The 112,983-nt window shown below is 40.4% G+C and carries 107 protein-coding genes, 1 tRNA gene and 1 pseudogene; 61 read left to right on the forward strand and 48 right to left on the reverse strand.

What is annotated here, in order from left to right:
• Positions 1-583 precede the first annotated feature (583 nt).
• From NXS00_RS24050 to NXS00_RS24070, 5 genes are all read left to right on the forward strand, one after another.
• Positions 584-5,161 carry a hypothetical protein gene (locus NXS00_RS24050; RefSeq protein ID WP_258101843.1) on the forward strand — a complete coding sequence of 1,526 codons (4,578 nt, stop codon included), beginning with the start codon at positions 584-586 and terminating at the stop codon, positions 5,159-5,161.
• A gap of 2 nt (positions 5,162-5,163) precedes the next feature.
• Positions 5,164-5,823 (forward strand): hypothetical protein, encoded by a 660-nt coding sequence (locus tag NXS00_RS24055; RefSeq protein WP_258101844.1) that lies wholly within the window; start codon positions 5,164-5,166, stop codon positions 5,821-5,823.
• Positions 5,824-5,917: 94 nt separating this feature from the next.
• Positions 5,918-6,022 (forward strand): PDDEXK family nuclease, encoded by a 105-nt coding sequence (locus NXS00_RS24060; RefSeq protein ID WP_258101946.1) that lies wholly within the window; start codon positions 5,918-5,920, stop codon positions 6,020-6,022.
• A 217-nt stretch (positions 6,023-6,239) separates the two neighbouring features.
• A complete protein-coding gene (locus NXS00_RS24065) occupies positions 6,240-6,758 on the forward strand; it encodes a hypothetical protein (RefSeq protein ID WP_258101845.1) in 519 nt (172 codons plus the stop codon).
• Positions 6,759-6,870: 112 nt separating this feature from the next.
• Positions 6,871-7,311, forward strand: a complete 441-nt coding sequence (locus NXS00_RS24070) for a hypothetical protein (protein WP_258101846.1) — start codon at positions 6,871-6,873, stop codon at positions 7,309-7,311.
• 473 nt (positions 7,312-7,784) lie between these two features.
• Here the strand turns inward: NXS00_RS24070 and NXS00_RS24075 are convergent, their stop codons facing one another.
• Positions 7,785-7,976, reverse strand: a complete 192-nt coding sequence (locus NXS00_RS24075; protein WP_258101948.1) for a hypothetical protein — start codon at positions 7,974-7,976, stop codon at positions 7,785-7,787.
• Between NXS00_RS24075 and NXS00_RS24080 the strand changes: the two genes are divergently transcribed.
• Positions 7,917-8,063, forward strand: coding sequence for a PDDEXK family nuclease (locus NXS00_RS24080; protein WP_258101847.1), 147 nt, complete (start codon positions 7,917-7,919; stop codon positions 8,061-8,063). The two genes, NXS00_RS24075 and NXS00_RS24080, sit on opposite strands and share 60 nt — an antisense overlap.
• A 385-nt stretch (positions 8,064-8,448) precedes the next feature.
• Here NXS00_RS24080 and NXS00_RS24085 read toward each other — a convergent pair whose 3' ends face one another.
• The 4 genes from NXS00_RS24085 to NXS00_RS24100 form a co-directional block, all read right to left on the reverse strand.
• On the reverse strand, positions 8,449-11,136 hold the full coding sequence (locus NXS00_RS24085; RefSeq protein ID WP_258101848.1) for an ABC transporter permease: 2,688 nt from the start codon (positions 11,134-11,136) through the stop codon (positions 8,449-8,451).
• Positions 11,137-11,262: 126 nt separating this feature from the next.
• Positions 11,263-11,595, reverse strand: coding sequence for a PadR family transcriptional regulator (locus NXS00_RS24090; protein WP_258101849.1), 333 nt, complete (start codon positions 11,593-11,595; stop codon positions 11,263-11,265).
• Between the two features lie 782 nt (positions 11,596-12,377).
• Entirely contained in the window at positions 12,378-13,337 is a 960-nt protein-coding gene (locus NXS00_RS24095) for a phage tail-like protein (RefSeq protein ID WP_258101850.1), read from the reverse strand.
• A gap of 238 nt (positions 13,338-13,575) precedes the next feature.
• Entirely contained in the window at positions 13,576-15,390 is a 1,815-nt protein-coding gene (locus NXS00_RS24100) for a carbohydrate-binding domain-containing protein (protein ID WP_258101851.1), read from the reverse strand.
• Between the two features lie 272 nt (positions 15,391-15,662).
• On the opposite strand from NXS00_RS24100, the gene NXS00_RS24105 reads away from it, so the two are divergent.
• Both NXS00_RS24105 and NXS00_RS24110 read left to right on the forward strand, forming a co-directional pair.
• Positions 15,663-18,200: an adenosylcobalamin-dependent ribonucleoside-diphosphate reductase gene (locus NXS00_RS24105; protein WP_258101852.1), complete on the forward strand. Its 2,538-nt coding sequence runs from the start codon at positions 15,663-15,665 to the stop codon at positions 18,198-18,200.
• Positions 18,201-18,368: 168 nt separating this feature from the next.
• Positions 18,369-19,676, forward strand: coding sequence for a hypothetical protein (locus tag NXS00_RS24110; protein WP_258101853.1), 1,308 nt, complete (start codon positions 18,369-18,371; stop codon positions 19,674-19,676).
• A 12-nt stretch (positions 19,677-19,688) separates the two neighbouring features.
• Here NXS00_RS24110 and NXS00_RS24115 read toward each other — a convergent pair whose 3' ends face one another.
• Genes NXS00_RS24115 through NXS00_RS24125 form a run of 3 tightly spaced genes read right to left on the reverse strand, consistent with a single transcriptional unit; the run spans position 19,689 to position 21,645 of the window.
• Positions 19,689-20,366 carry a hypothetical protein gene (locus NXS00_RS24115; protein WP_258101854.1) on the reverse strand — a complete coding sequence of 226 codons (678 nt, stop codon included), beginning with the start codon at positions 20,364-20,366 and terminating at the stop codon, positions 19,689-19,691.
• Complete coding sequence (locus NXS00_RS24120) at positions 20,363-21,106, reverse strand: LVIVD repeat-containing protein (RefSeq protein ID WP_258101855.1); 744 nt, start codon at positions 21,104-21,106, stop codon at positions 20,363-20,365. The genes NXS00_RS24115 and NXS00_RS24120 overlap by 4 nt, the downstream gene beginning before the upstream one ends.
• Positions 21,103-21,645 carry a hypothetical protein gene (locus NXS00_RS24125; protein ID WP_258101856.1) on the reverse strand — a complete coding sequence of 181 codons (543 nt, stop codon included), beginning with the start codon at positions 21,643-21,645 and terminating at the stop codon, positions 21,103-21,105. The genes NXS00_RS24120 and NXS00_RS24125 overlap by 4 nt, the downstream gene beginning before the upstream one ends.
• A gap of 101 nt (positions 21,646-21,746) precedes the next feature.
• On the opposite strand from NXS00_RS24125, the gene NXS00_RS24130 reads away from it, so the two are divergent.
• A complete protein-coding gene (locus NXS00_RS24130; protein WP_258101857.1) occupies positions 21,747-22,160 on the forward strand; it encodes a DUF3052 domain-containing protein in 414 nt (137 codons plus the stop codon).
• 4 nt (positions 22,161-22,164) lie between these two features.
• Here the strand turns inward: NXS00_RS24130 and NXS00_RS24135 are convergent, their stop codons facing one another.
• Positions 22,165-22,578, reverse strand: a complete 414-nt coding sequence (locus tag NXS00_RS24135; RefSeq protein ID WP_258101858.1) for a hypothetical protein — start codon at positions 22,576-22,578, stop codon at positions 22,165-22,167.
• A gap of 176 nt (positions 22,579-22,754) precedes the next feature.
• Between NXS00_RS24135 and NXS00_RS24140 the strand changes: the two genes are divergently transcribed.
• Complete coding sequence (locus tag NXS00_RS24140) at positions 22,755-22,937, forward strand: hypothetical protein (protein ID WP_258101859.1); 183 nt, start codon at positions 22,755-22,757, stop codon at positions 22,935-22,937.
• Here the strand turns inward: NXS00_RS24140 and NXS00_RS24145 are convergent, their stop codons facing one another.
• Positions 22,938-23,834: a hypothetical protein gene (locus NXS00_RS24145; protein WP_258101860.1), complete on the reverse strand. Its 897-nt coding sequence runs from the start codon at positions 23,832-23,834 to the stop codon at positions 22,938-22,940. It lies immediately after the preceding gene.
• Positions 23,818-24,258, reverse strand: a complete 441-nt coding sequence (locus NXS00_RS24150; protein WP_258101861.1) for a DM13 domain-containing protein — start codon at positions 24,256-24,258, stop codon at positions 23,818-23,820. Before NXS00_RS24150 ends, NXS00_RS24145 begins: the two co-directional genes overlap by 17 nt.
• A 244-nt stretch (positions 24,259-24,502) precedes the next feature.
• Between NXS00_RS24150 and NXS00_RS24155 the strand changes: the two genes are divergently transcribed.
• The 4 genes from NXS00_RS24155 to NXS00_RS24170 all read left to right on the forward strand — a co-directional run bounded on the left by NXS00_RS24155 (position 24,503) and on the right by NXS00_RS24170 (position 28,621).
• Positions 24,503-25,204 (forward strand): response regulator transcription factor, encoded by a 702-nt coding sequence (locus NXS00_RS24155; RefSeq protein WP_258101862.1) that lies wholly within the window; start codon positions 24,503-24,505, stop codon positions 25,202-25,204.
• The gene (locus tag NXS00_RS24160; RefSeq protein WP_258101863.1) at positions 25,201-26,694 is read left to right on the forward strand and encodes a sensor histidine kinase; all 1,494 of its coding nucleotides are present in this window, start codon (positions 25,201-25,203) and stop codon (positions 26,692-26,694) included. Before NXS00_RS24155 ends, NXS00_RS24160 begins: the two co-directional genes overlap by 4 nt.
• A 42-nt stretch (positions 26,695-26,736) precedes the next feature.
• Positions 26,737-27,636, forward strand: a complete 900-nt coding sequence (locus tag NXS00_RS24165; RefSeq protein WP_258101864.1) for a DMT family transporter — start codon at positions 26,737-26,739, stop codon at positions 27,634-27,636.
• Between the two features lie 61 nt (positions 27,637-27,697).
• Positions 27,698-28,621 (forward strand): SRPBCC family protein, encoded by a 924-nt coding sequence (locus tag NXS00_RS24170; protein WP_258101865.1) that lies wholly within the window; start codon positions 27,698-27,700, stop codon positions 28,619-28,621.
• Between the two features lie 146 nt (positions 28,622-28,767).
• On the opposite strand, the gene NXS00_RS24175 is transcribed toward NXS00_RS24170, so the two are convergent.
• Complete coding sequence (locus NXS00_RS24175; RefSeq protein WP_258101866.1) at positions 28,768-30,882, reverse strand: hypothetical protein; 2,115 nt, start codon at positions 30,880-30,882, stop codon at positions 28,768-28,770.
• 62 nt (positions 30,883-30,944) lie between these two features.
• Entirely contained in the window at positions 30,945-32,156 is a 1,212-nt protein-coding gene (locus NXS00_RS24180; RefSeq protein ID WP_258101867.1) for a bifunctional alpha/beta hydrolase/OsmC family protein, read from the reverse strand.
• Positions 32,157-32,229: 73 nt separating this feature from the next.
• Between NXS00_RS24180 and NXS00_RS24185 the strand changes: the two genes are divergently transcribed.
• Positions 32,230-32,865 carry a DUF6134 family protein gene (locus tag NXS00_RS24185; RefSeq protein WP_258101868.1) on the forward strand — a complete coding sequence of 212 codons (636 nt, stop codon included), beginning with the start codon at positions 32,230-32,232 and terminating at the stop codon, positions 32,863-32,865.
• Positions 32,862-33,890 (forward strand): DUF697 domain-containing protein, encoded by a 1,029-nt coding sequence (locus NXS00_RS24190; RefSeq protein ID WP_258101869.1) that lies wholly within the window; start codon positions 32,862-32,864, stop codon positions 33,888-33,890. Before NXS00_RS24185 ends, NXS00_RS24190 begins: the two co-directional genes overlap by 4 nt.
• Here NXS00_RS24190 and NXS00_RS24195 read toward each other — a convergent pair.
• From NXS00_RS24195 to NXS00_RS24240, 10 genes are all read right to left on the reverse strand, one after another.
• Positions 33,887-34,774, reverse strand: a complete 888-nt coding sequence (locus tag NXS00_RS24195) for a tetratricopeptide repeat protein (protein ID WP_258101870.1) — start codon at positions 34,772-34,774, stop codon at positions 33,887-33,889. The two genes, NXS00_RS24190 and NXS00_RS24195, sit on opposite strands and share 4 nt — an antisense overlap.
• Positions 34,775-34,983: 209 nt before the next feature.
• Entirely contained in the window at positions 34,984-38,961 is a 3,978-nt protein-coding gene (locus tag NXS00_RS24200) for a VPS10 domain-containing protein (protein WP_258101871.1), read from the reverse strand.
• 19 nt (positions 38,962-38,980) lie between these two features.
• Positions 38,981-39,352 (reverse strand): hypothetical protein, encoded by a 372-nt coding sequence (locus tag NXS00_RS24205; protein ID WP_258101872.1) that lies wholly within the window; start codon positions 39,350-39,352, stop codon positions 38,981-38,983.
• Positions 39,353-39,449: 97 nt separating this feature from the next.
• Entirely contained in the window at positions 39,450-40,403 is a 954-nt protein-coding gene (gene ftsY, locus NXS00_RS24210; protein ID WP_258101873.1) for a signal recognition particle-docking protein FtsY, read from the reverse strand.
• Between the two features lie 249 nt (positions 40,404-40,652).
• Positions 40,653-40,808 carry a DUF4295 family protein gene (locus NXS00_RS24215; protein ID WP_258101874.1) on the reverse strand — a complete coding sequence of 52 codons (156 nt, stop codon included), beginning with the start codon at positions 40,806-40,808 and terminating at the stop codon, positions 40,653-40,655.
• Between the two features lie 2 nt (positions 40,809-40,810).
• Complete coding sequence (gene rpmG, locus NXS00_RS24220; protein ID WP_258101875.1) at positions 40,811-40,993, reverse strand: 50S ribosomal protein L33; 183 nt, start codon at positions 40,991-40,993, stop codon at positions 40,811-40,813.
• A gap of 60 nt (positions 40,994-41,053) precedes the next feature.
• Positions 41,054-42,532 carry an aminopeptidase P N-terminal domain-containing protein gene (locus NXS00_RS24225; protein WP_258101876.1) on the reverse strand — a complete coding sequence of 493 codons (1,479 nt, stop codon included), beginning with the start codon at positions 42,530-42,532 and terminating at the stop codon, positions 41,054-41,056.
• A gap of 31 nt (positions 42,533-42,563) precedes the next feature.
• Complete coding sequence (locus tag NXS00_RS24230; protein WP_258101877.1) at positions 42,564-44,201, reverse strand: M1 family metallopeptidase; 1,638 nt, start codon at positions 44,199-44,201, stop codon at positions 42,564-42,566.
• 166 nt (positions 44,202-44,367) lie between these two features.
• Complete coding sequence (gene rpmB, locus NXS00_RS24235) at positions 44,368-44,607, reverse strand: 50S ribosomal protein L28 (RefSeq protein WP_258101878.1); 240 nt, start codon at positions 44,605-44,607, stop codon at positions 44,368-44,370.
• Between the two features lie 66 nt (positions 44,608-44,673).
• Positions 44,674-44,829, reverse strand: coding sequence for a C1orf53 family protein (locus NXS00_RS24240; RefSeq protein ID WP_258101879.1), 156 nt, complete (start codon positions 44,827-44,829; stop codon positions 44,674-44,676).
• 80 nt (positions 44,830-44,909) lie between these two features.
• On the opposite strand from NXS00_RS24240, the gene rocD reads away from it, so the two are divergent.
• The 13 genes and pseudogenes from rocD to NXS00_RS24305 all read left to right on the forward strand — a co-directional run bounded on the left by rocD (position 44,910) and on the right by NXS00_RS24305 (position 63,050).
• Entirely contained in the window at positions 44,910-46,154 is a 1,245-nt protein-coding gene (gene rocD / locus NXS00_RS24245) for an ornithine--oxo-acid transaminase (RefSeq protein ID WP_258101880.1), read from the forward strand.
• A 323-nt stretch (positions 46,155-46,477) separates the two neighbouring features.
• Positions 46,478-48,982, forward strand: coding sequence for a methyl-accepting chemotaxis protein (locus NXS00_RS24250; protein ID WP_258101881.1), 2,505 nt, complete (start codon positions 46,478-46,480; stop codon positions 48,980-48,982).
• Between the two features lie 130 nt (positions 48,983-49,112).
• Positions 49,113-50,900 (forward strand): tetratricopeptide repeat-containing sensor histidine kinase, encoded by a 1,788-nt coding sequence (locus tag NXS00_RS24255; protein ID WP_258101882.1) that lies wholly within the window; start codon positions 49,113-49,115, stop codon positions 50,898-50,900.
• A gap of 79 nt (positions 50,901-50,979) precedes the next feature.
• Positions 50,980-52,935, forward strand: a complete 1,956-nt coding sequence (locus tag NXS00_RS24260) for a tetratricopeptide repeat-containing sensor histidine kinase (RefSeq protein WP_258101883.1) — start codon at positions 50,980-50,982, stop codon at positions 52,933-52,935.
• 93 nt (positions 52,936-53,028) lie between these two features.
• Positions 53,029-54,843, forward strand: coding sequence for a tetratricopeptide repeat-containing sensor histidine kinase (locus NXS00_RS24265; RefSeq protein ID WP_258101884.1), 1,815 nt, complete (start codon positions 53,029-53,031; stop codon positions 54,841-54,843).
• Between the two features lie 82 nt (positions 54,844-54,925).
• A complete protein-coding gene (locus NXS00_RS24270; protein ID WP_258101885.1) occupies positions 54,926-56,893 on the forward strand; it encodes a tetratricopeptide repeat-containing sensor histidine kinase in 1,968 nt (655 codons plus the stop codon).
• Between the two features lie 77 nt (positions 56,894-56,970).
• Positions 56,971-57,633, forward strand: coding sequence for a response regulator (locus NXS00_RS24275; protein WP_258101886.1), 663 nt, complete (start codon positions 56,971-56,973; stop codon positions 57,631-57,633).
• Positions 57,634-57,740: 107 nt separating this feature from the next.
• Positions 57,741-58,386 (forward strand): annotated as a pseudogene (locus NXS00_RS24280) (sulfite exporter TauE/SafE family protein).
• A gap of 94 nt (positions 58,387-58,480) precedes the next feature.
• Positions 58,481-59,323 (forward strand): hypothetical protein, encoded by an 843-nt coding sequence (locus NXS00_RS24285; protein WP_258101887.1) that lies wholly within the window; start codon positions 58,481-58,483, stop codon positions 59,321-59,323.
• Between the two features lie 98 nt (positions 59,324-59,421).
• A complete protein-coding gene (locus NXS00_RS24290; RefSeq protein WP_258101888.1) occupies positions 59,422-60,459 on the forward strand; it encodes a hypothetical protein in 1,038 nt (345 codons plus the stop codon).
• Positions 60,460-60,660: 201 nt separating this feature from the next.
• Positions 60,661-61,164: a hypothetical protein gene (locus NXS00_RS24295; RefSeq protein WP_258101889.1), complete on the forward strand. Its 504-nt coding sequence runs from the start codon at positions 60,661-60,663 to the stop codon at positions 61,162-61,164.
• Positions 61,165-61,203: 39 nt separating this feature from the next.
• Positions 61,204-62,001, forward strand: a complete 798-nt coding sequence (locus NXS00_RS24300; RefSeq protein ID WP_258101890.1) for a glucosaminidase domain-containing protein — start codon at positions 61,204-61,206, stop codon at positions 61,999-62,001.
• An 8-nt stretch (positions 62,002-62,009) separates the two neighbouring features.
• Positions 62,010-63,050: a polysaccharide deacetylase family protein gene (locus tag NXS00_RS24305; RefSeq protein WP_258101891.1), complete on the forward strand. Its 1,041-nt coding sequence runs from the start codon at positions 62,010-62,012 to the stop codon at positions 63,048-63,050.
• A gap of 7 nt (positions 63,051-63,057) precedes the next feature.
• Here the strand turns inward: NXS00_RS24305 and NXS00_RS24310 are convergent, their stop codons facing one another.
• Genes NXS00_RS24310 through sbnA form a run of 3 tightly spaced genes read right to left on the reverse strand, consistent with a single transcriptional unit; the run spans position 63,058 to position 67,264 of the window.
• Entirely contained in the window at positions 63,058-64,461 is a 1,404-nt protein-coding gene (locus NXS00_RS24310; RefSeq protein WP_258101892.1) for a type III PLP-dependent enzyme domain-containing protein, read from the reverse strand.
• Positions 64,462-64,463: 2 nt separating this feature from the next.
• Positions 64,464-66,284 (reverse strand): FAD/NAD(P)-binding protein, encoded by a 1,821-nt coding sequence (locus tag NXS00_RS24315; protein WP_258101893.1) that lies wholly within the window; start codon positions 66,282-66,284, stop codon positions 64,464-64,466.
• A complete protein-coding gene (sbnA, locus tag NXS00_RS24320; RefSeq protein WP_258101894.1) occupies positions 66,281-67,264 on the reverse strand; it encodes a 2,3-diaminopropionate biosynthesis protein SbnA in 984 nt (327 codons plus the stop codon). The genes NXS00_RS24315 and sbnA overlap by 4 nt, the downstream gene beginning before the upstream one ends.
• Before the next feature lie 192 nt (positions 67,265-67,456).
• Here sbnA and NXS00_RS24325 point away from each other — a divergent pair, with 192 nt between their 5' ends.
• The gene (locus NXS00_RS24325) at positions 67,457-67,909 is read left to right on the forward strand and encodes a hypothetical protein (protein WP_258101895.1); all 453 of its coding nucleotides are present in this window, start codon (positions 67,457-67,459) and stop codon (positions 67,907-67,909) included.
• 34 nt (positions 67,910-67,943) lie between these two features.
• On the opposite strand, the gene NXS00_RS24330 is transcribed toward NXS00_RS24325, so the two are convergent.
• Positions 67,944-68,837 (reverse strand): EamA family transporter, encoded by an 894-nt coding sequence (locus NXS00_RS24330; protein WP_258101896.1) that lies wholly within the window; start codon positions 68,835-68,837, stop codon positions 67,944-67,946.
• Between the two features lie 168 nt (positions 68,838-69,005).
• On the opposite strand from NXS00_RS24330, the gene NXS00_RS24335 reads away from it, so the two are divergent.
• Positions 69,006-69,377, forward strand: coding sequence for a hypothetical protein (locus NXS00_RS24335; RefSeq protein ID WP_258101897.1), 372 nt, complete (start codon positions 69,006-69,008; stop codon positions 69,375-69,377).
• Here NXS00_RS24335 and NXS00_RS24340 read toward each other — a convergent pair.
• Entirely contained in the window at positions 69,374-69,712 is a 339-nt protein-coding gene (locus NXS00_RS24340) for a winged helix-turn-helix transcriptional regulator (RefSeq protein WP_258101898.1), read from the reverse strand. The genes NXS00_RS24335 and NXS00_RS24340 overlap by 4 nt on opposite strands.
• A gap of 113 nt (positions 69,713-69,825) precedes the next feature.
• Here NXS00_RS24340 and NXS00_RS24345 point away from each other — a divergent pair, with 113 nt between their 5' ends.
• Positions 69,826-70,218, forward strand: coding sequence for a DoxX family protein (locus tag NXS00_RS24345; RefSeq protein ID WP_258101899.1), 393 nt, complete (start codon positions 69,826-69,828; stop codon positions 70,216-70,218).
• A gap of 46 nt (positions 70,219-70,264) precedes the next feature.
• Here the strand turns inward: NXS00_RS24345 and NXS00_RS24350 are convergent, their stop codons facing one another.
• Together NXS00_RS24350 and NXS00_RS24355 are read right to left on the reverse strand one after the other, a co-directional pair.
• Complete coding sequence (locus NXS00_RS24350; protein WP_258101900.1) at positions 70,265-71,029, reverse strand: SDR family NAD(P)-dependent oxidoreductase; 765 nt, start codon at positions 71,027-71,029, stop codon at positions 70,265-70,267.
• A 104-nt stretch (positions 71,030-71,133) separates the two neighbouring features.
• Positions 71,134-72,072 (reverse strand): helix-turn-helix domain-containing protein, encoded by a 939-nt coding sequence (locus NXS00_RS24355; protein WP_258101901.1) that lies wholly within the window; start codon positions 72,070-72,072, stop codon positions 71,134-71,136.
• A 109-nt stretch (positions 72,073-72,181) separates the two neighbouring features.
• On the opposite strand from NXS00_RS24355, the gene yjjX reads away from it, so the two are divergent.
• Entirely contained in the window at positions 72,182-72,709 is a 528-nt protein-coding gene (gene yjjX / locus NXS00_RS24360; RefSeq protein ID WP_258101902.1) for an inosine/xanthosine triphosphatase, read from the forward strand.
• 139 nt (positions 72,710-72,848) lie between these two features.
• Positions 72,849-73,691: a helix-turn-helix domain-containing protein gene (locus tag NXS00_RS24365; RefSeq protein WP_258101903.1), complete on the forward strand. Its 843-nt coding sequence runs from the start codon at positions 72,849-72,851 to the stop codon at positions 73,689-73,691.
• 20 nt (positions 73,692-73,711) lie between these two features.
• Here the strand turns inward: NXS00_RS24365 and NXS00_RS24370 are convergent, their stop codons facing one another.
• Positions 73,712-74,143 (reverse strand): hypothetical protein, encoded by a 432-nt coding sequence (locus NXS00_RS24370; RefSeq protein WP_258101904.1) that lies wholly within the window; start codon positions 74,141-74,143, stop codon positions 73,712-73,714.
• A gap of 248 nt (positions 74,144-74,391) precedes the next feature.
• Between NXS00_RS24370 and ygiD the strand changes: the two genes are divergently transcribed.
• On the forward strand, positions 74,392-75,198 hold the full coding sequence (gene ygiD, locus NXS00_RS24375) for a 4,5-DOPA-extradiol-dioxygenase (protein WP_506530939.1): 807 nt from the start codon (positions 74,392-74,394) through the stop codon (positions 75,196-75,198).
• A 30-nt stretch (positions 75,199-75,228) separates the two neighbouring features.
• Here the strand turns inward: ygiD and trxA are convergent, their stop codons facing one another.
• Complete coding sequence (gene trxA / locus NXS00_RS24380; RefSeq protein WP_258101906.1) at positions 75,229-75,597, reverse strand: thioredoxin; 369 nt, start codon at positions 75,595-75,597, stop codon at positions 75,229-75,231.
• 144 nt (positions 75,598-75,741) lie between these two features.
• Here trxA and NXS00_RS24385 point away from each other — a divergent pair, with 144 nt between their 5' ends.
• On the forward strand, positions 75,742-76,170 hold the full coding sequence (locus NXS00_RS24385; protein WP_258101907.1) for a hypothetical protein: 429 nt from the start codon (positions 75,742-75,744) through the stop codon (positions 76,168-76,170).
• Positions 76,171-76,266: 96 nt separating this feature from the next.
• On the opposite strand, the gene NXS00_RS24390 is transcribed toward NXS00_RS24385, so the two are convergent.
• The 4 genes from NXS00_RS24390 to NXS00_RS24405 are packed head-to-tail and all read right to left on the reverse strand — an operon-like array spanning position 76,267 to position 78,711.
• Positions 76,267-77,490, reverse strand: coding sequence for a GTP-binding protein (locus NXS00_RS24390; protein WP_258101908.1), 1,224 nt, complete (start codon positions 77,488-77,490; stop codon positions 76,267-76,269).
• A gap of 17 nt (positions 77,491-77,507) precedes the next feature.
• Positions 77,508-77,936, reverse strand: coding sequence for a hypothetical protein (locus tag NXS00_RS24395; protein WP_258101909.1), 429 nt, complete (start codon positions 77,934-77,936; stop codon positions 77,508-77,510).
• Entirely contained in the window at positions 77,921-78,346 is a 426-nt protein-coding gene (locus NXS00_RS24400) for a DUF3299 domain-containing protein (protein WP_258101910.1), read from the reverse strand. The genes NXS00_RS24395 and NXS00_RS24400 overlap by 16 nt, the downstream gene beginning before the upstream one ends.
• Positions 78,343-78,711 carry a MerC domain-containing protein gene (locus NXS00_RS24405; RefSeq protein ID WP_258101911.1) on the reverse strand — a complete coding sequence of 123 codons (369 nt, stop codon included), beginning with the start codon at positions 78,709-78,711 and terminating at the stop codon, positions 78,343-78,345. Before NXS00_RS24405 ends, NXS00_RS24400 begins: the two co-directional genes overlap by 4 nt.
• 128 nt (positions 78,712-78,839) lie before the next feature.
• Here NXS00_RS24405 and NXS00_RS24410 point away from each other — a divergent pair, with 128 nt between their 5' ends.
• Genes NXS00_RS24410 through NXS00_RS24420 form a run of 3 tightly spaced genes read left to right on the forward strand, consistent with a single transcriptional unit; the run spans position 78,840 to position 80,246 of the window.
• On the forward strand, positions 78,840-79,352 hold the full coding sequence (locus NXS00_RS24410) for an RNA polymerase sigma factor (protein WP_258101912.1): 513 nt from the start codon (positions 78,840-78,842) through the stop codon (positions 79,350-79,352).
• Positions 79,333-79,599: a hypothetical protein gene (locus NXS00_RS24415; RefSeq protein WP_258101913.1), complete on the forward strand. Its 267-nt coding sequence runs from the start codon at positions 79,333-79,335 to the stop codon at positions 79,597-79,599. The genes NXS00_RS24410 and NXS00_RS24415 overlap by 20 nt, the downstream gene beginning before the upstream one ends.
• Before the next feature lie 5 nt (positions 79,600-79,604).
• Complete coding sequence (locus NXS00_RS24420; RefSeq protein ID WP_258101914.1) at positions 79,605-80,246, forward strand: ClpP family protease; 642 nt, start codon at positions 79,605-79,607, stop codon at positions 80,244-80,246.
• A gap of 3 nt (positions 80,247-80,249) precedes the next feature.
• On the opposite strand, the gene NXS00_RS24425 is transcribed toward NXS00_RS24420, so the two are convergent.
• Positions 80,250-80,990, reverse strand: coding sequence for a copper homeostasis protein CutC (locus tag NXS00_RS24425; RefSeq protein WP_258101915.1), 741 nt, complete (start codon positions 80,988-80,990; stop codon positions 80,250-80,252).
• Positions 80,991-81,103: 113 nt separating this feature from the next.
• Between NXS00_RS24425 and NXS00_RS24430 the strand changes: the two genes are divergently transcribed.
• The 3 genes from NXS00_RS24430 to NXS00_RS24440 are packed head-to-tail and all read left to right on the forward strand — an operon-like array spanning position 81,104 to position 84,577.
• Positions 81,104-82,522: a TlpA family protein disulfide reductase gene (locus tag NXS00_RS24430; RefSeq protein WP_258101916.1), complete on the forward strand. Its 1,419-nt coding sequence runs from the start codon at positions 81,104-81,106 to the stop codon at positions 82,520-82,522.
• Positions 82,523-82,564: 42 nt separating this feature from the next.
• A complete protein-coding gene (locus NXS00_RS24435) occupies positions 82,565-83,977 on the forward strand; it encodes a TlpA family protein disulfide reductase (RefSeq protein WP_258101917.1) in 1,413 nt (470 codons plus the stop codon).
• Positions 83,978-83,992: 15 nt separating this feature from the next.
• Positions 83,993-84,577, forward strand: coding sequence for a YdeI/OmpD-associated family protein (locus NXS00_RS24440; RefSeq protein WP_258101918.1), 585 nt, complete (start codon positions 83,993-83,995; stop codon positions 84,575-84,577).
• Positions 84,578-84,620: 43 nt separating this feature from the next.
• Here the strand turns inward: NXS00_RS24440 and NXS00_RS24445 are convergent, their stop codons facing one another.
• The gene (locus tag NXS00_RS24445; RefSeq protein ID WP_258101919.1) at positions 84,621-86,978 is read right to left on the reverse strand and encodes a TonB-dependent receptor; all 2,358 of its coding nucleotides are present in this window, start codon (positions 86,976-86,978) and stop codon (positions 84,621-84,623) included.
• Between the two features lie 81 nt (positions 86,979-87,059).
• Here NXS00_RS24445 and NXS00_RS24450 point away from each other — a divergent pair, with 81 nt between their 5' ends.
• From NXS00_RS24450 to NXS00_RS24485, 9 genes are all read left to right on the forward strand, one after another.
• Positions 87,060-88,106, forward strand: coding sequence for a WD40/YVTN/BNR-like repeat-containing protein (locus NXS00_RS24450; protein WP_258101920.1), 1,047 nt, complete (start codon positions 87,060-87,062; stop codon positions 88,104-88,106).
• A 59-nt stretch (positions 88,107-88,165) separates the two neighbouring features.
• Positions 88,166-88,798 (forward strand): DUF2975 domain-containing protein, encoded by a 633-nt coding sequence (locus NXS00_RS24455; RefSeq protein ID WP_258101921.1) that lies wholly within the window; start codon positions 88,166-88,168, stop codon positions 88,796-88,798.
• A gap of 8 nt (positions 88,799-88,806) precedes the next feature.
• Positions 88,807-89,208, forward strand: a complete 402-nt coding sequence (locus NXS00_RS24460; RefSeq protein ID WP_258101922.1) for a hypothetical protein — start codon at positions 88,807-88,809, stop codon at positions 89,206-89,208.
• Positions 89,132-89,440, forward strand: a complete 309-nt coding sequence (locus NXS00_RS26970) for a DUF2975 domain-containing protein (RefSeq protein WP_373418680.1) — start codon at positions 89,132-89,134, stop codon at positions 89,438-89,440. Before NXS00_RS24460 ends, NXS00_RS26970 begins: the two co-directional genes overlap by 77 nt.
• A 6-nt stretch (positions 89,441-89,446) precedes the next feature.
• Positions 89,447-90,070 (forward strand): DUF2975 domain-containing protein, encoded by a 624-nt coding sequence (locus tag NXS00_RS24465; RefSeq protein ID WP_258101923.1) that lies wholly within the window; start codon positions 89,447-89,449, stop codon positions 90,068-90,070.
• On the forward strand, positions 90,070-90,276 hold the full coding sequence (locus NXS00_RS24470) for a helix-turn-helix domain-containing protein (RefSeq protein ID WP_258101924.1): 207 nt from the start codon (positions 90,070-90,072) through the stop codon (positions 90,274-90,276). The genes NXS00_RS24465 and NXS00_RS24470 overlap by 1 nt, the downstream gene beginning before the upstream one ends.
• A 9-nt stretch (positions 90,277-90,285) precedes the next feature.
• Positions 90,286-91,098, forward strand: a complete 813-nt coding sequence (locus NXS00_RS24475; RefSeq protein ID WP_258101925.1) for a CPBP family intramembrane glutamic endopeptidase — start codon at positions 90,286-90,288, stop codon at positions 91,096-91,098.
• Positions 91,047-92,021, forward strand: a complete 975-nt coding sequence (hemB, locus tag NXS00_RS24480) for a porphobilinogen synthase (RefSeq protein ID WP_258101926.1) — start codon at positions 91,047-91,049, stop codon at positions 92,019-92,021. Before NXS00_RS24475 ends, hemB begins: the two co-directional genes overlap by 52 nt.
• A 117-nt stretch (positions 92,022-92,138) precedes the next feature.
• Positions 92,139-92,309, forward strand: a complete 171-nt coding sequence (locus NXS00_RS24485) for a hypothetical protein (RefSeq protein ID WP_258101927.1) — start codon at positions 92,139-92,141, stop codon at positions 92,307-92,309.
• Here the strand turns inward: NXS00_RS24485 and NXS00_RS24490 are convergent.
• The 3 genes from NXS00_RS24490 to NXS00_RS24500 are packed head-to-tail and all read right to left on the reverse strand — an operon-like array spanning position 92,306 to position 95,051.
• Entirely contained in the window at positions 92,306-92,686 is a 381-nt protein-coding gene (locus NXS00_RS24490) for a co-chaperone GroES (protein WP_258101928.1), read from the reverse strand. The genes NXS00_RS24485 and NXS00_RS24490 overlap by 4 nt on opposite strands.
• A 49-nt stretch (positions 92,687-92,735) precedes the next feature.
• Positions 92,736-94,100: a DNA recombination protein RmuC gene (locus NXS00_RS24495; RefSeq protein WP_258101929.1), complete on the reverse strand. Its 1,365-nt coding sequence runs from the start codon at positions 94,098-94,100 to the stop codon at positions 92,736-92,738.
• A gap of 9 nt (positions 94,101-94,109) precedes the next feature.
• Positions 94,110-95,051 carry a CPBP family intramembrane glutamic endopeptidase gene (locus NXS00_RS24500; RefSeq protein WP_258101930.1) on the reverse strand — a complete coding sequence of 314 codons (942 nt, stop codon included), beginning with the start codon at positions 95,049-95,051 and terminating at the stop codon, positions 94,110-94,112.
• Positions 95,052-95,071: 20 nt separating this feature from the next.
• Here NXS00_RS24500 and NXS00_RS24505 point away from each other — a divergent pair, with 20 nt between their 5' ends.
• Together NXS00_RS24505 and NXS00_RS24510 are read left to right on the forward strand one after the other, a co-directional pair.
• On the forward strand, positions 95,072-95,833 hold the full coding sequence (locus NXS00_RS24505) for an NRDE family protein (protein ID WP_258101931.1): 762 nt from the start codon (positions 95,072-95,074) through the stop codon (positions 95,831-95,833).
• A complete protein-coding gene (locus NXS00_RS24510; protein ID WP_258101932.1) occupies positions 95,830-96,297 on the forward strand; it encodes a hypothetical protein in 468 nt (155 codons plus the stop codon). The genes NXS00_RS24505 and NXS00_RS24510 overlap by 4 nt, the downstream gene beginning before the upstream one ends.
• Positions 96,298-96,348: 51 nt before the next feature.
• Here the strand turns inward: NXS00_RS24510 and gcvP are convergent, their stop codons facing one another.
• On the reverse strand, positions 96,349-99,225 hold the full coding sequence (gene gcvP / locus NXS00_RS24515; protein WP_258101933.1) for an aminomethyl-transferring glycine dehydrogenase: 2,877 nt from the start codon (positions 99,223-99,225) through the stop codon (positions 96,349-96,351).
• Positions 99,226-99,537: 312 nt separating this feature from the next.
• On the opposite strand from gcvP, the gene NXS00_RS24520 reads away from it, so the two are divergent.
• From NXS00_RS24520 to NXS00_RS24530, 3 genes are all read left to right on the forward strand, one after another.
• On the forward strand, positions 99,538-100,992 hold the full coding sequence (locus tag NXS00_RS24520; RefSeq protein WP_258101934.1) for a M28 family peptidase: 1,455 nt from the start codon (positions 99,538-99,540) through the stop codon (positions 100,990-100,992).
• A 67-nt stretch (positions 100,993-101,059) separates the two neighbouring features.
• Entirely contained in the window at positions 101,060-102,403 is a 1,344-nt protein-coding gene (locus tag NXS00_RS24525) for a dihydroorotase (protein ID WP_258101935.1), read from the forward strand.
• Between the two features lie 246 nt (positions 102,404-102,649).
• Positions 102,650-102,725: transfer RNA gene (locus tag NXS00_RS24530), tRNA-His, on the forward strand.
• Positions 102,726-103,075: 350 nt separating this feature from the next.
• Here NXS00_RS24530 and NXS00_RS24535 read toward each other — a convergent pair.
• A complete protein-coding gene (locus NXS00_RS24535) occupies positions 103,076-103,885 on the reverse strand; it encodes a LolA-like protein (protein ID WP_258101936.1) in 810 nt (269 codons plus the stop codon).
• A 112-nt stretch (positions 103,886-103,997) separates the two neighbouring features.
• On the opposite strand from NXS00_RS24535, the gene NXS00_RS24540 reads away from it, so the two are divergent.
• The 3 genes from NXS00_RS24540 to NXS00_RS24550 all read left to right on the forward strand — a co-directional run bounded on the left by NXS00_RS24540 (position 103,998) and on the right by NXS00_RS24550 (position 106,324).
• Entirely contained in the window at positions 103,998-105,062 is a 1,065-nt protein-coding gene (locus tag NXS00_RS24540; RefSeq protein WP_258101937.1) for a mechanosensitive ion channel family protein, read from the forward strand.
• A gap of 27 nt (positions 105,063-105,089) precedes the next feature.
• Positions 105,090-105,860, forward strand: coding sequence for a DUF3667 domain-containing protein (locus tag NXS00_RS24545; RefSeq protein ID WP_258101938.1), 771 nt, complete (start codon positions 105,090-105,092; stop codon positions 105,858-105,860).
• A gap of 113 nt (positions 105,861-105,973) precedes the next feature.
• Positions 105,974-106,324 (forward strand): hypothetical protein, encoded by a 351-nt coding sequence (locus NXS00_RS24550; protein WP_258101939.1) that lies wholly within the window; start codon positions 105,974-105,976, stop codon positions 106,322-106,324.
• Positions 106,325-106,333: 9 nt separating this feature from the next.
• Here the strand turns inward: NXS00_RS24550 and NXS00_RS24555 are convergent, their stop codons facing one another.
• The 3 genes from NXS00_RS24555 to NXS00_RS24565 form a co-directional block, all read right to left on the reverse strand.
• Positions 106,334-107,053, reverse strand: a complete 720-nt coding sequence (locus tag NXS00_RS24555) for a 1-(5-phosphoribosyl)-5-[(5-phosphoribosylamino)methylideneamino]imidazole-4-carboxamide isomerase (protein WP_258101940.1) — start codon at positions 107,051-107,053, stop codon at positions 106,334-106,336.
• A gap of 86 nt (positions 107,054-107,139) precedes the next feature.
• Positions 107,140-107,835: a response regulator transcription factor gene (locus NXS00_RS24560; protein ID WP_258101947.1), complete on the reverse strand. Its 696-nt coding sequence runs from the start codon at positions 107,833-107,835 to the stop codon at positions 107,140-107,142.
• Positions 107,822-109,390: a sensor histidine kinase gene (locus NXS00_RS24565; RefSeq protein ID WP_258101941.1), complete on the reverse strand. Its 1,569-nt coding sequence runs from the start codon at positions 109,388-109,390 to the stop codon at positions 107,822-107,824. Before NXS00_RS24565 ends, NXS00_RS24560 begins: the two co-directional genes overlap by 14 nt.
• 171 nt (positions 109,391-109,561) lie before the next feature.
• Here NXS00_RS24565 and NXS00_RS24570 point away from each other — a divergent pair, with 171 nt between their 5' ends.
• Positions 109,562-110,458, forward strand: a complete 897-nt coding sequence (locus NXS00_RS24570; RefSeq protein WP_258101942.1) for a T9SS type A sorting domain-containing protein — start codon at positions 109,562-109,564, stop codon at positions 110,456-110,458.
• On the opposite strand, the gene NXS00_RS24575 is transcribed toward NXS00_RS24570, so the two are convergent.
• Together NXS00_RS24575 and NXS00_RS24580 are read right to left on the reverse strand one after the other, a co-directional pair.
• Positions 110,432-111,139 (reverse strand): response regulator transcription factor, encoded by a 708-nt coding sequence (locus tag NXS00_RS24575; RefSeq protein WP_258101943.1) that lies wholly within the window; start codon positions 111,137-111,139, stop codon positions 110,432-110,434. The genes NXS00_RS24570 and NXS00_RS24575 overlap by 27 nt on opposite strands.
• Positions 111,111-112,373 carry an ATP-binding protein gene (locus tag NXS00_RS24580; RefSeq protein ID WP_258101944.1) on the reverse strand — a complete coding sequence of 421 codons (1,263 nt, stop codon included), beginning with the start codon at positions 112,371-112,373 and terminating at the stop codon, positions 111,111-111,113. The genes NXS00_RS24575 and NXS00_RS24580 overlap by 29 nt, the downstream gene beginning before the upstream one ends.
• Positions 112,374-112,502: 129 nt before the next feature.
• Between NXS00_RS24580 and NXS00_RS24585 the strand changes: the two genes are divergently transcribed.
• Positions 112,503-112,874 (forward strand): DUF1573 domain-containing protein, encoded by a 372-nt coding sequence (locus NXS00_RS24585; RefSeq protein ID WP_258101945.1) that lies wholly within the window; start codon positions 112,503-112,505, stop codon positions 112,872-112,874.
• Positions 112,875-112,983: the final 109 nt, after the last annotated feature.

Raw genomic sequence — 112,983 nt, forward strand, 5'->3', positions numbered from 1 at the left:
CCTTCACTAAAAGTTGAATCTCTATGGAAACAAAGACAAATTGTAAGTCTATTACAGGACAATCGAAAATTGTAAATTAATAATAGGACTGTATGTTAAACCTGTAAACTTATTTTAGGACGATACACCCTCAGCCTTCGGCAGCCCCACTGGCCGTGCGCCCACTTGAAAATGGGAGCGATCAATTTCTATTCAATCACGTCATTCCTGCGGATGCAGGAATCTCATAAAGAAGAAATATCTTTACCAACCCCCTCATTAATCTCCCCCTACAAAATGGGGAGATTTAATTATCAAGGCAAGAGCAATTGAACTTACTCATTGAGAACTTCTATTCCCAACTGGATAATCACCATTAAATCTCGTCATCCAAACAAACCCAGAACGTCACTGCGAATGGAATGAAGCAGCCTCACACTAAACCTTCACCAAAGGAACGAAGAAACTATTGCACCATTTTACATCTAAACCACCCTTCCTCTTCTGTTAAATGCCAAATACTCAGCAAATACTTTGCGCCTTATGGAATATTTTTAGATTAATTTATATTTTTACTAACTGTTTAAACCTTCCTAACCTGCTAATGACGATTAACTGCAACGCTGTAGCTGACAGGTCTGTAAAGAGTTCGCCATACTTATCCCTCAAGACCTTAGTTCTGCTCCTAACATTATGTCTTGGCTTTGTAGCCACCGCACAGGACGACACCTACGAAGGTGGTAATCTGGACGAAGTGACCGTCACCGAAGATGAAGCCCGAAGCCTGATCAAGCAGCTCATCGATGTAGATCGGTTTCTACACTCTTTTGGCGTTCAGAAAATAGCAAAGGATGAGGCACTCGTGGCCTATGCCGAAGGCTTCGTAGAGCGCAACAGCATTGAAGTTCTGACTATTGGCTACATCGATAGTGAGGAGTTCTGGCCAAGGATCTTCAAAAACATTCGTCTGAAGAAAATAGACAAGGCCAACACCGACCTGCTGCTGACTGGACATATCATGTTCATCCCGATAATGGGAACGGATGGCAGCATCTCTGGCTATACCGTAGAGCTGAAACTGGAAGGAAAAACCACGCAGGTCTATGAATTGTTGGAAGTCTCCCAAACAGATATAGAACTGATTGCTCAGGAAACAACTACCGAACGTCTTGGTGATAAGCCATATACAACACCAGCTGACGCCCAGCGCGAGGTGGCAGACGCCATGATCGCTGCATTACAAAAGGTGGAAGGGAAAGGAGACACCACCGATCAGAATATTCAATTAGTTAGTTTTCAGGCGGACCCTAATCAGAAATTTGGCTTTGACGCACCACAGCACACCCAACTTAATAACGATTACCCAACCGTTACAGTAGGAGGTTCATCCAGCAGGACATCCTGGAAATCTCTGAAAAGCAATTCCACGGACCAGGTAATAGCCATAAGCGCTGGAGATCAGGATCTTACGTTTGAACTGGATGGTGCTCCAGTTATAGCAACTGCGGGAGACAATAACACATACAATCTCTCGCTTATGGGAAATAGCGATGGAGTAACTGGTGAGTTATTGGCAAAAGTGGGTACCGCTACAGCTGGTAAACTCAATACCATCACCTACGACCTTTCGGAAATTAAGGTAAAAATTGTCCCAGTTAATAATGCCATTAGCCCTTCAGAACTCTCCCTACTTCAGGATACTCTGAACAAAATCTATGCTCCAGCCATCGCAAGCTGGCATGTGGAGGTACTGGAAAACCAAAACCTGGGTACTGACTGGGATGATGAAGGTAATGGCCTTGAAGATGGTGAGACGGGCATGCTCTCCAACTATACAAAAGAAATGAATGACCTGATCAAGGCGTTCAAAGACAAAAACGACCGGGACAAAGATGCATACTATGTGTTTTTAGTTGACCATGCCGAGAATTCTGGAAAACAAGGTTATATGCCTCGAAAAAAGCAATGGGGGTTTGTTTTCACCAGAGGACAAAATATTGAGAGTTTAACGACCACTATTGCCCACGAGCTCGGTCATGGAGTTTATCGCTTAGAGCACACTTTTACTGAGAAAGGTATACCAAGGGATCAGACCCAAAACCTAATGGACTATGCTGGTGGACGAGCTCTTTACAAATACCAGTGGGACTATGTCCACAACCCAGTGAGTGTCATTACACTATTTGATGACGAAGAGGAAGCTGCCTATAGTCCCTATGAGTTATTGGTAACCGGACTGATTACCTTTAAAGGAAAGTTTTCCAATTTCGCATCAACAACTGGTCCATACTCATTTATTGCTACTACAGGAAAATTAATCACTCTTCCGGCTGAGGTTGAAGATGTTTCCTTCTACCCTTCAAATGGAGCACTGATCGCTTTTACCATTAATTCATCAGGAGAAAGAGTACGATACATAAGCTCCCGATATAAATTAAGTCAAAACTTTGCCGGATATAGATCAAGTCAAGATGAAGCTGAATCGCAAGCAAAAGAGAATATTTATGAAGATGTTTTATCTAAAAATATATCATCATCGGCGACAGTATTTCTTGGTAGACCTGATGAAACAGAGGAATGTAAACTTCAACTTTTTAAAGGTAGTTTAACTCATACACCACCAACATCAGAATATTATGGAGGATTGGATGAGGCTAAAAATACAGATGTAGCTTTAAGTCTTTCAAAAGAAAAACTTGGCAATCTTGTTGACTCTCCAGAATCGTGTATCTGTGATAAAGGAAAAGAGTTTTATGACCTTTTCAGTGCTGTAATTACAAATGACACGGAGTATAATCAATTAACTTCTCTAGCACAGCAAATGTGCAACTTGCCTGATAATTTTCTCACTGCTTTTGGTGCCGAAAATGATGCTTCATTTCAAGAGAAGCTTAATCGCTGGTTAATGTGGGATAGTGATAAAGCTCAGCTTAAGGAGGCTAGAGCAAGTTTTTGGGAACGTGAAGACGCCTGGAGTATTTACTACAACCAACTAAGTATTTTCATCAATAAATATAACTCCTATAAAAACCTGTTTGATAATGAATATATCTCCAATAGAACTCTTAAGGCAATTGTAAATGCACGAACAGATCAGTTTTTGGATCTTTATTCAATTGATGAACGCATTGATATCATTAAAAAACTGCTGCCTGAAAAGGCAATTAGTACCACGCCAACTCCATATGGATCAGGTCAGTCAGTAGATTGGAGCGAGATTTATGTAAGCAACGATGAAGAACACGCAATTATTAAAGTTCTACAAAGTATAGATTCAAAAGATGAAGCCATTAAAATGCTTGCAGCCATTTCCTCAGATGGTTTTCTTTCCGAATTGAACTATCACTTAGATGATGTAGGACTTGGAGGCAATAATTATACTGCTCTAGCAAATGAGTTTAGAAGATTAACCCTACTCAAAAATGATATCCCTCATCAGATAAATCAGCAAACTTTGGCACATTGGGAACAAGTACCAGATTATGCTCATCTGGTTTATAATGATAAAAGACTGTTCTCTTTTGGAGTTCCTGCTGAAGTTGGAGGTGTATTCTATAAAAAGGTAGAGTACAACTCTCAAGGTGAGATGGAAATGGAGATTGAAGTTTGTACAGAAATAGAAAACTTTGACATCTCCTATTACAATGCAACAACGGGCACAGCCAGCTCATACACAGAACAACGATGTGTAAAAAAAGAACTTGCCACCTTTAAACCTAACTACTTTGATCTTGTAAGTATAGATGTAATCAACTTGGATTATGTCCCAGCAGATATTACAACGAGCGTTGGCTCCTCGTTTATTACCTATGCAGGATTTATTGATTATTTACTCGAGAAAAAAGGAACAAAACAGGTCATTACTATTGCTGATTACACTGTTACTGCTGTGACTCTTGCCCTTGGAATAGGAGAAGTAACCTTATTAATAAGAGGAGGAGCTACAACAGCCAGAATAGCGTTGGCAAGTTATGATCTGGGAGTGGAAGTCGCAGATTTAGTTATTAAAAGCAATGCATTCGCAGAATTTATATGCGGAACTGACTCATCGGGAAATCCTATAATTTGCAATAAACTCATTACTTGGAGAGAGGCTAACACCTTAGCGCAAATTACTGCCATTGGCGCTAGTGGATTTGATATTGCTTCAAACTGGAATTTGTTAAAAGCTGGTAGATCGGTTGATGACTTTCTTGGAAGGTTAAGAAGTAAGTTTAATGATGCAGAATGGACCAAATTTTCAAGCACTTTCGGTGACAATGCCGAAGCACTTGCCCGGTTTGATGCTAAAGAAGAATTGGTAAATAGCTGGAAAACTCTTCATGCCAACAATGCTAGTTCCTTTGTCATCAAAGACCTTGATCGACTAGTTGTGTTCAATAAGTTATCAGATGAAAACAAAGCTTTAGCCAAACTTTTTACTGATGATGATGCAAGCTCAACTTTATCAAAATTCTTAGATGATGTTGATGGAGAGATAATTCCAATATTAAATAAGAAACCCAAATTAATTGATGGTTTTACAAGTCATAAGACTGGAAAAGCACTTTCAGAGAATGAGTTAAGGTCTAAATATGACTTAATCGCTGAAGAATTACGGGATCTAGATATTCCAGATGTTCAAAAGGAAAAGCTAATTTATTGGTTAGACAGAAGTTCAGATTTATCCTCATTCGGAAGATATTCACAAAAAGGAATAGATTTTAGTAATAATGTATTTACGTCTATAGCTACTCGAACAGGACAACTTTTTGATGATCTGGCTAATAAATTAAAAATAGATCCTAGTGTTTTGCGTGAATATGAAATTTACAAAGAAGTTCCATTATTAACAGAGGGTGGATTTATGAAAGCAGATTTAGTTTTGGTGAAAAGAGGAGACTTTGGTCTTGAAGAGGTTATAGTTATTGAAAATAAATTAAGCTCAGGAACTGATTATACAATTCGACAAAAAGAAGGCTGGAAAAAGCTTGCTAGAGGAGAGCCTTTAGTAGTTAAGTCACCAATTGTTGGAACGAATGCTGCAGGTAAACCAGTAACTTTGGCTAGTGACTATTCATTTACCGCAAAAAAAGTCAAACCATACAAAATAAACGATCATGGTGATACAGAAATAGATAATGTTAATATCTCAGAAATTCCAGTCAACAACTGGAAAAACTATTCATATAAACCTAATTAATCATGTCCAAATTGAGTATTAAAGAAATTCAGCTTAACTTTTGTGACATTCTGAATAAGTATTTTCATAGTAAGGGTTTTAAGCTATTTAATGAAAGTAAAACTTCCATTTTTGTCCATAAAAATGAAAATATCGCAATACATTTCTTTTTTAACTTCTTTTCAAATTATACAATTGGAGTAAGTCCGTTATTCATCTCTTTTTACGAAGTAGAAGATTATCTTTTAGAAATTGGGATACCAGATCAAGGATTAACTAAATACAAAAAAAAGGAAAAACTCAATTTACCTACCATAGAATTTAATCATATCCCAGTTGACTTATCTAACAAGACAATTCTTACAACAATTGACTTATATGAAATTGCTAATAAGTTCATTTCATTCTATACAAATGAAGGATTAACGTTTATTTCTCAATATTCTACCTTGCTTGATATATATAATGACTTACCAGATATCCCGAAATGGAAAAATTTAATAAGTGGTATGGGTGACGCTTATATACGCGGTTTAATAATTTCAAAACTATGTAATGATCCTTTATTTGAAAAAAAGCTTGAGACAATAGATCAAATGATTCAAAATGCTGATAACTGGACCCCATACTGGAACAAATACAAAACAACTCTGAAAAAAATTGAGCCTAAATACAATACTTAGAACATTATATTCACACGGTTATGGACGTCCATGAACCCAAAGTAAGAAGCTACAACATGAGCCAGATCAAGGGAAGAACACCAAACCCGAGATACTGGTCAGAAAGTTACTTCATGCCAATGGCTTCCGGTTTCGCCTCCATGTCAAAGACCTACCTGGAAAACCTGATATAGTTCTTCCGAAATACAAAGAAGCCTAAATAATTCAGTAGTCCCGTCAGCAAATCCAAGCTTAGTGTACCTTAAACATTGAATCAACCGTTTTGACAGTAGGAAAAAGAAGTCCGACTTAGACTAAGGATATTGACTCCTTCTAAGTGATTACAAAATAACATGAACCAAACTACCATAATCAATAGAATCAACGAAAAACTAGATGGTCATTTTGAATTTAATGACCATATTCTGTACCATAAATTGGATATTGGATTTCAAGGAATGGTAATTCAGTTTTCCAGTTTATTAACCATTGATATCGGCTCTGTTGGTATTCATTTTTCTGAAATCGAAAACCTAGTCTCACCTTTATTACTTAAATATCAATTACCCTATGATAAGATAAGTTTCACAGTCGTTAATGCAGATGTGGGTAAAGATTTAAAATCTTATTCCATCAAGACAGAGGAAGAAATAATTTTTGCAATTGATCAAGCCGTGAAACATTATGAATCTTTTGGCAAAGATTTTTTTAATCAACACGTAAACGTCCAGAATTTGTTAAGCCTTTTGAATGAATCTGAAGCAATTCCAAAGGGAGGGTACTTTACAGGAACCGAAGGTTTGTTTAGAAGATTAGCAGTCAGTAAACTTTCTAATGATGAAAGGTTTGAAGAAAGAAAGTTGAAATACTTGAATACTTTACTGAATCTATGCCAAAAATCATCCTCATTTGAAGTTTACCTAGAAGCTTTTAAGGACTTTAGTAAAACCATTTGAAGAAAAAATGGACAATATGAACGTGCTTCATGATATAACCATGTGCTAACAAATTCTGTTATTTTTTTCATAACTGAGATATAGAAACACTAAGATTTAGCCCAGAATAGTTATGAGAATAGATAGTCGAATTATTGAATTACTTGAAAAAATTGATTTCGCTGAAAATTATAAGAAGCTTGTAAATACTTTTAGTGGTGGTGAGTTTGAGGATTACTCTGTGATAAATGTAGAGACCATTTTTAAAGATCTGGGTTATGATGTTTTTTACAACAAAAAAGAGGATTTTTTCAAGGTTATGTTCTATAGAAATGATCTTGAAATACAAGTGAATTTTTCATTAAAGTATGGTGCAGTTGAAACAATTCTAGGCATTATTCGAAAAGGAGAAAGAATTAAAGTAGGAGGCCCATTCGGATTTTTATATCGAAGTATTACTTCCGAGAGATTAGCCAAGCCATTGTTTTCCAATTATGACCAACTGAAAGAAATTATTTCTACAACCTTACTCATTGTTAAGGAAATACAAGTAGAAATTTCGAGCTGGGAATAGACAGAAACCAAGTGCACCTCAAGATTGATTGAGAAATTCAAATCGGATTTCACTTCTTCCCCTCTCACAAGAACCTACAACATGAACCAGATCAAGAGAAAAAAACTAAAACTACGCTTTGAGAAAACTTAACGAAGATTCAATAGAATTTTTGAAATCAATAAATCTTGCGAGTCGTTACAATCAGCTCCTTGAAAAATATCCTGTTACAAATCCAATGAGTTCTGTTGATATCTCAGAAGTTCAGAACATCATTTCAAACCTTGGCTATTATTCAATCAAATACTTCAAAAAAGAAGACTTTTTTTTTCATAGAGGAAACAAAATCTTCAACATTCAAAATAAGCACTAAGGGTGGATTAGTTGAATTTATTTTAACATGTAAAGCAGATAATATCTCCTTCGCTGGAAACTATGGATTTATCATTTATCATGCGGGATTAGAAACCAGATTCAAGAAACCTTCCTTCAGCTCATATTCGGAACTGACTGAAATTCTTAGAGAAGGATTCGATATTTATTCTAACATTAAAACTCGTCTGGATATCTGATCCCACTACCTTTAACCCATGGACGTCCATGAACCCGAAGTAAGAAGCTACAACATGAGCCAGATCAAGGGAAAGAATACCAAACCCGAGATACTGGTGAGAAAGTTTCTTCATGCCAATGGCTTCCGGTTTCGTCTCCATGTCAAAGACCTACCCGGAAAACCTGATATCATTCTTCCTAAATACAAAGCGACCTTCTAGAATCATTCTACTTTTAACAAGTATGAACCTAATCCGGCGGCATCATATCTGTTGGTGAATACCTATCATGACCGAAGCGTCACTGAACACCAACAAAGGCCAAAGTGGTGTTTTAGATGAGGCTAGAACTGACAGGTGTTGATAAGATTTGATCAAACCTACCAGATCTTCAAATTATACCTACTCCGACCTCAAACTTTTCATGGAATAATCCCTATTTATTAAACCTGACAGGTCTTGAAGACGTGGACGCCTAGACCTGTCAGGTTTATCATCGATTCACCAATCAATAAACAATGAGGTGTCTTTAATTCGTGGAAAATGGTCACTCTCTTTCTGCGTCAAGGGAGATTACTTGTCTCAAATGAGGGGGTGAGGCACTGCCTCACTCCGATCTCAGACTCTTCACGGGATTGACTTTCGTGGCCTTCCAGCTGTGGTAGCTGATCACCAGCAGGGCAATCACCACCGAGATGGCTGTGCTGATCACAAACATGTCCCCCCCTATGCTCACTCGATAGGCAAAGTCTTCCAACCATTGCTGCATCAGCCAAATGGTAAGCGGAATGGATAAGATTACCCCAAGAGCTAACTGCCAGCTGAAAGTCCTGGCCAACAAGCCAAAGATTTGCGCTGAAGAAGCACCTATCACCTTGCGTATGCCAATCTCTTTCTCACGGCTGTTAACCACCAAGACAGTCAGTCCAAGCAATCCAATAGACGCAATGAGGATGGAGATCAAAGTAGCTACGCCAATGAGTTTGTTCAGGCGTGCTTCGTTTTCATACTGTCGGGCAATGTTCTCATCGATGAACTCATATTCCAAGTTGCGGTTTGGGAAGGTTCTGCTCCACTCCTCCTCCAGGATGTCCTGCACAGCTAGCAAGCTCGATCCGGAGTATTTGAACAGTAGTTTCGGGAAAGGTGAATCCTGAAAATCGGTATCGGAAATGCCTGCGAAGATTGGACTCATGTTTTGGGTAATTACCAGCGGTTCTATCTCTTCATGCAGTGATGAATAATGAAAATCTTCCACCACACCTACTATTCGGTGTTCGCCAAAGTCACTGCCTGGTAGTTTTTCTTCCAAAGGGTTCGTCAGACCAAAATACTTCACGGCAGTTTCATTGAGAATGATAGACTGTCGCTCATCTGCTGTATTTCCTTTTTCAAAATTCCGACCTTCTACTAGCTTCAGATCAAACGCATCGATAAAGTTGGCATCCACTCCCACCATTCGGAACCACAAAAAGCTTCCTTTCACATCTTCAAATGCCAGGTGCATCCATCCATTGGTACCAAACGCATGGCTACTGGCGGTGAAGTTGCTCAGTTCTGGATGTTGTTGCAGGTTTTGCTGGAGCAGTTGGGCATTGTCACGTGCCGAAGCATAGCGCTCCGTAAATCGACCACTCTGGATATTGGCAAACAAAGGAACAGCCACCACGGCTTCATAATCATACCCCAAGTTTTTGCTTTGCAGGAACCCGATCTGCTTTTGCATTATCAGTGTGCTGCTAATCAGCAATACGGTCACTAAAAACTGGAACGTCACCATCACTTTGCGCACCCAGTGCTTACCTCCAGTGGTGTTGGAGCTTTGCATAATGCTCATGATTCGAGTGTTGGTGAGCACAAATGCCGGGTACATTCCTGCCAGTGAGCCAATGAGTAAACCCAATCCCAGGAACAGTCCCAAATGCCACCATTCAAAAGAGTAAATAAGATTGACACCAGTCAATTGATTGAAAGTAGGGATGCCAATAATGGCCAATCCTGTACCCAGCAACATGGAAATCAAGGCCACAACAATGCTCTCGGTCAGATATTGGGAAACCAACAATTGCTTACCTGCTCCAAGGATCTTGCGCATGCCTACTTCTTTGGCTCGTTTGATGGACTTACCAATGGAAAGCGTGGTGTAGTTCACACAAGCAATCAGCAACACCAAAAAGCCAATGATCCCCAAGACATACACATAGGTAGGATTGCTCACCGCTTCGATTCCTGCCGGCACCTCTGGATTGAGGTGAATATCCGTCAACTCCTGGAATCCGACCGTGTATTCATCGCGATTGAAATTCTCACCCAAATACGTCATCAATACGTCCTGGGATTTGGCATTCACCGATTCGATCCTGGAGTTTTCATTGACTAAAACATAGGTTTCCTGACTCACGGAGGTCCACCCTTTCAGTGCTTGCTCACCAAACAAGGTTTGATTCAGTTCATTGGATATCGCCAAATCAAACTGAATACTGGAGTTATCCGAAATATCCTTCATCACCGCAGAAACCGTGAACTCTACTACCTCCTTTTCAAGATTTATAGTGAGTGTTTGGCCAACAGGATCTTCCTTTCCAAAATACTTTTCAGCATACCCTTCAGAGAGGATAAGGTCGTACCTTCCGGTAAATGGATTCGAAGCATTACCCTTTTCCATTTCAAAATCAAATACCTGGAAGAATTCCGGACTGATCAGGGCCACCTCCTCGTTGATCCAGTTGTCACCAGAAGCCTGAACGGCATAGGTTCTTTTGAACCACTGCACCACATTTTCAAACTCAGAAAATTCCTTTTTGAATAGCGGCTCGAATCGCATAGGTGTAACAGAGTTGAAGAAGATTCTTCCATCGCCATAGTCTTCATAGAGATACGCTCTGTAGATGCGGTCTTTTTTGGAGTGCATCTGATCAAAACTGAGTTCCTGGGCCACGTAAAGTCCCATTTGCACAAAGCAAAGAATCCCGATGGTCAAGCCAAGGATGTTGAGGGTGGTGTTGAATTTGTCACGCCACAACACACGAGCGGCTACTTTGAGGTTTTGTCCTGTTAACATGAGTGAGTGAGTTTTGAGTTTTTGATTCTTATTAATGGCTGACCAGCGAAACGATCGCAGCACCAACCAGATAAATAATCGATTAGCAGCTTTTGCACCTTTGGTTTCTACCTTTCGGTCAAAGAGCTCGAGCAGGTCACCCTCCAGGTCTTCCAGCAACTCTGGCTTACAGTACCAGTGCAGGAAGCGAGTAGCCCATTTGGGTGGATTAATATGGTTGGTTTGGTCTTTCATAATTATTAACCACAGAGAGAAGGAGAGATTTAATACCCACAGAGAACTCGGAGATAAAATTTACAATTCTAGAGCCTCAGTGTGACATTCAACATTCTGTGTTTTCTCGGTGTGCTCCGCGGTTCATTATATCCCGAAAAAGGTCAGCTTTGGCAGTTTCTGATACAGCTCCATTCGTACCGACATGGTTTCATCCAACACTGCTCTGCCAGCTGGAGTCAAATCAAAGAATCGTTTTCTGCGACCACCACGTTCGTTGGTCGCGCCACGCATTTCTGATTTAACCAGTCCTTTCTTTTCCAGTCTGCGAAGTACGGAGTGAATAGCTGTTACATCCATGTTTCGTCCGGTTTTCTCAACCAGTTCGTCTAGAATGGCTACTGCATAAGCCTCTTGCAATAGTGCTCCCACGGTTAACAATACCAGTTCTTCTAGTTCTCCTATGGTTTCTCCTTTCATATTATTTTTTTTATCAACCGCAGAGAACCTGAGATGTCCAGAGCTCATCGGTTGTGGTTTTTTTTTGCTTTATGTGACTCATGTCCTACCTCGGCAGGCAAGCTGCACAGGAGTGACGTGCAGAAGTTTGGTTACTGAGTCCATCCATGCAAACTCGCGGCACGGGAAGACGAATTTCATTTGCTTCTATAGCTTCGTCGAGAGATGTCATGTCTCAAGAATAAAATCAAACGATCTTTCTTGGACAAACGTACAACAAATATATTTTGTTGCTTTGTACAACTAATAATTTTAAAGCTTTACTTGAACGGTCACAGCATTGGAGTTGGAAGACTTTACTTCTAAGACCTGGAAAATGACGAGCTGAGTTATAAAGTAGAAATCAAAGACGGCCTGAAACATGGCACCTATTATGAATACTATGAGTCAGGTGAACTGAAAGTAAAAGGCAAGTACAAAAATGATCTGAAAGAAGGCACCTAGAAGTACTATGATGAAGCTCGCGACCTGGTCAGGAAAGAGCGCTATAAATATGGGGAAGTTAATTAGAACTGACTCCTGCCCTTTACAGGCAAGCTAAGCATGACTTGATGGGACTCCTGCATGCGCAGGAGTGGCGCTATCCTTGTGTCTGGACAGTTATCCGTATCAAAAAGTAGGCAATATGAAAATGATCAGGTTCAGTATGACTAGTAATTTTCCTTTAACATGAAGCTATAAGCCGTAAAAAAACCTGTCAGGCACTTTGACAGGTTAGGTTCTTTACAGTTTGGTTTTGTAGATCAATTCTTACGCATGATAAATGCTAGTTTGTAATAGCGAGCTCCTTGGTGGCAGTTGGGATTACCAACATAATAATTTGGATTATCTTCTTCACGATCCTCTTCAGGCGTATCAATTTGAACAATTGAATTTCCTGTACCAATCTCTGCTTGTGCAGCAGCCGGCCAATCAGTTGCTGGCACGTCTGAAAAGAAAAAAGGGTATTCTCTATCAACCGCGCTGTTATAATATGTTCCACTTCCTGTATACATTTTGGAATAAATGGAACAGTCAGTAGAGCCAGATCGATAGTCTGTACTCAAATTGTCTAACATAACTCGTACATCGCCAGCACCAGGTGTTGGGCTTGCCATAATGAATCGATCTGTTAGGTTTGGAGTATTGTTCGAACCGTTACAAAGAGCCCAACCTGAAGGGACTGTAGTACCAGACCACATGATGATTCCTCCTTTTGGAATAGTTCCATTACCTATAAACTCACCACTGGTAGACACATTACCTGTAGCAGAAATAGTACTGGAAGTCGAAAGTGTAGTCGTACTGATATTACTGGTTACAATTGCATTAGCACCACGAAGAGTAGCGCCTGCGATTACATCTCCAGCAGTTGCAGTAATATCTCCAGTAGATGCGGTAATCGCCCCGCTTGAAGAAACCGAGCTCACATCAGCAACACTTCCAGTATTGACTAAGCGCGCCCAGGATCCATCCCAACGATAATATGCTTTGTTTGTGGTATTGTAGTATAGCAATCCTAAATGAGGGTTTTCGGTTGTATTCACAGTAAAATTGGAAGAAAAACGAGGAAAAAGCACACCTCGATTATCTGTTGAATGAATGTTAAGAATTGCATTCACTGGTACCGAGTTGATACCAATTCCCACACCTTCATTATTCTGCGCGTAAGATGCCGTGCTGATCAGTACCAACCCAGCAAATAGTTGTCTAGCTAGTTTCATTATGCCATTTTAGAATTTAAATCAATCACTAAAATAGCGGTATATACTATGATTCAAAACAGTTTTATGCTAGAAATACTTATTTAATTGCAATAAAGTGACCGTTCTGTTGAAAATAGCTCCCCATCTGATAGAACATAAAAACCTGCCGGAAGAATCCGGCAGGTCGCCTAACCAAACTAAACTAAATAACCAGCTAATACCGAAAAGCAACCGCCAAGTGCTCCTCAGAAGTATCTTAAAGATTGATGGAAGTGTTGGTACTACTACTCACAGAAACCTGACCATACTCACTGCCTCCAGAGTAGGTACCACCGGAGTAAAAGCCTTCGAAACTTTCACCATCTATCGATCCACCTTTGTATAAGGTATAACTACCATTTTCAACTGCATCAGACGAGAACACTAAGGACTGAAGGCTCTTTGGAGCTGTAAAAGTGAACAGCGCCGTTCCGCTACTGTCCTCCAACCTTAGTGTGGTCTCGGCTGATAAACTACTACTGAATGAAATTTTTAAAGAATTCTGTGACGAGCTACTACTTGGCATCTGTGCCATTCCTGAACTACCTACTGCTAATAGGGTACCGCCTGATATTTTAAAGGTATCATCATAATCCAGCGCACCATTGCCGTTGCCAGTTGGGCCATATACAATCACTGTTCCGCCAGTCATTTCTATCGACCCATTAGCATCCAAGCCATCTCCCTGAGCATATACAGCAATCTGTCCGTCATTAATAATCATGTAATAATCCCCTGAATTAGATCCATAGCTACCATTACCACCTGGACCACCGTGGCCTGAGCTATCATTGCCGCCTGCTACATTGAGTCCATCATCACTTGCATGTGCTACGATTTTGCCTCCATCTATTTGAATCACTGCTGACTCCAGTCCTTCATAAGATTCGCTCACCAAGATATCTCCAGCCAGGATATGCAACGAGGAGTCCGCATGAATACCATCGTCCCCAGTTGCTAATTCGAAAGTGCCGTCTTCAATGATGATATGACCGTTTGCATGCATGGCATCATCAGAACTGTTGATCACAAATGTTCCATTAGAAATCACGAATTTCTGTCCTGCCTTCATTCCTTTAGTAGAGCTATCACCTATACTTGAAGAACTTCCTCCTCCTGCAGTAATGTTGAAAGTACCATCCACCACTAGTAAATCCGTCTCTGCAGCGAATCCATCTCCATCTGTAGTAATGGTATAGTTTCCTGATTCAATCAATATATATCCGCGCTCTGCATCCTCGTCTTCATCTGATTTAAAAGCATCTCCACCACTCACAATATTCATGGTGGAATTTCTTAAAACCAGATAATCTTTACCGCGGATTCCATCATCTACTGCATTGACCTCTATCTCAGGGCCATCGATAATCAACCCGTCTTTGCTGGCAATGGCATCATTGTAATTTCCATTAACTATCAGTTTGCCACTTCCGTATATGGAAAGATTAGCTTTGCTAAAGAACGCTGCATTGGGTTCGTCTTCACCTTCTTCAAAAATGTAATCAGAACTATCAGTAAAGCTATTTTCTGAGCCCTCAGCAATTATTATGATTACCTTTTCTGCTCCCCAGACATTTACTGGTGCGGTTGTCGATGAACTGACGGAAACCCCGTCGAGGATAAGCCTAACCAGCTCTTCATCTTCGGTATCGACCATAATGCTTCCGTCTGATAAGTTTCCCGTGATACGGTAAGTGCCAGCAGTGCTAATGGTTATAAAACTACCATCAATAATCACATTTTCTGAATTCGCTGAAGCAGATGATCCGGTCAATGTGATTAAAACCTCTTCTGACTCATCCCATTCCTCATCTCCTTCCTCTTCGTGGAATTCATCATTTTCTTCCAGCACATCCCCAACATTCTCGTCAAGTATGTCTTCACTACTATCGATCAATGAGGTATCAGTTTCCTCATCATCCTGAGTGATCTCACTCAGATTATCATTCTGTAAACACGAGCTCAATCCAATAATCAAGACTACTGTCAATGAAAAGCCCAACTTTCTAAATAATTCTATTTTCTTCATCATTACATGCGTTTGAATGGTTGCTACATCAGCGATGCTTTTGATGATGTAAGACTAGCTCAGGTAGCTCAATGGCGAAAAATTATTCAACCAAGCACTACATATTTTCAATGAACTATAAGGTTTCTGACTAGACTAGAACTACCGCTTTTTTGGTCAAAACAATAGCAGTTGACACCAAACATACACCCCACTGATCAATGTCATTCCTTTACCATGAGCTGAGATATTCCTTTGGACCCAGCTTTATCTCTTGACCAAAAACCCTCTCAATCATGTCCGATTTACTCCTCGAAAACTCAACCTATTCACGCGAAGATGTACAGGAAGCAGCCCTGATGTACTTTGGTGGCGACGAACTCGCTGCCACCACCTGGATCAACAAGTACTGTATGATCAATGATGAAAACCAATATGCAGAACTGACTCCAGATGACATGCATGAGCGCATGGCTGGAGAGTTTTACCGAATAGAAAAGAAGTATCAGGAAAGACCAGTCGAGAAAGAAGCTCTTAGCGACTATGGTCAGCGGAGAAAACCATTAAAAGAATCGGTCATCTTCGAACTATTCAAAGATTTCAAATACCTGATTCCACAAGGTAGTGTCATGGCGCTGTTGGGTAACCCGTTCCTGACAGGATCACTAAGCAATTGTGTAGTTATTGATGCCCCAATCGATAGTTACGGTGGCATTTTCTATACCGATCAGCAAATTGCTCAGCTGTGCAAACGAAGATGTGGGGTTGGATTTGATCTATCAACCATCAGACCGAAAGGGCTAGCAGTACACAATGCAGCAGGTACTTCTTCGGGCATCGTTTCATTTATGGAGCGATTCTCCAACACCACTCGAGAGGTTAGTCAAAATGGACGCCGAGGTGCACTAATGCTAACTATAGATATTGCGCATCCGGATATTGAGGATTTCGTGACGGTGAAGCAAGACCTCAGTAAAGTGACTGGAGCCAATATTTCCGTAAGGGTATCGGATGAATTTATGAAAGCTGTTCACAGTGGAGAGGAGTTTCAGCTTCAATGGCCGATAAAGAGTGAGAACCCCATCATTACCAAGTCCATTGATGCAAAAGAACTATGGAATACAATCATTGCATCAGCACACAACACGGCTGAACCGGGCATTATTTATTGGGATAAACAACATCATTATAGTACTTCCTCTGTATATCCAGATTTTGAGAATGCTTCCACTAACCCTTGTTCGGAAATCGCCATGCAACCAAACGACTCCTGTCGACTGATGGCACTCAATCTATTCAGTTTCATCAATCAACCGTTCACTTCAGAGGCACATTTCAACCACGAATTGTTTTATGAGGTAGTCTATGAAGGGCAGCGCCTAATGGATGACTTGGTAGATCTGGAATTAGAGCACGTAACCGCTATCATCGAAAAAATAGCCAATGACCCAGAGCCTGGTCACATCAAACATGTAGAGGCAGACACCTGGAATCACCTGTACAGCAACGGGAAGAAAGGTCGTCGAACTGGGCTAGGGTTCACCGCATTGGCTGATGCATTAGCAGGATTGGGCGTGAAATTTGATAGTGACGATGCATTGGATGTGGTCAAAGAAATCATGCATACGAAATGCAAGGCGGAGTTTGATAGCTCAGTAGATATGGCAGTAGAAAGAGGGCACTTTGAGGCCTTTGACCCTCAAATCGAGCAGACCTCTGACTTTGTCAAATTCCTGGCAGAAGAGTTCCCTGAAACGTACGAACGCATGATGACACACGGTCGTCGCAACATCTCCATTTCTACCGTAGCCCCAACAGGTACGGTAAGTATGCTTGCCCAAACCTCCTCAGGAATCGAACCTGTATTCATGTTGTCCTACAAACGCAGAAGAAAAGCCACAGACCTCTCCGAAAAAGAAGCCACATTCATTGATGATTCCGGAGACAGATGGGAAGAGTTTGATGTATATCACAAAAAATTAGAGGACTGGAAAGCACTGTATCCTAACAAAGCAATTGAAGAGAGTCCCTACGCCGGCGCCACGGCTCCAGAAATTGATTGGCAAAAGCGCATTGAATTACAGGCACTCATTCAAAAATATGTGACCCACTCCATTAGTTCTACGATCAACCTTCCTGCAGATACCTCCGTGGAGGAAGTAGATCAAATCTACAGACAAGCATGGCAACAAGGACTCAAAGGAATTACGGTCTATCGTGATGGTTCTAGAACTGGTGTGCTGATTAGTCAGGAAGAAACGAAAGAGGATGATATCATCGAGACAAAAGCTCCCAAAAGGCCTAAAGAACTGCTTGCTAAAATCGTTCGGTTCCAAAATGAAAAAGAGAACTGGATGGCCTTCGTCGGTTTGCTAAATGGTAAGCCTTATGAAATCTTTACCGGTAGAGCAGAAGACTCCTTTGCTCTTCCTGCCTATGTTAAAGATGGCTGGATCATTCGCACCAAGGATCAACGCACGAATAAGACCCGCTATGACTTCCTTTTTGTGGACAGCCAGGGATATGAAGTTTTGATAGCAGGACTCTCTCGATCTTTTGATCAGCAACTATGGAATTATGCGAAACTTATTTCCGGAATTTTAAGACATGGTATGCCACTCGTTGATGTGATTCACTTGATTGACAATCTAAATTTTGATCGCAATCACATCAACACCTGGAAGAATGGTGTTAACCGAGCATTGAAGAAGTTCGTCCCGGAAGGTACCAAATCCAAAGACCACCTATGTCCACAATGTGGAGATGAAGAAGGTCTAATCTTTGAAGAAGGATGCTTGAAGTGTAAAAACTGTGGGCATACGGCGTGTAGCTAGACAAAATTCGTTCAACAATTTTCCACAGACGTTTTAGCATAAACACTGTTCTTACTTTAATATGCTCCCCTCCCAGGAGGGGAGCTACAACAAGACAATTCAGTAGAAACACACCAAAATCGATTCATAACACGTTAGTAGTCTTAGTGTTAATGTAAAAAACGTGTTATGCAAAAAATCACCTTGACGACACTGCTACTCATAGCAGTGCAACTAACCTATGCCCAAAAACAACCAGACTTTGTCAAATTCAAACCAGTACATATCGGGATTATACCCGGACTTGGCTCTTCAGGAGTCTACGGAATCAAGTACGAACACAATGTTAGTATTAACATTTTCTCCGGACATGCCTATGCCAACAACATCCTCAGTATTTCTGGAATTAGTCATTATCAAATCCAGAGAAGTCAGGGAATCAACATCGCAGGTGTTGGCAATATTCTTGGCGCTTTTCCATTTCTAAAGGATCGCCATGCGAAAGACAGTGTTGCTGAGTTCGGAGCGATACAAATTGCAGGTCTGATTAATGGAGTAAATGGCGGAGGATTCGGAGGCCAGCTAAGTGCAGGATTCAATTTGGTCACTGTTTCTATGAATGGCATTCAAATCACAGGCATTCACAACGATGTAGCAAAGGCTTTTTCTGGTGGACAAATCGCACTAGTCTCCAATCATATTGGGGATATGGGAGTTGCCTTCCAGTCGGCTTTTATTGTCAATAGAGCCAGAATGCTATCTGGTGTACAATTATTTGCCCTCTTCAATCATATTAGCCATGAACTGGATGGCCTTCAGTTGGGAGGTCTCAATGTGGTGACCAATCACAACAGTGAAACTTTTCGATATAGTAAGTTTTACTGGATGCAATTAGGCCTTGCTAATTTTGCCTGGAGAAACGGTGATGGGTTTCAACTGGGCTTGGTGAACTATGCTGAAGATCTCGGGTATGCTCAATTTGGTCTGATCAACATCTCCAATAAAATCCCACAGTATCCTATTGGATTACTTAATCTGGCGCCAGATGCTCGTGGATTCTTACGTGCCCATACCAATAGACTCTTTCGCTACAATGTGGAAATGTCTACAGGTTCCAAAAAATTACTCAATGCCCTTACCTATAGTTGGGATAATCAGAAAAAACGACAAGGTTTTAGTTATGCTCTTGGTAACCAAAAGAAAGATCCCCGGAAACTTCACAACCGCTATTTCTATGAGGCCTTTGCACAAGCAACTCATCTGGTAGAACAAGGTCAGTCCATATGGAAGCCAAATATGATCTATACCATCAAAGGTCAGTTTGGCTTCAATCCATTTGATCACACAAAAATGCCTGACTTGTTCTTTTTTATCGGAATAGTAGGCAATGCCTCCTGGATAAAATCAGATACTCAAGACTTGATAGAAGGACCACTTGTTGCTCAGAATGGAAATCGTACGTTTTGGGCTGATCTCAATTTCGGAGTTCAACTTTAACTTAAGATAACCTTACCTTCTCCAAAGCATGTAGCCAACCTTCAGGCGAAAATTGACATACGTTTTCTTGCCAAGGTTGGCTTCACTTAAAAACCGCTCTTTCTCCACGAAACTCGACTCTTCGAAAAATGGTGAGCGATCCACCGTAAAACGAGACTCTCCAGCTCCAAGGTCACCTTCTAATACAAACCGGTCAGCCCTCATTTGAATTCCAACATGCACTTGATACACTTTGCGCGTAGTGCTGATGTCACCTTCATAGTTCTGGTAATAAACACAATCGTCTCCTTCACATTCATATCCAATGATGTAATTGTCATTGATGGTCAGGTCGCGTCTTTGGTACGAACCTCCAACATAAGTAGCAAAATCATAATACCCGCTTCCAAATGTTGGTGAATACAGCCTCAACTCACTTCGGTATTTAAGACTGCTAACCAGCGTGGCGGTTTCATCTTCACGGATATCACTGACAAAACCAACTTCCTGAGAAAGTGATAGCCATTTGATGAAAGGAAAAAACTCTAAAGCAAAAATCCAAGAGGGATCTTCCGGATTGGCAGCATTGGCCACATCGATTTTAGGAATCAGAATAGGGTACTTGGTCACATGCTCAACAGTGTCTGCCTGTGCAAAAACACTACTAACGATACTCAGGCACAATAAAGTGATTAATAAAATTCTTTTCATTGGATGATGCTTAATTGTTCCAAGGTATCAGCATCTACCAGGTATTGACTGATGCCATTGTTGTAAGTAAGGATGAGGTGACTTGGCAAACCTATGAGGTCATTACAAGGCACCTCAGTGTAAAAGGTGTCCAGAACTGGTTGGTAAGGAGTAGACAAATCAAACTTTTTCAACCCATAAACACCTTCTCCTACATATAAGTCTCCATCATAAAAAGTGAGCCCTCTTGGCCTGATCATCCCGATAGTATCAACTGGGATCGGATGGCCTATTTCGGAAATATCTAGCGTAATCAAATAATTGATGGAAGCCTCCCTACAATTGGTTCCATTTCGAAGCGTTAAATAGGCAAAATCTCCCTTGGCAATAACAGGATCACAAGCCGTTTGATGGTCATACTTGCTGATATAGCTTGGAAGATCTCGCTCTGTAATGTCATAGATATAGACACCATTTTGTGCTCCCAAAAACAAATACTCTCCATAAATGTAAATGGTCTCCAAAACATCCAGGCCCGGCATTGTCCGAACCACTTCCGATTGGCCGTCAGCACCCAATTCTATCACTTTCAAGTCCGTTTCTGTAGCCAGATACAAGTAGTTGTCTTTGATCACAAATCGTGAGCTGGAAACGCCCACTCCTTCTATTCCATCTCCAGGTCCAAATACATTTAACTCCGGGTCGTCACCACAGCCAAGACCAAGAACAACCAGTATCAAAAATATGCTTAATTGTTTCATCTCTTGTAGCAGTCTGGTGATTGAATAATGTCCTTCTCCCAACCTATGACACGCCCTCGTTCGGGATTGATACATGAAAAATACACATCATGTCCAGGAGGATATTTATACTCGTTATCATCAAGAAACAACCCTTCAAACCGCTGGGTTACTTCAAAATCATCAAGTGAGACTTTGATGGTCACCAGATCCGACATGTTGTTGGCATAAAGTAAGCCATCATCAAAACTCATATCGGTATTTCCGGGAATGGAGATAAAGAATAAGTTAATAGGCTTTTTGGGATCCGTATTGTCAAAAACGTGGATACCTTGATTCACTTCATTCACCAATAACACATTTCCATAGACAAAGATTTTACCGGCCAGATTAATGTCTCTGCCGGACTCTTTACTGATTGTCAGCTGTTGACTATTGGCGTAGATAGGGCGGTATGCTTCCATAGCTTCATCTGGAAACTCCGGAATGGCAGGTTCACATGAAATGGATATCCCTATTGCCATCATAGCCAATAGGAATAGGAGATTAGTTAATTTCATTAGGTTCGGTTTTCTTATGCGTAATGACCCACTGAAACTACGAACAGTTGTATAGTAAAGAAAACTTACACCGAAAGATTTTCGTGTTATTTAGAAAAAAGATGCCGACAACTGGATATTCTGGAACCCCTTTAGCTAAAAAGCTAGGAATCAAATCAGGATTTGATATCAAGATATTCGCTGCGCCATCTTACTATCTGGAACTATTTGACGATTGGCCGGAAGGAGTTAATCAAATATCGAACCCTGAAACAGAGTCACTTGATTTCATTCATCTATTTGTCAAAAACAGTACTTCTCTAGAAACGTTAGTTACAGAAGCCAAGCCATTATTGAAAAAGAATGGAAGTATGTGGGTTTCCTGGCCCAAAGGTTCTTCGGGTATTAAAACAGATATTAATAGAGAATCTGTCCGTGACTATCTATTAAAAACAGGATTGGTAGATATAAAAGTAGCTGCAGTGGATGACCAGTGGTCAGCACTGAAATTCATGTATAGAACTATGGACAGATAGTTGATTACTCGCTGATTTTTTGAATTCCAATGTGACATCCTTCGGTACAATATGCATACATCAACTTCAACATGCCGTCATCAAAACTCATATGGTATTTGTACACTAATTGATCCGGATCCATCTCTTTTGGTTCCTCAGGAAAAAGCTCCAGCATAGATCTCCCCGAATTTTCATTAATACGATAATATCGGATGTCTTCAAGACCATCATAATTGGAGATAAACTGATGATCTTCTCCAAATTGGACAAAGCGAGTTTCTTCAACCTTTTCAGTCACATAGCCAGCTCCGGGTGAATACCCAACCTCTACTACCTGCCACTTGCCTTGAAGTTCGTTACCATCTGGCAATTCACTACAGCAGTCATCGCAGCTTATAGCCAGGAATAAAATCGCTATTAGGGTGATCTGTTTCATTACTCATTACTTACGGTGACTTATAATGACACAGATTTCGTGCCAGGAGTTGGAACATCACACACGATAAACGATATTTTCAATAATTATCGCTCAATTAGGTATTTCACCTAAAATAATTAGCTTTTCTTTAGTATATTCGTAATTATTAACTGATATAAAACGATTCACCGAATATGACACTTCTCAAAGTACACGACTTTCAGCAAGAGCTAGCTTCAAAATTCATCAAGAAAGCGAAAGCAATGATGCAGTTGAATAAAAGTGAGAATGAGAAAATACAGTTGATATATCTCGAAGGTCAGGAACTTGGCTTTTGCAATGACGATATTGACATTCTACTTGAGGAGCTGAGGTAATCAGTCTCCTCTCAACAATTGTTTTACGTCATAAACTAATCCAACTGAAAGTACAGGACCTTGATAGACATTGGCACTTTTAACTGGGCCATCGAGATAACCAAAGTACGTCAAATCGATTCCCCACGCTTCCGTGAATTTGTAGAAAGCTCCTGCAAATAGCGAACTAAACTCTGTGCCTTCTCCACGGATAAAACTTACAGCCGAGGATCCATCTCCCAAGGTTTGCTGCAGCTTTACACCTGCCTTTACCCAAAGCGTTGCAAAAGGATTGTATCCAACCTCCACTCCTTCCATCAGTTGATTACTTAATGAGATATCCTGATATTTCGTGCGATAATTGAACGTACCATACAGGTTGATGTAAGCAGGCAATGGATGCAATGAGCTCGAAATGGCCAATGTCGTAAACACATTGAATTCACCATCTCCAGTTGGCAAATTAATATTTCCTAAAGCCGGATTCTCATTTTGAGCATACTTGTTTGCCTTAGCAATTGGTAATTCGGGCACTATGGAAAGTGAGATAGGAATCTTTTTCACTAAAGCATACTTCACTCCAAGTTTCAAATCTCCAGTACCATACACATTTTCTGTAGTTTCGAATCCCTGGCGCTTCAACATTGGCCAATCCACTAATACTGTCAGCCGGTCTGTAACACCATATTCGCCATACAAGCCAATGGCCTGCTGGCTAAATTGACTTGTAGTCATCTGCTCGCCCGAGAGATTGTAATAGTCCTCCGATTGGAAATTGAGATAAGATAACTTGAAGAAAGCTTCATCCGCTGCTTTGGTCCACCCACTTTGAGCTGACGCCGTAAACAGAGATCCACCCATCAAAGACAGGTGGATCAGCGGAATACATAAACTGATATACTTATTGGATTTCCGCATAACCAAATGGTATTCCTGCTGAAGCACACCAAAGAATAACATGGGTGTATTTAGCCGCTGGAGCTGCATCCAGTTTAAAGTATTGTTCGCCATTGGAAGATACATTTCCGATCAAGGCTACATCTGGGTTTCCATTTCCTGGATCGAACATTGCTTCGTTTGATGTAGAAAGGAAAACGGCTACAGTACCTGTTGCCAACACTGTTTCAAAATCACTTCCGAATTTGATAAAATTAGTGCCTTCTGAATCTGAACCTACTTGTACCATTCCTTTACTTCCAGTATCATTTTGAGCCATAAAGCTTCCTGACTCACTTACTGTAAACTCACCTTGAGGCATGCTGCTATCAATAGTGATGGTTTCATCTTCTCCGCAAGCCATTAAAAATGCTCCGAGAACAAATGCTAATGCTAGTTTTTTCATGATTGTATTTTCTTTTATGGTTATTGAAAAAATCCTGATAGCAAAACAAGTCTGGAGATGTCTCGAAGGATTCACGGAATTCTCACATTTTGATCAAATCGCTCTTTTGATCAAAAATCCCTTCAAAACAGTTGTGTAGTAGCACTGAAAAATGTCGTGCAGTTTCTATTTGTATGGGTTTATCACATAATCCGTAGGATACCGTGATACTTCTGTGATACTTTATCACTCAATTGCTACAGAGATGAAAAAAGTACTTGTCATAGAGGATGATCTGGAGATTGTCAACCTACTTGAAATCCATTTAAAAGACCTGGATTGTGAAGTCACCAAAGCGCACGATGGTGTGACGGGTCTACGTCTTGCCTTAGATGAAACGCCAGACTTGATCATTTTAGATATTGCGCTGCCCGCTATGGATGGCATGGAAGTTTGTAGAGAGGTAAGAGCCAAAAGCAATACTCCCATTATCATGCTCACTGCCAAGTCAGAGGAAATCGATCGGGTTCTTGGTCTGGAGCTTGGTGCTGATGATTACATGACCAAGCCCTTCAGTATTCGGGAGTTTTTAGCTAGAGTAAAAGCTACTTTTCGTCGCAACAACATGATTCGGGAAAGTCTGAATCTGGAAAATAAGGTTCAAATGTCCTTCGGCGATTTACAGATCAATGTAGAGCAACGAAAAGTTGTGGTGAGCAATCAACGAGTGGAGCTTTCACCCAAGGAGTTTGAATTGCTATCTCTTATGGCTAGTCATCCCGGCAAATGCTACTCGCGCTCAGACCTGTTGAGACTCATCTGGGGATATGATTTTGATGGCTATGAACACACGGTCAATTCACACATCAACAGACTAAGAGCCAAAATCGAAACAGACATGAACAACCCAAAATTCATCATCACCGCATGGGGAGTAGGTTACAAATTCAATGAAGAAGTAGCATGATGTCATCTATCAATAATAAACTTATCGCAAAGCTCTCACTTAGCTTTTTCCTTTTGCTGGTAGTTATCGGAGTGGCCTTTACAGGCTTGACGGTATTCATAACCAACAAACACTTCGAAGAAGTTACTCAACGTCTCAACAGTCAAGTGGCCGCACACCTCATCAATGAAAAATTTCAAAATGAGTCTCCTTTCCTGGAAGATGGATCTGTGAATAAACCCTTATTTGGCGACCTGATGCACGACATGATGGCTGTCAATCAGGGAATAGAAGTGTATTTATTGGATGATGTGGGACAGGTACTTTATTCGGTAGTTTTGGATCATAATCCGGGCAAACCTGTTACCCAAATTGATATTGAGCCAATCAATAAATTCCTCCATGGCAACAAAACAGCATATGTGCTAGGTGATGATCCACGAAATCAAGATCAGAAAAAGATCTTTTCCGCAGAGTCATACGATGTGAACGGCAAACAAGGCTTTATCTATATCATACTTGCAGGCCAGCAATATGAGCTGGTCAACAGTCAGCTTTTCTCAAGCTTCTTCCTACAACTAGGTGCTGGAGTTGGAGCGCTGATTATTGTCTTTGCCAGTTTGATTGGCATGGTCAGTATTTGGTTCCTTACAAGAAACCTTCGTGAGATCATCTTCCAGGTGAAGCGCTTTCAAGATGGAGACCTTAATGCTCGTATTCCAAATGCGGAGACTAAAGACTTGTCTACACTCGCCGTTTCATTCAACGAAATGGCGGATACCATTGTTAAAAACCTGGATGAAATCAAGTCAGTGGACGCACTCAGACGAGAGCTCATTGCTAATATCTCTCATGACCTCAGAACTCCTTTAGCTATCCTTCAAGGCTATATCGAAACGCTTGAAATGAAGGATCAATCACTAGCAGAGGAAGAACGTAAGAAGTATCTGAACATCATTTGGAACAGTTCGGAAAGATTGTCTCATATGGTTTCACAACTTTTCGAGTACTCCAAACTAGAAGCCAAACAGATTGAACCGCACAAAGAGCCTTTCCAAATAACCGAGCTTGCACACGATGTACGCTCCAAGTTTGAAGTGTTGGCCAAAGAGAAAAACATCTCTATTCACCTGGAGATTAGGAACAACATTCCATTGGTCTTTGCAGACCTCAGTTTGGTAGAGCGAGTGATCCAAAACCTGATGGATAATGCGCTAAAATTTACTCCCGTAGATGGCACCATTACTCTGAAAATAACAGCTGACAATCACGAAGTTGCTATTGCCATAGTGGACACAGGAGAAGGTATTTCAGAAGCAGATCAAATTCATATTTTTGATCGATACCGAAAATCAGAGAGTTCATCCAACAAGCAAGGAACTGGACTTGGGTTGGCAATTGCCAAGAAGATTTTAGAGATTCACAACTCAACAATTCGAGTGATCAGTCAACCAAACTTGGGAACAACCTTTCAATTCGGCTTACCAATTTATGCGAGTCCTATAGCCTAATTGTGGAGATAGCGTCTAACTTAGTGTTAGAACACGAACACTTTGAAGCAAACCAAGACTTTAGGAATTATTCTAGCCATCTGTGGCATTCTGCTTTTCTCCAGTAAAGCAGTAATGGTAAAACTTGCCTATCAATATGACATTGACAGCATCAGCCTGCTATTGCTCCGAATGCTGTTTGCCTTTCCATTTTACCTGGTGGTCAGCATCGTCAAACGACCAAAGGAGAAACTTCAGAGCAATGACTATTTATGGTTATTAGGTCTGGGAATGGTAGGCTATTACCTGGCTAGCTACTTTGATTTTCTTGGATTGCAGTACATCAAAGCAAGTTTGGAAAGATTGATTCTGTTCATCTACCCAACTTTGGTCTTACTGCTTTCCTATATTTTCCTGGGAAAAACGATTACCAAAAAACAAGCTTTAGGTGTCATCGTTACTTACATCGGTGTAGTGATCATTTTCTCTAATGAACTAGTCATCAATCAGGAAGATCGAGTGCTGTACGGAGCTGTATTGATCTTTTTAAGCGCACTCACCTATGCGAGTTACTTAACTGGCTCAGGTTGGTTGATTCCGAAATTTGGAGCAACTGTTTTTACTTCCTATGCCATGATGATCTCATGTGCATGTGTGGTAATGCACTATATCTACACGAAGGAAGTATCGATTTTATCTTTTCCAGCCGAAGTTTACTGGATCGGACTAGCCATGGCCTTTTTTGCTACCGTTATCCCCTCTTACCTGATCAGCTATGCGATAAAAATATTGGGTGCTAATAATTTCTCAATTTTTGGAAGCTTGGGTCCGGTTTCTACGATCGTACTGGCCTATATCTTTTTGGATGAAAATCTCACCGTTATTCAGTTACTTGGATCAGTTGTTGTGATCTCAGGAATCTTCATAGCAGAGAAAAGAAAGAAAAAGGCAACAGCAGGATAAAGGACAGGTGTTGCGAGATTGTTCTGATCTTGGTAAATTCAATCAACCAAAACATAACACCATGCCTAAATTTCACGTCGAAAAGTCAATCATAATAGATTCCTCACCGGATAAAGTCTATGAATTTGTAAGTAATCTGTCCTATTGGAATAAATGGAGCCCATGGTTGGTACTCGAGCCTGAGGCAACATTCACTGTTGCAGAGGATGGTGACTCATACACCTGGGAAGGAGAGCGCGTGGGTAGTGGAGAAATGAAAGTTTTGAATCGAGAAGAAAACAAGGCAGTCGACTATGATTTGCATTTCCTAAAACCGTGGAAATCTCAAGCAGATATTCGTTTTGAAATCAAAGAACACGGCAAGCAAACCAAGGTGACCTGGCTAATGGATAGCAAACTCCCGTTCTTCATGTTCTTTATGAAAAATATGATGGTCGCCATGCTTGGAATGGACTTCAACCGAGGCTTGAACATGCTAAAAGATCTGGCCGAAATCGGTGAAGTACAGTCGAAGTTAGATTTTGTTGGAGAAACGGATTATCCAGGTTGTACCTACATTGGGCTCACCCGAGAAGTAGCCATGGACGATATGGGACCAGCCATGGAAAAGGATTTTGGATTCCTTATGGAATACATGGCTGACAAAAAAGACATCATCAGCCTGGAGCCTGTGTCTATTTATCACAAATTTGAAATTGTAAAAGGAAAAGCTAACTACACTGCAGCCATACCTGTATCTGAAGTGCCTGATAATCTTCCAAATGGAGTTGTTACGGGTAAAATACCAAAAACGCGTATTTACAAGCTTCGACACACCGGAAAATACGATCATTTAGGCAATCCATGGAGCGCTATGATGAACCTCCAACGAGCTAAAGTTTTCAAACCGGCCAAAGGAATTCACCCGTTTGAAAGCTATGTGAACTCAATGACAGACACAGATCCAAAAGACCTTATTACTGATATTAACTTCGCAGTGAAGTAAAGGACTAATCTGCCCCAAAAAGTTAGTTGATAATATTATTTCCAGGTTACGACGTTATCGACCAGAGAAATCTTACTCTATAATTTTAAAGCATGAGTGAGATTTCTCCAAAGTCGAAATGACACTTTCTGAGATAGATTATTTTGCTAAAGTCTTACTCGGATCCCGGGACCGATGAGGAAAAACATCTTTTGTTCCACCATCAAGTAACCAAAACCGGCATAGAGCGGGAAGGTCAACTTATTATCACTGGATGTGGGGTATAAGGAACCTATCACGACCAGACCGACATCTCGACTATCATTGTTTTCTGAGAAGTTGAAAGCATCAATTGCAATGAATCCAGCTCCTATTTTATACGGTCGATATTTCGCTATTCTTCCTGGCTGGTAAAAACTCATTTGCGCAATCATCGCAAAGCTTGGACCTCCAAAGTTGGCAAAATTGTCAGAGCCAGATTTCAATATCAGGAGCCCGGCAGGGAAGGATACATCAATGTCGAAGTTGTAATCCCGCTTTAGGTGTATTAGGATTTTCTTACTCTTACCTGCGCCTCCGTATTTACTTTTGATATGACTGATTTCCAATTCTATCCGAGACCATTCCTCGAGTTCTGAGGTTTTCTTAGAAAGAAAATTATTCAAGTTGATATCATCTCCACGACAGTCTTTACTATCATAATTGATAAATCTAGGTGATGCTTCATTCGGACATACTACCACTTCATCAAACTGATACAACTCTATCAAATTACCCTTCTTATTGGAGATTTTCACTTTGATCTGCAGGTACTGCTTACCATACAGATCTCCATCATCAATTTTAGATCGTTGAAAATCAAATACCAGATCCGTAAGAGTCTCTTCATAGTATATAGGCTTATCAACATTAGCTACTGTTACACTACGTCTTCCAAAATCCAGGTTGATAAAATCCAAATCACGAGGGCGAGCATACTCCTCTATTCTGAGAGAAGACCCTGTTGACTGATTATGATTAAAAATCTCTATGGAATTCGTATTGATCGTTAAAGGAATCTTCAGTCTATATAAACTGATCTTCTCATTTTTGATCAATGAATCTAAATCCAAATTATTCGCTCCTGGGAAGCTGAAGTTGGCTTTATGCAAACCTTCTCCTTCTAATTTGATATTGACTGTTTCTCCGGGATGAACCACATTCGACTTCTGCCAGTCCTTTCCTTCTCTCTGGATATAGATCGATTTAATATTGGTTTTAGGAGTGATGTCGACATTGGTTACGAACTGCGCATTGTCACCGTCTTTGATATACAAGTAACCCTCACTTTGCCTGTGAAATGCATACGGTCTGAGCAAACAAAGAATTTTATCATTGTTCAATCTAGCCTTGGTATACAGTTCGGCAATCAATGGTCCCCCAGACTCTTCCTGATTTTCGATTCTGTAAGTCTTATCCAATCTTAAAAATCGATTGTTATCAATCTGCACTTCTACAGGTTCCGTCTTATCATCTTTCGGTGTGACTTCTTGCTGATCAAATTTCAAGAATACCAATCTACCTGACTTGATGCTAAACGACTGATAGAGAGGTGGAATATCATAGACTAACTTTCCTCGCTTAACGTTGGGCTTTCTCACCTTGAATGGTACTTCCAGGTATTGTGTACCTAACTTATTGGGCAACAAATGGAGCAATAATCGACTTCCATCTCTGGTGATTCTATAATTGATTGGAAGACCTTCCGTCCACCGATTATCCGGAATGATGTTATCGACGTTATTAGAGGTGAGTTCGAACACCTTTTCTTCTCCAATATATAATTCATCTGTACTCGGGTATAGCTCCACATACGTATTGGTATATGGGAAAAGAGGAAGCTCAACCAACTCTTCGACGGTATCTACTTTTACCCTGAAAGTAAATTTCAAGAAATCACTATTGGTAAGACTATTAAACTGCACTTTGAAACGTGCGTAATCACGAAACATGATTAGGGAATCAACCTGATTGAAATCCCCTGATGGCACCAATGAAACACCTGATACTGGCGAGTCCTCGTCAAACATCAAGTAGATCTCTGCCACTTCATCGTCCTGATCATACGAAAAACCAAGCGCCTTTCGGTCGTTCCTGACGATAGTATTTCGTGACCAGGAATACTCCATGGTATCAACGAATACGCGTGCATCTAAAAAATAACTGTCATCAAATCGCTGCTGAGCATACGCGCCTAATGTGATGATCGATAGTAATAGCCCAAATAATACCTTTTGCTTCATAAGGAAGATTTTCGTAACGCAAAAAATTGGCCAGGTGAGTGATTGGCAGCAAAAATAATCATCTAGTTGACTTCTTCCGTTATAATTTGAGGTTTCCCTGTAAAGGTTTTATGAACGGGACATTTATCGGCTATTTCAATCAACCGTTTTCGTTCCTGCTCCGACAATTCTCCTTCGATTCGAATAGTTCTTTTGATCTGATCAATCTTCCCATTGGAGGACTCGGTTTGTTCGCCATCATTTACGTGAACCTTATCATGGGTCAAACGAACTTCCACTTCTTTTAAATCCAGTTTCTTATAGCTGGCATACATTCTCAAGGTCATAGCCGTGCAAGCACCAAGTGCACTCAACAAATATCCATAAGGTGACGGTCCCAAATCCGTACCTCCACTTCCTTCGGGTTCATCTGCAACCATCTGATGTCTCCCAGCCGTGATCTCAGTGACAAAATCCTTTCCTGAAAGTCTGGTCCAAACCTCCCCTTCTGGTGCAAGATTTTTCTCTTCGTCAAAATCAACATAGCGTTTGGCCCATGGACTGATAATGCTTCCTACATAGGTAGAATCTTCCGCGTTGGTCATTAGATGGTCTGCTCCATCCAAAGTGATAAAACTTTTTGGGTGCATAGCAGCATCATAGATCTCTGCCGCATTGGCTATTTCCACAATCATGTCCTGAGGAGAATGAACAATCAATAAAGCTTTACCTAATTCCTTAATTACCTGACTAGAGTCCCTTTGACCAATATCTTCTAAAAACTGCTTTCGCAGGACAAACGGTCTTCCTCCAATGTTCACTTCCGCCTCACCCTTTGCATCGATTTCTTTACCTCCATCACTAAACAGATGCTTGACATGCTCAGGGTCAGCTGGAGCAGCAATAGTTATTACCGCTTGTACGGCTTCTAACTGACCACTAATATGTAAGACCGCAGCACCACCCAAAGAGTGCCCGATCATCATTTTAGGTGACTCATATTGCTCGGAGAGAAAGTCATATGCTGACTTCAAATCTGATAGATTCGACGAGAAATTAGTGTCCGCAAACTCTCCATCACTTTGACCAAGTCCAGTAAAATCAAATCTTAATACCGCAACTCCCGTTAGAGTAAGAGCAGAACTAATATTATCTACCGCCTTCAGGTTTTTGGAACAAGTGAAGCAATGGGCAAAAATGGCAAAGCATTTTGGCTGGCCGATAAGTGGAAAATCAATAATTCCAGAAAGCTTTTGGCCTTCACTATTTGAAAATGTGACTTTTTGTGAGCGCATGAACGTAGGGTCTAATGATGAATTGTTTAATTTAGGAGAACCATCCACCTAATGAATCTAACTAATACTTGATTTGAAACTAATACTGACAACCACTGGTTTTTTATTATTTGTATTTTCCTCCATTACTGCACAGCGATTGGAGTACGATGTGATCCGTAGTGATGAATCTATGGGCACCACTGTAGTCAACAGAACCAATACAAACGGTAAAGTAACCTATTTACTTAACACCAAAACAGAGTTTAGAGTCATCTTCAAATTTGAAGTAGAATATGAATTGGAGGAGACATTTCTGAATGGCACCCTTCAATCCGGAAGGAGTTTCAATACTCTGAATGGAAACACACAGAAAGAAACAGAACTGGCCATCAAACAAGGATTCTATTCATTAATCATTGATGGAATTCATACCCAGGTTGATGAGAAGGAAATCAGAAACTCTGTATCAGAGCTGTATTTTGAGGAACCCTATGACGGAAAGGAAGTATTCTCGGCGTATTTCGGACGAATGCTGACCTTTGACAAGATTGGGGAGCATTTGTACAAACTTGTATCCCCAGATGGGACCAACGAATATTTGTATGAAAATGGTATTTGTGTCAATGTGAAGGTAAGCCGTGATTTTGCCACATTTAACCAGGTATTGAAACCTGAACTGCTGGCAGCCGTGAGAAATAATAAGTACGCCAACAGCATTTCCAAATGATCCGCTCGATAAAGAAAATACTCCTCCCTGTAAGCATCCTCGTAATTCTAGGGTTTATACTGTTCATGGTCAACCAGATTTCTGGTGTTTATCTCATGGTCAGATCCAACGACGAATTGGCTGCAAACATCCTGCTGGGAGTTCTTATCACCTTGAGCGTTTCGCTGATTGGCTGGCCATTTTTGCTTTACCTCAAGTTGCCGAAACCATTGCAACTTCCAGCCAATGAACAAGAACTAATCAGCTATCGGAAGCGGTTACTTCGAAGGTTAAAAGCCAATAAACTACTCAAATTAAGTGGCCAGGTTCCATCGAATGAAGGTGAAATCGAGCAAAGCCTGGACATATTAGACAAAGCAGCATCCAAAGTAATTCATGATACTGCTACTGCCGTTTTCTTAACTACCTCTGTTTCTCAAAATGGAAAATTGGATGCCTTAACCATATTGGCAACACAATCTCGAATGGTTTGGAAAATAGCACATATCTATTACCAACGACCTACTCTTCGAGAAATCACTTACCTCTATGCAAATGTGGCCGGAGCTAGTTTCTTAGCTTCCGAAATAGAAGATCTAGACATTTCCCAGCAAATAGAACCCGTAATCAGCTCATTCCTGAAAAGCTCTGCGGGCAAATCTATTCCTGTAATTGGACCAACGGCACACATCGTTTTAGATTCATTGTTGGAAGGCTCAACCAATGCCTTCTTAACACTACGTGTTGGATATATTGCCAAAAAATATTGTGGTTGCAATCAAGTCACCACCAAATCGAAACTTCGAAAAGAAGCGTTCTTCGGAGCCACAAAGGAACTGCGAACCATTATCGTAGAGTCTTCTGGGCGCATCATTAGTGGATTGGCGAAAGCAACCCGCAAAGCTGGTGTTGATACGCTCAAATCCGGCTGGGAAGGCATTAAAAATGCCGGATCCAAAGTGGCAGATGGCATATCAGAAGCCGGGAAAAAAGTCAACCCTTTTAAAAAGGACAAAGAAACGCCTAGGCTGGAGCAACCCGATTAATTTTGTTTCTTCACATAATGGCCGTCAAAACCAGGTGTCCATGTTGTTCCTCCATCGTTTGAGTTTTCAAAAAATTGACGAACAGATCCATCTTCATTTTGAGTGAAGGTCAATCGTGATTTCACGACTTTTCCAGCAGGATTTAGATAATCTGCTATAAACTGCAACATTCCAGGAGATTTATCCACTTCTGTATAATCCAGCACATTTCCTCCACTCGCTACCCACAACTGGTGCCACTTTTTATCTAGAGGCTGATAGTAGTTGATGCTCTGCCCAGAAAAGATACCGGCTGTCGTATAACTTTCATGAATGGCACATCCACCTTCCGCCATCGTAATGGAGTTTTCACCAACCTTTTGTCCATTCACCAGCACATCCCATTCTCCTATCCAAAAATCAAAATGTCTTCTGATAGAATCTGTCAGACATGGGAAGGCATTCTCTTTCGATCGCTGAACAATAGCTAGAAACAATTTATCATCCTGAAATGCTACCCAATCTTTTTCAGACTCTAATAACTTAAAATTACTGAAGCCCTTTTGTGTCGCTAGTGAAAGTGTCTCATACATAAGACTTGTTTGAGATAAGGCAGCATAAACCTTCGACTTCTGATATAATGTAAATCCAGGGTAAAAATTACCGCTGAGTGCTTTATCATAATTTCCTAATGCCTCATCATAACGACCAGTTTTGTATTGACTGTAAGCCAAACGATACCAGGCAGAAGAATCTTGATCGTTCTTCTTTAAGTACTTCTTATAAGCTTTACCTGCTTCAGTCCATTTCTCCTGCTGATAAAACTGATCTGCATCCTTTTTCAAATCTTGAGACACGGCCATACCTGCGATAAGCCAACAGGTAATTAGGAATAAGTACTTCATGACAATTAGTTTGGTTAGCTATTAAACAATTGTCAGAAGTGATCCCCTAACAGATTAGGGCACCAACAAAAAGAGCTGTCTCAAAAGGTGTCATTTCGACTTTGGAGAAATCCATCTTATATTTTAACATATTGATAATCATATGAGTAAGATTTCTCGTTACCTCGAAATGACAAATGAAAGTAGCTTTTGAGACAGCTTCCTACTATTTACTTTAAAATGATTTTCTGTGATTGTATTTGATCCCCGATGGAGTATTTCAAAATGTAGACTCCTTTTTGAAGTGATCCTCTATTCCAGGTAATTCGTTTTTCATTATTTGTAACTATATCTGATACCTTCTTTCCTTCCAGATTATATACCTCAATAGTAGAAGGTACATCCTTGTCAAAAATCAAGGTAGCTGAAGTACTAATCGGATTCGGATAAATCTCAATGTTTGACTTAACTGATTCTTCAGACAAAATGATATTTTCCTGAATGCTCAGATTATCTACAATCCAGCCAAAACCCGTACCTCCAGCTTCACTATTCAATCTAAACCTCATAAGAATAGGTTGACCATCTGCGATTGTTTTCTTAAGGTCAACAGTGTGCGTTTTGAAAAGTGACGCATCAACAGATCCACTTGTAAAGGCAGATTGCCAATCTTCGTATAAAGATGCATCATAAGCATCCTCCAGCTCACTCCAGGTACGTCCATTGGTAGACACTTCGAATACTACGAAATCACTTTCTGGCTGCATCAGTGCAATATCATCGTAGGTCACTAATCCGCTAAATCTGCTTACTGTAACTGGATAGTTAAAATAGGCGACTGCCTCAATTCCAGACTCATAAGGATGAGCTGAGTGAAGTGATGCTTCGTTTAAGGTTTCATCGGTTCCTACCGTCAGCCCAATAGTAGTGAAGTCTGATGGATCGCTAAAATCTGTGAAATGTTTGTCTTTGGCCTCTCCCAGCTTTAGTAAGAACCCTTCTCCCTGTTCTGACACGTATTCATTGCCACTTCTATATCCAATTAATTTGATCTGCTTCATACCACTTGTTCCTGCAGATGGCAAAGAAACAATTGTACTTCCAGCAGACAATTCATAAGCCGCCGCCAGCAAAACATCATCCAAATACACTTCTACAGAATCAAATGTCGATCCTAAATCCATTTGAAATACCCACTCTCCATTTACATTCGTATAACTATTGGTAAAAGCTGGAGGTGGTAACAACCCATCAACTGTTACTGACCAGATTCCTCTGCCATAAGTAGCTATGACAATCTGATCTTCTACCTGCTTAAAGTCGTAAATATTCACCGGAGGCATATTTGAATCAAGAAGACCCCATGTAGCTCCACCATCAAGCGATTCGATGATTCCAATTTCTGAACCAACCCAAACCTTGTTTTCATCCGTTGGGAATACATAAATACAATTCACCGCTACGTCTGGGAAGCCTCTGGTACTTCCGTTTCCACTACCATCAAATCCGGAAATATCTTCCCAGGATTGACCAAGATCCGTCGTTTTAATCACCTTAGGAAAACCAGCATATGAAAACAAAATATAGGCTACAGAATCATCAGATGGATGTGTTCCAAAACCAGAAACAGAGCCCATGTCAAATTCATCATAATTTTCTGTTGGAGCAAACAAATCCCCTCCGTCCGTAGAAACATAAAGTCTCTCGCCTGAGTAGTGTGATCCTCCTGCCCAAACTACCTCTGGGTTGGCATAAGAAATTTCCACATCCGCATTGTTGTTGAAACTCCACAAACTGCTATTGGTCATTGAGGTAATTGCCCAACTAGTACCGAAATCCTCTGATTTATAAATACCACTAGCTGCCACCGTATATAGCACATCTGGATTCGATTTATGATTGGCCAGCCTGGAAACAAACGGTCCATCACTTTGTAAACCTGAAGTTGCATTTGACCAACTAGAACCGCCGTTGATCGTTTTAGCAAAGCCATTGTATTGTGATCCACCTATGATCTTATCTTCATTGATGGCATGCCAGATGGTTTCAAACCCATCGCCTCCAATACCGAATGTTGACTGAGCATCAGGTCCGCCTTCTACTCCAGCAGCATGATACCAGGTACCATTGTCCTGCATTCCTCCAGCATATCGATTAGAGCCCGGTGCCTTATCAGCGCTATAAAACTGAGTAGTATTGTAGCCATAACTTATAAATTCATAATCTCCTTCTGTAGGGCCAGGATCTGTTGACGCAACTGTACGATAAACGCCTCCATCATTTCCAACCAACATTCTAAATGTCTTAGCACTTTCATCCAAATCATAAATTACAATATTGTGCTGATCTGGATGTAATCCCGAAGTTCTTGATGCCTGCGGAAAGTTGTTTGCTCCACCATATTGCGCATAGGCATCACTCACACTCGTCAACTCCATCACTTTTCCGTTTGTAGACAAGAACTCTACAGCCAGATTACTCTGAGGCAAATTACTTGCATCAAAAGACGCTCCTGAGGCCAACACTGGCCAGAAGAAATACATCTGGTTCACCTCATGCCCCCCAACAGTGGCAATCGATGCACTTGGTGTAGCGGAATAAGAAGTTTTATGAATGTACAAATACTCTCTAGAGTGTGAAGTTTCTGCTCCTTCTGTATTATTGGCAATGAGATTCCATGCACCATCTTCCTGCTGATCTCTAAATGACACCATCAGCTGCACATTATTCTCAGTATCCCATACCTGAAAGGGCACCTCAACATAATCTTCGTAGGTATAATCTTCTGCAGGAACACCAGAACCCTGTCCATCAACAGTAAAGCGATGAGCCATTTGCGTACCTTGCCCAAAACGTATTTCTACCGGCAACAAATCTGCAGCAGCAACTTCACCAAGGTCCATTCCACCTCCTAAATAGCCACCACCAAAATTTACAAACGACATAAATGCTTCCGTTCCATTTTCTGAAGGATTCAACGTTCTTACCACACCGGCATCCGCGCCAGTTAATTCGAACTTCCAGGTATCGACTCCTCCTACATAAACAATGTCTTCATCAAAAGGATGAGCAGTAATGATATTGTCATACCAGCCCTGGCCTCCTAAAAAATCTTCGTTCGTTCCAGCATCATCTACTACTAAAAACCAGTTTTGTGCTCCGTCATTGGTAACATATAGATCAGAATTGCTTCCTCCAAGTGATCCTTCCACAGACGCCCAAAGCCTATTTGGATTTACCGGAGAAATACATATTTCTATTCTTCCAGAGGGAACCATTCCAATGCTAGCATCTGTCCAGTTAACACCACCATCAGTAGACTTTATCACTCCGGATGCATTAACTGCTACATAAAGAATGTTAAAATCAGTAGGATCAAATGCGATATCATCATATCTCACATTCGTGGAAGAACGCAACCTTGTCCATGTAGATCCGCCATCAATAGTCTTGTAAATGGCAGCACTAAAGGCACCCCATACAGTGCTTCTTGTAGTTGCAATCACTACATTCTCGTCGTTTGGATCAACAACAATTCGAGACACGTTTTTGAAATCAGGAAAAACCGAAGGGTCAGCAATCTGCTCCCAGGTTGTGCCCTTGTCTGTTGACTTAAACATCCCTGCACCATCAATATCGCTTGTAAAGTGCTCGCCAGTACCTGCATAGATCACATTGGTATTGCTCGGAGCCATTGCCAATGTATTTACGCCAAGGTTTGGTAAATCATCAGAAATATAAGCCCAATTAGTTCCTGCATCAGTCGTTTTCCATATACCTCCACTTGCAGCACCAGCAAAGAAGGTTTGATGAGTTTCATCATCAGGATCCACTATGAGTGCACGAGTTCTACCGCCCACGTTTCCCGGACCTCTTTCTTCGAAAACTAAATCATCCGCACTCGTACGTGCTTTGGCTCTTTTTTGAGAAGCGTTCTTAGCTTTCATGAACTCTTCCATGACTTGATTAGGACCGTATTTTGGGCCATCATCACCATGTTTCGTTCTTATTTCCTTCTGAATTATACCGTGAATCTCTGGTGCCTCAGACTTCACTTTTCCGTTGCGCTTCTTTTCAATTTTTTCTTGAGCCCATTGCTCATAGGCTGTCAACTCGGATTTTTCAGTTGGGGCAAAATAATAGATAGCACTGGTTGCGCTAGCCAGTAATCCTGTTAAAAGGGCCGCCTGGGTCCTGGTAAATTTCATGTGGTTGTGAATTAGGTTTTTACTTTATTTGGTTAATGTTGATGTATCGAATATTGGTGTCCTTAGACTGTTTATTCTCTACAACTCCTGCGATTTCCTTCACAGCGAGTACAGCTTCATCTGACCACTTTATTATCGCATTCATCCGTTCGGGACCATAAAGTGTTTTTAAAGACTGTGTATCAAGTACGATAACAGTCTTCCATTCAGATCCAACATATTCTGGTTTGGTATAGCACAATGCTAATTTACCCTGGTCTTCACGAAGGTATTCTGAACCAATTTGATTGGTGATCTCTTCTACGATCTCAGAATCAGTAGGAAGTTTTTCGGAGCTTTTGCAAGAAGCAAAACCAACCGCAATGAGCATGAGTAATAGTATTCGGTACATTACCCAAAACTAGAAGTTTTGTCAAAATATATAGCAGCTTTTAATCTTAAAGATTCTTAACTCCCTGAGGAATAGATGCTAGAACAGACTTATAACCTTACTTTTTGAAGAAAGAATCAACAAACTCCATTTTATTAAACACCTGGAGATCTTCTACTCTTTCTCCAACACCTATGTATTTAACTGGAATTTTAAATTGATCTGAAATGCCAATAACCACCCCACCTTTTGCAGTACCATCAAGCTTTGTGATGGCTAGTGAAGTCACATCAGTTGCTTTTGTAAACTCTTTGGCCTGAATAAAGGCATTTTGTCCTGTACTTCCATCCAATACCAGCATCACTTCATGTGGAGCTTCTGGAATGAATCGCTGGATGACCTTTTTGATTTTCGACAGCTCATTCATCAGGTTTACTTTCGTATGCAAACGTCCAGCGGTATCAATGATCACTACATCCGCATTGTTATCTACACCATATTTCGCGGCATCATATGCCACGGAAGCTGGATCAGTATTCATCCCTTTATGAATAACTGGCACTCCTACTCGCTCACCCCACATGATCAATTGATCAACGGCAGCAGCCCTAAATGTGTCAGCTGCTCCTAGAACCACGTTTTTACCAAGTCCCTTAAGCTGTGCAGCAAGTTTTCCGATAGTTGTTGTCTTCCCAACACCATTAACACCTACCACCAAAAGAACATATGGGCCATCTACTTTTGGCAAATCAAAGCTCTCCAGATCTTCTGTATTGTTTTCTGACAGAAGACCGGCAATCTCTTCTCTAAGAATTCGATTTAACTCTGAAGCATTGAGGTATTTGTCTTTCGCGACACGCTCTTCTATTCGATCAATTACCTTAACTGTGGTTTCTACACCTACATCCGAGGTAATCAATATCTCTTCCAGTTCATCCAGAACCTCTTCGTCTACAGTAGACTTTCCTACTACTGCTTTTCCAAGTTTATTGAAAAAGCTTTCTTTCGACTTTTCCAAACCCTTATCAAGAGATTCTTTTTTCTCTCTAGAGAATATGTTACCTAGTTTCATAGTTTCAAAATTAGTTAGGCTGCCACAAAGGTGTTTTTATAGCGAAAGCAAAAATACCATGTTTTAGTTCAGAGGGAACTCTATGGCCTATATAAATTGACGGCTTGAAGCCTGACTTTGAGCAATTTGCGGTAAAAAATTAATATGACTAGAAAAAGTCGCTTGACCAATTCCTACTCAACTCCAAAACGAAAAGCCGTAACGAAAAATTCGCTACGGCTAATGCCTTAAATATCTTCAAGCGTTGGCTTAGTTTTTCTTAGCCAATACGTCTTTTACGTCTGCCTCAAGAACCATTTCTTCCTTATAGGTGTAACCACCTTTTTCGTTCTTAACGGCTCTGATTACTTTAGCGAATTTTGCTCCGCCGGGCTGCTTTAGGGTTGCAACTACTTTCTTAGCCATGGTTATTTAATTTCTTTGTGAACTGTATATTTTCTCAAAATAGGGTTGTACTTCTTAAGCTCAATACGCTCAGGAGTATTTTTTCTATTTTTAGTTGTGATGTATCTTGAAGTACCTGCTACACCAGAGTTCTTGTGCTCAGTACATTCAAGTATAACCTGTATTCTATTGCCTTTCTTTGCCATGATTCTTGCCCGATTATTAAAAGGAGTGCAAATCTAGAAAAGAATTTTTAATTGAACAACTTATTTCTCATCCAAAGATGGTAAATCCAGATCATTGAAGATGCTTTTCTCTGTCATCAACGCTTCAATCTCATCACTTTTTCTTGGTGCAAGGTCAGAAAGCAACTCACAACCCTCTTTAGTCACCAGATAATCATCCTCTATTCTCACTGGAATATCCCACCATTTTTCATCACATGGACTTCCTGCGGGGATATAAATACCTGGTTCAATAGTGATCACCATGTTTTCTTCTAAGGCCGCATACTCTCCTTTATCATGAACATCCAATCCAATATGGTGACAACATCCATGTGGATAGTATCTATTACGTCCTGTCTCAGGATTGACCATATCCTTATCTGAAGTACTCTTATATAGCCCAAGCTCCACCAGCCCATTATTAACGACATTGGCAGTAGCCTGGTAGACAGAACTAAAAGAAGCCCCAGCCTTACAAGCTTCTTTACCCGCTTCCTGCGCTTCATAAACCAGGTCATAGATCAGCTTCTGCTCTTTGGTGAACTTACCATTTACAGGAATAGTCCTTGTTACATCAGCAGTATATCCGTGATATTCTGCACCAAGATCCATCAGGATCAGTTCACCATCTTCTATCTCAGGCTTATAGTTATCTATATAATGAAGCACACAACCATTGTGTCCTGCTCCCACAATACTTGGATAACCTTCATATTCCGCCTGATATTTTTTGAAAATGAATTCATGAAGTCCCTGAATTTCTGTTTCTGACATTCCTGGCTCCAATGCCTTCATTACCTCCTTCTGACCTAAAGTAGAAATATCAATCGCCTTTTTTAGCAGATCAATCTCGTCTGCTGTTTTAATCCCACGCAATTGACGCATGATATTGTCAAGTGTCTCAGTATCCAGATTGCTTGACTTAGGCTCTGTTTCTATAGCCATCGCATCTTTACCGTACCCTACCTTTTCTTTGAAAGTCTCGATCAAATCGTATAGATCCGCTTCCTCAGAAGTATTTCTCACGTCATCCTCAAAATCATAGAACAAGACTTTATCAAACTTTGAGAAATCGATATTCATTTCTGCAAAATCAGGTCCTTCGAAAGCCAATTTGAAGTCCAGCTCTTTTACAGCACCTTCTTTTCCCAACCTTGCACCATCATACATCTCTCGAAGCGCATCGTGCTGTCTTACGAAAATCAATTCGTTAAAAGAAGATCCGTTTGCTTTTTGCTTATCCTTAAACAATAGCAATACAGCGTGTGGCTCTCTATGTCCAGTCAAATAGTAAAAATTAGGATCCTGGTGGTACACGTAGTTCACATCATTTGCTCTGTTTCTTACCGGATTGGCAAAGAACACGGCCACAGAATTATCGGGCATCTTATCTCGCACCAACTCTCGACGTTCTTTATGAAAATCATTTGTTAAAAAATCATCTGGCTTGGTCAGCTTCTGTGACCAGGATGAAATACATATGAATAACGCGATGGAAGCAACAATTGCCTTTTTCATTTTAGATTTTAATTAGGTTGAGATATATCGTTTACTTGGTTTCTACTGTAATGTCGGCAGAATAAATGTAATAGTTTGGATCATGAGTAATGGAAGACTCACTAGCATCCACCTGCAAATCTCCCCATCGAGTAGTAGGAGAAACCTTCACTGATTTGCCATCAACAATCAATTCAGTAGTCATATCAAAACCATCAACAACATTGGTCCATCGACCTATAATCTTTCCTTCTGTCACAAAATACTCTAAGACCGGAACTCGATAATCTCGCAAATACTGATCAAACACTTTACTCAAATCAACCCCGCTTTTATCCGAGATATAGTTTTCGATTTGACTTGTAGTCACTGTTTGGTGATAAAACTCTTCATTTAATCCTCTTAGTATGGATCTCCACTTTTCATCATCACCTACGATTTGGCGAATCGTATGCAGCACGTTGGCTCCTTTATTGTACAAGTCATCACCATTATCGTTCACATCATAGTTACCAATCATACTCGAACGATTTCCTATGCCCATGCGCTGACCTCTCACATACTCGGCTCCAGCCTCTTTTCCGTAAAAATATTCAGTGAATAAACTTTCAGAATAGCAGGTAAAACTTTCATGCACCCACATGTCTGCATAGTCTTTGTAGGTAATGTTATTGGCAAACCACTCATGTCCAGACTCGTGAATAATGATGTAGTCCCACTTCAGTCCCCAACCAGTTCCACTCAAGTCTCTACCTAGATATCCATTACCGTATTTATTGCCATAGGTCACAGAACTCTGATGCTCCATTCCCAAATATGGCACTTCCACTAACTTATAGCTATCCTCATAAAATGGATATGGCCCAAACCAATGCTCAAATGCCTCCAAAGTTCTTACCGCATCTTTAAACTGCTCTTTTGCCTTATCCAGGTTTTCTCGGAGGACATAATAAATCATGTCTAGTTCACCCTTTTCGCCAGGGTATTTTTCACTGAAAGTCACATAGTCACCAATATTCAAATTGACCCCATAGTTGTTGATTGGATTAACCACCTTCCAGGTGTAAGTCTTGGTTTTATCTTTCTTGTTTTTGGTGGTTTTAACCAAACGCCCGTTTCCTACAGCAACCAAATCTTCAGGAACAGTAAAACTCATCGACATTCCCTCATCATTCTCATCATACATGTGGTCTTTGTTTGGCCACCACACACTAGCACCTAGACCTTGACAAGAAGTCGCAATAAAAGGCTTCCCATTGGAATCTTCTTTCCAGGAAAATCCACCATCCCAGGGAGCCCTGATCGCTTCTTTTGGCTCTCCGTGATAAAACACTGTGATTTCTTTTACCGCTCCTTTTTCCTGAACAGCCTCCAGCTGGATAAAATGAGCATTTCCCTCATGAATAACTTCAAGGCTTTTACCATCTTGCATCACTTTATCAATGATCATTGGCTCCTGCAAGTCTACCTGCATCACTTTACCTGCCTTTAAGACTTTGTAGCGAATGAGATTAGATCCAGAAATGGTTTTATTAGGGATATCAACGGCAACATTTAAATCATAGTAGCGCAGATCCCACCATTCTCTTTCGGGGGTAATACTGCCTCGTAATGAATCCTGACGCGTATACTCCTGTGCAAAAAGTGAAGAGCAAACCAATAATGTGAGTAGAAAAAGTGATTGACGCATGTAAGCTTTTAGTTTTTAAAAGCTGCCAATTTACTGAGTAGTAAGTGAACTCAGCAATGAGTTTACATCAACTAGCGCCAATAATTACATGAGTGGAGCAGATACAAACCAAAAAGCCTCTAACGTCAGACGTCAGAGGCTTCAATATTGTATAAGGTAAGACGAATTAAAGGGAAGTAGTTCCTTTAGCTCTCGCTTTTTTGATCTCGTTGTATATTCCGTTTTTGTTGATGTTTCTCAACATGGAAGTAGACACTCTGATCGTTACCCATTTATCCTCCTCAGGAATATAGAATCTCTTTTTCTGAAGATTTGGATTAAATCTTCTCTTCACTTTGTTGTTAGCGTGAGATACGTTATTTCCTACCTGTGGTCTCTTACCTGATATTTCGCAAACTTTTGACATGATTTCTCAGTTTTAAAAAACGGAGTGCAAAGATCGTAAGATTCTTTAAAATAACAAACTAGGCTTCTAATTTCTTTTAAAACCATATGGACAATGCCTGCAGCCACTTTTGCAGCAGTAGCCTCTTTTTCGGTGATATTTCTCTGTGAACACCAAAAATCCCTCTTCGGTGTAATAAAAATCCTCTTCTTCGAGACCTTTATACTTCTTTCCTTTCGCCATCTCCAACCTAAAATAGTACTTTTGAAAACCTAAAAATCAAAGCATTGTTTACAAGCTGAGGAGTTTAAATAAAACATTTTATGGCGACAGATACCAAAAAGAAATCGAGCAAGGAATTTATAGACCTTGAAAACCAACATGGAGCACACAACTACCACCCCCTGCCTGTTGTGTTGTCCAAAGGTGAAGGAGTTTATGTGTGGGACGTAGAAGGAAAAAAATATTACGATTTTCTTTCGGCATATAGTGCGGTGAATCAGGGGCACTGTCACCCAAGAATTGTCAATGCACTCAAAGAACAAGCAGAAACATTAACTCTAACCAGCAGAGCTTTTTATAATGATGTGCTTGGTCCATACGAACAGTACATGACTGAGTACTTTGGTTTTGACAAAGTACTTCCCATGAATACAGGCGCTGAGGCGGTAGAAACAGCTATCAAAATCTGTAGAAAGTGGGGATATGAAAAAAAGGGTGTAGAAGAAAACAAAGGTCAAATAGTCGTATTTGATCAAAACTTCCATGGTAGAACTACTACCATTATTTCATTTTCTTCTGATCCCGATGCTCGCAAAAATTTTGGCCCATATACTCATGGCTTTATTAAAGTAGCTTATAATGACATTGAAGCATTAAATGAAGTATTTGAAGAGCATTCGAACATTGTCGGAGTGCTTATAGAGCCTATTCAAGGTGAGGCTGGGGTAATGGTTCCTAACGACGGCTATTTAGCTCAGATTGGAAAACTTTGTAAACAAAACAATGCGCTTTTCATTGCAGACGAGATTCAAACAGGAATAGGTAGAACTGGTGAATTACTCGCTGTGAACTACGATCAGGTTAAACCAGACATGGTCATTTTGGGAAAAGCACTAAGTGGAGGAGCTTATCCTGTATCTGCAGTTTTAGCAGATAACCATATTATGGAGGTAATTACACCTGGAACTCATGGCTCTACTTTTGGAGGAAATCCTCTTGGAGCTAAAGTTGCTATGGCTGCTTTGGAAGTCATCAAAGATGAAAAACTAACAGAGAATGCACGCAAATTAGGAGATCAATTCCGAGAAAGAATGAAAAAACTCATTGAGAAAACTGATTTGGTTTGCCTGGTAAGAGGCAAAGGCTTACTTAATGCAATTGTTATTAATGACCATCAGGATAGCAGTACTGCGTGGAACATTTGCATGAAACTTAGTGAGAATGGATTGCTTGCAAAGCCAACTCATGGAAATATCATTCGTTTTGCTCCTCCTCTGGTTATGACTGAAGAGCAGCTTCACGAATGCTGTGATATTATTGAAAAAACAATCTTAGAGTTTGCATAAACTGCTGATTCTAACTGATCAAGAAACGCGAATCGAATTGGTTCGCGTTTTTTTGTGGCCTATAACACCCTGTAATCCTTAACTCAACTCTCAAATACTAAAAGTCGTCCAGCTATCGGTAAATTCGATCGAATGACCTTCCATGATTCTATAATTCGTTTTATTTTTCAGTTTCGTTTTCCCAAAAACGACCAACGAAAACTATACGGGCATCTAACCTTGGAGCTATACTCCCACCGGTTCCAATGTTTTCTTTCGCCCGTTTTACAGATGTTTATGAGGCTGTGGTAGGACAGCCTCTTTAAAAATTATTGACTGACTCTATGTTGAAAAAACTGTCTATTCGGCAAAAAATGCTTTTGCTGATTTTGGGAATTACTATTGCCACCTATGCAATCACTATGACCTATGTAGGTTGGTTTTTAGGCCAAAAATCAATTGCTGATGCGAAACAGCTTGCAGACCTGGGAGCTAAAGAAAAAGCCAATGAGATCCAATCAGATTTTGAAGGCTACCTGTCACTTTCACGGGCTATGGCCAAAATCATAGAGGACTATCCATCTCTGCCATTCAAAGAACGATTTAATCTAGAAGGACAACTCCTTCAAAAAGTCTTGGCGAGCAATGTTGATTTCAAACAAGTATGGATCAGCTGGGAAATGGGAGTCATTGACCCCAGATGGAAGAAATCTTTCGGACGAGAACGACATGCTTATACAAAACTTCAGGATGGAAATACACGTGAGTTCTCAGATTCTACAGACCTGGAAAGCCACAACTCGCAAAACTTTTATTATGTGCTTCGCGAAACAGGAAATGAAGGCGCGGCTGAACCCTACTTCTTTGCTCCTAATGCCTGGCCCGGATTGGTAGGAACGAGTATTGTAAGTCCAATAAAGAAAGGCAATGAGTACTTAGGTCAGGTAGGCTTTGACTATGCTACAAGTCAATACATGAATACAACGGATTTCGAGGCATTCGACAGAAGTTATGCCATGATCTTCTCTGAGTCCGGTATTGTAGTAGCCCATCCTCAAGACTCACTGGTCAATCATCCATTTAACAAACTGGCATTTCTCGAAGAAAAGGATCTGGAGTTTTTCAAATCTCAACTTGAAAACCATGATGTCATCACTTTTGAGCGATATGACCAGCTATCACAAGAAAAGGTCTATGTCAATTTACGTAGTGTTCCAATAGGCACTTCAGACATGTTTTGGGTGGTAGGAACCGTGGTTCCTTTGGTAGAAATCACCAAAGAATCCAATCAGATTATTCTTAATGCAACCTTAATCGGCATTTCTGGATTGGTGTTATTGATACTTGCCATCATGTTCATCACCAAGAAAATTATCACCTCACTACGCGAATCCGAAGGCCTTCTGAAAAAGCTTGCAAAAGGTGAAGTGGATGCTACTACACAATTGGAAGTAAAAGGATCTGATGAACTAAGCAGTATGGCGAGATCTGTTAATCAGTTGCTAACTGAACTAGCCAAAAAAGCGGATTTTGCGAAGGAAATCGGCGAAGGAAATCTACAGAGCTACTTTGAAGCCTCCGGACCAAATGATCTACTTGGAAACTCTCTTCTTCAGATGAGAGGAAACCTTCACAAGGTTATTGATGAAGTAAATTCAGTAGTTACTATTGCTGCGGAAGAAGGCAACTTATCAACCCGGATAGACTTAGAAGGTAAACTGGGAGTTTGGAGAGAGTTGGCGCACACCATTAATGAGTTATTAGCTTCATTTTATGCTCCTTTTCATTCTATAAGCACGATTGCACAGCTTATGGCAAACGGAGATCTCTCCCAACAACTGGAGGAAGCAAAAGGGGATGTTGGTGAAATCACTACCAACCTAAATTCAGGTTTGGCTAACCTATCCCAGCTGCTATTGGATGTTATCGAACACGCACGAAACATCCGTTTATCTGCAGAAGATATGCTGGCCGTAGGAAGTGATATGAATACAAGCACTATTGAAATATCAACTGCCATTGAAGAAATGAGTAATGGTGCTACGAAGCAAGTGAGCGAAGTTGATCGAACTTCACAATACATTGAGAAAATCATGCATTCATCCAGAGGCATGGAAGAGCAAGCTCAAAACATTAACAAGGCTGCTGCCAGTAGTACAGAAAAAACAGCACAAGGTCTCGATCGGATCACCAATGTGGATCAAAGTATGAAAGATCTCTCTTCGTATTCTGAAAAGACTAATGAGTCGTTTCGAGTGTTTGCGGATCGGTCCAAGGAAATCTCACGAGTGCTGGGTGTAATTACAGAAATAGCCTCCCAAACAAACCTACTTGCACTGAATGCAGCGATAGAAGCTGCTCAGGCAGGAGAAGCCGGAAGAGGATTTGCAGTCGTTGCAGAAGAGATTCGCAATCTTGCCGAGAGCTCCAGGCAATCTGCTAGAGAAATTGAGGAATTGGTAAGTGCTGTTCAGCAAGACTCCAAGGAAGTAGCAATTACGCTAGATGATATGACCAATCGAATTCAGGCAGGTGAAATCGCTTCAAGAGAAGCATCCTTTGCCTTTAAAGAAATAGCCAACTCAACAGATGAAACATTAAAACTTGCCAAACAAATATTTGATGCCAGCATCGAACAACGCAATGACATAACGGAGATAGTGAAGGTTACCGAATCCGTAGTGGTAATAGCTGAAGAAACTGCTGCAGGTACAGAAGAAGTATCAATGTCCTCTGAGCAACTGAGTCAAGGAATGACTAACTATAAAAACCGATCAGAGGAATTGGAGCAAATTTCCAATCAGTTAACTGAGGCTATTGAGAAATTGAATTTAAGAAAAACTTCATAGAGGCCACTTTTCAGAAACAAATCGATGGTAGTTTTTTACTAATCGACAGATTTACAGGACTCATACAAAAAGCGAACTAAATATCGGTTCGCTTTTATATTTTCATGGCCTATACCGTAACGCTACATTTATGTTTAAGTCATTATTCCTCATTAGCGCCATAATGATCGGAAACCCTGACACTGATTTGAAGAATCTGATTGATTCCTCCATCAAATTAAGGGAATCAAATTGTGACAGTGCCTTTGTACTTCTCGATGACATTGATCCCTCCTACTTATCAGCGCAAAGTCTGCCAGATCAGGCTGAAGTTACTCTTCAAAAAGGCTTGGCCAAATACTGTCTGGGAGAGTATGATAAAACCCTACCCCTATACCAAACGGCAGTTGATCTATTCGACTCAGCTGAGATGCCTGAAAGAGGAGTGTTGACCTTAAATCTCATTGGCACACTTCAGAAAAAACAAGGGCTCTTTGATGTGGCACAAACCTACTATGAGCAAGGACTAGAACTTGCCAAGAAAAATAATGACGATGAAGGGATAGGTAACAGCTTAAATAATATTGGTCTTGTTTATTTACAACAAGATCAGATTCATGAGGCAAAAAAGTATTTTTTAGAGTCTACAACTTACAAAATAATGGCTCAAGACACTCTGGGACTCAGTTACAACTATGACAATCTGGGGCAGGTATATGGACAAAACGATCAACTAGATAGCGCCATTTATTATTTTGAATTAGCAGCTGATTATAAGAACAAAGTCGGTGAGCGCGTAGGCGGGGCCATTGTGCAAAATAACATCGGGGAAGCTTTGTTAATTGCTGGGCAAGCAAAAAGAGCAGAGGCGTATTTCCAGAAAGCTTTGATCATCGCAAAAGAAACGAGCTTTGCTGATTTCGAACAGCATGTTTTGTTACAACTGTCCAAAGTCTATGAAGAGCTTGGCAACATGACACAAGCATTTGATTTATACAAACAGCATGTTTCATTGAATGACAGCTTATTCAATATTCGAAAGACCAAAGCCATAGCAGAGCTGGAAACGAAGTATGAAACAGCGAAGAAAGAACAACAAATCACCTTGCAGCAAGCTGAAATCGAAGAACACAGAATACAGAATCAACGGAATCTGGCAGTCATTTTAGGACTTATTTTAGTGGTCCTAATGCTAGTGATTATTGTGCTCTTAACACGAAGTAGGTCACGTAAGAAACAAGCAATTATCCTGAAAGAAGCTGAAATCAAGCTACGCGAAACACAGATAGAAGCGGCTATTTCTAGTCAGGAAAAAGAACGCACCCGCTTTGCCAAAGACCTACATGATGGATTTGGTCAGATGATCTCTGTTCTAAATCTCAACTTAAAATCACTGGAAGATGGAGACAAAGACAAGCATGAAGTTTTCGAAAGCTCCAGCAAAGTACTTGATGAAATGTATCAGGAACTCAAGGGTATCTGTTTCAACCTGATGCCTCAAACCTTGATAAAACATGGCATCACCGCCGCGATTAATGAGTTTGCGGGGCGAATAAACAATACTGGAAAGTACTACATTCAAACGGACTTCTTTGGTATGGAAGACAGACTGACTGATGTGCAAGAAATATCCCTGTACCGAATCACTCAAGAATGGGTCAACAATATTTTGAAGTACTCCGATGCATCCAAAGTAACTGTTCAAATCACTAGAGACGAGGAAGAAATTACGTTGCTCATAGAAGATGATGGAAGCGGCTTTGACCTGAATGTCCTTAAATCAGGCAAAGGCAATGGCTGGAAGAATATGAACTCGCGAGCAAACCTCATCAATGGAGAGCTGGAAGTAGAAACTACACCAGGAATGAGAGGCAACACGCTGATTGTGAATGTGCCTGTAGCAGTTAGAATCGACCAAAGTATTGAATTAGTCAAATAGTTTGCTGCTTTTAGTTAGATAATTGTGTCAAGTATATAGTGAATGCTTAACTTCATTAATCCGCTACAAACGAGATTAAATGAAGGCCCTATTCATCTTTTTGTCATTACTTGTCTCCATCTGTTCTATAGGTCAGAATAGAGAGATTGATAGTCTAAAATCCTTACTACCAGTGCAATCTAATGCCGACAAAATATCTTCTCTGAATGAGTTGTCCTGGCATTACCGAAGTATCAATATTGACACAGCTATTTCACTAGCGGAACAAGCAATCGCTATTTCGAATGAAATTCAGAATACAGAATTGCTGGGAAGATCGCTAAACAATCTTGGAGCAGCCTACCAGGCTACTGGCTCCTATGATACCGCTATAGTAATTTTATCTCAATCTCTAGACTTGATAAGTCAGGTTCAGGATTCAAGCCGTTTGTCTAGTATACTGAATAACCTTGGTATTTGCTACGATGAACTAGGCCAATACAATAAAGCACTAAGTAATTATTTTGACGGTTTACGAATTGCTGAAGACCAAGCTGATCTTGAAAAAGAAGCATTGATCATAGGTAATATTGGCATTGTTTATAAGAAAATGAAGTCTTATAGCAAAGTATTGGAATACTACCAACAGGCATTAGATATCTATACAACATTAGATAATACATTGGGTGTAACGATTATGACTGGAAATATCGCTTCAGTTTATATCCAACTAAAAGAGTTTGATCTTGCCATCGAATACTCCTTTAAAGCTAAAAATCTCTACGAACAGCTGGGCTACCTAAGATATGTGCCTTACTCTGTGGGAAATGCAGCCATTGCTTCCGATAGTTTAAATAATAAAAACGCAGAAGCATTATACCTGGAATCAATTGCCGCCCATGAACAATTTGACAACCAGTATGAACTAGCATTTCAATACAAAAATTTAGCTTCCTATTACATCAAACAACATAAACTTTCACTGGCAGAATTATACGCAAAAAAAGCAATTGATGCCGCCACAGCAATTCAAGCGAATGAAATGTTAAAAGATGCTCTGGCTGTAGCTTCACTAGCAGCTTTTGAATCAGAAAATTTCAAACAAGCTTACCTGCTTCAGAAGGAAATGGAAGAGATAAAGGATTCGTTGTATGAAAAAAGTAAAACTCGTCAGATTTTTGAACTTCAAACCCAGTATGAAACAGAGAAAAAAGAGCATCAAATTGCTCTTCAAAATGCCAGAATTAATGAACAGGAAACTGCTAATGAGCGAAACATTGCCATTATTTTTGGATTAGTGATAGGATTAATGCTATTAATCTTGCTGGTGATAGCAATGAGATCCAGATCCAGGAAAAAGCATGAACTACTAAAACAAGAAGCGGAAATTATACTTCGTAAAACACAGATAGAAGCGGCTATTTCTAGTCAGGAAAAGGAACGCACCCGCTTTGCCAAGGACCTACATGATGGATTTGGTCAGATGATTTCTATCTTGAACCTCAACTTAAAATCTCTGGAAGATGGAGACAAAGACAAACATGAAGTGTTTGAGAGTTCCAGTAAGGTACTGGAAGAGATGTATCAGGAACTGAAAGGCATCTGTTTTAACCTAATGCCTCAGACTCTCATCAAACATGGCATCACCTCCGCGATTAATGAGTTTGCGGGGCGAATTAACAATACAGGAAAGTACAACATTGAAACAGACTTCTTCGGTATGGAAGAACGACTGACTGATGTACAAGAAATATCCTTATACCGAATCACTCAAGAATGGGTCAACAATATTTTGAAGTACTCTGATGCATCCAAAGTAACTGTCCAAATCACTAGAGACGAAGAAGAAATAACGTTGCTCATAGAAGATGACGGAAGCGGCTTTGACCTGAATGTCCTAAAGTCCGGAAAAGGCAATGGCTGGAAGAATATGAACTCGCGAGCAAACCTCATCAATGGAGAGCTGGAAGTAGAAACTACTCCAGGTATGAGAGGCAATACGCTGATTGTGAATGCGCCATTCATCATTGAAAAACCCGAGTTGCAACTAGCATAACCCTGAAATATACCCTTGAGAAGGTATGTTGATTGGTCTTAGGACTTCTGATTTTTGTTTTAAATTCATAGAGTTTGTACCAAACAAGAATCCATGAAGCATCTCCTTACACTGGTTTTTGTAATGACCTTGACAGCCTGTCAATTTCAAGATCAACCATCCCTTGATTATTCGAATCAGGATGAAGCCATATTAGTTGATTCCTTAAACGCCAACTTCTATCAGATATACAGTGCTGACTTCAATGCGGCTAAGGAGGCTATGAAATCGGCGATTGACATTTCAACAATTAATCAATGGCCTGACAAGAAAGCAGAATCTTATAAAAACATGGCCGTAATTGAATATCTAACAGGCAATTATGAACAAGCACTTTCACTGGCATTGCAAGCACGAGAGCTATATGATTCAATACAAGACTGGAGTGGAGTAGCCAAGACGGACAATGAACTTGGTAATTTCTACAGAAAAACTGGCCGTGACGATAAAGCTCTGGAGATGTGGAATGAAGCCGAAAAGTTGTCACTAAAAGTAAATGATTTAACTACACTGGGAACAGCTTATGGAATGAAAGGAACCTTCTACTGGCTTAAGGAGCAATATGAGATTTCAGATGAATATTATTTTAAATCTTATGACATCAGAGTTCAAGAGCAAGACAGTGTTGGTCTAGGCTATATACTTGTTGACCTTGCTGACATTGAGCAGCGCAAGGGAAACCTTAATGGCGCCATTTCCTATTTCGAACAGAGTAATTCGATCCGAGAAAAAATAGGTGATTGGCAGGGTGTTGTGGACAACAATAAAATGATCGGCGATATGTGGATGAAAGAGAAAAACTGGAAGTCTGCCATAGTTTATTACCAGAAATGTGCCGAGCAAAGCCAGGAATTAGGGTATCCAGATTTAAGAAGAAAATCACTTGACTCTCTTTCTAGCGCCAATGGCTATTTAGGTCAATTCAAAGAAGCATTAGAACTAAAGTTATTAGCCATAGACTTAAAAGACAGTCTCTTTTCTGCTGAAAAGACGATGCGAATTGCCAAACTGCAAACACAGTATGAAACTGCCAAAAAAGAGCAAATCATTGCGGAGCAACAGCTCACTATCCAACAAAATCAGCTACTGTTGGGAGGTTTAGGATTCGGACTATTATTCCTCTTGATAAGTGGATATCAGCTAAGTCAAAAACAAAAACTCAAGCATCAAAAGGCCCTGGAAACAGAAAAGCGTATGGCCAAAGAAGCTCAAATAGAAGCATCTATATCCAGTCAGGAAAAAGAACGTTCTCGCTTTGCTAAAGATCTCCATGATGGGTTTGGACAATTGATCTCCATTCTTAATCTAAACCTGAAATCGCTGGAACAAGGCGATAAGGATAAACATGAAGTATTTGAGAGCTCTAGTAAAGTGCTGGAAGAAATGTACCAGGAACTCAAGGGAATTTGCTTCAACCTAATGCCTCAAACACTGATACTCCACGGTATCACTTCTGCACTTAATGAGTTTGCTGCTCGTATCAATACAACCGACAAACTTTATGTGGAGACTGACTTTTTTGGATTGGACGAGCGCCTGACAGATGTCCAGGAAATTTCACTCTATCGTATTACACAGGAATGGATCAATAACATCATCAAGTATTCTGATGCGTCTAAAGTCACGATTCAAATCACCAAAGATCAGGAAGAACTTACTTTATTAATCGAAGACAATGGAAATGGATTTAACATAAACTCTCTAACGTCAGGTAAAGGAAATGGCTGGAAAAACATGAATTCACGAGCCAACCTGATTAATGGAGAATTGGAAGTAGACTCAACCCCTGGCATTCATGGGAATACCTTGATTGTGAATGCTGTTATTACTCAATCCGTTGTTAAAGATTATAATACAATCAATAATTAAATACCTTGATAAGTAACCTATCTTACTTCTTGTCTATCCTGATCTGATTGATCAAAGAATAATTAATAACCGTATGCATTTAATGAAAATTAGCCCTATTTCATCTTCCATTTTCATATGGATTTTCTGTTCTATTATTTGGCCTCTTAGAGTAAACGCACAAGGTGGAGATTCCCTTAGAGTTGCTGAATTATTAGGACAGGCTAAAAGTCAAATGAATCAGAATGCCGATGTTGGTTTTGCCTATTTGGATACAATCAAAACATTTGTTGAGAAAGAAAACCACAACCTCTATCAAAAAGCGGACTATCATAAAGTAATAGGCATTGGACTCTTCCGAAAGAGTAATTATGACTCTTCAAACTACCACTATTTAAGAGCCTTAGACATTTTCGAAGCTGGCAATTATGAGCTAGACATGGCCAAAATAGCTGTCAACATTTCGTTTAATTATAATCGTCTTGGCAAATATGATGAAACGATCGAATTAGCGACAAAGGCGTTAAGAATGTTTGAAAAATTAGAAGATCACAAAGGGGTAGGTATTTCCTCAAATATTATTGGTCAGGTCTACTTCTACAACAAAGATTATGACAAAGCGAAAGTGTACTTCAGAAAATACCTGATGAATGGAATTGCAGCTGGAGATAGTACCGAAATCGCAGGGGGTTACAGCAACTTAGGTGCTGCTTGCAATGATTTAGATCAATTTGATTCAGCTATTTACTATAACAAGCAAGCTTTAATCATCCATCAGAATTTGAATAACCTGTATGGATTAGGGAATGCATATCAAAATATAGGTGGAAATTTTCAAGATAGGCATCTATATGACTCTGCAATCTTCTATTATAAAAAGGCACTTCCTTACTATTTAGAAACAAACCATAAAACCGGTCTTACAGAATGTTACGTCAACTTAGCGGAGTGTTATATTCAAACCTACAACGACAATGCTGCAATTGAAAATGCGAATAAAAGTCTCCAAATAGCACAAGAAATAGATGAATCATTTATGATTCAAGAAAGTGCTAGAATTCTTTCTAAAGCTTATGAAGTAACTGGGAATTATCGAAAGTCTCTGGAGAATTTCAAACTTTATGATTCGCTTTCTACGATCGTATTCAATGAGGAAACTCGAAAGAATATTGAAGAGATTAATGTGCAATACGAAACCGAGAAAAAGGAAAATCAGATAGCACTACAATCGGCTCAGTTAGCAGAAAAGGAAGCTCAAAACGAACGCAAAGTAACGATCATAGCAGGCTTAGTATTTGGCTGCCTTCTACTAATTGTATTGTTTGTTATGAATAGAAACTTACTTCTAAGAAAGAATAAATTACTTAAACAACAAGCGCAAATAGAACTGAGAGAAGCACAGATTGAGGCAACTATTTCCAGTCAGGAAAAGGAACGTTCCCGATTTGCAAAAGATCTGCATGATGGGTTTGGTCAAATGATTACCGTCCTCAATCTCAACTTAAAGTCACTGGAAGATCAGAATAATGACAGACACAAGATCTTTGACGCTTCCAGTAAAATCCTTGATGAAATGTATCGAGAACTAAAAGGAATCTGCTTCAACCTGATGCCACAAACACTGGTGAAAGAAGGCATATCTGCAGCACTGAATGAATTCGCATTAAGAATCAATAACACAGGAAAGGTTACCGTTAGCACGTATTTCTTCGGGCTCGAGGAAAGGCTTACTGAAGTGCAGGAAATCTCTCTTTATCGAATCAGCCAGGAATGGATAAACAATGCCTTAAAATACTCTGATGTCATACAGATATCACTTTCACTTACCAAAGATGATGATGAAATCATCCTGATGATTGAAGACGATGGTGTTGGGTTTGATGTGGAACTTTTAAAGAATGGCAAAGGAAATGGTTGGAAAAACATGAATGCCAGAGCCAACTTGATTAAAGGAGATCTAGAGGTAGACACGAATCCTGGAATAAAAGGAAATACGTTAATTGTAACAACTAGTATTGTTTCAAGTCGGGAAGTAATAAAAACAGATACAAATACCATGGAAACGGTATAGTATCCAATTACCGTTGCAAGTAGCTTAGTGTCAAACAATGATGAATCTTTAATCCGTGCACAGACACTAGTTGCATAATGAATTTGCTATCTTTCCTACGTAAAAACTCTGTCAATAACCAGATGCGGATATTCTTAACCGATGACCATGCGGTTTTAATTGGTGGTTTGCAAAAAATCATTGAAACCGAGCATGATTTAGAAGTAGTAGGAACAGCAGGTGATGTACAATCCACCATGGATGCACTGACGCACACTAAAGTGGACTTGTTAATTACTGATTACAACTTACCAGATGAAGATGGCTTGACTCTCGTCAGAAAAGTCAAAAGGAAATACCCAGCTTTAAAAATTCTAGTGCTCAGCATGCATGACGAAGCACATTTGGTCAAGGAGATACTAAAAGAAGGCGTAGATGGCTATCTGATTAAAAAGGATTCACATAAAGAGCTGATCAATGCCATATACTCCATTAAAGGCGGTAAAACCTATCTAAGTTCGGATGTCAATAGCATTTTGATTAAAGGATTAAATGGTGAAGGAGAACAAAAATTACTCACCGACCGAGAGCGTGAAATCTTAAAATTGATCAGTAAAGAGTTTACCAATAAACAGATCGCCGAAGAGCTTTTCATCTCTGAAAGGACAGTGGAAACGCATCGCAAAAACATCTTCAGAAAGACGGGAACCAATAACCTGGTAGGGTTAATCAAATATGCTTACGCTAATAATCTGATCTAAATTTGATTGAACTCTTTTCATTCTCCCTTAGTCCTACAGATCTAAGCTTACTATTTGTTGTTGCCTTACTTATAGGCATGTCAAAGACTGGTGTGCATGGTGCAGGCATGGCAGCAGTCCCCTTTTTAGCGATGATCTTTGGAGGCAAAGAGTCCACCGGATTATTGCTCCCTATTCTTTGTATTGCCGATATTTTCGGAGTTTCCTATTACCACAGACATACGCATTGGTCTCATTTGATCAAATTATTTCCTTGGGCAGCTGCCGGTATTTTAATCGGGACATATGTTGGAGACAGCATCGATGACAACATGTTTCGCCTCATCATGGGGGTGATCATCCTGGGTAGTCTGGGTATCATGATCTGGAAAGAACGTTCCAAATCTAAAAGAGTCCCTGAGGGTCTTTGGTTTGCCGCCCTTAGGATTGCTTGGAGGATTTACAACGATGGTAGGTAACCTTGCAGGATCTGTGATGGCACTTTATCTGCTGTCCATGCGTCTCCCTAAAAATGAATACATTGGCACTGCAGCCTGGTTCTTTTTAGTCGTCAACTTGTTCAAAGTCCCATTGCACGTGTTTGTTTGGAAAACGATCACCTGGAACAGCTTCTTCCTAGACCTAGTTACCATTCCTGCGGTAGTAGTTGGAGTGTTTTTAGGTATTTGGGTAATCAAGAAATTTCCTGAGATGTATTACCGCTGGTTCATCATCGGAACCACTGCCTTAGCGGCTCTTTTGCTGGTTTTTTAGACAAAATACCGTCTTCACGGTATGCAAAATAGCTACCAATAGGCATTTCAGAAAGCTTGATTTCTTCTGAGTATTGTAGCAAATAAATCGCTACATGAAATTCATCTTTTTAACACTTGGATTGCTAATCAGCAGTCAGCTATTTTCTCAACAAATAACCTATCAGGTCTTAGAAGACAACCCTGATCAAGCATACTCAAAGTTTATTGCCCCAGAATGGGGAGCCGAAAGTAATACCACCAATCTATCGTTGTTTCTTGGTGCCAATGGGCGCATTGGTCTTACGGAGGCACTTACCCTAGAAGGAGTGGCACGAATTGATTTGTATCAGATTAACGGCTCAGGAATTGGGACATTACTGGAAGGCGGAGTTTTTCTCCCGTTGAAGTCAAAAATTAAAGAGAAAAAGGTACCTGTCATTCTAAGTTATAACCCATATGCTGGCACGACCTACAAAGATGGTAAACGATACAATGTCGAAGAAACCAGGTCTATCACTATTCCGAATGGTCAATACAAAAATCAGGTCGGAGTACGTGGAGGTCTGCACAATCGTCTTACCAGTATTTATGACAATGGTGCAGGAGGAAATATCTTTCTTTCTGGAGTGTATCTAGGTGGCCAATGGACCTCACAAGCCTATGTAAGAACCAAAATCAATAATGATGTGGAAAGAATTGGTGCTGGATTTACAAGAGTTTACGGAGACCTTCTTGTATTACCTGTCTCAACTCCCGATGCTGCAGCTAATACTGGTGACGTAAAAAGTGATGGCATTTTAGGCTGGAGAGTCGGCTATCAATGGTACGTTAGCCCTCACAATGGTGATTACAAGTTTCTCGCCAATTCTGTATTTGGAGCCGAGATTGGGCACCGACCGTTGAGTGGCTTCATGTTCAACGTTTCCTGGGGATTTGCCTTCCTAAACAGCAAATAAATAATTGTGCATCAGGGTTTCATGGTATATGAAAATGCCATCCACATAGGATGTAAATCCTATGATTTACATAGGACCTTTACAGAAAATAAAATGCCATGAAAACATCCCGTCTATTCATCATTTTGTGCCTAATGACCTCAGTGGTTTACGGACAAGAGTTTACTAAAAAGAATTTACAACTATCTGAGCTTAAAAGTAAGGCTCTCGGAGATGCTCCAAAAAAAGTCTTTATTAAGTCTTTTAAGATCTACTATCAGATGATTGCTGAAGCAGAAACTACTTCTCGAGGTGGTAGACAAATTGGTGGCAATTATGTTGGTGATGCTACCGCTAGAATGGCTGTAGGCGTAGAAGGAGTGGATCCTGTTCACTTACAGAACATGACCAACGAATTGTACGACTATTACATTGGTGAATTAGAGAGCAAAGGCTTTGAAGTCTTTACCGCTGACAACCTTCAAAGCACAGAATATTTTGAAGATTGGACTAAAATAGATGGTCCAACCATTAATGAAGAGCAAATTAAAGGGAGCTTAATGGTCATTCCAGAAGGCTATGCCTATTTCGTAAAGAAAATTACTAAAAAAGGGAAAGAGAAAACAGGAGCTTTTATGAGCGGACTTACCGGTGATGATGGTAGTTTCTCCTCCTCTATCTATGGACCAAACCCTAAGCTTTCAGATGACCTGGATGACATGTTCGTAGTTGAAGTTTCTTTCAACATTCCAAGTATTTGGCTTGCCAGCAACAATAAATTTGGTTCTGCTAAAATTAAAGGAGGACCTAACTTGAAAATGGCTCAGGCAAAAATCTCCTATATCAGCGGAAAGGCGAACAAACCAGGTGTGGCCATGCCGGAAGCAGCAGCTGAAATCTTACTTAAAGAAGCAATTCCTGTGAATGGGGTATTCAAAGAGGAGAAATTTAAATCGGTAGCTACTCGATCCCACACCTATGTTCCTTCTTATGCATCTTATTTCACCGTAGAAGATAGAAGTGTAGAAGTGACTAACACAATTGAATGTGACCCAGAAGTATACCAATCAGAAGTAAAGAAACCAATCAAAGGATTTATGGATAAGTCTCTGGAACTTTTACAAACTGGTTTGGATGGCGAAAAAGTTAAGCTTTAATGATTCCATAATCATTAACTAAACTATGTCTTGAATTACCGCCAAAAACTAAGGCATAGGAAAGCCTCCTGTCATTAATTTGCAGGAGGTTTTTTATGTTTTTTTAGTTATCTTCTCTGCATGTTTTTCCGCCGTAAACCAAAACAACCTAGCAAACGCTATGTGGCATACCTACACAAAATGGCCAAATACCGATTGGTCATGTCGCGATTTGCAGAAGAGCCTGGACAGCAACTTTTGATCTATTTTTTTGATCAAACCAGAAAAGAAATACAACAAATGGCTGCTGCTTTGAATATCACCTTAAAAAATCCAGGCGAGCATGCTGAGATGGATGATTTAATCTTTTGCAATGCTTTTAGCTTGAACCAATATTTATTTCCTGGAATTACCAAAGTGGTAGTAATGGAAGTACACCCTTTGCACACCAAAAATGAAGCCATCGTCCAACATTTTACCAATCAGCCTAAACTGGAAATCGAGTTCCATATGGGATTTGATGAAGCTGCCCTCAAACCATTTAACAGTGAGCGCCTGAGTGAATTAATGGTAAAATTAGGGATGGGAGAAAATGAACCGATAGAGCATTCAATGGTGAGTAAAAGCCTGGAAAACGGATTGACTAAACTGGAAGCAAAACTCAAAAATAGCCATCAGGATATCCGTAGTAGCCAGGAAGAATGGGTGGTCGCCAATAAGCTGTGAATCAAACTTATTGCCGATTACGTAGTTTACTAGATCACGATGAAACAGTTGATCTATGTACTTACCGCTATCGGAATACTGATTGGCGCGTGCTCTGAGAAGAAGCTAATACTTCAAACAAAGGAAGTCATGCTGGAGTCTCCAGAGCAAATCTTTCCCCTGGGAGATTCTACGGCAAGACCTATTTTATATAGAAATATACCAAGCTTTGAATCATTGACTGTTGACCAGTCTAAAGAGAAATTTATTGCTGCGGTATTACCTGCAATATTAGTTTCTAAATATCGCATGAATCAGGATCGGGAAAAGGTCCAATTCATTTTAGCCCAGGAAGAATGGACCGCCGAAGACTCTGCATTCTATCATTATCAGTTAGACCGATTTGATACGGACAATCCCGATCAGTTGCTCAAACGAATGCTTACTCACCCAAACAGTATTGTGCTGGTGCAAGCAGCAGTGGAAAGTGGCTGGGGGTCTTCTCGATTTTTCCAAGAGGCGAATAACTTGTTCGGTATCTGGTCTTACAATGCGAATGAACCGCGTATTGAAGCCAGCTACAGCCGAGGAGATAACCGTATTTTCCTTCGGAAATATGCTGATGTCTCCGAATCTATCACTGATTATTTTGAGACAGTAGGAAGATCCAGAGCTTATCGGAAATTCAGAACTGCTCGAACAGTATCCAGCAATGTGGATGAACTACTTCCGCATCTAAAATACTACTCAGAACGCCGTGAAGCTTATGTCGATCAACTTAGAACGATTATTCGACAGAATGATCTCACTCAATATGATGACTACCAGATAGATCCATCATTCTTTATTGAACAATAAACTCAGCTATGAAAACTCAAATATTCCTTACACTACTTGTAGTGCTAACCTCTATTGGTTGCGCGCAATCCGAAACGAAAATAGATCCAAACAAGGAAGTGGTTTGCTTCGTCTATCACCGCTTTGATGATAATCGCTATCCATCTACCAACACCAAAGTTTCCGACTTTAAGTCTCATCTTCAATACCTGAAAGACCAGGGTTATCAGGTGTTAACTTTTGCGGATGCAATGGACTATATGAACTCAAGCGATCCTGTTCAAAAAACGGCCGTGATCACCATTGATGACGGTTATGAGAGCTTTTATAAAAATGGATTACCTGTATTGAAAGAATTTGATTTTCCAGCAACGCTATATATCAATACTGAGACGGTTGGCGGGTCTAGCTATATGGATTGGGATCAAATAAAAGCTGCCGCAGATGCTGGTGTAGAAATTGGAAATCATACCCACTCACATGCATACTTTCTAAATCAACCTGAATCAGAACGATATAGCAATTTCAAAGATGAACTAAAGTTGACCCAAAAATTGATCAAAGAACATCTTGGATCAACTCCAGAAACCTTTGCTTATCCTTTTGGGGAATTGGATGACAAAATGCTGTCCATCGTTAAAGAAATCGGTTTTAAAGGCGCTGCTGCTCAAAACTCAGGTGTGATAGGTGGAAGCACCGATCTATTCAGATGCCCACGCTTCCCAATGTCAGAAAACTATGCGGCAATTGATAAATTCAAATCCAAGGCTAATATGCATCATCCATTGGTAACAAGTGAATCTCCATTTAGCTTCATAGCTACAGGAGATCAACCAAAGCTGACCTTGAAAGTATCCGCTGATAGCCCTTTGGCGGGAGCTGTTAACTGCTTCATACAAGGAGCTGAAGCCAAAGTGGATAAATCAGAATCTGGTGAAGATGTGGTCATTACGATTACTCCAAAGTCAGACATTTCTTCAAGACGTAGATTTCTGTACACCTTAACCGCTCAGCAGGATGGCAAATGGTACTGGTACAGTCATCTTTGGATCAATCCAGATGTGCACTAGTCTTTTTTTAGTCCTCTTCCAGTGTAAAGTCTCCAGTATGATCCTTACTGGCTACCAAATTGGTAGAAAGGTTGAAAAGGTGCGCCTCTGATTCATAAAAATGCATCATGTAACCTGCTGTATTTACAAAACAAACCATATCTCCTATTTCTGGATATACAGATAATGTTATCTTTCGTTTGAGTATAATATCCTGTTCCAGACAATAAGCTCCTGTAAAATAAACTGATGTCTCGCGCGGTTTTCTTCCCTCAGAGTTAGGCAGATAAATGGGGTCCAACAAAAAGTCTGCACTGGAGCTGCACAACTGAGTCCTGTTCATTTCTAAGCCAACAAGAAGGTCACCGTTACTATCCTCTTTGCGGGAAATCACTCTTGCTAATGTTATACCACATTGATCCAGTAATGACCTACCTGGCTCCATTCTAAGTTGTATATTCTGATTGCGGAGTAGGTCACTCACCTTTTGCTCTCCTTTAACCATTTGACTTAATATTCCATCCAAAAAAACAGACTTGGGGTTGCGATTGAAATATGGATAGGTTTTTAAACAACCATGCAGCTTTTCATCAATTGATTCGTATCCCAGGCCATTGTTCATAAATGTTATGGGCTCCGCCTTATGTAGAACAGACTTTTTTAGGTGATCATCAAAGGCTATCCACTCTTCCTCATCTTCTAAGTAGTTCATGAGCAAACCACCACCTATGTCGATAAATTCAGTTTCTATACCATCCTGTGCTAACAATTCTGAGAGATCTAACGTCTGCAAAATAGCCTGCACACGCTGATCGATAGAATAACCATTCAGGTGAAAATGAAACCCCTTGAAATCAAAGCATTTGTTTGAATGAATCTCTTTCACAACAGCCAAAGCAGAAGTTATATCAAACCCAAACCTACTGTACAGCTTTTGCCCATTCCAATCAAAGCCACTAATACGAACACCAAGCTGAGCGGTATGTCCCCCTTTCAAACACAACATTTCTATATGCGCCAATTCATCTTGGTTATCCACGATAATCAACACATGATGCTCTAAAGCCAATTGTATCAATTCCTCCGTTTTAACTGCTGCCGTGACAACCAACCTATCAGAAGGCACACCTATTTCTAAACTTTGATTCAGCTCATTAAAGCTTGCAGTATCCACCCCGAATTGTTGAGTTGCAGCACTCTTAACGAAACATTTACTCTTATTGGCCTTTCTTGCATAGAACACCAAGTGATCCAGCTTATGATTTTGCAGTACTTCCAAGTATTCGTGATAATTTTGAATAAATGGTTCTAGAAAATGTATATTAATAGGAGAGCCGTACTGGTTAAATGCGGAGTTTATTAATTCTTTATTTTCCAAAAACTGATTGATCCAATCATCAACCAAAGGCTTTAATTGAGGATACTTTATCATATTTAAATTTCTTGAGGTTGTTTTTTTGTGGCATTGTTTACAGTTCCAATCAAGCGAATTACATTCTGCACCCAATTAGCAATAAACTCATCATTCCTCAATGGTGATATACTTTCATTGTCATAAGTAATACCTGTTGTAGGAATTCCTGTCACATATACCCTGGAATTTGGCAGTCCATATTGATTGATAATTTCACCTTTACTGGTTTGCTGTAAGCACCCTGGGGTATACTTATTTCCTAGCACATCTTCATTTATAAACAGCGACGCTTCTCCAGATGTAACCATATTACCATACAGCCCGGTATCCTGAACACAATCAACTTTAGGTATTCTAGCATCTACTAAGGCACCTACTATTACTTGCTCACCGTGAAGTTTACTTGAGATTACATGATTGCCAGTATGAGCATCAAAGGTTATATCTGAGCATGCTCCAATACCAAGATTTAGTAGACTTGCCTGAACCAGCGCATATATCTTTTTCATATTCTCTAATGGTGGACCATAAGATATGCGCTGAATGAATGGAGCATATTTTTGATCAAATGTTTCCTGACATTTCGCCGACAAGCCCCCAAAACGATAAACGTCATCAAAAACATCAACAATGCTTGTCCAAACATATCCAATAGAAGCAATTGGATTAAGCTCAGGTCCCTCCTCGGCCATTGTAATGATTTCTTTTAGCCTCTCTTTTTGACACCTATGAATATCCTCAGGCCTTTGAAAACCTGGAGCCATTAGAGGCTCTAGTAACTCTTGTGGATTGAATAATGGCTCATGTGGGTACGCTTCACTAAATATGGAAATAGCAACGATCAGATCATGGTAAGAATCACAACACCCAGGCATGAAGTTGTACTTTTGAAAGAGCGTCATATAATAAGCATGTCTAAACTCCTGAAAAATCAACGGCACTAAATCTCGTTCTAAATGTAGTTTGCCAGTTGCTTTTCTTAATTGATCAATTGCATGTCTTGTGAAATAAACCGGTTGATAAGAGTAGTCGAGGGCTCCTCGGCAATGCATCCACTTACCACTTCGAGAGAAAGCATATATGGTTGTGGGTTCATTTCCACTAGCCAAATAACTCATACCACTATCTCCTTCAATGAACTGACCTCCTCTCCCCTCGGTCAGAGCCAAGACCACATCAATAAAAGTCAAACCCATTCCCTTTATAGCAACAGTGTCGTTTAACGGATCTAGAGTCTGTAATGGATAAGGAAATTCCACAAAGTGTTTGTCCTCAAATTTTTTCAAGCACTTCTTGATTACTAATTCACCTTTCGTGAGAGTTCGCCTGGGATGACCCGTGGCCAACAACACAGAATCACAGAGAATCTGTTTTTCGTCAGGTTCGCTATCAATTAGTAATACTCCTTCGTTCGTAGACTTAAGTTTTACAACTTCAGCGTGGTGCTCATGTATGTAAACATTCTGTGGAACACTCTCAATTAATTTATCATATGCCCATCGTAAATAAGACCCAACAAGTGCTCTTGGAGGATAATCTGAATCAATAATGTTAGACCCTTGATAATCTCTCCATTCATCAAAACTATACTGGTGACTCACCACTGGTGACGGTTCAGAATATTGCCAGACATTTATGGATTTTGAGCGGATATTCATGATTAAAAAAGGCTCTTGATCAATACGATAGACCTGCCCAGACCCAAATTGCGCATGCCCTTCAAACAGATGAATAATACAGGAAAAGCTCAATGAAACCGTAGATAAATTGGCCAATAACCTTTCTAGAGCATAAAGCCCTTTCGGACCACCTCCCACTATGGCTATTTGAAAATTTCTCATCCTGCCAATGCCATATTATACTCTTTGAAATTCATCTCTACCCATTCTGGTGAATAAATAGTGTCCAGATATCTTTCTCCCCGATCACTGAAAATCATCACGCAATTAGACCCTTCAGGTATCTGATCCGCAATAGCTCCTAAAGCTGTCACCAAAGCACCAGAGGAACCTCCCGCCAGAATTGCCTCACTTTTTAAGAGTTTGTTACATCCATTGACACACCCCAAATCATTCACATGATGCACATGATGTATTTTATCCATGTCCAGGAATTGAGACTTTCGTCCCGCACCATGTCCAGGTATTTTACGTTGACCTGGCTTTGACTGAAAAATCAAACTCCCAACAGCATCTACAGCGATAATCTTAGTGGGCAGTTTATACTTGCTAATAAAATCAGCACAACCCATGAGGGTACCACATGTACTTGTTGCAATCAATAGATAATCCAAGTCAGTACCTAAACTGGTTCTGATCTCATTCATGGTAGTTTCATGAGTTTCAGGGTTAGCTCGATTAGCGTATTGGTTCGTCCAGAAGCTATTCGGAATGGACAATAAAAGTTCTTGCACCCTTGCCAATCTAGCCTCCAGCAAACTTGGATGAGGGTAAATATCTTTTACCTGATTGACCTCCGCTCCATAAGTCTTCAATATTTTCACTGTTTGCTCATTAACATTTCTATCAACCACAGCAATAAAACGCAGACCAAACTTGAGGCATATCTGAGCCAGTCCGATCGCCATATTACCAGAACTAGACTCTATGATAGTCGTATTATCATCTATTTCACCAGAGTAAATTGCATTCTGCAAAATGTTATAGGCTGTTCGATCTTTAATACTGCCTCCCGGATTAAACATTTCAAGTTTTGCATAGGCATTAATGGCATATTCAGGATACAAATTTTTCAATGAGACTAAGGGGGTATGTCCAATAGTTTCTAAAATGCCGTTATATGTGTTAGTGTTGTGATTCATGAGTTTTTTATTTGGAGTTCTCCGAAACAGTGGAGACTAAAAAAGAACCTCATTGGTCACCAATTGTTCTAACTGTCAACAGAAAATAAACATAGTGCCTACAGTTGAATGCCTTAATAAATGGATTCGATCTCCATTTTTTTAAGCTTGAAGTAAATACCATTATTCCCTAATTTTGCAAAAAATGGTCTAATGCAGAGAAAGTATCGTCTTGGTTTAAGCAAGTTCAACAAGAAGCAGTCCGTCATCCTTGGTGGGATATTCCTAATGTTTGGAATTATCTGGCTTTGGCAAGTGCTTAGTGAGCCTGATAATACCTGGAAACTCATATTGGGCGTTGCCATTTTCTTTGCAGGAATTCTTCATTTGGCGCAGACCTATCTAGGCAACTCTAGCTATAAGAATGCTCCAAAAATCATGATTGATGAGGAGGAAATCTTATTAAAGCCGGGATTGTCCTCTCAATTGATCAAGCTGCCCTGGAAAAGGCTCCGGTATGTGCATGTGAACAAGGATAAGTTGTCTGTACAGCTCGCTCATAACAATGAACATATTCACTACCGAATTAAAGGTAGATTCAGTGAAGAAGCTATCAACGACCTTAAGGAAACTGCCAAACGTCAGAATATACAGTTTGGATCTTAATGTGACTTCTGCCTTCGCAGAGTTGACGCTTTCTCTATCTTCCTAAAACCAGGAATACTAAACCGATTAAGATTCCAATCAGATAAAGGCCCTTCTTTTTGATGTTTTGTTCCTTGAAAATAAGCGCACCAAACAGGAACACAATCAGTACATTGGAGCGACGTACTAACGCAATAATGGATATTAAGGAATCAGGCATAGACACACTGTAGAAATACAGGTAATCACCAATCAACAAGAAAATACCAATGAAAGGAATGCTCCACTTCCAGCTAAATCGAGTGGTTCTAGCACGTGTTGGATACCAAAAAATAGCCAACACTGGAATTAAAAGGAGTGTCTGATAAAAAGTGAAATAGGCTTCCACAGCCATGACATTTATCTCTCGGAGTAAGTACCGATCATACAGCGCACTAACAGATCCTGCCAAAGTCCCAGCTATCATCAGCCACACGTATTTGTTGGAGCGAAACGAGAAGCCTTCCAGCTTTCCAGCGGTAGAAAACAGGTAGAAAAAGATGAATACTAGTACTCCTCCTACCCACTGCATTGGAGTCAAACGCTCAGCAAAGATGATAAAGGCTCCAGCACTCGTCCAGAGCGGCCCTGTGGATCGAATAGGAGCAAATATGGTCAGCGGTAAATGCTTCAAAGCGAAATAGGTACAAATCCAACTGGAGAGTACAATCACCGTTTTCAGCACCAGCTTCCAATGCTCCAAACTAGTTAGATGAGGCACATAGGCCATACTATCTTTGTGAATTATTCCAGTCTCAGAAGCAATCACAAAACCAGCCATGATGATGGAACCTGCCACGGTAGACAGAAAAAGAATTGGCAATACGGCATTCTTCTCCAAAGAGATTTTTTTGAAGATATCGTAAAAACCAAGAAAAACTGCTGAAGCAATTGCAAGGAGTAGCCACATATTCTATCAATTTCGCAGGCTGGCAAAGGTCATGAACCTAACTCGCATATTCTAGTCATTTTGACTATTTTTAGATCAACCGCAGAGAGAACAGAGAAGTGGAGAGCATAACGTCTTATCAAAAACCATTTCTTTGAATACTCTGAGGTTTAATACTAATTTTAATACATGATCACCGAACTATCCGAAATTCAATCAACACTTCAAGGTTTATTCACAGCACATGTTCCGCCACTTCAAGTTCGCAAAGACAATGAAAACGTATTTGAAGTAGCCGGCACTAAGGAAGCCATGCAAGGCAAACAAAAAGTGGACGGATTCTACTTTGGAAGTGTTGTTCCCAAGCCAAAAGACATTCGTCTTTACTACTTTCCCATCTACACACATGTTGATGAGTTTTCAATTTCCGCAGAACTCAAGAAGTGCTTAAAAGGTAAAAGCTGTTTTCACATCAAAAAGCTAACTCCAGACCTTATAGAAGAGATAAAAGCAATGATTCAAAAGGGTGTTGAAGTGTATTTGAAGGAAGGGTTGATTTAGTCTTTCATCACTTCTTCCCGATGCTTCATTCCCCATCTGTAAAGCTCCATAAGCAAAAGCTCTAGCGACTTACCATGCTCGGTAATCGAGTACTCAACGGTTGGTGGAAATGTATTGAATTCATTTCGTACAATCAGCTTGTTGATTTCTAAATGCTTCAACTCTTTGGAAAGCACTTTGTCGGTAATCCCATTTACCTCCCGACTAATCTCTCGAAATCGTTTGGTATTCTGAGAAAGGGAAAGCATAATCAGGATTTTCCATTTTCCCTCTAGCGCCTCTATAGCATCCTTGATAGCCAGTACATTTTCCGGGCATCCATCTCTTGTCATCATAATCCTGCGAATTAAAGGAATTGGCACATACTTACCTCACAGATAGCACTTTCCGCGAGGATAGTAATATACTTTGGATAGTATCGCAGAAATAGCTTTGTCAACAAAAACACATGACAATAAACACGAAAAAAGCACTTCATATTGCTTTGTGGGCATTACAAGCACTCCTCTCCATCTCACTTTGTTGGGCTGCATATATCAAATTGATTTGGCCATTAGAGCAATTGGCAGAAATGTGGCCATGGGTACTGGAAAACCAAAAACTGGTAAGAATTACTGGTATTTTTGATGGTTTAGCAGGGATTGGATTGGTGATACCTGGTTTGTTGAAAATCAAACCACGACTGACATTGCTAGCAAGTGGAGGACTGGTATTCCTGATGATCTGCGCTATTGGATTTCACATCTTACGCGATGAAATAGATGCTATCAGCTTCAACTTTGTATTCTGCATTCTAGCTGGAATGCTTACATGGGGGCGTATCAAGATCCCGCTGAAATGAGAATATATGGCTGGCTCAACTTATTTTCTGAGCCAGCCTATAATTATTACAACAACATTCCACCTGACACTTCTATGCGTTGGCCATTGATCCAACGACCTGCCTCAGAGCATAAGAAGGCAACAACTCCACCGATATCCTCAGGTAAACCAGCTCGTCCTAGCGCAGTTACACTTGACACCATTTGGTTGGTCGCTTCATCATCACGAACTCTACCTCCTCCAAAATCAGTTTCTATCGCTCCTGGTGCTACAATATTTGCTGCAATCTGCCTTTCACCAAGTTCTTTCGCCAAATAACGCGTAAGCACTTCAACTCCGCCTTTCATCGATGCATAAGCTGATGAACCTGGCATTGAGAATCGTGCTAAACCTGATGAAATATTGATGATTCGACCACCATTATTCATTAATTCCAGACATTTCTGAGTGAGAAAATACACTCCTTTAAAGTGAACATTCATCAGTTGATCAAACTGCTCTTCTGTTGTTTGAGCGAAAGGCATGTAATGGCCAGTACCGGCATTATTGATTAGGAAATCAAACGTTGATTCCCCTGAAATGCTCTTCAACGCCTCTTTGAAAGAGTCAATAAAGGCATCAAAATCCGCTACTTTGCTAGTATCTAGTTGAAGTGCTATTGCTTTTTGACCTAGTGACTCTATTTCGGCAGTTACTTCATCTGCTTTCTCTTTGTTGGAGTGATAAGTAATTACAATATCGTTTCCTTGTTTGGCCAAGTTTAGCGCCATGTCTCTTCCAAGACCTCTACTACCACCTGTAACCAATGCGATTTTATTCTTCGTTTCCATAATTCTTCTCTTTAATTGAAAATTGATGGAACAAAGTTGATCAATACATTAGCCTACTTGTTTGCACAGATCAATCCAAGGATTGCGCAAATCAAATAATCAACTTAAGATCTGAAGGAAACAGGCGTAATGCTGACCTGTTTTTTGAAAAAATTGGAGAAATGTGCCACTTCTTCGAAACCCAGACTAAAGGCTATTTCGGAGACATTCCAGTCTGTTTGACGCAGCAAGATTTTGGCTTCCTGGACGATACGACTCGATATAATCTCGGAAGTTGTTTTACCGGTACTTTCCTTGATCACTTTATTTAAGTGATTTACATGAACTGCCAAGCGCTCTGCATATTCTTTAGGAGCTCTTAAATTCAATCGTTGTGAAGGAGATTCGATAGGAAACTGCCGCTCCAACAATTCTACAAAAAGAGAAACGATTCTACTTGCAGCATTTTGAGGGGAAGGGTTGCTCATGGCAGGCTGAAGTTTCTGACCATAATGAATCACCTCCATGACATAATTACGAATCAGATCGTATTTGAATTCATAGTCTGACGCAATCTCCGTTTTTATCTTCCTGAAAATCAATGCCAAATCCTCTGCTTGCTCATTGCTAATCTCAAACACTGGATAGCCTGACGTTTTAAAAACTGGAAGATCATCCAGCACCACTCCACTCTTGTTTTTAACCATAAAATCAGCTGTAAATACGCAGAAAGAACCATCCTGATCTTCATCTAGAGGAACGTAGTGATAGGGAACTTTTGGTGTAGCAAATAGCAGCGCATTGCCATTGATATCAATCACCTTGTCCGCGTATTCTGCGCGGTTTCTCCCTCTTATCAAACTGATTTTATAGTATGCCCTGCGATTGTAAGGCATTTCTTTTTTGCGCTTGTAATGCTGTATGGTCGGAGCAATATCAAAAATATTGAAATGTCTTACATCTTTTTGCATGCCTGGAGGAAGCAAACTTGCTATCTCCTGCCCGGTAAAAGCAGAAGCTTCTTGATAAAACTCTTCCAAAGATGTTGTTGAGATGCCAGTCATAATATTGCAAAATTCAAATATACTCTTCTTAAACGCCCACATTGAAATAAGGATTTGAAAATCCGCAGTAGCATTCAGGTCTTATCCTCAATATCCATAATTTAGCAGCATGCAAAAAGTGATTGTCGCTTCCAAAAACCCAGTTAAAATCAACTGTACCAAAGAAGGTTTCGAAAAGATCTTTACCGAATCGACATTTGTCTTTGAAGGAGTTTCGGTGCCTTCGGATGTTTCGGATCAACCCATGACTGATGAGGAGACCTTGCAGGGAGCAATTAATCGAGCCAGAAATGCCCGACAACATTCTCCTGATGCTGACTTTTGGGTAGGAATTGAAGGAGGTATCGACGAACTAGAAGACGGAATGATCGCTTTTGCCTGGGTAGCAGTCCTATCCAATGATCAATTAGGAAAGTCCAGAACCAGTACCTTTTACCTACCTCCCAAGGTAGTCCAGTTAATCCACGAAGGCATTGAGTTGGGTTATGCCAATGATCAGGTGTTTGGTGAGAAAAATTCAAAGCATAAAGGAGGGGCAGTGGGCTCACTTACAGGTGGAGTACTCGGCCGAACGGAGTATTATGTACAGGCTGTAATATTAGCATTGGTTCCATTCCGCAATCCAGAGATTTACTAAAAAAGTGCCTTAATAAGCTGCAATCACTATTGACAGTCAAGTGACGGGTATTTGGCGGGTGCTTTTTTCAGCTATTTTTTCGCCAGAGCGTTAACCTTGCCATGTCCTTTTGACAAAACTTCTGTTACTTTAAATCACTATGATCGCACAACCTTCACTTGGTAAATTACTGGTAGAACTCAGAAAACAAAAAGGCTGGACCCAGGAAGAACTGGTAGAAGCTTGCCATGTGAGTGTCCGAACTATTCAGCGAATTGAATCTGGAGATGTGACACCAAGAGAGTCCACCGTGAGATTGCTGCTTGACGCTCTGGATTATAATTCTGAGGAATGGAAAGAGTTTGTACAAAAGGATGACTCTAATGTTTCACCTTACAAATTCCTTAACACTATGTTGGCACTTAATCTCCCAGAAAATCAACTTAAAAAGTCGTTTCACGATGCCTGGTTAGCCGGAATCATTTACTTATTGTTATTTGTCATTGATTCTGGTGTGGAAATTTTCGTAGAATTGAACGGTTCTATTTTTCCTGAAATACCTTATATCGCCATAAAAGTTGTCTCACTCGGTACATATTTCCTGTTTATGAGAGGAATGGTTTCTTTAGCAACACTGTTTGAAAATCGATTGCTCAGAGTCGCCGCATACCTCAGTTTGGCAATGACCACCTTATATTATGGCTCAGATCTTGTCGTGTTTTACATGGACCCATATTTTGATGGAATAGCAGGTGTGATAGGTGCTTTTGTCATTCTCACAAACGGAGCTACAGCCATATTTTACGGAGCAGGGTTACGAAGACTTCAAGATGGTATGGGCAAAGCAGCCAAATATGCAGGCATATTAGAGATTATACTGGGTGTGTGCATGCTGACGCTGGTATTTGCCCCTATATCCCTGGTTATTTTCCCAATAACCATGATTTTAGAAATACTGATTTTGTCAAAAGCGGATGATCTAAGTAAATCCGGACAATTATAAAATATCTCAAATCATGCGGCCTACCAGGTCGCATGATTTATGGTAATATCTTGCTCGGTTTCTACTCCGGCTTCTATTTCAATCAATAGACAATAACACTCATCAGGACAATTCGTCAAAGTACAAACTATTTCCTCACCATCTTTCACAAACAAACTATACTTCCCAGGCTGAAGGCTAAGTGAATACAGACCATTTTCAGTGGTCATGACACTATCTACCAATAATTGCTCCTTATATTCCTTGCTCGGCTGTGTGATATAAAAAGTACCAGCTATAGGTTTCGGTTTGCATGGCGTTTGTCCTGGTCCTGGCATACAATTTCCTTCCAAAAGGCCTAACATACCTGTGAGTGTTCCAAGTGAACTATCCTGCTTTTGATTTTTACAAGACATGATAACCACCATCAGTACTACGACCATGGTATAAATTGAAAGTATCTTGTTCTTCATGTACGAATATGTTTGAGTCAATAAAAGCTCCAGGTACGAATTTATGCTATAATCACTATCCAATATTTAAACCCGCCGAAACATTTGTATTTATATGTACGTACATTAATTTTGTCATAGGGGATCTCATAATTGATTTCCTGCTGGTTACGTCTGATAGATCAGAGATGAACAGAAAACAATTTTTAGGAACACTAATAGCAGGAGTTGCAGGTATGTCAACAATAAAATTGAAGTCTTTTGGAAACATGGCCAATGACCTACCCAACAGGGACTTTACCATGCCGGTGCTTTTCATGGGACATGGATCCCCGATGAATGGCATTGAAGACAATGAGTTTACAAAAGGTTGGGAACGTATAGCCAAGGAGATTCCTACGCCAGCTGCTGTCTTATGTATTTCGGCGCACTGGCTCACACGAGGCACTCATGTGACAGCCATGAACAACCCGAAGACTATTCATGATTTTGGTGGCTTTCCACAAGAGTTGTTTGCTGTTCAATACCCTGCTCCAGGTGATCCAACGCTTGCTGCAGAAACAACTAACTTGATTCAGTCAACGCAAGTAGGATTAGATCATGAGTGGGGACTAGATCATGGTTGTTGGACAGTGGTCAGAAAAATGTACCCAGATGCCAATATTCCTGTAATCCAACTAAGCATAGATTATAACAAACCTCCTCAATACCATTACGAGATTGCCAAAGAGCTAGCTGCTTTACGCAAAAAAGGAGTATTGATCATGGGAAGTGGCAATATGGTCCATAATCTTAGAATGGTAGATTGGGCACATATGAATACACCAGATTACGGATTTGATTGGGCTAAAACGATTAACGAAAAGTTCAAGACTCATATCAATAGCAAGACCCATAAGGATTTGATCAACTATATGAATCTTGGCCCTGAAGCTAAGTTGGCCATCCCTACACCAGATCACTACTACCCTATGCTCTATTCTCTGGGCTTACAAAGTGATAAGGATGAAGTAGATATCTTCAATGATAAATATGTCGCAGGAAGTTTAACCATGACTTCTTTAAGAATAGGATAAATAAAAAGAAGGATAAAAGTCTGCAGACTTTTATCCTTCTTTTGTTTGAAGCAATTCTGTTTCGATCAACTCTTGCAATGCTTGCTTAGGCAAAGCGCCCATCTGCATTTTGGGTTGTCCTTCTTTAGGTATAAACAAAATGCTAGGAATACTTCTGATTCTGAAAGCACCCGCCAACTCCTGCTCCGCTTCTGTATCTAGTTTGTAGATGACGATATCATCTTTATACTCTTCTGACAACTCCTCAAAAATTGGAGCCACCATCTGGCATGGTCCACACCAGTCTGCATAGAAGTCAATAACAGCGGGTTTGTCACCTTTATAGTTCCACTCCTGGTCTTTTGTATAGTCAAACACTTTATCCAAAAAGAGTTCTTTAGTCAATTTTACTGTAGCCATAACGTCAAAATATTTACTCTATATTACGATAGTGAGCATGTTTAATCTGTAACATTTGTAGCAGAACAGATAATTCCATTTGCTAGAGATCTCTCCAAAATCCATTATATTCCTTTACTTTTTATCACTCTAACTTTAACTAAAATGGAAAAAATAAAAGCTCCTGGGTATTTCATGGCAGTAGCCATCATATTACTCATTTGGGATCTCATAGGAGTAGCTGCCTTTGGTATGGATCTCATGATTACGGAAGAAATGATTGCTGCTCTACCTCCAGAACAACAGGAAATGTATTTAAATAATCCTGTTTGGTTAAAAGCCGTTTACGGAATTGCCACAATTGGTGCTGCCATTGGGTGTATCGGGCTATTGATGAAAAAAGCCTGGTCAAAAATGCTATTCATCATTTCATTAATAGCAGTAATTATACAGTTTAGTTATTCGATATTCGGAATGAACTCTTTAGAAATAATGGGTTATTCCGCTTTGATCATGCCTGTTATAGTAATTGTAATCGGAGTTTATCAAATCATTTTGTCAAACAAAGGCCAGAAAGAAGGCTGGCTGGTATAAAAAATTAGGAGCCACTTCCTGGAAGCGGCTCCCTTATTAAACCTAATTCTGGCGCACAAACACCATGAATTCAAACTAATACGCAGATTAGTATTCTTAAAGTGGCCACCTGTCAAAAAACTCCTCGCCATCTCGGAAGTCATCAACCTCGAGCTCAGTAAGCAGGCACTTTGTTAAATCTTCGCTTATTTTTTCCTTATCCATTTCCTGTCCAATGAACACCAGTTCATTCATTCGGTCTCCCCAATTCAGATCCCATCTAGATTGAATAATTTCTTGATTTTCCATGTAAGCCGGATTCATAGCACGTTCTTTAAATGGCACACTAGTCCACCACCGGCCATAAACTTCTGCTCTGAGCGAGCCTCCAGCCTGACTCCAAAGAAGCGCCTTATCAGGACGCGAAGCCAACCAAAATATCCCTTTGCTTCGAACTATCGTAGTTGGAAAGACTTCTCCGATGTATGCCATGAATCGCTCAGGATGAAAAGGACGAGGATCCCTGAAAACAAAGGAGCTAATCCCATATTCTTCTGTTTCCGGACTGTGTTCTATTCCTTTTTGTGCCAACTCCAGTTCCTTCTGCCATCCGGTAGACTGCTCCGCTTCATCATAGTCAAAGAGCTGCGTGTTAAGGATTTCCTTAGGGTCAATTTTTCCATAGCTTGTTCGGATAATTCGAGCACCAGGGTTCAGCTTATGCAATGTTTTTTCTAGCAATCCGAGTTGCTGGGGTTCCACAAGATCGGTTTTGTTCAAAACAATGATATTGGCAAACTCAACCTGGTCTGTTAGCAGATTCACAATAGATCGCTGATCTTCTGCATCATCGGTCATTTCCCGATCTACAATAGTATCCGAAGTACCAAAATCTTTGAAGAAATTGAAAGCATCTACCACCGTCACCATCGTATCCAGTCTACTGTATTTGGTCAAATCATATAATTCATCACCTGTGGCAAAGGAAAATGTTTGAGCTACAGGAATGGGCTCTGAGATACCAGTACTTTCAATAAGCAAATAATCAAATTTGCCCATTTTAGCCAATTTCTCTACCTCAATAATTAGATCTTCTCTCAGGGTACAACAGATGCATCCATTGCTCATTTCCACCAACTTCTCATCAGTTCTCGACAACTTGGAACCATTCGCAATAAGCTTTTCATCAATATTGACCTCACTCATGTCATTGACTATCACCGCCACCTTTAATCCTTCCCGATTGTTGAGCACATGATTGAGTAGTGTTGTTTTACCAGCTCCTAAAAACCCGCTTAACACAGTAACCGGCAGTTTTTTATTTCTTTTAAGCAAATTCATCTTTTTTAGTCCATAGGTTAAAGTGATAATTCGGATTCGTCGCTGTATTGGTCCAATAGGCGTTGCGAACGAACATTCAGAGCAATAATTCGCTGGTTTATTTCACGTTGAATTTCCAATATCATCTGTGGAGTAAGCTCCATTGACACTTCATGATGATGGTCATGATCATGCCCTTCATGTTCATTGCCTGGCACCTCCACCAATTCGTTTTCCCAATCACTCAATTGCTCATTTAGGATAATTACTGAGTCTAATAATTGTGGTCGTATAAGACTATCCGCTTCCGTCTGAGCATACTCCTCAATAGCTTGTATTTTTTGCGCCACATGTTCACCAATTTTCACGGATAGGTTATGAACTTGTGCTGCTTCTTTGAGCAAATCATCTGACGAATGTGAACAAGCCACAATAATCAATGCTAGAAGGATTAACGATCTTCCCATATCAATCGATTTGCGTCTACAATAATGAAAACCATATGGTCAAAATCATTCTTATTTAACCGAAGGATCCCTTCAATCGTGATGACTTCATCTGGTTTGAAACGTCGAGGTGGAATATCAAACTGCACCTCAACAACTGATTCAAGTCCTGCTCCACCACAGAAAAAGCATGAAGAATAGGGAAACTTCGACAGAATAATGGACTTTGGATCTTTTAGGTCTAAAGGCAAAAAGTGTCCTTTTAGCTTAATTTTCTTTCCATCAAGAGCTTGTAGTTTAGATCCAAAAGTTGGAATATCCACATAGGTCTCTAACTGGTCACTGTATTGGGTTTTGAATTTAACATCCTCCAGTAAGGCCCAACCATCCAATGCATTGGATATCCATATGAAAGCCAATAACAATTTCATGAATGTCGATTTTTCAATTTCAGGTTTTCGAAATGAGCATAAGCCATTAGTAACCCTCCAGCTACGGACAGAGTAATTTTAGACCATACTTCTGCAGTTACTTCAGAGTTTATCACCAGCAGAATTCCGGATATAAATAAAACCAGCATATAGAATTGCCTATACCTAATTGCAGTTGGAATCAATGAAATCCCACCAACCAACACAGTGGCAGCCAAGATGAACACCTCAACTACTGGACTTTCTATGAATGAAAAAACACCCAGCGTACTGGAATAAATAAAAATCAAAGGCATAACCGTGCAATGAACCGCACAAGCACTTGATACACACAAACCAACTTTATCGAGATCTATTAACTTCATAAACGCAACTATATTGCAAGTATAGAATCTCAATTGTTTTTATGCAACTTTATTGCATTAAAATAAATATATTTCCAATTAGAAGGTGATATCTATTGTATCTTTCCTACATAGGGTAAACACGCACTATGAAAACACCGAACAGGTCCGCATTGATCCAAGGCTTATATCTGGAGAGTTTTCCAGATGTCGCCAAATACATTGCTAGTAAAGGAGGTACGCTGGATGAAGCAAAAGAAATATTTCAGGAAGGGATTGTTCGATATTATGAACACATCGTTGTAAAACAAAATCCCCTCAAAAGCGGAGATAAGGCCTATTTATTCGGAATTTGCAGAAACCTGTGGCATAGTCATTTCCAGCAAACCATAAAAGAAACAGCCCTTGATGGTTCTGATTTTTCCGAAGAACCCTCATTCACCGAGTCTGAGCAGCTTGTCACCTACCTGAAATCAGTTGGGCAGAAATGCATGAACCTACTTCAATCGTTTTATTATGAGAAGTTATCAATGACACAATTGGCCACTCGCTTTGGTTACCGGTCAGAACGATCGGCTACTGTTCAGAAGTACAAATGTCTGGAAAAGGTACGAAATGAAGTAAAATCCAAATCATTGACTTATGAGGACTTCATTGCATAACCTGGAGATCATTGAAGAGGCCTTCCTCAATAACTCCAAAGAACATCAGGTATTAATTGAAGCTAAATCCCTATTGGAACCCAAACTCCAAAAGGACATTTTGCTTCAATTGGTCACTTATGAAGCCGTAAAAACATACGGAAGAGAACTCTTCAAAAGAGAAATATCGGAGGTCGAAAACGAGCTATTCTCACAGTCGCGGTTTTCGGCATTCAGACAAAAAATCCTTTCATACTTTAAGTCTTAACAACCATGTCAATTCACTCAAGTGTTATCCCAATGGTCATCGACCAGAATGGGCGGAATGAACGCGCCTATGATATTTACAGCTTGCTACTGAAAGAACGAATTGTTTTCCTCGGTACGCCTATCAATATGGAGGTGGCCAATCTGATTGTCGCCCAGTTATTATTCCTGAATAGTCAGGATCCAAAACGCCAGATCGATCTGTATATTCAAAGCCCAGGTGGTGAAGTATATGCCGGATTGGCTATCTATGATGCCATGCAAATGATTTCCGCTCCAGTTTCAACCGTTGCGGTAGGATTTACAGGCAGTATGGGTACGGCACTTCTAACTTGTGGTGCCAAAGGCAAACGCTATGCGCTTCCCCAAGCAACAATCCATATGCATCCAACAGGAGGCGGAGCAAAAGGGTATACCGAAGATGTGGTAATTGCCACTTCAGAGCAGCAGCGCCTACAAACCCAGCTTTTTCACATTATGGGCAAAAACACAGGTCACAGTTGGAAAGAAATAGAAGAATTCTTCCTCCGAGATCGATTCCTTAATTCTCTGGAAGCCAAAGAATATGGTCTCGTGGATGAGGTACTGGGTGACACTTCTAGCCTGATTAGTTTTAAGAAAACAGAACCAGAAATAGCCTTTCAATGACGGTCAGTCGATTAGTTCTCTGAACTTTCGAACAGTTTCTTCATCTGCCACTTTGGTGATGTATTCGGAGTTTGGTATGGCACCCATAGCTATGTGATCATTTTGAAAGGTCATTTGGCTATGGACTATTTTTCGTCCACTTCCATGAATCTCAGGAGCATTGGTGTATTGAACAAAAGACTGAATGTTGTCCAATCTGACCCCACCTCCACAAAGAATAGCAATCCTTCCATCAGCCTGTTGCATCATTTGTTTGATGATTTCCTGACCACTGATTACATCTGGATGAAGACCTGAAGTCAACACTCGATCACAGCCTATTTCAATAAGATCTTCCAACGCCTGTTGACCATCTTTGACCATATCAAATGCTCGATGAAAAGTCACCTGCATAGGTCTTGACAGTTCAATAAGCTCTTGTGTCCTCGTCTTATCTATGGTGCCATCAGGATTCAACAATCCAAAAACTACTCCATCAGCACCAAGATCCTTAGTCATTTCGATATCTGACTTCATGATTTGAAACTCCTCTGGGGAATACAGAAAGTCACCTCCTCTTGGTCGGATCATGACCATTAGTCCTATGGAGATCTGAGAGCGTACCGCTTTGATCATACCATAACTTGGAGTAGTACCACCTTCTACTAAATTATCACAAAGCTCCACTCGATCTGCCCCACCAGCTTGAGCTGCCAGAGCTGAAGCTACCGAGTCTATACATATTTCAAGAAGTCGACCTGCCATTTGTCAATATTAATGAAAAGCTAATTGATGAAGTCAAGCCATTATTTGAAATCAATTTGCTTTTTCAAAATATGCTGTCTATCATTGAATAACTAAATTTTTAGTTAGACATAATGAAAAGACTTATCAACCTCTTGCTGACCATCCTAATTGGTCTATTTTACGCATGCTCACCAGACCAAAAGGAAACTCCAAAAACCTACCTATCAGGCAAGTATTTCCCTGCAAATGACTCAGTAACAATCTACCTGAGATTAAGCTCAGAAGAAATTGACTATGGTTATCCCATTTATTTGGATTCCACAATGACCAATGACAGTGGTGAGTTTTCAATGAATTTGGCGATTTCAAAACCAATGGAAATTAGCCTTTCAAGTGCTTATGAAAGTCGAATCATATTTATAGAACCTGGAGACAGTATCTACTTAGAATCAGATAATGACTACAGAAGTCCGCTGATTGGCGCCTCGGGAAAGGGCTCAGAAAAGCTATTGTTACTCGATCGAATTGACACTTTGCTCGGCCTACTCCAGATGAGAGAATATGACAGTGTAAATGTGCATGATCAGTACCTGAAACGAATCCAGGAATATAAAGAGATAGTCAAAACTGCTAAAAGCAGCTACACTCCTGCATTCAATCAATACTTAGAAACTTCTTTGCTGCAGGATCATGAGTACTTCGTGACCAACTTTCATCGATACATGCAAATGTTTGATGTCCATTTACCTTTTGACACAGCACTGAGTGATCGGTTAAAAGCGGAAATGTTGAATCTTTCAAAAACTGAAATAGGGCATGCCGATTTCAAGAGAAGTATTTACAACTCCGTTTTAAGAAAAGCCCATCATGATACTTTGAGTACGCAGGAGCAATTGAAAATATTTCACGATGAAGTGGTTAAGCTTGGACTTTCAGACTCTACAACCAATCATTATCTGGCACGCGGCTATCTGCGCTATCTAAGCAAAGGTGAAGTTGCTGCCATTGAGCCTTATTTATTTGATTATCAAAAAACATACCCGGACTCAAGATATACGGCAACCCTTAACGAGGAATATAATGCTTGGAAAACCATTGCTAAAGGTGAGTTTGCTCCCAACTTTACTGCCACTTATGCAGACAGCACATCATTTCAACTTTCAGACTTTCTAGGCAAGGTTATTTATATAGATGTCTGGGCTACCTGGTGTAAACCTTGTCTGGAGGAGGTAGAGCCCGCTGAAAAAATCCATCAGCATTTCCAGGACGAAGATGAATTGGTCTTTGTCAATGTCTCCGTAGATGGAAGAAGAAAAATATGGGAAGACTATTTGCTGGAACACCCAGTGGAAGATGTAATCAACGTAAACGATCCTGGAAATTTCAAATCACAAATAGCCAAATCTTATAAAATTGATGGAATTCCCAGATATATCATAATCGATAAGGAAGGAAAAATCTTTTCAATAGATGCACAGCGCCCTTCTAGTGGTGATAAACTTATTGATCAACTGAATGACGCTCTGGCCTTGAAAGTTGGCAAACTATAATCCTCACTCACAATATACCGTTTTATTGAATGTTCTTTTAATATGAAATCACTCAACCTATTAACTATCGCCTTAGCTGCAGTTGCTTGTACTCCATCCAAGCCAGAAATCCCTACTACTTACATCAGTGGAAAATATATTGATCAGGAAGAAGTTCAATCAATCTATGTGCGAGATTATGCCAACGAGTTAGGTTATTTACACCCAATTCATCTGGATACTATTGAGACGAATGCAGATGGAACCTTTAGCTGGTCCTTCAAATTGACCGGACCAAAAGAAATCGCACTTCATGGCGATTCTGAATTTAGAGTAATCTACCTAGAACCGGGTGATAGCATCTTCTATGAATCTGATGCAGATTATTACTCACCAGCAACCAACCTGTCGGGAAAAGGAAGTGATAAAATAGCTGTGCTTGAAGAATTAAAAACGCTACTTCAGTTAAGACCAATTGCTGGAAAAGATAGTGCGGAAATAATGCCGGAATATGACCGACAAGTAGCCAGGTACGAGCAAATCATCGATAGCAGTAAAACGGTACTGTCCGCTGATTTTCACCAGTACTTACAATCTACGCTTCTTCAAAACAAGCGATATATTTTGTCAATCATTCCATGGTATGTAGAAGGGAGTAAAAAAATCAAACTCGAGATTGATTCCACTGTATTGGCTAAAACCAAGTCGGATCTGTTGGCCTTTGCACACAATGAACCCTCCAATTTTAGATTTACCGAAGACCTTTTTTATGGCCTATCCACCTCATCTAGAATAGACAGTCTTACTCCAGAAGAGAATCTTGCACGATATGAAGAAAAGGTATTCAGCATGAATTTCTCGCCAGTTTATACTCAACAGTTATTGGGAATGAAATATTTGGCACAAATGGAAGATGGAAAGGCGGAAATAATCACGAGCAAACTAAAGAAACTGGCTCAAAATTATCCAGGGAATGCCTTTCAGAAAACATTAGAGAAACAGAACAATGAATGGTTAGCCATTTCGGCAGGAGCTATGGCGCCCAATTTCACAGCCAATTATGTTGACAGCACCCAATTTGAATTTGCAGAATTGGTAGGCAAAGTGGTTTACATCGATATTTGGGCAACCTGGTGTGGTCCATGCATTCGCGAAATTCCTGATTCTAAAGAAATCAAAGATCAGTTTGCCGACAATGAAGACATAGTTTTCCTCAATGTGTCTATTGACTCCCAGGTAGATCGATGGAAATCGTTTTTAGAAGAACATCCTGAAATGACAGGTATCAATGTGAATGATCCTAGAGACACCGAGGCTGAAGTTTGCGAGGATTATAAAGTGAATGGCATTCCAAGGTATGTTCTGATTGGAAGAGATGGCAAAATAATCGATACCGACGCTTACCGTCCATCTCAAAAAGACGAATTGATTAATCAACTAAATGAAGCACTCGGTATTTCGATAGCGAAAATGTAATGCTACCTTTACTAAATGGCAGTAAAATCAGTGGACGAATTCTTTGCTACAACCAAGCACTATGTACAAGAACTAAAACATCTTAGATCTTTGGTGGATCAGACGGAGTTGGTAGAATCCATCAAGTGGGGAATGCCTGTCTATACCATCAATGGGAAGAACGTCGTAGGTTTAGGTGCACACAAGAGTTATTTCGGACTCTGGTTTTATAACGGATCGTTTTTATCGGATCCTAATAAGGTGCTAATCAATGCCCAGGAAGGAAAAACAAAAGGCATGCGTCAGCTACGATTTCAATCGGCAGAAGAAATTGATGATAGCATAGTGATGCAACTGCTGTTGGAAGCCATCGAAAATCAAAAACAAGGTAAGGAGATCAAACCTGAGAAGAAGAAACTGGAAATTCCTGATGAGCTTAAAGAAGCCCTTTCCAATAGCTCAGAATTATCGGAAGCGTTCGACTCGCTGACTCCAGGTAAGCAAAAAGAATATGCAGAATACATCTCTGAGGCCAAACGTGAAGAAACCCGACTAAAGCGTCTTGAGAAAATCACTCCTATGATTCTTAGTGGAGTCGGTTTGAATGATCGGTATAAATAAACCCACCACTGTGTCCCCTCCTTGGAGGGGTTAGGGCTGGGTTTTAAAAATCAATCACTATTCCCAAAGTAGGCAGTACACTGCTGTTACTTACTTCTTGTATGCGGACCAAAGTTCTCGGTTCGATAATTTCACCATTATCATTTCTAGCTAAACCATAAGGCGGCTCAGAAGGCAAATTACTTGCCAGCACATTCTGAACATCCAGGAACACATCCAATGTCCATTTATTAAAGTTGAACTTCTTATCTATACGAACATCAGCCTGGAAAAATGGATCTAATGTTACCTGACCTAGGCGAGAGTAGTCCTTGACAATGGCTGGATAGTTTTCTAGTGTCGCTTGTTGATCAACTGGTGCATACGGAGTTTTTCCTAAATATCTGGTACGAAGACCAAGCTCCCAATTGTTGCCAAACTTGTAGTCACCAGTGAAAGTGATCAACTGACCATTATCCCAAGTGCTTGGCAAGTACTCATTTTCATCAAAACCAGTATACTCACTTCTATAAAGAGTTACAGCGAGAATTCCATAAAGCCTCCCGGTAAACTTCTGCTGTAGCAAAAACTCTACTCCATAAGTTCGTCCCAGCCCCACACTAGTGATAGGCTCATTACCCAATACTTCAAAACCTCCTCCGAGATTAGCCAGGGAAACACTGTCCATCAAAGACACCGGATAATTGTTGTACTTTTTATAAAATCCCTCCACAGATATCCTCGCAGACTTGGTCAGCAAGTACTCTAAACCTAGTACGGCATGATCTGACTGTATGTACTCCGCTCGGCTATTGGCAAAGGAGCCTAACGAATCCGTGAAACCAAGTATGGTATAAGGCGGCAGTTTATAGTATCGACCAATAGAAGCATTCAAGCTCCACTTTTGTGCTTCGTCCAATTTGTAGCTACCAGAAACTCGTGGACTGATAGTTTTCCACAGCTCATTGCCAGAATCTGTGAAGGTATTGCCATCGGCTCTAAGTCCAGCAGACATGCTCAACCGTCCATTCAGAAAGTCTCTGGATGCCTGACCATTCACACCGTATTTCACCATGGAATATCCGATATCGAACTGGAAATCATTGACAACATCTGTGGTCACATTGGAATAATCAGCTAATTGCACGGTACCGCCAGCGTTGAATGTCCAGTCTCCAACAAAGCGCGTATAATTATGGCGCAGTTTCGTTTCCCATTCACGGCTATCATTGCTAAAGTACAATCCCGTTTGATCCACGTTATTTTCATACCGCTCAAATCGGTTTTGCAAAATGTTAGTACTTAAAGTAGTCTGAGTAAAGCCTCCAAAGTCTTTGAACCGATGTTTCCAACTCACTCCCGAAGTAAACGTGCGCTGCTGAATGATCGGAATCTGATCCAATGTAGCTTGTTGCTCCGGATCAAAGTCATCGGGTGCATTAATAGTCAAGTCATCAATTGAGCCAACTCCAGTTACTATCAGCTCATCGTATTTCGAAAACTTGTGAGAGATCTTGTACTGATAATCCCAATAATCAGGCAGAAATGGCAAATCAATCAACTGAAATAACAACTGCAAATAGGAGCGACGAACCGAAGCAATGAATGTCGTATTAGCTGCCTCCTTTTCTCCTTTAAAAAGTGGACCCTCCATCGTGAGCGCCGATTCACTTCCACTAACCCGAATATTGGTTTTCAATTTCTGATCATTTCCATTTCGCTGATCAAACTGCAACACTCCAGAAAGCACGTTATCATATTGCGATTCAAATGCTGAAGTACTGAGTGTCACTCCTTCGAAGAACGACACATTCAATAGACCAACTGGTCCGCCAGCACTTCCCTGAGTAGCAAAGTGATTGATGTTTGGGATTTCAATTCCATCCAGGTAATAAACATTCTCATTAGGCGCTCCACCACGAATGATGACGTCATTACGAAAGCCACCTACAGATCCAGAAACTCCGGGCAGTGATTGCACCACTTTAGCAATGTCATTATTTCCTCCGGGATAAGTAGCCACCTCCTCTTGTGAAAGTTTTTGAATGGATAGTGGAGTTTCTATTGATTTTTCAAATGGATTGGCAACGACTGTAACTCCTTCTAATTCTTCGACTGTCTCGCTCAGCTGGAAATTCACATCCGGATTTCCCCCAGTTTTCACCACCACATTGTAAGTTGTTTTGGATTCATACCCGACATAAGAGGCAATGAGATTATAACTGCCCGGCTCCAGATTTTGAATGACATATTTTCCATTGATGTCCGTAGTGGCTCCTTGAGAAGTTCCTTCTATCAAGACAGTAACACCAATCAATGCCTCTTCAGATTTCGCATCGGTAATTGTTCCAGTAACCTTGCCCGTTTGTGCCGTGACACTAAAAATCAAAGCGATAAAAATTAAGCTTAAAACTCCTCGCATGTAGTTAGTTAAGTTGTACTCATGCCATCAACTTCAGAAATCGTATTTTTGATTTGAATAAAACGTTAAAACTTACTGAATATGCTAAATAAGTTACCTAACCAGCTATTTTGGCTTCTGATCGTATGCGCTTTTTCGTGCGAAGATCCTACTCCAACAATCACATTCACGCAACTCGACTCAAACACCAACAGGCTGATGCAAGCAATCAGTATAGTGGATGAAAACACTGCGTGGATTAGTGGTCATCATGCAACTTTCATACGCACCCTAAATGGCGGTATGAGCTGGAAGGCGTTTGGATATGACAAGATCGATTCACTGCAGTTTAGAGACATTCATGCTTTTGATGATCAAAATGCGGTGCTGATGAGTGCCGGTCCTGGTGTTATGTCAAGAATATTCTTAGTCAACATTGACTCTGGATTTACTGAAACCTATGTGATGCCTCACGAAGAAGGATTTCTTAATACCATCGAATTTTGGGATGATCAGAATGGACTTGCCTTTGGTGACAGTTTTGGTGGACAGCTTTTCGTTTTGAAAACCACAGATGGAGGGAAAAGCTGGAACCGAATTGATCCGTCACTACTTCCACCGGCAGGTGAAGGTGAAGGTGGATTTGCTGCCAGTGGAACCTGTGCATCCTTGCAACCTGATGGAAAAGCCTGGATCGGAACCGGTGCAGGAGGTAATGCCAGAGTTTTATACACTTCAGATTTTGGACAAAGCTGGAAAGAGTTCGCATCTCCTATTGTCAAAGGGCCTGCCGCGGGAATTGCTTCTATTCGCATGATGACTGACCAAATAGGACTAACCGCAGGAGGAGATTTAAGCATCACTGATAAGTATACAGACAACATTGCTCTAACGAATGATGGAGGTAAAACATGGACATTAACCAATCACCCTCAAACCACCGGAGCATTCTATGGAAGTGACTTAATCCAATGGGATAATGAAGAAATCATGATCCTTTCTGGACCTAAGGGCATTGATTACAGTCTGGATCAGGGACAGACCTTTACAACATTAGACACTTTGAACTATTGGGCTGTAGACTTACACCCTTCTGGATTTGGCTATGCATCTGGAACAGACGGTAAAGTGATCAAGATAACCCACTAGTTGTTTATTAAATAAGAATGTTTTATTATTGTTTTTCAATAATTATTAATTGAATTACAATGAGAAAACTTCAAATCACCTATTCACTGATCGCCATCGCTAAGTATTTGGTGGTGATCGGTGCTATTCTCTCTGTTGGGTTCTTTATTTTTTTGCCCAACAAGGAAAATGCATTCGTTGGCATCAATGACTTCCAACCCTTTCTTGGGGACATCTACTGGGAAATACGTGGTAAAGAACTTAAAGACAATCTTCATGCTAAACTCCCTCCATTGAACGAACCAATGGTCATTAATGTAAAGAGAGTAGGGATAGCTCTACCAATTACATTGACTCGTAAAGCAATATCCATAGTGATGGCCATTTTCTATTCTGGATATGTCTTTTTGCTTTTACATCTGACTCAGGCCATTGTTTTGCGAATCAAACTCGGTGATTTTTTTAATCGCTTAAACACAAAGCAACTCAAGCAAGTCGGTCTCCTGGTGACTTTTGCACCTTTTCTAGAATCCCTGATAAACAGTTCGTATATGTCCTGGATTGGATTCACATATCAGGCTGAAGGAATGAGATTACATAGTGCAAATCATCTTGGATCACCAGTAGTAATCCTTGGTTTGCTAATTACCGCTTTAGCTCTTGCCTTTGACCATGGAGCCAAAATGAAAGAAGAACAAGAACTCACTATATAACTGCCATTATGAAAACTCTACGTTACATTGAAAATTTCCTCACGCTTCTTCAGGTTGGAGCTCTTGCGTCAATGCTCCTGGGGTTGTATCTCACCTATCAAATGAAGGAGGGCTCACAACAAGACTTTTTCATTCCTCATTTAGAATTTAACAGTGGGAGAAATTTACTCCAGAGCGAGCTAACGAACTTTCTTAATTCAGAATCCCATATGGTATTTGAAGGGCCAGAATCAGCGGACCTACAAGTATCAAGAATAACCATCAATACAGAGGCAACCACAACATGGAGATGGGGTTTTGCAGGATTTTTTGGTTCTTTATTTCTCTCTTATTATGGGAATTTTCCAGATCTTCAAGCAAATCATTTCCTCCATATCAAACCGGCTACCCTTTTCAAAAGAGAATATTAAAAGAATCAAACTTCTTGGACTAGTTCTTTTAAGCATACCAGTCATCGAATGGGTCGCTGATAGCTTGATGCTCATGTACTATTCAGGCATATACTCCATGAAGTATATGTCTTTGGAAAACAGCAATAGCTTTGACTGGGCTATGTTTAATCTTTCGCTCTTGATCTATACCCTAGGATTTGCATTTGAACAGGGCCGAAAACTACAGGAAGAACAAGATCTAACTATTTAATCTGCCATGAAACTCACCTTTTCAAATACCTCCATATTCATGCTTCGAACCTTTCAGGTTACGATTTCTATTGGGCTACTATTCGGACTCTTTGTATTACTCTTTGTTGAAGACACATCTACTCAATTGACTTTTGGACCTTTGAACTTGGATCATGGCAATAACATTGCCCAAATGGCCAATATTTCCATTACACCACTAGATACAAATATGACTAGCCCTAAAATAGTGATAGATCACGCTCGAGTTAATTATTACGTTCATAGCTATGGTTACCGAGTGGTTGGAGCCATACTCTTTAGTATTGCAGCAGTCATAGGACTTTACGCACTTCAGCAATTGATACTGATGATCAAATCACTAGATAATGGTAATCCTTTCATTAGAGAGAATGTTTGGCGAATCTATATTCTAGCCACAGTAGTCTATCTTGTTCCAGTATTTAAACTTGCCTTTTATCTTTTCAATTATTCTTGGATCAAATCCAATTTTGTATTGGATGGACTTCAGCTTAACTGGAAAACTCCAGAATCCGGTCAATGGATTATTTTTGGGACTCTTTTAATAACCATTGGTAAGATATTCGAACAAGGAATAAAGTTGCGAGAAGAAAACGAACTGACTGTCTGATGCCTATAATCGTGAATTTGGATGTGATGATGGCCAAGCGTAAGATCCGCTCCAAGGAACTTGCCGAGCGCCTTGGGATTACAGAGGCAAACCTGTCTATCTTGAAAACTGGTAAAGCTAAAGCAGTTCGTTTTTCCACCTTAGAGGCACTCTGCAAAGAACTGGATTGCCAACCAGGGGATCTGTTGGCTTTCGAAAATGATTAACTAATAACTATGAATTCACACTATCCGACTTTTCTTAAAAGTATTGGACTCATTTTATTGTATGTTCTTTGTGGTGTGGTTGCTGTAGTGATTTCTAAAGGTATTCCAACTGAATATCAGAGACTAGTCGAAGAGATTATTGGTGGTGTCCTTTTTTTAACGGTTGCCCTACAATTAAAATACCACTTCATAGACTTCAGATTATATTTCACTAATACAAACGCATTCAATACGAAGAACCTTCCTATTATCATTGTTTTTGTCTCTGCCTATATTGTTGGGTTTGATCCAATTATTTCCCAACTACCATTACCGGAATCTTTTAAAGAAATTTTAGAATATGAAATTCAAAAAGACTGGATTACATATATCTCAGTAGCAGTTATAACACCTGTTCTAGAAGAACTTCTATTCCGGAAATTAATTCTAACAGGATTTGCTAAAAATTATGGACAAGTGAAGGGACTCATTCTATCTTCTCTACTTTTTGCAGCATTTCATATGAACCTCCCACAGGGAGTAAATGCTTTTTTTATCGGTTTGTTTATGGGATGGATATATTTAAAAACAGGGAACATTTGGTTTCCAATTTTTATTCATTGGCTAAACAACAGTATTGTAATGGTCGCTTTCATATACACAGATGATGTGTTTTCAATAACTTCAGACTATTTAGGTGAGTATCAATGGCTCATTTTAATGGTAATCTCTGGTGTGGTTATGTACCTTTGCGTCCGCATATTGCAACGACTATTCATTCCATTAGAGCCATGCAAAGAAGACCAAGAAGAAACAGAGCCTCAAGAGCACTTAGAGATCTAAGCCAGGAAAATCAAGTAACTGCCAATGACCTGATTTTTCCACTGTTCCTGTTGGAAGGTAAAAACCAAATTACTGAAGTTTCTTCTATGCCGGGTATTCACCGATTAAGCATTGAACCAATGCTGAAGGAAATCGAGGAATGCATGAATCTTGGAATTCAAGCCTTTGATATTTTCCCTGTAGTGGATGAGTCATACAAGGACAAAATGGCTACCAAAAGTCATGACACTTCTTTCTTCTATCATCAGGCACTGAAGCGTGTAAAAGAAGAGTTTCCAGAAGCGTTGGTCATCACAGACGTGGCGATGGATCCATACAGCTCTGATGGTCATGACGGGATTGTAGAAAATGGTCAGATCATCAACGATGCTACCCTGGAAGTACTTGCTCAAATGGCTGTTGCGCAAGCGGAAATGGGTATCGATATGGTTGGGCCTTCTGACATGATGGACGGACGCGTAGGCTATTTGAGAGATGCTTTGGATGAAGCTGGTTTCTCCAACGTGGGTATCATGTCATACACGGCGAAATATGCGAGCTCTTTCTACGGACCTTTCCGTGATGCATTGGATTCTGCACCAAAGTTCGGTGATAAGAAGACCTATCAAATGAACCCTGCCAATCGAAAGGAAGCTCTGATTGAAGCGGAGCTTGATTACATCGAAGGAGCAGATGTGCTGATGGTGAAGCCTGCTATGGTTTACCTTGATATCATTTCTGACTTGAAAGCCAACTACGATCTACCAATAGCAGCGTATAATGTTTCTGGAGAGTACTCCATGATCAAGGCAGCGGGCCAAAAAGGATGGCTGGATGCAGACCGAACTCGTGATGAAACGCTTCTTTCTATCAAAAGAGCAGGTGCAGACATGATCCTAACCTACTTTGCTAAGGAATTTATGCTGTCTCAACGAACGAAATAAGGCGTTCATCGATTCATCGAGAATCAACCGGCATTCAACTAATAGGAATTCCCTTCCTCCTTGATATTGTTCAATTTTGGGTTGTTAGTGAGAGCTACTATTACCCAACCAGAAATTATGAACAATTCAAAAAACATCGACACAATGGAGGAAGCAATCGCCCTAAAGATTGCAATGCACCTGGAACGAAACATTGCAAAAAGTCACAACGACACGCTTTCAGCAAAACGTTACAGTGACATGAGCAACTACATCCAAACGGAATTTCTTAAAACAATAGACGCTTAGTCAAATAGGTCTTCTTCTCGCTCTAACATCAGTATAGAGCTTTGAGGCACGATGTAATATTTTTCACCTTCGTACATGATTTCAAAGGCTCCTTTTTGAAGAAATAGAGCTAAATCACCCTCTTTTGCTTGCAAAGGAATGTATTTGATTTTCTCTTCTTCAGGCTTCCAGTCATCATCACCGTCGCTACTCATTGGAATGGGGTAGCCAGGACCTGCCTTGACAATGTACCCACTCTGAACCTTTTCCTTTTCCTGAACACCAGGTGGTAAATAAATACCACTGCTAGTTTGATCATTCTGCTTCTTAGGTTTGATCAATACACGATCCCCTACTACGATAATGTTCTTGAGTTTATTGTCTGCTGTAAGCTGCATACTCTCGCCTTAATTTTTGGTGGTGCAAATTTAGAAGCTAATCCCTTTTTTATCCAAACAGATTGTCGGATGATGGAGGTAAACTGGCATCATTTTCTGTTTCAGATCGATCTACTAATCGCTGATCAATTTGCTTAAAGGTTTTAGCACCGAGAGCTCTTAAATTCTCCGTTCTGCGAACCAGGTTTCCATTTCCTTCTGATAGCTTTTTCATTGCATCCTGGTAAGCACCTTGTGTTTGTTTGATGTTTTGCCCAACCTTCAACAAGTCCTCTGTGAAGTTGGCAAACTTGTCATACAAGGCTCCCGCCTGACGAGCGATCTCCAAAGCATTTTTGTTCTGGTTGTCTTGCTTCCAGATATAGCTAACTGTTCGCATAGTTGCCAACAAAGTACTGGTTGACACCAGGACAATATTCTTGTCCAGAGCCTTTTCAAATAGGCTCGTATCTTCTTTAAGTGCCATGGTTAGTGCAGGCTCATTGGCCACAAACATGAGGACAAAATCTGGCTGCTGGATGTCGTACAGGTTTTGATAGTTCTTATCACCAAGTATTTTAATATGTGTGCGAATGCTATCGAGATGCTGCCTTAAGTATTTCGACTGTTCAGCCTCATCCGCAGCATCGTAGTAGTTGCTATAAGCAGTTAGAGAAACCTTTGAATCCAGCACCAAGTATTTATCGTCCGGAAGTTTGATGATGTAATCCAATCGTTGGTTATTACCATCCTCTGATTTGTAATTCTTCTCCTTGAAGTAATGTGTTTCCTTTTGAAGGCCTACTTTTTCCAGGATCAACTCCAACTGCATTTCTCCCCAGTTTCCCTGCGCTTTGGAGTCACCTTTTAGTGCTTTGGTCAAACTCTCTGCTTCTTTGGTAATCCGCTGATTGAGTTCTTTTAGGTGATCCAATTGAGCCTTCAGGGCTGTGCTTTGTTCCAGCGAGTCTTTGTTACTTTGCTCCACTTTGCGCTCAAAGTCTTTCAACTTCTCTCCAAGCGGCTTCAACAGCTGGTCAATGTTGTTCTTATTCTGATCCGTGAACTTTTTACTTTTTTCTTCAAAGATTTCATTGGCCAGATTCTTAAACTGAGCAGCAAATTGATCTTGCAATGCTTTTACTTCTTGTTTCTGCTCCTGAAGTTTTTCTTGCAAGTTTTTGTAGTGAGCTCTTAGGCTCGAAAAGTCCCCATTCAGGTTAAAGAAGTTTTCTCGCTCCTTTCTCAATTCATTATTGAGCTGAGCTAATTCCTGAGTGAGTTTGGAGGTTCGTTCCTGCTCTAGCTGCAGTTCCATTTTCAATTGTGGGGTCTGATCATCCATAGGTTTTGCTTGTAAGCGCGCAACCAGATAACCAATTGCTATACCTGCCAATAATCCTACTACCAAAATCATAATTGAGTCAAACTCCATAATTCACTTTTAATACAAGCTCTGTAAATAACCGAAGACCTCCATGCTCCAGGCCACACCCATGTGGATGATGATTCCGCCCCAGACGTTATTGGTCTTATACGAGACTACTCCCAAAATGTATCCACCAAATACAGAACTGATGGTTTCGGTTAGAGGTTTCCCAAAGTGTAAAAACGCATAGGTAGCGATCATTGGAAATACCGCATAGCCTCCTAGCATTTTCACGAAAGCATGAATCAGAAAGCCACGGAAAAATAATTCTACCGCCACAAAATCACTTCCATAACAAAGCTCATAAATCAATATTGCTACCCAGGTTGGCAAGTCATGTGCCTCAGCAAATCTGTTACCTCCGGAATGTTGATATCTCGGATAGTAGGCTTTGATGTCTCCAAAAAATGAGCCAATTCCTATGACAATTATGGCCAGAAGTAGCAACTGAAAATAGGGCTTTAAATTCGTATTTTGGCGACTCAACCCGTAATAACCTCTTGGTCGCTCTGATTCAAAAATTCGATAGATCATTAATAACGGCAATACTGTCACAAACAAACTAATGGACCAATTAATACAACGAGCGAAGAATCGAAAATCAACTGAGTTCATACTCGTTCGGAGCAAAATGTACCAGTTAAAAGTTCGATCAGTGCTCAGTATCGCAAAGCCAATAATTGCCATCAACCAGAATCGTTTTTGCTTAAAGACATTCTCCACTTTACCTGTCAAAACGAGTATAACTGTTACTCCCAAAAATGGTATCAACATCCAGCCAAACATAGCCGGCCAGTGCCAAAAACTACCACGCATTGGATCGAGATAACTGTCTTCAAAATCCAACCAATAGTTGAAAGTGATCCAACAACTAATAAAGACAGCTGTTATAAGATAGAGTTTGAGATCAAAATGCTTTCTTTGGAACTCTAATAGATACCCTAACAGTTTTTTCATAGTAAACAGTTAACCTAAGTATGTGCTTAATTGCCTTCGCATGGGACATGCACCCTAAATATAAATTGATCCTCGCCGCCAATCGAGATGAGTTCTACAACAGACCTACCGCTAAAGCCGGATTCTGGGAAAATCAACCAAATATCCTGGGCGGAAGAGACCTCAAAGCTGGAGGCACCTGGATGACAATCACCAAAGATGGCAAATTTGCTGCAGTGACCAACTATCGAGATCTGTCGAATATTAGAGAAGATGCCACATCACGTGGAGAGATTCCGACAGACTTTGTCAATGGTGACGCCAATCCGGAAAGGTATATTCAGACCTTGCATGAACATAGTGAAGATTACAATGGGTTTAATGTTCTGGTTTCCGATCTGGGTCAAATGGGACATTACTCCAATTATGAGCGTAAAGTCAATATTCTCAAACCTGGGATTTATGGCTTAAGTAATGCACTGCTCGATACGCCATGGCCAAAAGTTGAGCTGGCAAAGCAAAAATTTAAGTCGGCAATCGGCAATAGTTTCGATCATCAGGAGTTATTGAATCTTATGACGGATACTACTATTGCTCCAGACATAGAACTACCAAATACAGGAATATCGAAAGAAATGGAGCGTAGTTTATCTGCTATGTGTATTCGAATGGAGAACTATGGTACATGTTGTAGCACTGTCATCACGGTAGATAGAGATGGAGTGGTTAATTTTACCGAGAAGTCTTATCCTGTAGGCGAACGAAAAGAAAATACGGAGCATTACAGCTTCAAAGTCCAATGAAAAAATTTCTGGGAATATCTCTCCTTCTGTCTCTTGTCCTATTTTCAGGATGTGATGATGAAGTCAATAACTTTGACTTAAGTAAAGATCCGTTATCTGGACTGATTGGTGGGGCTGATTGGGAATATACTGGAGGTCGATTGTTGTACAGTACTTTGTCCAATCAAGCTTCAGGAAATATTTACAATGAGTTATTGGAAGATCCGTGTCTCAAACCAAACACCATTGCTGCTCATTTGCAGGTAGCATTTCCAACAGCTAAAGGCAATTACAACTTGCCTTTTATTAACAACACCGGATATATTCGATTCGCTACTCCAAACGGTGGCCCAATTTACACTGCGGCTGGAGGATTTATAGAAATTGTAGAAGTGACTTCCTTTGAAATAGTAGGGTATATCTCCGCAGACTTTGATGACAACAATACCGTTCAGGGAAGTTTTTTAATTCAGATCTGTAATTAAAAAAGTCCGACTTCTCAGCCGGACTTTCGTCTATAAAATGCTATCTATTCCTTATGCTAACTCTGTAGCTTCCAGATATTCCTCTACTGGCACACAGCTACACATCAGGTTTCTGTCACCGTAGGCACTGTCAATTCGACTTACAGCAGGCCAGAACTTGTTGTATTTCAACTCAGCCATTGGGAATGCCGCCTTCTCTCTAGAGTAAGGAAGTTCCCAGGCATCATTGACTACAGTTCTGTAAGTATGAGGAGCGTTTTTCAACACGTTGTTTTCTTTATCAGCAGCTCCTGTTGCTACCTCCTCTACTTCTTTTCTGATAGAGATCATCACTTCACAGAATCTGTCGATTTCTGACTTGGTCTCACTCTCTGTCGGCTCGATCATCATCGTTCCTGCAACTGGGAATGATACCGTCGGTGCATGATAACCATAGTCCATCATACGCTTAGCGATATCTTCTACTTCCACACCAAACTTCTTGAAATCACGACAATCGATGATCAGCTCGTGTGCGTTTCTACCATTGTGGTTCGCATACAATATTGGATAGTGATCTTTCAATCTTGCGCCAATGTAGTTTGCATTCAAAATCGCAGTTTTGGTGGCATTGGTCAATCCCTCAGCACCCATCATCGCTACGTAAGCATGAGAAATCGGAAGGATACTTGCACTTCCATAAGGAGCACTTGAAACATTCACTGCATCAATTCCCTCTACTTCATGTCCTGGCAAGTATGGTACTAAATGCTCCACCACACCGATTGGGCCCATACCAGGACCACCACCACCATGAGGAATACAGAACGTCTTATGTAAGTTCAAGTGACATACGTCTGCTCCGATCATCGCTGGAGAAGTCAATCCTACTTGTGCGTTCATATTCGCACCGTCCATATATACCTGACCACCATGCTGGTGAATTACTTCACAGATTTCCATGATGCTTTCTTCAAATACTCCATGAGTACTTGGGTAAGTCACCATTAAGCAAGAAAGGTCAGCACTATTTTGTTCAGCTTTGGCTTTTAGATCTTCTACATCAATGTTCCCTTTTTCATCACACTTCACGATCACCACTTTCATACCAGCCATTACTGCACTGGCAGGGTTCGTTCCATGAGCAGAAGAAGGAATCAACGCTACATCTCTGTTACCATTTCCATTCGCCTGGTGATACGCTCTGATCACCATCAAACCTGCATATTCGCCTTGAGCTCCTGAGTTTGGCTGGAAGGATACTGCATGGAAACCAGTGATCTCAGCTAACCAATCATGTAGCTCACCGATCATTTCTTTGTAACCTTCTGTCTGAGATACCGGCGCAAATGGGTGAATATTTCCAAACTCCGGCCAGGTAACAGGAATCATCTCGGTTGTAGCATTCAATTTCATGGTACAAGATCCCAAAGAAATCATAGAATGTACCAATGACAAATCTTTGTTCTCCAATCGCTTCATGTAACGAAGGATCTCGTGCTCGCTTTGATTCACATGGAATACCTCATGAGACAAATATTCAGAAGTTCTTGTAAGAGACTCTGGGTAAGCGATATCAATATTTGATTCGAACTCCACTTCAGAGTAATCCAAAGCTTTCACGAAAATATTGATTACATCCTGAATATCAGATGGTCGTGTGGTCTCATCAAATGAGATCATCACCGTTTCTGAATTTGGATAACAGAAATTGATACCGTGAGCTTCCGCCAAAGAACGAATCTCGGCTACCATTGGAGCTGCCAATTCATATCTCAATGTCTCAAAATATTGCTCATTTTGGTTTTTCAATCCGATTGAGGCTAGTGCTTTTGCAGTAGCCACAGCAAATCCTCTAACGCGAGAAGCAATTTGCTTCAGTCCAGCAGGTCCGTGGTAAACAGCATACATAGAAGCCATTACCGCCAACAATACCTGAGCTGTACAAATATTAGATGTTGCTCTTTCTCTCTTAATGTGCTGCTCTCTGGTTTGAAGTGCCATTCTGTAGGCAGGATGACCTTCCGCATCTTTGGATACACCAATGATTCTACCAGGTATATTTCTTTTGTTCTCTTCTTTGGTAGCAAAGAATGCCGCGTGAGGTCCTCCATATCCCATCGGTACACCGAATCGCTGAGAAGTACCTACCACTACATCTACTCCCCACTCACCTGGAGGTGTTAGCAAACAAAGGCTCAACAGATCTGAAGCTACCGCCACAGAAACCGAATTCTCTTTTGCCGCTGCTACAAAACTCGCATGATCAAATACTTCACCATGGTTATCTGGGTATTGGAAGAACACACCATATAACTCAGGATCAGTCAAATCAATTTCTTCTATTTTGGCTATCACCAACTCAATACCCATAGGTTTAGTTCTGGTCTTGATGATATCCAAGGTCTGAGGGAATACTCGCTCATCTACAATGAACTTATCCGCCTTCTTCTTTTCTTTTTTACGAACACCGTGAAGCATACTAATGGCTTCCGCTGCAGCCGTACCTTCATCCAAAAGTGATGCATTAGCGATCTCCATACCGGTAAGGTCAGTTACTACCGTCTGGAAGTTGATCAAAGCCTCTAATCTTCCTTGTGCGATTTCTGCCTGATACGGGGTGTAGGCAGTATACCATCCTGGATTTTCAAGAATATTTCTCTGGATCACTGCCGGCACTACACATGGGTAATATCCCTGACCGATGTATGACTTGAAGATTTTATTCTTAGAAGCCGTTTTTTTCAGCTTGTTGATGTACTCATATTCATTGAGTGGCTCGCTAAGCTTCAGACCGTTCTTAAGTCTGATTTTGTTGGGGATCGTTTCTTCGATCAGGTTGTCGATGGAGCTTTGGCCTAAGGCTGCCAACATCTCCTGAATTTCGTGCTTTGAAGGTCCGTTATGACGGGTTTCAAAGGCCACTCTTTCGTTTAGATCAACAGTCATACTGCGTATTTATTTGAATCGGAATTTTGAAGCTGCAAATGTATAATGAAAAGGCCACAATCGTAAGCCACACATCACGCTTAATGACCAGTACACCAAAGTTTTAGACAAACGATCCCAATCCATCTTTTTGACCAGCAAAACACACATTTTACCGATTAAACGGTTACTAGATGGGTAATAATCGAAAAAGACTAATTTGCAGATTCTTGGATTTTTTCGACCATGTTACAATTGATTCATTCAAATCTAATTACGTCGAAAATATTCATTTTGCCGGTTATACGGATACCTAATTCAAACAGTAAGCACATGAAACAAATAACAGTATTTACCCTGTTACTATTTATTGTCTTTGGCGCAACAAGTCAGGATAAAAAAGCATTGAAATTTGCGAAAACAATCACGGAAAAAGATTTAGAAAGCCGACTGGCTGTTTTGGCTTCTGATAGTTTAGAAGGAAGAGAAACAGGAGAAAGAGGTCAGCAAATGGCAGCAGAGTACATCGCTTCTAAATTCAAAGAATTCGGTCTGGAGCCTCCTGTAGATTCAAAAGATGGAAAATCTTATTTCCAAACTTACCCACTCCAAAAAATGACTTATCGCACTGCTTATATGAAGAAAGGCGATGAGCAAAAAGACAATTTCGAGGATTTCGTTTATTTCTCCAGAAGTGAAACTAAAGGTGAAGAATACATTGACGTAATCTTCGCTGGTGACGAAACCATCGAGTCCTTAAAAACCAAAGACCTGGAAGGTAAATATGTAGGTATCACACAGGCAGACATGAGCAACTGGAGACAAGTGCTGGCTAATCTAGCTGAAGTAAAGGCTGCCGGTGTATTCTTGTTTGTAGAGGATGCTAATTCTTACGATTTTGTAAAGCAGCGTTTCAAAAGATTCCTTAGCGGAACTCGTTTGAGTACAGTCTCTGATGAAGTAAGCAACAAAGTAATCATCGCTGATACAGGACTTGCTGAATGGATCTTCGGCAAAAAATATGCTGAATTATCTGCAAGCGAGGCTCCTTCAAGAATCATCTTAAATGCTGATATGCTGGTAGAAGATATCGAAGTAGAAAACGTATTAGGTTTCTTAAAAGGAACAGATAAGCCAGAAGAAGTTTTGGTTGTTACCTCTCACTATGACCACATTGGTATTTCATCAGATGGACAAGTAAACAATGGTGCTGATGATGATGGTTCAGGTACCACTACTGTTTTAGAGCTGGCTCAAGCATTTGCAACTGCTGCTCAAAAAGGTTCTAAGCCTAAGAGAAGTATTTTGTTTATGACCGTATCTGGTGAAGAAAAAGGACTTTTAGGTAGTGAGTATTACACGAACAATCCGGTATTCCCATTGGAAAACACCGTAACCAACCTTAACGTGGATATGGTTGGACGTATCGATCCAGATCATGAAGGGAAAAATGAGGAATACGTGTATGTAATTGGAGCGGATAAACTTTCTCAAGAACTACACGATCTTTCTGAGAAAGTGAATAAAACGTATGTCAATATAGACATGGATTACACTTACAATGACGAGAACGATCCAAACAGATACTACTATAGATCAGATCATTATAACTTCGCTAAGAAAGATATTCCGATCATTTTCTATTTTAATGGTACGCATGCGGATTACCACAAACCAACTGATACTATTGAAAAAATCAGATTTGATGTAATGAAAAAGAGAGCTGACCTTGTTTTCTTCACAGCCTGGGAATTGGCCAACAGAGAGAATCGAGTGAAACTTAAATGATCAAAAAACATTTTAATTTTGAGGGGCTGATTTATTAGCCCCTTTTTTATATCCAAAACAATCCAAAATGGCTTCCAAAAAGTACCTCATTAAAAACGCACAGATTGTCAACGAAGGAAAAATCATCAACGGAGATGTATTAGTTGCCGATGGCTTGATCGCCAAAATCGGTAACGAACTATCAGATCCATCAGCCGAAGAGATCAATGCTGAAGGATTGCATTTGATCCCAGGATTGATCGATGATCAGGTACACTTTAGAGAGCCAGGATTAACTCACAAAGCAGAGATTTATACCGAGGCGAAAGCAGCTGTAGCTGGTGGTGTAACTTCCTTCATGGAAATGCCCAATGTGGTGCCACAAACTGTGACTCAGGAATTACTGGCAGATAAATATCAAATTGGAGCCAATAAGTCTTTGGCTAACTATAGCTTCTTCATGGGGGCGACTAATGACAATCTGGATGAGGTTTTGAAGACTAACCCTAAGAATGTCTGCGGTATCAAGGTATTTATGGGTTCATCTACTGGAAATATGCTAGTGGATAATCGAGATACGCTGGAGAAACTTTACGCAAATGCTCCTATCCTTTTAGCAACTCATTGTGAAGATGAGGCGACAATTCGCAAAAACATGGAAATCTACACTGCGAAATACGGTGACAATATTCCATTCGAAATGCATCCTGTTATTCGAAATGAGGAAGCATGTTACTTATCTTCATCCATGGCTGTTGAGCTGGCTAAAAAGCACAACACCCGACTGCACATATTGCACATTTCCACGGCGAAGGAGACTAACCTATTTGGAAACGACCTACCACTAGAACAGAAGCGCATTACCTCTGAGGCATGTATCCATCACTTATGGTTTAGTGACGCGGATTATAAAGAAAAGCAACAGTGGATCAAGTGGAATCCCGCAGTAAAAACTGCAGATGATCGAGATGGAATCTGGAAAGCCTTGCTGGATGACAGAATTGACGTGATCGCTACCGATCATGCACCACATACTATCGCGGAAAAAGAGAACCCATACACTAGTGCTCCGTCAGGAGGACCTTTGGTACAGCATTCATTGACTGCTTTGTTAGATTTCTATCACGAGGGCAAGATTAGCTTAGAAAGAATCGTTGAAAAAGCGTGTCATGCAGTGGCCAAATGCTTCGAAGTAGAAAAAAGAGGGTACATCAGAGAAGGTTATTTTGCCGACCTGGTACTGGTAGATTTGAACAAGCCATGGACAGTAACCAGAGAGAATGTACTCTCAAAATGTGGTTGGTCACCGTTTGAAGGGCATGAATTCAAATCTTCTGTAGAGAAAGTTTGGGTATCAGGCCATCTAGCTTATAACGATGGTCAATTTGACGAGTCTAAAAAAGGTGAACGACTTACGTTCGATCGCAATTAATTTTTTTGCAAAATTCAAGAATGCATTTAACTTTGCATTCCCAAATCAGACACCCAGTGTTTGAAGCGGAAAACAGATAGTAAAAATCCCGATTAAATTGGGAGGTAGGCATTAGCCAAACTATCAGTAGTGGTTGTCCCCGATAGCTATCGGGGCAGTTGGCAGAGCGCTAACTCCACAAACACAAATGGTGGTTGTTCCCGATAACTATCGGGACAGTTGGCGAAAGCGCCAAACCCCATACACGGTGGTTGTAGCTCAGTTGGTTAGAGCGCCTGATTGTGGTTCAGGAGGTCGTCGGTTCGAGACCGATCTTCCACCCCTAAAAAGAAAAGCAGTTACAGAAATGTAGCTGCTTTTTTTTGTTTTATGACCTCCTATAATAATTCGTGAATTGGTTCAGAAGGCCGCCGAACTAGGCGTTCCCACCAACAGTTGGTCCCATCGAGACCGATCTTCCATCAAGACGCTTCGGTCTTGACAGGAAGTGACGATACTGTCATCACAGGCCCTAAAATTTAGAAGCAGTTACAGAAATGTAGCTGCTTTTTTGTTTCCTTTCACCTTACTTCTATTCGTCATTCCCTGAATTTTGGGATGATTACCCAATACATGAAATAGATTCTATAAAATTCTTAGGGAAGCAACAATCTAGATACTCAAAGAGCTTAATCAATTCTCCTCTACAACAGCTTTCGGCAAATAATATGGCACTTCAAGTGGAATGGACTCACCTGGCAAGCATGGCACCGGAGCCTCAAATAGCCTATCGTTCAAATTGACATTATAGGAAATTTCCTCAATCTCGATAGTCATAAACAACTCTCCACCGCCAAAGAGACTGATTGTTCTGGGCTCTGTAAAACCGCCTGTTGTCTGATAGTCTTCATAAATGAAAGTCCATCGTGTCATCGTGGACGCGGTTACATAGGTTCTTTTCGTAGGCAAGAAAGTCTCTTTATCTATATAAACACTTTGATAACCGCCATCCTGACGATGATCTCTAAAATCAATACGATACATTCCATCTTCTTCAAAAGCATATTTTTCGGCCTTAAGGTTGAATGGCTCTAAAAAGTAAGTCCTCGGAAAATCCTTTTCGAACTTAATCGGCTCAGGATCAAAAAATAAGATGGCTTGTCCAGTTGAACGATAATACCAGGAACACTTTTCTCTTTTAAATAAGATGGTTTCTGAATGATAATTCCCTTTAGTACTAAAGCTATGTTCAAGAAATAAATCAGGCGTCTGGTAATAGATCGTTTGAGACGTGATTTTAGGATCTCCATTGAACACCCCGCCTTGACCTTGATAGTTAGACAACGATGTTTTCTCCACCCTAGTCTTAAGATTCAACATTCGATCCCGCCCTCCGATGGCTTCCAGAAATTTCTCAATGACTATTTCACTTGAAATTTTGTCTTGTGATAGTGCAGGAATGGCAAGAAATAATAATAGGAGCAAGAGTGGTTGTTTTTTCATAACTATAAACTTAGTTGTATTTAGCCTCACATGCAACGCCAATACTTTGGAGATATTGCCAGAACTTCATAGACCATCGAACATTCATTAGTTTCGCAAGTTTCAAAAGGATATGGATATAAAAAGCTGGATAAACGACCTCATGGAATTGCCTTTCCCGGCAGTCAATCTGTTACTTGGACTTGTCATTGGGCTGGCCGTCAATTGGTTCATACATATTAGTCTGGCCGTTACCGCCAAAAAGTCGAAATCCAACGACCTATTTATCCTCAGAAAAAAGTGTAAATCCTCTTTTAATTTCCTCATTCCGGTCATTACTATATTCGTCAGTCTCACTTATGCAGAAGAGTCAAGTTGGGTGGACGGACTTATTGACATTTGCCGGATCCTGCTAATTGTAGCCAGCGTCAATTTCCTGATACGTGTAGTCTATGCCCTGGAAGCGATCTTTTTAGATCGATACAACATTGACAAGGAAGACAACCGCAAAGAACGTAAGATCATAACTCAACTCAATTTCATGAAGCGAGTAGTGATTGTCTCTTTGGTAATGCTCGGACTGGCTGTGATCCTTTTAAGTTTTGAGGAAGGCCGTAAGTATGGGCAAACCTTGTTGACGTCCGCTGGAGTAGCCAGTATCATTATAGGTTTAGCTGCCCAAAAGTCAATTGCCAACTTTTTTGCCGGGATACAAATAGCCTTTACACAACCAATCAAAATTGATGACGCGGTAGTGGTAGAAGGAGAATGGGGTTGGATAGAAGAAATCAACCTGACTTATGTAGTAGTTAGAATCTGGGATTGGAGAAGATTGATTCTTCCCATTACTTATTTCATAGAAAAGCCTTTTCAAAACTGGACCAGAAATAAAGGTGAGATTATTGGAACCGTCTTTTTGCATCTAGATTACCGAACTCCAATTGAACCTCTAAGAGCAAAACTCTCTGAGATTTTGAAAGCCGAAACTAAGTGGGACGGCAACGTTGATAACTTGCAGGTGGTAGACACTAAAGACTATACGGTCGTGGTTCGAGCTTTGATGTCTGCAAAAAATTCACCTACTGCCTGGGACCTTCGATGCAGTGTGCGAGAAAAGCTTATCAACTTTTTACAAGAAGAATATCCAGAAAGTCTTCCGGTTCAGCGCATTCAAATGGAGTCAGAACAGTCCAAATAATTCCGGTTTTTACTAGTTTTATCCCTTATGACTGATCAACCTCAACCATGCATCAATTGTGGCCATACAGGATCTGGGCATTTCTGCTCCAACTGTGGTCAAAAACTTGAACTTCAATCAATCACCTGGAAATACGTGGCCTCTGAGTTTTTGGATAGATGGTTTGGGATTGACACTAAATTTGGCAGAACGGTCATCGACCTTTTCAAACGTCCTGCAGAGGTTATCAAAACTTTTCTTGCTGGCAATAACATCAGACACATTGGTCCTTTAGGATACTATATTGTCATGTCGGCGCTTTTAATTTTGCTTTTTGAAGCGCTAAATATCTCCATTGATCAGTTCCTGATGAGTAACTCAGAGAGCCTGGGGATGAATATGTCAGAGCAAACAACTCAACAGCAAGAGTTTCAAGTATTAGTCAATCAATGGATGGCAAAAAACTTTCGATTCATCGGAGGCTTGATGGTGCCTTTTCTGGCATTGGGTGGTAAAATATTCTATAGGAAAACCACCTATCTGCATCATATGATCACAGCAGCTTACTTTCAATCCCATACTACCTGGTTTAGTTTAATTATGTTACTTATCTATAAGGTTTCAGGTTATAATGCTTCAGGTATTGTAATGATTGTAACCACCGTTTATATGATGGTAGCCTATATGTTGGTCTTCAATCCAGGCAAAAAATTCAAAGGGCTGATGAAAGGACTATTCATATGGCTGGTTGGCTATTTCATCATGATGATATTTGCTATGGTCGTAGGGGTCACTTACCTAATAATGTTCCATGTATAAACATATTTTTCGAGGATTATTGAACCTTTAACTAACTTTTTCGTTACTTTTACGTAAACTCACTCATTCTGAAAAGGACATTCTACATACCACTGACCGTTTTGTGCTTATTTTTGATAAGTAACGGGGCTGTTGCTTCTACTAACAACGAAGCCAACAAGTCTAATAACAGTGCGAATGTCAATAACAACAACAATAATTCTACTACCAATAATAACAACAACAATAACGCTGAATCCAAGTCAGAGAATGTAGATCCTAAAATGGAAACTACGGTTGTTACCTCACAAGCAGTAGAAAACACGTCAGAAGTAGCTAATGACGGTACGATGTACATTGGCCAAAAGCCAGATAGTACCAACATCAACTCTGTGAGTAAATTCAACTTCATCTTTTATTTCATTTACAAGTTGAAATATGATGAAGACCCGAACGGTGTCGGGCATATGAATTACGAATTTTAAGCTAAACTCTTATTGGTTGAAATCTGAAAGTTCTTGAAGGGTGATTTGACCTTCATAGAAAGCCTTTCCGAAGATTACTCCGTACACACCAATGTCCTGAAGTTTTTTGATGTCGTCCATATTTCTCACACCACCACTAGCAAATAAGCTCAATTCAGGGAAACGTTTGATGAGGCTTTCGTAAAGTTTAAAAGAAGGACCTTCCAGCACTCCATCTTTAGAAATGTCCGTAGTCTTCAAATACTTCAATCCTCTGTCGTAAAAGTATTCGATATGCTCTTCCAAAGGAATCTTGGTATCTTTTTGCCATCCACCTACTTTGATGATTCCATCCAGCGCATCAGCACTCATAGAAATCTTCTCACGACCATAAGACATGATCCAGTTGGCAAATAATTCTTTATTGTAAACAGCAATCGTCGCTGCAGCAATACTTTCCGCTCCGTACTCCAGGGCTTTCAAGATGTCCCCATCAGTATGCAGACCACCTGCAAAGTTGACTTTCAGGTTGGTATGCCCTGCAATCATCTCTAATGTCGGGTAATTAACCGGGGTTCCTTTTTTAGCTCCTTCCAGATCAATCAAGTGGATACGAGTGATGCCATTGTCGGCAAACTGCTCTGCAACATCAAGTGGACTCATATCATACACTTTTTCCTTAGTGTAATCACCCTGCATCAGGCGAATGGTCCTACCCTTAATCACAGAAATGGAAGGTACTAATAGCATAGAGAAGTTGTGTTTAGGTCAATATTGTTTCTTGGCTTCTATTAAATATAGGGTATGAAGCCGAGCAAAGATATAAGAAGCAATTATTAATTTAAATGCACCAACTTAAATCCTTCTCCATGCACGGTAAGTAATTGTAAGGTCTCTTCTTCCTTGAGGTATTTGCGCAATTTGGCAATGTATACATCCATACTTCGCGCATTGAAATAAGAGTCGTCACGCCAGATTTTTTTAAGCGCAATACTTCTGCTCACTGTCTGATTGAGGTTTTCAACAAACAGTTTCAAAAGCTCATTTTCTTTGGTCGTTAACTTCACTTTGCCAGAAGGCAACACCAACATATTAGAGGCATGCTGATAGGTTAATGCCCCAATTTTGATTTCTTCGGGAAGCTCTTTGCTAGTCTCAGACTTCATCGTTCTCTTTAGAACAGCCTTGATACGCATTAACAATACTTCCATGCTGAAAGGCTTAGTGATGTAGTCATCCGCTCCGATTTTAAAGCCTTGGAGCACGTCCTCTTTCATGGACTTAGCCGTCAAAAAGATGATCGGAATGTCTGGTTCGATTTCTTTGATCTCTGTAGCTAATTGGAAGCCATCTTTTTTAGGCATCATCAGGTCCAAAATGCACAAGTCAAACTTGCCTGGCTTAAAGGTCTCTGCCCCTTGCTCACCATCACGACATAATACCGTATCAAACCCTTTCAAGCCTAGATATTCATTTAATATCTGACCAAGGTTTTCATCGTCTTCGGCTACTAATACTCTAGGCTTTTCCATCATTTAGCGGTAAGGTGATTGTAAATTTACTTCCATTTCCCGGCTCGCTGCTTACAGCGATTCGGCCATGCTGCAGTTCTATCATGTTCTTCACATATGCCAATCCAAGACCAAAGCCCTTGACATTATGAACATTGCCCGTGTGCACACGGTAAAATTTTTGAAATATATGACTAATCGCTTCCTTGGTCATCCCAATTCCACGGTCTTGTACAGTTACGTTAATTGTATTTCCCCGGTTAAACATTCTGACCGTTATTTCCGGAGCATCTTCGGAATACTTATTGGCATTATCCAATAAGTTAGTCAATATATTCACCATATGTGTTCTGTCAGCAAGGACTTTAGCATCCGTGGCATTGTCAATAATCTTGATGGATCCATTGCGTGCCTCTACCTGCAGAGAAGTCTTGTCTACAGCCAACTCTACGAGTTCTTTGATGTCCAGTGCATCTTCTTTCAACTCTATGTCATTCCGATCAATTGCGGCCATCTGCAACACTCGGTGAACCTGCTCACTCAATCGACTATTCTCTTCGCCAATCATTTTGAGGTAGCGCTCTCGCATACCTTCCATTTGCTTGATTTCTTTATCACTTAGCGCCTCACATGCCAAAGAAATGGTTGCAATAGGTGTTTTGAGCTCATGCGTCATGTTATTGATGAAGTCATTCTTCATCTCCGAAAGCTTCTTTTGTCTCAAAATCGTATGAATGGAATAACCGAAGGAACCAACGATTACCAAAATCAGAAGGCCGGAACTAGCCATGGTCAACCAGATTTTCTTCAATAGAAAGCGTTGCTTTTCTGGGAAGTCTACAACCAACCAGTTTTGATCTCCAACAATGTCATTAGGGAATAGATTAGCTTTCAACTCGCTTTTCTCCAACTCGTCTTTAGACTTGGTGTTGTTGATCAACTCAAAACGTCTACGCATCGGAGAAATCACGCCATAGTCAAATGAAATATCGATACCTCGATCGTTAAAAGCATTAGAAAGCAAAGAATCCAACTGAGTTGGATTTACTCTAGCCATAATGGAGCGCTCCGGTGCTAGTACATTCTCAATCACCTGAACGACCATCTCAGACTTTAAAGATGCCTTTTTCATTTGCTGCTCCAGAAGTTCTATCTCCGGAGTCTTAGTAGTTGCTTGTGGATTGGCTTCTTGAAACTGAGATTCCGCGATCAACTCTACATGACCATCTGAAGTAATGGCCTGAAAATCAAAGATGATGTTGAACCCCATTTCATTGCTTCGAAGGGTATCCTTAAAAGTGACCGTATTGGGATTTCGTGGGTCTAATTGCTGATATTGGATTTGCTGAGGCTGGCCATACGGCTGATTATAAAACCAGGTATTGTTAAATGCATACAGTGCTTCCTGACGCTCCAGTTTTTCTGAAACAGCGTGCAAAGCATCCACTACGTCTCGCTTAAAGCGCTCTTCATTGGCCCGAATGACCGAATCAATCCAGTACCACTGGAAGCCAATCAAGCCTAGCAGCGCCACGCTCATCAGTCCTACTACCCAGAAAATTGTAGATCGTTTCATGTCAATTCCAATCGTTCATTCGCCGCAATCGTGAAACAAATTTACGTGAAAAGTGCCCTCACAGTTCCTGATTAACCTTTTTTAACATCGATTAACCAGTTTTTAACAGATCAAAGAAAGCCTCTGCCGTTCCATTCTTCACACAACTTTCCAATTTAAAACTAAAGAGATATGAAAAAGAATTTTACACTAGCTGCTCTGTTGGTGATGCTAATGACCAGTTGGGCAATGGCTCAAGACAATGAAGTGAAGATTGAAATATCAAGAGATGTAGATGGTGAGAAGAAAACGTTTAAGAAAACCTATGAATCTGAAGAAGAGATGAAAAAGGATCAGGAGCTGAAGGAGTTTATGGGGGAAGACACGGATGTACAGTTCTGGTTTGGGAATAACAATGCGAATATTCATACTTTCAATTTTGATGATCTGGATGAGCAAATGCAAAACTTCTCTTTCAGCTTTGGAGACGATAATGAGAACGGACACTCTTTCATGTTCTTTAGTGATGATTACTCTACTTTCAGCAAACAATTCAATCTCCGAAAGGAGGAAATGAGCAAGTATATTGATGAAGATATGGTTAAGACTCTTAAGGATATGCAACAAAACATGGTCATTGACCTGCATAAAAATGGAAGCTTCGCTTACGCTTTTGGAGATTCCATTGATGACACCATGATCATCAAGCTGGGAGATGATGCTAACGAATCACATCGAAGTGTTCATGTTGTGGTCAGCAAGAGCATTAAAATCACTGAAGATACCGATGCCTTTGGGAAAAAAGGCAAAGTGGCAGCATCTGATAAGCTGGAATTGGAGAACCTGAGTTATTATCCTAATCCAGCCACTAACGGACGATTCAAATTACGCTTTGACGTTCCTGAAGAAAATGAGGTAAGCATCAAGATTTATAACCTGGACGGAAGAGAAATCTTCAATCGATACTTTGATGCCTTTGATGGCACCTATGCAGAGACCATTGATTTATCAGGTCCGTCAGAAGGCATCTACCTATTAGAAATTCAAATGGATGGTAAACGCCTAACCCGCAAAATCGCCATCGATTAACGAGAATCCTACCCCATGATGATTCCTCAACTCAAGTGTGGGATCATCTTTCAAATATTTGCGGAGCCTGGAGATAAAGACATCCAGGCTTCTGCCTTTGAAATAATCATTCTCACCCCAAATTGCTACCAGAATATCTTCTCGGCGAACCAACTTATTCTTTTTACTCAGTAGCATCTTCAACAAGTCAGCTTCCATTTGAGTAAGCGAAGTGGACTTTTCACCGCAGTTGATCTGCAGATTGAATGGATCAAATTCTAATGACCCGATTTGCACATTTGAGGGCTTCCTGGAGTCTGATGGAGTGGAGACCAGACTCCTTCTGATGAACACATTGATCCGGTGAGTTAATTCTGCAATAGAAAATGGCTTGGCAATGTAATCATCACCGCCTACCTCAAACCCCTTCAAACGATCCTCCTCCATGGAGCGAGCCGTCAAGAAAAGGATGGGAACAAATTCATTACGCTTTCTGATTTCGGATGCCAGACTGAATCCATCCATTTTAGGCATCATCACATCAATCAGGCAAAGATTGACATCATACAATTGAAACTTCTGAAGTCCCTCCTCCCCATTCACGGCAGTGATCACCTCGAAGCCTTCATGACTCAAGTGATCAGCCACTACGAAGGATAAGTTTTCGTCATCTTCAACCAATAGAATCTTCACACTTGCCATACACCGGTACTTTTATGATGAATGTTGTTTGATTGTCTGCACTAGTTAAAGAAACTGATCCTTTCATGGACTTGGCCCCTTGCTTGACGAAATATAAACCCAACCCGAAGCCTTTCACATCATGAAGATCTCCATGATTGATTCGGTAAAACTTATCAAAAATCTTTTTCTGCTCGGATCGCGGAATTGTTGGCCCTTGATTCGTCACTGCTATGGTTAACTGCTTACCATCATAACTTGCCTTGTAATCCACACCATTTGTTCCATACTTAAAGGCATTATCAAGTAGATTATAGATCATCGTTTCAAACACCACCGAATCACCTTTCACTGTTAGATTATCCTTTAATTCAATCGTACCTCTCAATTTACCAGGATGCCGATCTGCAAATTTTTCCTGAAGTGACTGAATAATTCGTGGAGCATCAATCAATTCAGATTTCAATGCCTGATGATCCAAAACAGATGTTTTTAACAACTGATGAACATGTTGTTCCAAACGTGTCAATTCTGACTTAATGATTTCCGTATAGCGAACCTGGCGTGGTTCTTTCACTTCTTGACCCAACACGTCCGCAGAGACCTGAAGTGTAGCCAATGGAGTCTTGAACTCATGCGTCATGTTGTTAATAAAGTCGCGTTGTATTTCGCTCAATCGCTTTTGTCTGAGAATGACAAACAAAGCATATGAGAACACCACCAAAATGATGAGAATGAGTACCGTAGTTACTTTCCAGATGCCTAGCATATTGACAATCCCGGCAGTTTTCCCGGGAAAAAAGACTCCAAAGTAATATTCGTCATTAACCAACTTAGGCAGTTTTCCCGTTGGGTTAACCTTTCCTTTTTTACTATCCAATGCTACGAAATCACCATACACCATCCGATCACTCTGGCAATCATACACACCAAACTCATAGTCCATTTCGATATTTCTCCGCTGCAACTCCGCCTTAAGTAAATAGTCTAGTGAATTGAGGTCGATCTTATAATTCGTACGAGCGATGAAGTAATTACTAGTCAGCTGATCAATCGGATCATTGCTTGGAATATCATTTCCATTTACCTCACAAAGTGTCTCCACTACATTGCGTAATGCCATCTGCACGGAGCGATCAAACATCTCCTCCTGACGATCCATGACCTGGGTAATCCAGAAGATCTGCACCACCACAATCGCAATCATGGAGAGCGCTCCTGCAATGACCAATATCCTAATAGGAAGGTTTTTCATACATCTAAATTAAGGAGATAATTCTGTGTAGGGCGAATCTTTAACAACTCATTAACAATCATTTGGAACCCGTTAACAGTGTTTTCTTAACGAAGAAGGGACATTTGGGTACAACTAAATTTTATGATTATGAAAAAAGTCTCGTTCATCATTATGCTGGGAATTGCGGTAGCCGCGGTTGCAGCTGTAAGTCCCATTTCATGGAAAACTACTTCTCTGGATCTTGGCGAAGTAAAAGCAGGTGTTAGTAAAGATCTTGAATTTGAATTCACCAATGATGGCACAGAAGTCATCACTATTCTGGACGCTAAAGGTTCTTGTGGCTGTACCAATGTGCAATATCCAAAAGAATCTATCGGTCCTGGTGAAACAGCGTCCATTACCGCCACTTTCATTTCTAAGCATGCTGGAACTTTTAAAAAGAACATCAAAATCAAAACCTCTGCTTCTGAAGAGTACACTTATCTCTATTTTAACGGAGAAGGTCAGGTCCTGAAATAGGTTGACACAAACAGTGTCAAAAATGGATAAACAAGAAAAGTCAAATGACTTGGTAAAATACAAATCAGGCTCAGGTTATCGAGCGTCTTTCAAACATCATGTGGTTTTG

Origin of the sequence: Marinoscillum pacificum (assembly GCF_024714495.1) — a bacterium.
Classification (GTDB): domain Bacteria; phylum Bacteroidota; class Bacteroidia; order Cytophagales; family Cyclobacteriaceae; genus Marinoscillum; species Marinoscillum pacificum.

Coding starts and splice junctions, on each gene's coding strand:
- NXS00_RS24430 (WP_258101916.1), top strand. CDS start 81,104: ATGAAAAGACTTATCAACCTCTTGCTGACCATCCTAATTGGTCTATTT.
- yjjX (WP_258101902.1), top strand. CDS start 72,182: ATGCAAAAAGTGATTGTCGCTTCCAAAAACCCAGTTAAAATCAACTGT.
- NXS00_RS24385 (WP_258101907.1), top strand. CDS start 75,742: ATGGAAAAAATAAAAGCTCCTGGGTATTTCATGGCAGTAGCCATCATA.
- NXS00_RS24565 (WP_258101941.1), bottom strand. CDS start 109,390: ATGAAACGATCTACAATTTTCTGGGTAGTAGGACTGATGAGCGTGGCG.
- NXS00_RS24175 (WP_258101866.1), bottom strand. CDS start 30,882: ATGAAGCAAAAGGTATTATTTGGGCTATTACTATCGATCATCACATTA.
- NXS00_RS24500 (WP_258101930.1), bottom strand. CDS start 95,051: ATGAAAAAACTGTTAGGGTATCTATTAGAGTTCCAAAGAAAGCATTTT.
- NXS00_RS24170 (WP_258101865.1), top strand. CDS start 27,698: ATGCCTAAATTTCACGTCGAAAAGTCAATCATAATAGATTCCTCACCG.
- NXS00_RS24505 (WP_258101931.1), top strand. CDS start 95,072: ATGTGCTTAATTGCCTTCGCATGGGACATGCACCCTAAATATAAATTG.
- NXS00_RS24270 (WP_258101885.1), top strand. CDS start 54,926: ATGAAAATTAGCCCTATTTCATCTTCCATTTTCATATGGATTTTCTGT.
- NXS00_RS24370 (WP_258101904.1), bottom strand. CDS start 74,143: ATGAAGAACAAGATACTTTCAATTTATACCATGGTCGTAGTACTGATG.
- NXS00_RS24050 (WP_258101843.1), top strand. CDS start 584: ATGACGATTAACTGCAACGCTGTAGCTGACAGGTCTGTAAAGAGTTCG.
- NXS00_RS24180 (WP_258101867.1), bottom strand. CDS start 32,156: ATGCGCTCACAAAAAGTCACATTTTCAAATAGTGAAGGCCAAAAGCTT.
- NXS00_RS24575 (WP_258101943.1), bottom strand. CDS start 111,139: ATGGCAAGTGTGAAGATTCTATTGGTTGAAGATGACGAAAACTTATCC.
- NXS00_RS26970 (WP_373418680.1), top strand. CDS start 89,132: ATGGGAATTTTCCAGATCTTCAAGCAAATCATTTCCTCCATATCAAAC.
- NXS00_RS24310 (WP_258101892.1), bottom strand. CDS start 64,461: ATGATAAAGTATCCTCAATTAAAGCCTTTGGTTGATGATTGGATCAAT.
- NXS00_RS24355 (WP_258101901.1), bottom strand. CDS start 72,072: ATGACTGGCATCTCAACAACATCTTTGGAAGAGTTTTATCAAGAAGCT.
- trxA (WP_258101906.1), bottom strand. CDS start 75,597: ATGGCTACAGTAAAATTGACTAAAGAACTCTTTTTGGATAAAGTGTTT.
- rocD (WP_258101880.1), top strand. CDS start 44,910: ATGGCGACAGATACCAAAAAGAAATCGAGCAAGGAATTTATAGACCTT.
- NXS00_RS24445 (WP_258101919.1), bottom strand. CDS start 86,978: ATGCGAGGAGTTTTAAGCTTAATTTTTATCGCTTTGATTTTTAGTGTC.
- NXS00_RS24140 (WP_258101859.1), top strand. CDS start 22,755: ATGACACTTCTCAAAGTACACGACTTTCAGCAAGAGCTAGCTTCAAAA.
- hemB (WP_258101926.1), top strand. CDS start 91,047: ATGCAAAGAAGACCAAGAAGAAACAGAGCCTCAAGAGCACTTAGAGAT.
- NXS00_RS24485 (WP_258101927.1), top strand. CDS start 92,139: ATGAACAATTCAAAAAACATCGACACAATGGAGGAAGCAATCGCCCTA.
- NXS00_RS24295 (WP_258101889.1), top strand. CDS start 60,661: ATGTCGCGATTTGCAGAAGAGCCTGGACAGCAACTTTTGATCTATTTT.
- NXS00_RS24195 (WP_258101870.1), bottom strand. CDS start 34,774: ATGAAGTACTTATTCCTAATTACCTGTTGGCTTATCGCAGGTATGGCC.
- NXS00_RS24055 (WP_258101844.1), top strand. CDS start 5,164: ATGTCCAAATTGAGTATTAAAGAAATTCAGCTTAACTTTTGTGACATT.
- NXS00_RS24395 (WP_258101909.1), bottom strand. CDS start 77,936: ATGGGAAGATCGTTAATCCTTCTAGCATTGATTATTGTGGCTTGTTCA.
- NXS00_RS24490 (WP_258101928.1), bottom strand. CDS start 92,686: ATGCAGCTTACAGCAGACAATAAACTCAAGAACATTATCGTAGTAGGG.
- NXS00_RS24560 (WP_258101947.1), bottom strand. CDS start 107,835: ATGGAAAAGCCTAGAGTATTAGTAGCCGAAGACGATGAAAACCTTGGT.
- NXS00_RS24470 (WP_258101924.1), top strand. CDS start 90,070: ATGCCTATAATCGTGAATTTGGATGTGATGATGGCCAAGCGTAAGATC.
- NXS00_RS24545 (WP_258101938.1), top strand. CDS start 105,090: ATGACTGATCAACCTCAACCATGCATCAATTGTGGCCATACAGGATCT.
- NXS00_RS24265 (WP_258101884.1), top strand. CDS start 53,029: ATGAAGCATCTCCTTACACTGGTTTTTGTAATGACCTTGACAGCCTGT.
- NXS00_RS24120 (WP_258101855.1), bottom strand. CDS start 21,106: ATGAAACAATTAAGCATATTTTTGATACTGGTTGTTCTTGGTCTTGGC.
- NXS00_RS24255 (WP_258101882.1), top strand. CDS start 49,113: ATGTTTAAGTCATTATTCCTCATTAGCGCCATAATGATCGGAAACCCT.
- NXS00_RS24285 (WP_258101887.1), top strand. CDS start 58,481: ATGAAATTCATCTTTTTAACACTTGGATTGCTAATCAGCAGTCAGCTA.
- sbnA (WP_258101894.1), bottom strand. CDS start 67,264: ATGAATCACAACACTAACACATATAACGGCATTTTAGAAACTATTGGA.
- NXS00_RS24075 (WP_258101948.1), bottom strand. CDS start 7,976: ATGAAGAAACTTTCTCACCAGTATCTCGGGTTTGGTATTCTTTCCCTT.
- NXS00_RS24125 (WP_258101856.1), bottom strand. CDS start 21,645: ATGAAATTAACTAATCTCCTATTCCTATTGGCTATGATGGCAATAGGG.
- NXS00_RS24215 (WP_258101874.1), bottom strand. CDS start 40,808: ATGGCTAAGAAAGTAGTTGCAACCCTAAAGCAGCCCGGCGGAGCAAAA.
- NXS00_RS24150 (WP_258101861.1), bottom strand. CDS start 24,258: ATGAAAAAACTAGCATTAGCATTTGTTCTCGGAGCATTTTTAATGGCT.
- NXS00_RS24435 (WP_258101917.1), top strand. CDS start 82,565: ATGAAATCACTCAACCTATTAACTATCGCCTTAGCTGCAGTTGCTTGT.
- NXS00_RS24260 (WP_258101883.1), top strand. CDS start 50,980: ATGAAGGCCCTATTCATCTTTTTGTCATTACTTGTCTCCATCTGTTCT.
- NXS00_RS24350 (WP_258101900.1), bottom strand. CDS start 71,029: ATGGAAACGAAGAATAAAATCGCATTGGTTACAGGTGGTAGTAGAGGT.
- NXS00_RS24230 (WP_258101877.1), bottom strand. CDS start 44,201: ATGCGTCAATCACTTTTTCTACTCACATTATTGGTTTGCTCTTCACTT.
- NXS00_RS24440 (WP_258101918.1), top strand. CDS start 83,993: ATGGCAGTAAAATCAGTGGACGAATTCTTTGCTACAACCAAGCACTAT.
- NXS00_RS24070 (WP_258101846.1), top strand. CDS start 6,871: ATGAGAATAGATAGTCGAATTATTGAATTACTTGAAAAAATTGATTTC.
- NXS00_RS24540 (WP_258101937.1), top strand. CDS start 103,998: ATGGATATAAAAAGCTGGATAAACGACCTCATGGAATTGCCTTTCCCG.
- NXS00_RS24465 (WP_258101923.1), top strand. CDS start 89,447: ATGAAACTCACCTTTTCAAATACCTCCATATTCATGCTTCGAACCTTT.
- NXS00_RS24450 (WP_258101920.1), top strand. CDS start 87,060: ATGCTAAATAAGTTACCTAACCAGCTATTTTGGCTTCTGATCGTATGC.
- NXS00_RS24340 (WP_258101898.1), bottom strand. CDS start 69,712: ATGATGACAAGAGATGGATGCCCGGAAAATGTACTGGCTATCAAGGAT.
- NXS00_RS24415 (WP_258101913.1), top strand. CDS start 79,333: ATGAGGACTTCATTGCATAACCTGGAGATCATTGAAGAGGCCTTCCTC.
- NXS00_RS24525 (WP_258101935.1), top strand. CDS start 101,060: ATGGCTTCCAAAAAGTACCTCATTAAAAACGCACAGATTGTCAACGAA.
- rpmG (WP_258101875.1), bottom strand. CDS start 40,993: ATGGCAAAGAAAGGCAATAGAATACAGGTTATACTTGAATGTACTGAG.
- gcvP (WP_258101933.1), bottom strand. CDS start 99,225: ATGACTGTTGATCTAAACGAAAGAGTGGCCTTTGAAACCCGTCATAAC.
- NXS00_RS24535 (WP_258101936.1), bottom strand. CDS start 103,885: ATGAAAAAACAACCACTCTTGCTCCTATTATTATTTCTTGCCATTCCT.
- NXS00_RS24160 (WP_258101863.1), top strand. CDS start 25,201: ATGATGTCATCTATCAATAATAAACTTATCGCAAAGCTCTCACTTAGC.
- NXS00_RS24085 (WP_258101848.1), bottom strand. CDS start 11,136: ATGAAAGACCAAACCAACCATATTAATCCACCCAAATGGGCTACTCGC.
- NXS00_RS24100 (WP_258101851.1), bottom strand. CDS start 15,390: ATGATGAAGAAAATAGAATTATTTAGAAAGTTGGGCTTTTCATTGACA.
- NXS00_RS24335 (WP_258101897.1), top strand. CDS start 69,006: ATGATCACCGAACTATCCGAAATTCAATCAACACTTCAAGGTTTATTC.
- NXS00_RS24115 (WP_258101854.1), bottom strand. CDS start 20,366: ATGAAAAGAATTTTATTAATCACTTTATTGTGCCTGAGTATCGTTAGT.
- NXS00_RS24145 (WP_258101860.1), bottom strand. CDS start 23,834: ATGCGGAAATCCAATAAGTATATCAGTTTATGTATTCCGCTGATCCAC.
- NXS00_RS24080 (WP_258101847.1), top strand. CDS start 7,917: ATGAGCCAGATCAAGGGAAAGAATACCAAACCCGAGATACTGGTGAGA.
- NXS00_RS24345 (WP_258101899.1), top strand. CDS start 69,826: ATGACAATAAACACGAAAAAAGCACTTCATATTGCTTTGTGGGCATTA.
- NXS00_RS24105 (WP_258101852.1), top strand. CDS start 15,663: ATGTCCGATTTACTCCTCGAAAACTCAACCTATTCACGCGAAGATGTA.
- NXS00_RS24095 (WP_258101850.1), bottom strand. CDS start 13,337: ATGAAACTAGCTAGACAACTATTTGCTGGGTTGGTACTGATCAGCACG.
- NXS00_RS24330 (WP_258101896.1), bottom strand. CDS start 68,837: ATGTGGCTACTCCTTGCAATTGCTTCAGCAGTTTTTCTTGGTTTTTAC.
- NXS00_RS24275 (WP_258101886.1), top strand. CDS start 56,971: ATGAATTTGCTATCTTTCCTACGTAAAAACTCTGTCAATAACCAGATG.
- NXS00_RS24570 (WP_258101942.1), top strand. CDS start 109,562: ATGAAAAAGAATTTTACACTAGCTGCTCTGTTGGTGATGCTAATGACC.
- NXS00_RS24135 (WP_258101858.1), bottom strand. CDS start 22,578: ATGAAACAGATCACCCTAATAGCGATTTTATTCCTGGCTATAAGCTGC.
- NXS00_RS24110 (WP_258101853.1), top strand. CDS start 18,369: ATGCAAAAAATCACCTTGACGACACTGCTACTCATAGCAGTGCAACTA.
- NXS00_RS24300 (WP_258101890.1), top strand. CDS start 61,204: ATGAAACAGTTGATCTATGTACTTACCGCTATCGGAATACTGATTGGC.
- NXS00_RS24460 (WP_258101922.1), top strand. CDS start 88,807: ATGAAAACTCTACGTTACATTGAAAATTTCCTCACGCTTCTTCAGGTT.
- NXS00_RS24130 (WP_258101857.1), top strand. CDS start 21,747: ATGCCGACAACTGGATATTCTGGAACCCCTTTAGCTAAAAAGCTAGGA.
- NXS00_RS24520 (WP_258101934.1), top strand. CDS start 99,538: ATGAAACAAATAACAGTATTTACCCTGTTACTATTTATTGTCTTTGGC.
- NXS00_RS24455 (WP_258101921.1), top strand. CDS start 88,166: ATGAGAAAACTTCAAATCACCTATTCACTGATCGCCATCGCTAAGTAT.
- NXS00_RS24400 (WP_258101910.1), bottom strand. CDS start 78,346: ATGAAATTGTTATTGGCTTTCATATGGATATCCAATGCATTGGATGGT.
- rpmB (WP_258101878.1), bottom strand. CDS start 44,607: ATGTCAAAAGTTTGCGAAATATCAGGTAAGAGACCACAGGTAGGAAAT.
- NXS00_RS24240 (WP_258101879.1), bottom strand. CDS start 44,829: ATGGCGAAAGGAAAGAAGTATAAAGGTCTCGAAGAAGAGGATTTTTAT.
- NXS00_RS24420 (WP_258101914.1), top strand. CDS start 79,605: ATGTCAATTCACTCAAGTGTTATCCCAATGGTCATCGACCAGAATGGG.
- NXS00_RS24250 (WP_258101881.1), top strand. CDS start 46,478: ATGTTGAAAAAACTGTCTATTCGGCAAAAAATGCTTTTGCTGATTTTG.
- NXS00_RS24200 (WP_258101871.1), bottom strand. CDS start 38,961: ATGAAATTTACCAGGACCCAGGCGGCCCTTTTAACAGGATTACTGGCT.
- NXS00_RS24290 (WP_258101888.1), top strand. CDS start 59,422: ATGAAAACATCCCGTCTATTCATCATTTTGTGCCTAATGACCTCAGTG.
- NXS00_RS24190 (WP_258101869.1), top strand. CDS start 32,862: ATGATCCGCTCGATAAAGAAAATACTCCTCCCTGTAAGCATCCTCGTA.
- NXS00_RS24365 (WP_258101903.1), top strand. CDS start 72,849: ATGATCGCACAACCTTCACTTGGTAAATTACTGGTAGAACTCAGAAAA.
- NXS00_RS24510 (WP_258101932.1), top strand. CDS start 95,830: ATGAAAAAATTTCTGGGAATATCTCTCCTTCTGTCTCTTGTCCTATTT.
- NXS00_RS24580 (WP_258101944.1), bottom strand. CDS start 112,373: ATGAAAAACCTTCCTATTAGGATATTGGTCATTGCAGGAGCGCTCTCC.
- NXS00_RS24585 (WP_258101945.1), top strand. CDS start 112,503: ATGAAAAAAGTCTCGTTCATCATTATGCTGGGAATTGCGGTAGCCGCG.
- NXS00_RS24155 (WP_258101862.1), top strand. CDS start 24,503: ATGAAAAAAGTACTTGTCATAGAGGATGATCTGGAGATTGTCAACCTA.
- NXS00_RS24205 (WP_258101872.1), bottom strand. CDS start 39,352: ATGTACCGAATACTATTACTCATGCTCATTGCGGTTGGTTTTGCTTCT.
- NXS00_RS24475 (WP_258101925.1), top strand. CDS start 90,286: ATGAATTCACACTATCCGACTTTTCTTAAAAGTATTGGACTCATTTTA.
- NXS00_RS24305 (WP_258101891.1), top strand. CDS start 62,010: ATGAAAACTCAAATATTCCTTACACTACTTGTAGTGCTAACCTCTATT.
- NXS00_RS24405 (WP_258101911.1), bottom strand. CDS start 78,711: ATGAAGTTAATAGATCTCGATAAAGTTGGTTTGTGTGTATCAAGTGCT.
- NXS00_RS24495 (WP_258101929.1), bottom strand. CDS start 94,100: ATGGAGTTTGACTCAATTATGATTTTGGTAGTAGGATTATTGGCAGGT.
- NXS00_RS24090 (WP_258101849.1), bottom strand. CDS start 11,595: ATGAAAGGAGAAACCATAGGAGAACTAGAAGAACTGGTATTGTTAACC.
- ygiD (WP_506530939.1), top strand. CDS start 74,392: ATGGCCAATGACCTACCCAACAGGGACTTTACCATGCCGGTGCTTTTC.
- NXS00_RS24555 (WP_258101940.1), bottom strand. CDS start 107,053: ATGCTATTAGTACCTTCCATTTCTGTGATTAAGGGTAGGACCATTCGC.
- NXS00_RS24410 (WP_258101912.1), top strand. CDS start 78,840: ATGAAAACACCGAACAGGTCCGCATTGATCCAAGGCTTATATCTGGAG.
- NXS00_RS24325 (WP_258101895.1), top strand. CDS start 67,457: ATGCAGAGAAAGTATCGTCTTGGTTTAAGCAAGTTCAACAAGAAGCAG.
- NXS00_RS24390 (WP_258101908.1), bottom strand. CDS start 77,490: ATGAATTTGCTTAAAAGAAATAAAAAACTGCCGGTTACTGTGTTAAGC.
- NXS00_RS24315 (WP_258101893.1), bottom strand. CDS start 66,284: ATGAGAAATTTTCAAATAGCCATAGTGGGAGGTGGTCCGAAAGGGCTT.
- ftsY (WP_258101873.1), bottom strand. CDS start 40,403: ATGAAACTAGGTAACATATTCTCTAGAGAGAAAAAAGAATCTCTTGAT.
- NXS00_RS24225 (WP_258101876.1), bottom strand. CDS start 42,532: ATGAAAAAGGCAATTGTTGCTTCCATCGCGTTATTCATATGTATTTCA.
- NXS00_RS24425 (WP_258101915.1), bottom strand. CDS start 80,990: ATGGCAGGTCGACTTCTTGAAATATGTATAGACTCGGTAGCTTCAGCT.